We start from the raw sequence: 110,364 nt of genomic DNA on the forward strand, positions 1-110,364 counted from the left end.
TGCCGCCATCCGTGCCATAAACCATCGCGGCATTGGCATTGTTGGTCTGGTTGGCGGCGGCGGCAATCGTGGCAGCCGTGTCACCGCCCGAAAGCGTGATCAGCTGTTCCGGCTTCAGCGTGAAGGCGTAGGTCGTCTGGAAGGCCGGCAGGGCCGCAGCCGAGTTCACGAATTCGGAGGAAGCGGCAAGCACCACCTGGCCGCCACCGGCGACATATTTGCCGAAGTCGGTCAGCGTCACGAGCTTGTTCGGCTCGGCCACATCCTTGCGCAGCGCGATCGCCCAGGTGTTATTGGCCGGCGACGGCGTCAGCCAGACGATCTTGTTGGCGTCGAAATCGAGCGTCTTGGCGAGCTCATAGGCCTTGGCCGCATCCTTCCAGGCCGGATCGTCGGCCTTCTCGAAGAAGAAGGCGGCATTGCCGGTATATTCCGGGTAGATGTCGATCTCGCCCGCGATGATCGCCTGGCGCACGACCGGCGTGGCACCAAGCTGCACGCGGTCGGTCGTCTCGATGCCATTGGCATTCAGCACGGCGAGGATGATGTTGCCGAGCACGCCACCCTCGGTGTCGATCTTCGACGAGACGACGACCTGGGCCTGGGCGGCACCAGCCATAAGGCCGAGGGCCAGAGCGGCTCCGATGAATTTGACTGCAGGGCGCATGAGAAAACCTTTCGTTCTGTGCGGGAACCCGGAGTGGCATTCAGACCACGTTTGGGAACGCCCGTCCGGGCAACGCATTTCATATATGGCAGTGAATCGCAAAAAATAGACCGCGCCAGCGGGACTTTGCACGACGTTTGTTGCCGCGTTCAAAGCGCTTTCAAGATTGTGCGAAGAGAACGGTTTTGGCAACAGAAACGCGTTGCAATTGCCGGTCGCATCCGACACTCTTCGCGAAGGCCCGCTCCCATTTTCAAAGACAGCATTTCATCACCTTGCCGGGGAAACGTCCCGGGCCGATGTCCGGCGCAGATTTCATGAGGGGACACATGAGCATCTATATTCTTGCCTTGCTGATCGGCGTGGTGGCGGGGCTTCGGGCGATTACGGCACCCGCCGCCGTCAGCATCGGCGCCGCACTCGGCTGGCTGCCGGTTTCCGGCACCTGGGCGGCCTTCATGGGCTATCGCTTCACGCCCTATATCTTCGGCATCCTGGCGCTCGTCGAGTTTGTCACCGACCAGTTGTCGAGCACGCCGAGCCGCAAGGTGCCGCAGCAATTCGGCGCACGCATCGTCAGCGGTGCCTTCTGCGGCGCGGTCATCGGCACGGCCGGCGGCGCGCTGATCGGCGGTCTGGTTGCCGGCGTCATCGGCGCAGTCATCGGCACGCTCGGCGGCGCGGAAGCTCGCCAGCGCCTCGTGGCTGCCACCGGCGGCAGGGACCTGCCGATCGCGCTCTTGGAAGACGCCGTCGCCGTGCTGCTCGGTCTGTTCGTCGTCTCGTCGGTCGTCTGATGCAAACGTTCGACGCCATCATCATCGGAGCGGGCCAAGCCGGCCCGTCACTCGCCGGCCGGCTGACGGCCGCCGGCAAGACGGTCGCGCTGATCGAGCGAAAACTCGTCGGCGGCACCTGCGTCAACACAGGCTGCATGCCGACCAAGGCCATGGTCGCCAGCGCCTATGCCGCCCATCTCGCCCGCCGCGGCGCCGACTATGGCGTGGTGACGGGGGATATCTCGATCGACTTTTCCAAGGTCATGGCCCGCAAGGATAAGGTGCGCTTCGATGCCCGCAAGGGCAACGAGGACTGGCTGATGGGCATGCAGGGCCTCACCTTCATCCGCGGCCATGCGCGTTTCGAAAGCCCGACCGAGATCCGCGTCGGCGACGAGTTGCTGTCGGCGAAACAGGTCTTCCTCAATGTCGGAGGCCGGGCCGTCGTGCCGGATTTCCCGGGCGTCGGTGACGTGCCCTATCTCGATAACGTGTCGATGATGGACCTGGCCGAGGTGCCGAAACACCTGGTCGTCATCGGCGGCAGCTACATCGGGCTGGAATTCGCCCAGATGTTCCGCCGTTTCGGCTCGGAGGTCACGGTGGTCGAGAAAGGGCCACGGCTGATCGCCCGCGAGGACGAGGACGTCAGCGCCGCCGTGCGCGACATCCTTGAGCGCGAGGGCATCCATATCCGCACCGGGGCGGAATGCATCCGCTTCTTCCGGCAGCAGGACGGCGTCGGGGTGGGCGTCGATTGTACGGCCGGCCCGCCGGAGATCGTTGGCTCGCACATCCTGCTTGCCACCGGCCGGCGGCCGAACACCGACGACCTCGGCCTCGACAAGGCGGGTGTGACGGTGGACAAGCGCGGCTATATTTCCGTCGACGAGCGGCTGGAAACCAACGTGCCGGGCGTCTTCGCCATGGGCGACTGCAACGGCCGCGGCGCCTTCACCCACACCGCCTATAACGACTTCGAAATCGTCGCCGCCAACCTGCTCGACAACGAGCCGCGCAAGGTCTCGGACCGCATCCAGACCTACGCGCTCTACATCGACCCGCCCCTCGGCCGCGCCGGCATGAGCGAGACGGAGGCACGCAAGACCGGCCGCAAACTGCTGATCGGCACCCGCCCGATGACACGGGTGGGCCGTGCCAAGGAAAAGGGCGAAACGCTCGGTTTCATGAAGGTGATCGCCGATGCCGAAACGAAGGAAATCCTCGGCGCCTCCCTCCTCGGCACGGGCTGCGACGAAGCGGTGCAGAGCATCCTGGACGTGATGTATGCGGGCAAGCCCTACACGACGATCACCCACGCGGTGCATATCCACCCGACGGTGGCGGAGCTGATTCCGACGGTGTTCGGGGACATGCAACCGGTGGAATGAAAAAGGCCCGGGATCGCTCCCGGGCTTTTTACATTTGTGAGGGGCGGCCCGTCTCTACTTCCTGATCGTCAGCGCCGGGTTATGGGCGAAGAAGTTGTGCGGCATGATGTGCACGGTCTTCCACTCCGTCGACATGACCGGCCAGTCCTCCATGCGCGGGATATGGTGGAAGCCGGCGGAGAACCAGGTGACGATATCCTTGCCCATCAGGCTCTGGTCCTTTTTCACCCATTCGGCGAGCGTATCCGAGCCATCGCTCTGCATGGCGAACTTGCCGCCGGCATAACGCTGTTCCGGGTCGTAGACCGTGTTCCACACCGAATATTCGATATAGGCATTGCGCTTCATCGGCGGGTCGTTCTCGAAATCGAACGGGCCGTAGGACACGTCGCCATGGTGGATCATGTAGCCCGGCTCATGGCCGAGATAGCCTTCACGCGACGGGTCGGAGATGTGGAAGTAGCGCGGCTGCGAGGACGAGAGCTTGTAGCGCGCCTCCAGCTCCGTCATCGGCATCTTGTGCTCGACCGTCCACATCGACTTGCGCGGGCTCGACGCGTCGAGCTTGGCTGGCACGATGTCCATCGTGGAAAAATGGTTGATCGGCTGGTCGACGTCGAAGTCGATGCGGAAGTTGAAGTAGTGGTCGTGGTTGGCGGCGACGAGGTTCGGCGCGATCAGCGTGCCATAGGCTGTGTCCGCCTTCGCCGTCGGGTCCTTCATCGAGGTGGAGGCAACGCCCTTCACCGCGTCAAGGCCGGTGGCGCCGACATAGATGTTGACCTGGCCGTTCTGCTGCAGGCGGTAGTCGATCAGGTAGTCATAATTGCCGACTTCCGAGGCCGTGCGCACGACGAGTTCCGTCGCAGGCCGCCCTTCCGCCGGCACCGGGTTTTCCGGCGTCTGCGCAAACACTTCGAAATGGCGCCAGGCCGGGTCGCCGATATTGCGCTCGAAGACGCAGATCGCATCGGGAATGACGAGCGGCGCGCCCTTGTCGTCGGCAATCGTCGCCGGCAGGAAGGTCGCGTGCGACGGGCAGTCGATACCGGCGCGCAAGGGGCTCAGGAACAGGCCGAAACCATATTCCCCGCTGTCCATGTAGGTGCGCCAGTACCAGCCTTCCGTCGGGTCCATATAGGGCACGAAGACTTCGGACAGATGCGCCTGGTAGATGACCGAGCGCCAGGTGCCGGCATCGTTGACATCGAGATTGGAGACGACGAGACCCGGGCGCTTGTCGACACGGAAGTTGAAGCGCCACATGTCCCATTCGATATGGCTGCCATCGATCTTGTAGTTCGGGCCGCCTTCCTGCACGAGCTTGACCGGCTTGGTTTCCGGACGCAGCGGCAGGCGCTTGGCGACCTCCTCCTCCGTATAACCCCAGCCATCCTTCGGCCCTTCCACGACGCCGGTATCGATAACGCGCAGCACTTCCTTCTTGCCGATATCGTAGACGGCGAAGAGGCCTTCGACCGGCTTGGCATAAAAGTTGGAGCCTTCCGGCACCTGGTAACACGGCACCTTCATCAGGCGGGAATTCTGGTATTCCTCCGTGAAGAAGTTGCCGCCGGTCAGCGGCAGGCAGAAGGCCTGTTCCGGCTTCAGGCCGCGCTTGGCAAGCCCCGCCACCATGTCCGGATGGCCGAGCGCGCCTTCCAGCGCATTCATGAACTCGGTGAAAAGCACCATCGGCTGGCCGGCCGTCTTGGCGTTGCTCTCGACCGTGCCCTTGGTGATGTTGACGACCGCCTCGCTGAACCCCTCGGCGCTGGTGAAATAGACCGTCGCCTTGCGATCGAGGCTATCGCCTTCCTTCCACGCCAGCACGTCGGCCTTAGCGGGCTCCTTCAGCTCGATCAGCGGATAGAGCGTGTTGTCGTCCGCGACCTTCTCACCGCGCAGGATCTGGTTGATCTTCTGGTATTCCTCGGCCGTCAGCCCGTCGAGCGGATGCGCGGCCGCGGCACCGGCGGCAAGGCCGAGCGCCAGCGCCGTCGAGGCCAGGTGTTTGAAAAGTCTCATGATCGTTCCCTCTTCTTGCTTGGTTCTGTCAGGCGAAGACCACCTGGATATCGGTGTATTCGGCAAGCCCCTCTTCGGCGAACTCGACGCCGATGCCGGAGGCCTTCACGCCGCCGAAGGGCGCATTCGGCTGGATGGCGCCGTGTTTGTTGATCCAGACGGAGCCGCAGGCGAGCCGGCTCGCGACCTTCTTCGCCGCCGCAATATCCGAGGACCAGACGGAGCCGCCGAGCCCGTTCGGGCTGTCATTGGCAAGCCGGATCGCCTCCTCAACATCGGAGTAGCGGATGATCGGCAGCGCCGGGCCGAACTGCTCCTCGTCGACCAGCGCATCGCCGTTGCGAAGGCCGGAAACGATGGTGGGCGGGAAGAACAGGTCCTCGCCCGGCTCGCCACCGAGCAGCACCTTGCCGCGCCCCTTGGCATCCGCGACGAGGCGCGAAACCTTGTCGAACTGCATACGGTTCTGGATCGGCCCCAAAATGCTTGCCTCCTCCATGCCGTTGCCGACCGGGATCGCCTTCGCATAGGCGACGAGCGCATCGCAGACGGCGTCATGAATCGAGTCGTGTACATAGAGCCGCTTCATCGCCGCGCAGGTCTGGCCGTTGTTGATGAAGGCGCCCCAGAACAGGCCCTCGGCGATCTGCTGCGGATCGGCATCCGGCAGCACGATGCCGGCATCGTTGCCGCCGAGTTCGAGCGTCAGCCGCTTCATGGTCTCGGCGGCGGACTGCATGACCTTCTGCCCCGTGGCGCAGGAGCCGGTGAAGACGATCTTGCGGATATCCGGATGCGCCGACATGGCACCGCCGAGATTGAACGCCTTGTCGTCACCGGTCACCACATTGACGACACCCGGCGGCAGCACCTCGTTCATGATCTCGACGAGGCGCAGCGTCGAAAGCGGCGTATAGGGCGAGGGTTTCACGACGACCGTATTGCCGGTGCGCAGCGCCGGAAGAATGTGCCAGACGGCAATCATCACCGGGAAATTCCACGGCGTGATGGAGCCGACGACGCCGAGCGGCTTGCGCGTGAGTTCGATCCGGCCCTGCTCGTTGTCCTGCAACACCTTGACCGGCATCGAGAGCCCGGTCGTGAAACCCGCCCAGGCGACGGCGCCGCCGATCTCCCAGCGCGAGCCGAGCCCGTTCAGCGGCTTGCCCTGCTCCAGCGTAACGATCTCGGCAAGTTCCGCTGCATGCTCCTCGATCTTCGCCGTCACGGCGGCGCAGGCGGCCTGCAAGGCCTCGTCGCTCTGCGCCGACCACGTCACGAACGCCGCCTTGGCGACGGCGACGGCGGCATCGAGCTCCGCTCCGCCCATGTTCGGCGCGCGGCCGACTTCTTCGCCCGTCGCCGGGTTCAGCACGGCAAAGTCCGAGCCGACACTGGCCGGCTTGCCGCCAATCGTTGCCTTGAATTCCATCATTTCCGCCTCCTCCAAGGAACGGCCCACCTCCGGCGGGCACATCTGGTGGCAGAGAATAGGCGTTGGCGGGGCGTCAGACTTGGACGGTGCCGTCCCGCCTTTTGGACAAAAGCGTCAATGGCAGCGCGCGACCGCACCCGGCGTCGTGCCATATTTCTTGCGGAATTCGCGGTAGAAATAGGACAGGTCGTTGAAGCCGCAATCGAAGGCGACGGCCGTGACGCCTTCCGCAGGCTGATCCCCCTTGCGGGTAGAAAGCCGCGCATGGGCAAGCTCCAGCCGGCGGTTCAGCAGCCGGTGCCCGGGCGTCTCGCCGAGCGGCCGGAAGTGCCGCTGCAAGGTGCGCTCCGGCACGTTGAGGCGTGAGGCCAGTTCGCGCGGGCCAAAAGCCGGATCAGCACGGTGGCGATCGATCATCGCAAGCGCCCGTGACAGCAGCGTCTCGGCCGGGCTGGCGGCGCCCATCACGCGCGTCGAATGCAGGTAGGCGCCCATCAGGCAGAGGAAGGCCTCGCCAAGCTGCGCCTGCGCGCCCTCCTCCATCAGCATCTTGGCGATGACGGCGCGCATGGCGAGCCAGAGCGGATCGTCACGCGAAATCGAAAGCCCGCCGGTGCAGGCATTGCCGAAGCGGTGCACCATCTCGTCGCGCGGAATGTGCAGCGACACCTGGTTCGAACGCTCGCCACGATAGAGGAAGGTCGAGGGTTTGACGGAATCGACGAGGAACATGTCGCCGGGTGAGAGCTCCGCGACATGATCGCCCTGCTCGACGCGACATTGGCCGGCATCCTGCACTAGCAGGAAGAAATATTCGCCGGGATCCTGCCGGATGGAGCGGGTGTTACGCGCGACCTCGGAGGCATCGAGCGCCACGATCGCCGTATCGAACGGCCCGACGCGCCGCGTGGTGACATCGCCGTTGACGACACCGCCCCGACGCATCGGCTCCAGGTCGAACGAGCCGCAGACCCGGCGGATCTCGGCCTCCAGAATTTCCACCGCCACCGGCTTGTGTCCCGGCGTCATCAGCGACTGCATCGCGCCCTCCCCGGCTCCAGCAGAATGCCCACACTCCCAAACTATCTCATCACAGTCCGCAGCGCTTGCCTATCGTTCTCTAGCCAGCAAGCCCCGAAAAACCGCCCGCTTCCGCCGCCCGGCGCAGGCCTGCGCATGGCGGATCGGCAAGGCCATCCGAAGCAAGCCGGTCGAGCAGCACCACAACCTCGGAAAGCCCACGCGCTTCGGCATAATGCATCGGCCCGCCGCGGTAGCGCGAAAAACCGTAGCCGTGGATTTTCACGAGATCGATATCGGCGGAGCGCAGCGCCACGCGCTCTTCCAGAATGCGCGTCGCCTCGTTGACCATCGGCAGCAGGATGGCGTCGGCGATATCAGCCTCGTTCCACACTTGCTGCGGGCGGCCCGCCGCCTCTTCGGCGATAATCGCCGCCACCGCTTCCGACGGTTTTGGCGCGCGGTCGCTCTGCTGATAGTCGTACCAGCCGCCCCCGGTTTTCTGGCCGAAACGCTCGATGGCGCAAAGCCGATCGGCAACGGGCGCGAAGGGCGTTTCACCGCGTGCGCGGGCGGCCTTGCGCTGGAAGGCGGCGATGTCGAGGCCACCGAGATCCTGCGCCTCGAACGGGCCCATCGGCAGGCCGAAGGCGCGCATGGCGGCGTCGATCGCGGACGGCGTCGCGCCGGAGAGCAGCAGCCGCTCGGCCTGCGCGCGTGTGACCTTCAGAATACGGTTGCCGATAAAACCATCGCAGATGCCGGCGCGGACGGGGATTTTTCCCAGGAGCCGGGCGAGCGCGAAACCGGTTGCCAGAACGTCCGGCGCAGTCGTTTCCGTCGGCACGATCTCCAGCAGCTTCATGATATGTGCCGGGCTGAAGAAATGCAGGCCGAGGAAGCGTTCGGGATGGCTTACGCCTTCGCTGATTGCGTTCGGATCGAGATAGGAGGTGTTTGTGGCCAGCACCGCATCCGGCCGGCAGACCGACGAGAGTTTTTCGAAGACGGCGCGCTTGACGGCAAGGTCCTCGAAGACGGCTTCGATGACGAGATCCGTATCGGCCAGCAGGCCATAGTCATCGCCACCGGTGACGCCGGCCATGCGCTCGTCGGCAAGCGCCTGCGTCATGCGCCCGCGCTTCACCGACCCCTCGTAGATGGCCCGCACATTGGCAAGCCCGCGCTCGACCGCCGCCGCATCACGCTCGATGAGAACCACCGGCAGGCCGGCATCGCGCAGCGCGGCTGCGATGCCCGCGCCCATCGTCCCGCCACCGATGATCGCCGCGGAGCGGATATCGCGCGGCGTGACCCCGGCAAGCTCCGGCGGGCGCGGCGCGGCACGCTCGGCGAAGAAGACATGGCGCAGCGCCGCCGCCTGTTCGGAGCCGCGCAACTCCAGAAAAGTCTCGCGCTCGAAGGCCATGGCACCGGCAAAATCCGTTTCGCTCGCCTTGTGCAACGATGCGAGCGCCCTGAGCGGCGCGATCTCGCGCCTGGCCTTGGCGGCGACCGCCTTTTCCGCGCTTTCCCAGAAGCCCGCATCGACTGCCGGCACGTCGCGGCTGGAGATCGGCTGCGGCAAGGATTTTTCCGCTACGTCGCCGGCGAAGGCGATCGCGCCGGGCATGAGATCGCCGTCAAGAACCGCATCGATGACGCCGAGCCCTTCGGCCTTCTTGGCGCCGACCGAGCTGCCACTCGTCACCAGATCGACGGCCGCTGCGGGGCCGATCAGCCGCGGCAGGCGCACCGTGCCACCGGCACCAGGAATGATGCCGAGCTTGACTTCCGGCAGGCCGAGGCTGGCGGAGGCGACCGCCACGCGATAGGCGCAGCCGAGAGCCACTTCCAGCCCGCCGCCAAGCGCGCTGCCATGGATCGCCGCGACCCAGGGCTTTTTCGCCGCCTCGATGCGCGCCACTACATCCGGCAGATGCGGCGGCTGCGGCGGCTTGCCGAATTCGCTGACATCCGCCCCGGCAATGAAGGTGCGGCCGGCGCAGATCAGCACGACGGCCTTGACCGTCGCGTCCGCATCCAGCTCTGCAACCGCCTCCACCAGCGCCTGCCGCAGCGCCTGCGACAGGGCGTTGACGGGCGGGTTATCGACGGTGACGACGGCGATGGCGTTTTCGCGGACGATGGTGACGGTCATGGTGTCATATTCCCAGGTAAGCGGCGCGGATGCGTTCGTCCGCTATGAGTGCAGCGGCCGGGCCGGCCATGGTGATGCGCCCCGTCTCCATGACATAGCCCCGATCAGCGACCGAAAGCGCGCCAAAAGCGTTCTGCTCGACGAGAAGCACGGTGACGTCGAGCGCCTTCAGGCTCTTCACCACGTCGAAGATCTGCGCGACAAGGATGGGGGCGAGGCCCATGCTCGGCTCGTCGAGCAGTAGGCAGGAGGGGCGCGCCATCAGCGCGCGGGCGATTGCCAGCATCTGCTGCTGCCCGCCGGAAAGGCCGCCCGCCGCAAGGTTCCGCTTCTCCTTGAGGATCGGGAACATCGCGAAGGCGTCCTGCATGTCGCGCTCCACCTTGTCATCGGCGAAGAGGTAGGCGCCAAGCCGGAGATTTTCCTCCACCGTCAGGTTGGTGAAGATCTGCCGACCCTCCGGCGACTGGGCGAGGCCGCGGCGCACGCGGGCATGCGCCGGCACGGTCGTCAGCGCCTCGCCGCGGAAGACGATGGAGCCCGACGACACCGGCTGGATGCCGGAGAGGCATTTCAGCAGTGTCGTCTTGCCGGCACCGTTCGCGCCAACCACCGTGACGATCTCGCCGGAGGCGACGTCGAGATCGATGCCGTGCAGCACCTCGATGCGGCCGTAGCGTGAACGCAGTCCCTCAACCGTCAGCATTCTGGACCTCCGTCGCCTGGGCGCCGAGATAGGCTTCGATGACGCGCGGATTGCGCGAGATCGCCTCGGGCTCGCCCTCTGCGATTTTTTCCCCGTGATCGAGCACCACGATATGGTTGGAAATGCGCATGACCATCTTCATGTCGTGCTCCACCAGCAGGATCGACACGCCCTCTGCCGCGACCTTGGCAATGAGATGATCGATCTCCTCCGTCTCGACGGCATTGCAGCCGGCGGCGGGCTCATCGAGCAGCAGCACGCGCGGCTTCAGCGCCAGCGCGCGGGCGATTTCCAACCGCTTCAGAGCGCCGTAGGAGAGCGAGCCCGCCTCCTGCTCGGCGGCGCGGCCGAGGCCGACGCGGTCGAGCAGAGCGCGGGCGCTGTCCTCCGATGCCCTGCTGCGGCGGCGCGCGGCCGGCAGCGAGAAGAGATCGGCAAAAACCGAGCCACGCTCATGCAGGTGATGGCCGGCGACGGCGTTTTCGAGCACGCTCATCGACTGGAAGATCTGCAAATTCTGGAAGGTGCGCGACAGGCCGCGACGCGCCAGCAGATGCGGCGGCATGCGGGTGACATCCTCGCCATCCAGCACGACACGGCCGCGCGCCGGGGCGTAGACGCCGGAGATCATGTTGAACAGCGTCGTCTTGCCGGCGCCGTTCGGGCCGATGACGGAGACGATCTCGCCGGGTTTCAGGGAGAAACCGACATCGTGAACGGCACGCAGGCCGCCGAAATCGATGCCCAAACCTTCGATCTGAAGCAGGCTCATTCTGCCCTCCCCCGGATGCGGCGCGCGATGGAGGGCAACAGGCCCTCGCGCATGAAGATCATGACGAGCATCATGACGAGGCCGAGCATGAGCTGTTCGTACTCCTGGAAGACCGTCAGCACCTGCGGCAGCGTGGTGAGGATCGCCGCACCCAGGATGGCGCCGAGCACCGAGCCGGCGCCCCCAAGCACCGCCATGGTGACCATCTCGATCGAGTGCATGAAGCCCGCGACATCCGGCGTGATGAACTTGTTCTGCAACGCAAGGAGCGAGCCGGATACGGAGGCATAGACTGCCGAGATGACGAAGGCGACGAGCTTGTAATGCGCGACATCGACACCAACCGTGCGGGCGGCGACCTCGGAGCCGTGCAGCGCACGCAGCGCCCGGCCGGTTGGGCTGTGGTAGAGATTGAGCGCCAGCCAGGCGCCGATCACCAGCACGAGGCCGGAGAAGGCATACCAGAATTCGGTGTTCGACAGGTCGATGCCGATGGCCTTCAGCACGGCGCGCAGGCCCAGTTCCGGCACAGCCATGCCATCCGGCCCGCCGGTCAACTGCGCCTCGTTCGAGAGCACCATGGAAACGAGGATGCCGAAGCCGAGGCTGGCCACGGCGAGATAATAGCCCTTGAGCCGCAGGATCGGCCGGCCGACCAGGAAGGCGATGGCGGCGGAGAGAAGCGCGCCGAGCACCGCCGCAAGTGCGGGATGCAGGCCGAGATGAACCGGCGCCAGCGCGCAGGCATAGGCGCCGATGCCGGCGAAACCGGCATGGCCGAGGCTGATCTGGCCGGCATAGCCGATGAGGATAACGAGGCCCGTCACCGCCAGACCGTTGACGAAGATCAGCGAGCCGACACGGAAATAATAGGACGACGGAAAGAACACCGGCGCGATCGCGATGACCGCTGCGAGGATGAGGAGCGTGGTTGCCTTGCTGGAGAGCCGCATGGTCACACCCGATCCGTCGACTTGCGGCCAAACAGGCCCTGCGGCATGGCGAAGAGCACCGCGAGAATGACGACGAACGCGGCCGCATCCTTGTATTGCGAGCTGATATAGCCGGCTGTCATCGCCTCAAGAATGCCGAGCAGCAGCCCGCCGACAAGCGCGCCCTTCGGGTTGCCCATGCCGCCGAGCATGGCGGCGGCAAACCCCTTCAGCGCCAGCGCGAGGCCGACATCATAGCTCGTCAGCGTGATCGGCGTCACCAGCACGCCGGCGAGCGCCCCGATGGCGGCGGACATGGCGAAGGAGAGCGTCATCACATAATTGGTGTTGATGCCGACGAGTTGGGCGGCGACGCGATTGTTGGCCGTCGCCAGCACAGCGCGGCCGATGAGCGTGCGTGTGAAGAACAGCCAGAGACAGACGAAGACGGCGAGCGCGCCGGCAATGACCCAGAGGCTCTGCGGCAGGATGGTCGCGCCACCGATGAGGATGGGCTGATCGCCGGAAAAGGCCGGGAAGCGATGGATCTGCTTGTCGAAGACGAGCTGCGTCGCGCCGCGGATGAAGATGGAAGCGCCGATGGTGATGATGATCAGCGAGACGACCGGCGCGCCACGCGCGGGCTCGATGGCGAGCTTGTTGAGCGCCACGCCGATGCCCGCTGTCACGATGATGGCGATGAGTGCCGCAAGCGGCAGCGGCAGGCCGGCAGCATGCGCGAAAAAGGTGATCATGCCGCCGAGCATGACGAACTCGCCCTGGGCGAAGTTCACGACGTCGGAGGCGTTGTAGATGATCGTAAAGCCGAGGGCGACCAGCGCATAGACCGCGCCGACCGTGATCCCGGACAGAAGGAATTGCAGGAGTTCGGGCATGGATGCCTCCGCGGTCCGCGCGATGGTTCCGCCGGCCGCACCATCGTACAGGCCGGCGGCACGAGAGGATTATTCGACGATCTTCCAGCCGCCCTTTTCGATCTGCAGCATGCGGAAGGCCGAGAGATCGAGGCCGAGGTGATCCTCCGCCGACATGGTCACCGTGCCCGTCGTGCCGACGAGGCCGGACGTGCCCTCGATCGCATCGCGGATCGCCGACGGCTCGGTGCTGCCCGCCCGCTTGATCGCATCGACGAGGATGCGCAGCGCATCATGGGCATAACCGCCGAAGGTCGAGACCGGCTTGCCGGTCGCCTTCTCATAGGCTTCCTTATAGGCGACGACCACGGCGCGCTGCGGGTCGCTTTCCGGCAGCAGGCCGGCGACGAGCAGCGCGGTGCCCGGCAGGCGCACGCCTTCCGCGGCCTCGGCCCCGGCAAGCTCGATGAAACCATCGGAGGCCACGCCATGCGACTGGTAGAGCGGCAGGCCGACGGCGAGCTGCGCATAGTTGCGCGTCACGATCGCCGGACCCTGGCCGAAGCCCGGGTTCAGCACGGCCTGGATGCCCTCCTTGCCCTTGATGTTGGTGAGCTGCGGCGTCATGTCGGCATCGGTCGGGCCATAGGTCTCGTCAGCCAGAACCTCGATGCCGTAGTCGCCGATGATCGCGAGGCACTGCTTGTGCATCGAGGCGCCAAAACCGTCGGAGCCGGAGATCATGCCGATCTTGCTGATGCCGGCCTTCTTCATGTCTTCGAAGATTTTCGCGCAGGCCATGCGGTCAGTGTGCGGCGTCTTGAAGGTATAGGGTTTGACCGGATCGATGATCTCGATGGCGCCGGCGAGCGAGATGAAGGGCACTTCGGCATCCTCGAAAACCGGGATGATGGCCATGGAGGTGCCGGTCGTCGTGCCGCCGATCACCGCGACCACTTCGTCGTCCTCGACGAGGCGGGTCGCGAAGGTGCGCGCCTTGTTCGGGTCACCACCGTCGTCATAAATGACGAGTTCCAGCTTCTCGCCGTTGACGCCGCCGGCCGCATTGATCTCCTCGACCAGCATCTTCAGCGTTTTCGCTTCCGGATCGCCGAGGAAGGAGGCGGGGCCGGTTTCGGAAATGGTGGCGCCGATCTTGATATCGGCAAGGGCGGGCGCGGCAAGGCCGAACACGAGGGCAAGCGCGGTGGTGGTAAGCGAAAGTTTCATGTCGGTTTCTCCTCCCAACAAAGACAAAGGTTTACGCCGCCGAAGGGCGGCGCCACATCACCACGCGGAACCGGTTGGCGACAAAAGCCGCATCCGTCAGGCTGGCATTGCCCGCGGGGTTCGCACCGGTGACGTGGAAATCGCTGAATGCGGCACTCTGGTTCACATAGATGCCGCCGGTCAGGTTGACCGAAAGATTGACGCCCGCCGTCGCGAAACGATCGGCAGTGGCAAGAATGTGCGCCTCGTCCGTCTCGTAAAGGGCAGCGGTAATGGCGCCCTTCCGTTCGGCGAGGTCGGCGGCGCGGTTCACACCGTCGGTCACGTCATCGACCGCGACGACGAAGGCGATCGGCCCGAAACGCTCCTCCCCATAGGCCTCCGCATCCGCCGCATCGACGGCGAGGATCAGCGGGGTCGCGGTGCGCGCATCGTCCAAGCCTTCGATAGGCACAGAATCACGTACGACGCGGCCAAGCGGCCGGCTCGTGGCGATGCGGGCGAGCGTTGCCGGGTTGGCGATGGCGCCGCAGACGCCAGCGGCGCGCGCCGGATCGGCCAGCAGGCCATCGACGGCAGCGCCAATTCCGACTGCGACCTCGTCAAAACTCTTGTGGCCCTCATCCGTCTCGATGCCGCCGCGGGGCACGAAAATATCCTGCGGCGCGGTGCACATCTGGCCGCTGTAGAGCGACAGCGAGAAGGCGATATTGCCGCACATGCCGGCGAAACTGTCGGTGGCGCCGATGACGATCGAATTGACGCCGGCCTCCTCCGTATAGACATCGGCCTTGCCGGCATTTTCGCGCACCCAGCTGCCGAAGCTGTTGGAGCCGGTATAATCGACGATGGCGACCGCCGGGTGCTGCACGAGGTCCTTGGTGATCTCGGCACCGGGTGCGTCGGCGGCGAGCAGCATGATATCGGCCGCAAAGCCCTCCTCCACCAGCACCTGGCGGGCGATCTCGACGGTGATGGCGAGCGGCAGGATTGCGGCCGGATGCGGCTTGACGATGACGGTGTTGCCGGTGGCGAGGCTGGCGAAAAGGCCGGGATAGCTGTTCCAGGTCGGGAAGGTGTTGCAGCCGATGACAAGCGAAACGCCGCGCGGCAGGATGCGCCAGTGCTTTTCCATGACGATCGGCGCGCCCTTGCCCTGCGGCTTGGTCCAGGTCGCCTGCGCCGGTATGCGGCTCATCTCGGCATAGGCATAGGCCACGGCTTCAAGGCCGCGGTCCTGCGCGTGCGGGCCGCCGGCCTGGAAGGCCATGGCGAAGGCCTGGCCGGTCGTGTGCATGACGGCATTCGCCATCTCGAAACTGCGGGCATTCAGGCGGGCAAGGATTTCGAGACAGATGCCGGTGCGCACCTCCGGCGCGGCGGCGGCCCATTGCGGCGCGGCGGCGCGCGAGGCCATGATCAGCATGTCGGCGGAAGCGGCGGGATAGGTGATGCCGAGGGACGATCCGTAAGGCGAGACTTCCGCACCAACCATGCCTTCCGACGGATGGTCGGGCAGGTCGAAGGCCTTGCCGAGCCGCGCCTCATAGGCAGCGAGGCCGTCATCCTTGGCGGTCTCGCCATAGATCTTGCCGCTCGGCACTTCGGGATAGGCGGACCAGAAGTCACGCTTGGCGGCGGCAGCAAGGGCCGCTTGCAGCGTCGGGCGATGGCGCTCGAAAAGTCCGGTCATCTCTGGCTCCTCCCAGTCAGTGCTTTTATAATTGACTGACCGGTCGGTTTATGCAAGAGTTTTTTTACGGTCGCCGCTGGGAAGGGCGACAGGGAGGAAAAATGTCTCAATCCGACACCATTCTGTCGGCGCTCGCCGATGGCGTCCTCAGCCTCACGCTGAACCGCCCGGACAAGCTCAACGCCTTCAACGAAGAGATGCACCTTGCGCTGCGCGCCGGCTTCGAGCGCGCCCATGCCGACGAAACCGTGCGCGCCGTCCTGCTGACCGGCGCCGGCCGCGGTTTTTGCGCAGGGCAAGATCTCGGCGACCGCGATCCCAAGAAGGGCGTGCCGGATCTCGGCCACACGATCGAGACCTATTACAACCCGCTGCTGCGCCTCATCCGCAGCCTCGAAAAGCCGGTGATCTGCGCCGTCAACGGCGTCGCCGCGGGCGCCGGCGCCAACATCGCCTTTGCCTGCGATATCACACTCGCCGCCCGCTCCGCCCGCTTCATCCAGGCCTTCGCCAAGATCGGCCTCGTGCCCGATTCCGGCGGCACCTGGAGCCTGCCGAGCCTCATCGGCGAGGCGCGTGCCAAGGCGATGACGCTGACCGCCGAACCGCTCGGCGCGGAAACCGCCGCCGACTGGGGCCTCATCTGGCGCGCCGTCGACGACGACACGCTGATGGAAGAGGCAACGGCGCTCGCGACCCGCCTCGCCGCCGGCCCGACCAAGGGTCTCGGCATGACGAAGCGCGCCATCCAGGCCGCCGCCACCAATTCGCTGGACGAACAGCTCGACCTCGAACGCGATCTGCAACGCGAGGCCGGCCGCAGCGCCGACTATGCGGAAGGCGTCTCCGCCTTCCTCGAAAAGCGCAAGCCGGAGTTCAAGGGCAAATGAGCGCCGCCAGCCTTTCCCCGCAAGCGCTGGCGGAAGCCTGCGCCAAAGCCATGTGGGACGACGACAACGCCACCCGCCATCTCGGCATGGAACTCGTCTCCGTCGCCCCCGGCGAGGCGACGATCACCATGACGATTGCGGAAACCATGACAAACGGCCACGGCACCTGCCATGGCGGCCACATGTTCACGCTGGCGGATTCCGCCTTCGCCTTTGCCTGCAACACCTATAACCAGCGCACCGTCGCCCAGCACTGTTCGGTGACGTTCCTCGCACCGGCTTTCCGGGGCGACCGGCTGACGGCGACGGCGCGGGAAGTGTCGCGCCGCGGGCGGGGCGGCATCTACGATATCCGCATCACCAATCAGGAGGGCGAGCACGTCGCGGAATTCCGCGGCCACTCGCGAACAGTCAAGGGCACCCATCTGCCGGAGTGAGGCAGACCATCCCGCATTCTCGGAGGAGATTTCCATGGAAGACCTGTCCCCTCGCCCCGGCGAGCTCGAAGCGATCGAGACGGCGTCGCGCGACGAGATTTCCGCGCTGCAGCTTGAGCGCATGAAATGGTCGCTGAGCCACGCCTACGAGAATTCCCCCTTCTATCGCCAGCGTTTCGACGAGGCGGGCGTGCATCCCTCGGACCTGAAAACGCTGTCGGATCTCGCCAAATTCCCCTTCACCACCAAGAAGGACCTGCGCGACACCTATCCCTTCGGCATGTTCGCCGTACCCCGTGAAAAGCTCGCCCGTATCCACGCGTCCTCCGGCACGACAGGCAAGCCGACCGTCGTCGGCTACACGGCCAAGGACATCGACACATGGGCGACCGTCGTCGCCCGTTCGATCCGAGCTTCCGGCGGCCGGGCCGGCGATATCGTGCATGTCGCCTATGGCTACGGCCTCTTCACCGGCGGCCTCGGCGCGCACTATGGCGCGGAAAAGCTCGGCTGCACCGTGGTGCCGATCTCCGGCGGCATGACGGAGCGCCAGGTCACGCTGATGCAGGATTTCAAGCCGCGCATCATCATGGTGACGCCCTCCTACATGCTCTCCATCCTCGACGAATTCCGCAAGCACGGCATCGACCCGCGCGAAAGCTCGCTCGCCGTCGGCATTTTCGGCGCCGAGCCCTGGACGAACGCCATGCGCGAAGAGATCGAGCAGGCTTTCGACATGCATGCCGTCGACATCTACGGCCTTTCGGAAGTCATGGGTCCGGGCGTCGCCAACGAATGCGTCGAGACGAAGGACGGGCTGCATATCTGGGAAGACCATTTCTATCCCGAGATCATCGACCCGGTGACGGGTGACGTGCTGCCGGATGGCGAGATGGGCGAACTGGTCTTCACCACGCTCACCAAGGAAGGCCTGCCGATCATCCGCTACCGCACGCGCGACCTGACGCGGCTCTTGCCCGGCACCGCCCGCGCCATGCGCCGCATGGAAAAGATCACCGGCCGCTCCGACGACATGATGATCCTGCGCGGCGTCAACGTCTTCCCGACGCAGATCGAGGAGCAGATCCTGAAATGTCGCGGGCTGGCACCGCATTTCCAGATCGAGCTGACCCGCGCCGGCCGTATGGACAATATGACGGTCCATGTCGAATGTACGCTGGAAGCGACCGACGAGGGTTCTCGCGCGGGATCGGCCAAGGAACTCGCCCACCACATCAAGAGCGTGGTCGGCGTCTCCACCAAGATTCTCGTGCACGAGCCGGGCGGCGTGGCGCGCTCCGAAGGCAAGGCAAAGCGGGTGGTCGACAACCGCCCGAAAGAATGAACGAACGCAGCGCCGGTATAGCCCGGCACCGGTTTGACTGTGTATAGGGAGGGCATCCGCCCTTCCTAGGCGACCGTCAGCCGAAATAAGCAGAGCAGGACGACATGGCACGCACGCGCGCAGTGGATTTCGAGGAAAAACAGCGGGGCATTCTGTCGAGTGCCGCGGCGGTCTTCGCCGAGATGGGCATGGAGAAGGCCTCCATGTCGCTGATCGCCTCGCACAGCAATGTCTCCAAGGCCCTGCTCTACCACTATTATCCCAGCAAGGACGCGCTGATCTTCGACATCGTGCGCACGCATCTTTCGGAACTGGAAAGCGCAATCGAAGCCGCCGACCGCCCCGACGTCGCGCCGCAGGAACGGCTGCGCCTGCTGGTGAAGGCCGTGCTGGCGAACTACGAGGGCCGCGACAATGAGCATAAGGTGCAGCTCAACGGCACCAGCGCGCTGTCGGAGGCACAGCTTGCCGAATTGCAGGCGATCGAGCGGCAGATCGTCAAGCGCTTCTCCGGCGTCATCCGCGACATCAACCCGGACCTCAACAAGGACCGCCCGCTACTGATGCCCGTCACCATGTCGCTCTTCGGCATGATGAACTGGGTCTATATGTGGTTCCGCCCGAACGGGCCGATCACGCGCGATGAATATGCGGATATCGCCACGACGCTGATCCTTGAAGGCGTCAAGGCCGTTACGTAAGCCTTAGCTAACCATCTTCCAACCGTTCGACATCCTTGCCTGTTGCCGCGACCGATTCCAGCCGCTCCGCGAACTCGCGCCGCAGCGTGCGGCGCAATTCGGCCGCCTTGTAGCGCCGGATATCGACCGTGCTCTTCGGCTCCAGCTCAGGCACACGCACCGGCCTTCCGGCTTCGTCGACCGCGACCATCGTGAAATAACAGGAATTGGTGTGCCGGCGATGGCCGGTGCGGATGTTTTCCGCCTCGACGCGGATGCCGACTTCCATGGAGGTGCGGCCCGTATGGTTGATCGAAGCGCGGAAGGTGACGAGCTCGCCGACGTTGATCGGCTCCTTGAACATCACCTGGTCGACCGAAAGCGTCACTGCATATTGCTGCGAATAGCGCGAGGCGCAGGAGAAGGCGACGCGATCGAGCAGGTTGAGCAGCGCGCCGCCGTGAACCTTTCCGGAAAAATTCGCCATGTCGGGCGTCATCAAAACGGTCATTTCCAGGCGGCGCGGGTCCTGCTCGATCGGCGTCATGCGGTCACTCTCTCGCTTTGGCCACCATCGTCAGAACGTCATATTGTGCGACGGTGGCGCCCGTCTGGTTCGTCACGTTGCAATCCCAGCGCACTTCGCCGTGTTCGGCATTGGCGCGCGGATTGATCTCCTTGCAGGTGAGCTGCACCTTCAGCGTATCACCCGGATTGACCGGTGTCAGGAAGCGCAGGTTGTCGACGCCGTAATTGGCGAGAACCGGACCCGGCGCCGGATCGACGAACAGGCCGGCCGCAAACGACACGATGAGATAGCCATGCGCCACGCGCCCGTCGAAGAACGGGTTCGCCTTGGCGGCTTCCTCGTCCATGTGGGCGTAGAAGGTGTCGCCGGTGAAGTTCGCAAAGTGCTCGATGTCGTCGAGCGTCACCGTGCGCGTCGCGGTGATCAGCTGGTCGCCGATCCTGAGCTCTGCCAGAGACTTGCGGAACGGATGCTCGCCAGCGGCCCGCGCCTCGGCGCCCGGCAGCCAACGGCCGGTGACGGCGGAAAGCAGGGTCGGCGCGCCCTGGATGGCGGTGCGCTGCATGTAGTGCTTGACGCCGCGCATGCCGCCCAGTTCCTCGCCGCCGCCGGCGCGGCCGGGGCCGCCGTGCACGAGGCCCGGCAGTGGCGAACCGTGGCCGGTGGAGGACTTGGCGCTGACGCGGTTGCCGATCATCACGCGGCCGTGGAACGGCGCAAGACCCAGCACGACTTCTTGGGCAAAGGCCGGATCGTTGGTGAAGACCGAGGCGACGAGGCTGCCCTTGCCGCGCCGGGCGAGATCGACCGCTTCTTCCGCGGTGTCATAGGGCATCACGGTGCTGACGGGGCCGAAGGCCTCGACATCGTGGATAGCGCGGGCAGAACCCGGCTTGTCGCAATAGAGCAGCACCGGATTGAGGAAGGCGCCGGCCGTCGCATCGCCGGAGGTGATGCTCGGATTGTCCGGATCGCCGGCGACGATTTCCGCGTCGGCGGAGAGATCGCGAATGCGGGCGCGAACCTCCTCGCGCTGGTCGAGGCTGGCGAGCGGCCCCATGCGGACGGCCTCGTCCGCCGGATTGCCGAGCGCCGTCTTGCCGAGACGGGCGCGCAGGCTCTCGATCAGCGCCTCGCTAAAGGCGCGCGGTGCAATGACGCGGCGGATTGCCGTGCATTTCTGGCCGGCCTTCACCGTCATCTCGCGCGCGACTTCCTTGACGAAGAGGTCGAATTCCTCCGTGCCGGGCGCAGCATCGAGGCCGAGCACGGCGGCATTGAGGCTGTCGGCCTCCATGGTGAAGCGCACGGAGTTTTCGACGATCGCCCTGTGCGTCTTGAGGCGCTGGCCGGTCGAGGCCGAGCCGGTGAAGGTCACTGCATCCTGGCCTTCGACATGGTCGAGCAGATCACCGACCGAACCGCAGACGAGCTGCAAGGCACCTTCCGGCAAAATACGGGTTTCGACGATACGGCGAACCATGAGTTCGGTGAGATAGGCTGTCTGGCTCGCCGGCTTGACGATGGCCGGGACCCCGGCGAGCAGCGTCGGCGCCAGCTTTTCCAGCATGCCCCAGCAGGGGAAGTTGAAGGCGTTGATATGCACTGCTACGCCCTGTAACGGGCTCAGGATATGCTGCGCGGAAAAGGTGCCATCCTTGGAAAGCAGCTCCACATCGCCGTCAAGCAGCACGCGGGTGTTCGGCAATTCGCGCCGGCCCTTGGAAGCGTAGGACAGCAGCGTGCCGATACCGCCTTCGATGTCGACCCAGCTGTCGGCGCGGGTGGCGCCGGTGGCGGTCGAAAGCGCATAAAACTCTTCCTTCCGTTCCATCAGGGCCTGGCCGAGCGCCTTCAGCATGGCGGCACGTTCATGGAAGGAGAGGCGCCGCAGCGCCGGGCCGCCCTTTTCGCGGCCATAGGTGAGCGCCGCCTTGAAATCCACGCCGGTGGAATCGATGAAGGCGACCGGGGCACCCGTCGAGGCGTCGAGCAGCGGCACACCTTCCCGGGCGCCGGCGACCCACTGGCCGCCGACATAGCTTTCGAGCCGGCGCGGCCGGTTTGCCATGACGTTCATCTCATTATCCTCTCACTTCAGTCCGAGCGCAGAAAGCTGCGCATCGACCTCCGCCCGCCATTCGGCGAGCAGGGTCTCGTTGGGTGTGTGGCGCAGGCCGAAACGCGACTGCGTCTCGAAGCGGGCCGAGCCGGAATGGCCGAAACTGGCGGCGACGCGCGGATACCAGTAGGCGACGGAGGCTTTGGCCTTTGCGCGGCCTTCCGCATCATCGACGATGCGTACGAGGCCGGCGAGGCCGAGTTCCGCATGACGCGTCTCGCGCGGCAGGATGGCGCGGAAAACCTCGGCGAGCGGCTGGTAGGAGACGCGCGACAGTTCCTTGAGCTGCACGACGCTTGCCCGGCCCATCAGCACGTTCATGACCACTGCATCCACCCAGCCTTGCAGCGGATAGTGGAAGACGGAAAGGCGCATGTCGCCACCCTGCCGCGCCGCGCCGATATCAGCCTCGCGGGCGAGCCGCACGGCCCAGGGATGGTGAACGGCGTAGCGCCCGCCGTCCGCGCCAAACGTCTCCATGATCGCCAGCACCTTGCCGGCATGGTCGGCCTTCTCCAGCACGATGCGGGCGGCGGAGATGCGCTCCTGGATGCCCGGCGCGTCGTTGATCGTATCGGCAAAACCGGCGGAGCCGGCCAACTCGCTATCGACGAAACTCGCCATCAGGCGCAGCAACTCGCCGCGATAGCGCGGCGGCACATTGGCCGGCGACGACAGCACGCCGCCTTGCGCCAGATAATCCTCGATCGGCATCGTATCGGACATGCGCGTTCCCCTTACTGGTCGTAGCTGACGACGATGCGGTCGGTGAGCGGATAGCACTGGCAGGTCAGCACATAACCCTGGCGCACCTCGTAGTCTTCCAGCGCGTGGTTGGTCTCCATCTCGACCTCACCTTCCAGAACCTTGGCGCGGCAGGTGGAACAGACACCCGCCTTGCAGGCATAGGGCGCGTCCATGGCGTTTTCGAGCGCGGCGTCGAGCAGGCTCTGGCCGTGCTTGGGGAATTTGAAGATGCGGGTCGCGCCATCGAGCGTGACGGTCGCCTCGCAGGCGGCAGCGTGATCGGCACCGTTGACCTGCTCCACCTTGCGCCGCGCCCGGCCGGGCTGCGAGGAGGCGAAAAGTTCGAACTTGATCTGGTCGTCTCGAAGCCCATGCTCGCGAAGGGCGGCGGCGATGGCCAGCATCATCGGCTCGGGGCCGCAGATGAAGGCTGTCGTCACCGATTTCGGGTCGATCCAGTTCTTGAAGAGCGCCGCGCATTTCGCGCCATCGATGCGGCCGGTGAAGAGGTCGATGTCCTGCGCCTCGCTCTCCAGCACATGCAGCACGGAAAGCCGGCCGAGATAGAGGTTCTTCAGGTCCTCCAGCTCCTCGCGGAACATGATCGAGCTGATCTGCCGGTTGGCATAGACCAGCGTGAAGCGGGCGCGCGGCTCACGCGACAGCACCGTCTTGATGATCGAGAGCACCGGCGTGATGCCGCTGCCGCCGGCAAAGCCGAGATAGTGTTTGGCCGTTTCAGGCTCCAGCGCGGTGAAGAAGGCGCCCATCGGCGGCATGGCTTCCAGCGTGTCGCCGGGCTTAAGGTTCTCGTTGACCCAGGTGGAGAAGCAGCCGCCGTCGACGCGCTTGATGCCGACCTTCAGCACGCCTTCATCCTTGCCGGCGCAGATCGAATAGGAGCGGCGCAGCTCCTCGTCCTCGAATTTGCGGCGGAAGGTCAGGTACTGGCCTTGCGTGAAATCGAAGACGGTGCGGTCCTCGTCGGCGGGCCGAAGCGTGACCACGACCGCATCGCGCGTCTCGCGGCGAACATCGGTGACGGTCAGGGGATGAAAACGTGCCATGCGTAGGCCCTCTCCCTAATGGATCAGATGCACTTGAAATAATCGAACGGTTCCAGGCAGTCGGTGCAGCGATAGCTCGCCTTGCAGGGCGTCGAGCCGAACTGGCTGATCTTTTCGGTATTCGCCGATCCGCAGCGCGGACAGGCGATGGTCAGGTTCGAGCGGCCCGAAAGCCGGTCGATGCGTTTCATCAGCACGCCATCGGCCGCCGTACCGTCGATCGGCGGAGCGATGCCGTAGTCGCGCAGCTTCTCGCGGCCCTCGGCGCTGATCCAGTCGGTCGTCCAGGCCGGCGAAAGCTGGCGTTCCAGCTTCACCTTGGAAAGCCCCTTTTCCGCAAGCGCCGTCTCGATATCGAGATTGATGATCGTCGTGGCGGGACAGCCGGAATAGGTCGGCGTCACCGTCACCACCAGCGTATCGCCGCGCCAGGCAACATCGCGGATGATGCCAAGGTCGGTGAGCGAGATTACCGGGATTTCCGGGTCCGGCACTTCAGCCAGCCAGTGCCAGACCTCATCGATCGAGGGACGGAGCGCCGGGTCCATGGCCGCCCCCTACCAGGTGGCGCCCGGATAGGCGCGCTGGAGGAACTGCATCTCCGACAGGATGAAGCCGAGATGCTCCGTGTGCACGCCGCGCCGGCCACCCTTGTGCATGTAGCTGTCGGCGGGCTTCTTCAGCGTGCCTTCGGTGAGCGCTTCGGCCACGATCTCGTCCCAGCCGGCCTTCAGGCTCTGTGGTTCGGGGATGACGCCGGCTTCCACGAGGGCTGCATCCACCGCATCGGCAGCGAACATCTCGCCCGTATAGGGCCAGAGGTCGTCCAGCGCCTCCTGCATGCGACGGTGGCTTTCGGCCGTGCCGTCGCCGAGGCGGATGACGAGGTCGCGGCTGCGGTCGAGATGGTAGGAGACCTCCTTGAAGGCCTTTTCCGCGATCTCGGCGATGCGCTTTTCGGTCGAGCCTTTCAGCGCTTTCAAAAGCAGGTAATGCCAAGCATCGAACAGGAACTGCCGCATCAGCGTCTTGCCGAAATCGCCGTTCGGGCGCTCGACCAGCAGGATGTTGCGGAAGTCGTAACCGTCGCGCAGATAAGCGAGGTCGTCCGCCGAGCGGCCCTTGCCCTCCACTTCGCCGGCAAGGCCGAGCCAGAGCTGCGTCTGGCCGATCAGGTCGAGCGCGGTGTTGGCGAGCGCGATATCCTCCTCCAGTGCCGGCGCGTGACCGCACCATTCGGAAACGCGATGGCCGAGGATCAGCGCATTATCGCCGATGCGCAGCAGGAATTCGAGAAGCGCGGCCTGATCGACCGCCGGTTCAAGCATTGCGGTCGCCATCACATGTGCCCCACTTCATCTGGAATGTCGAAGAAGGTCGGGTGACGGTAGACTTTGGAATTCGACGGATCGAACAGCGGACCCTTTTCCGAGGGCGCGCTGGCGGTGATCTCGGACGACCGCACCACCCAGATGCTGACGCCCTCGTTGCGGCGCGTATAGACGTCGCGGGCATTGTTGATCGCCATTTCGGCATCGGGCGCGTGCAGGCTGCCGACGTGTCTATGGTTGAGGCCGTGCTGACCCCGGATGAAAACTTCCCAAAGCGGCCATTCGCTGGACATCGTGCTCTCTCCCTTACTCGGCGGCGATTTTTGCGGCGGCGCGGCGCTCAGTCGCCTTCTCGGCATGCGCCGTCAGGCCGTCGCGGAACCAGGCGCCGTCATTCCAGGCCTTTTTGCGGGCATCGAGGCGCTCCGCATTGCAGGGGCCGTTGCCGGCAATCACGTTGAAGAACTCTTCCCAGTCCGGCTCGCCGAAATCGTGGCCGCCCTTTTCCTCGTTCCACTTGAGATCCGGGTCCGGCACGGTGAGGCCAAGATATTTGGCCTGCGGCACGGTCTGGTCGACGAATTTCTGGCGCAGCTCGTCGTTGGAATTCTGCTTGATCTTCCAGGCCATCGACTGGGCCGAATGCACGGAGGCATCGTCCGAGGGGCCGAACATCATCAGCGACGGCCACCACCAGCGGTTCAGCGCATCCTGCACCATGGCTTTTTGCGCCGGCGTGCCCTTCACCATGCGCATCAGGGCGTCATAACCCTGGCGCTGATGAAAACTCTCTTCCTTGCAGATGCGCACCATGGCCCGCGCATAGGGGCCGTAGGAACAGCGCTGCAACGGCACCTGGTTCATGATCGCCGCGCCATCGACCAGCCAGCCGATGGCGCCGATATCGGCCCAGGTCAGCGTCGGATAGTTGAAGATCGAGGAATATTTCGCCTTGCCGGAATGCAGCTGCTCGTACATCTGGTCGCGGCTGATGCCGAGCGTCTCGGCGGCGCAGTAGAGATAGAGGCCGTGACCCGCCTCGTCCTGCACCTTGGCGAGCAGGATCGCCTTGCGCTCCAGCGTGGGCGCGCGGGAAATCCAGTTGCCTTCCGGCAGCTGGCCGACGATTTCCGAATGGGCGTGCTGGCTGATCTGGCGCACCAGCGTCTTGCGATAGCCTTCCGGCATCCACTCCTTCGGCTCGATCTTCTGACCGGCGTCGACGCGCTCCTGGAAGGCGCGCTCCACGGGATCCATCTCGTCGAGGGACCGGACGCGCGCTGCGTCAGTCTTTACCATCTGTGCATACATGGTCGTCTCCTCAGGCTGTGCGCGTCAGACGCGTTCGAGAATGATGGCGATGCCCTGGCCGACGCCGATGCACATGGTACAGAGTGCATAACGCCCGCCCTGGCGGTGGAGCTGATAGGTGGCAGTGGTGACGAGGCGCGCGCCGCTCATGCCGAGCGGATGGCCGATGGCGATGGCGCCGCCGTTCGGGTTCACATGTGGGGCGTCGTCCGGCAGACCGAGATCGCGCAGCACGGCAAGTGCCTGCGAGGCGAAGGCCTCGTTGAGTTCGATGACATCCATCTGGCCGAGCGACAGGCCGGCGCGCTCCAGCACCCGGCGCGCCGCCGGTGCGGGACCGACGCCCATGATGCGCGGCTCGACGCCGGCTGCCGCCATGGCGACGATGCGGGCCTTCGGCGTTAGGCCTTGCGCCCGTGCAGCTGCTTCGCTGGCGATGAGCAATGCGGCTGCGCCGTCATTGACGCCCGAGGCATTGCCGGCGGTGACAGACAGGTCCGGGCCGTTGACACCCTTGAGCTTGCCGAGCTGCTCGGCGGTCGTCCCGGGACGCGGATGTTCGTCGCGGTCGACGACCAGCGCATCGCCCTTCTTCTGCGGCACATGGACGGGCACGATCTCATCGGCAAAAATTCCGGCCTCGTGCGCGGCGGCCCAGCGGGCCTGGCTGCGCGCAGCAAAGGCGTCCTGGTCCTCGCGGCTGATGGCAAAATCGGTGGCGACGTTGTCGGCGGTTTCCGGCATGGAATCGACACCGAACGCCTTCTTCATCTTGGGATTGACGAAGCGCCAGCCGATCGTCGTGTCATAGACGGCATTGGCGCGAGAAAAGGCGCTGTCGGCCTTGGGCATGACGAAGGGCGCGCGGCTCATGCTCTCGACGCCGCCGGCAATAACGAAATCGCAGTCGCTGGCGCGGATGGCGCGCGCGGCCATGCCGACGGCGTCCATGCCGGAGCCACAGAGGCGGTTGACGGTGGTGGCGGGAATGGAAACAGGAAGGCCGGAGAGCAGCACGGCCATGCGGCCGACATTGCGGTTGTCCTCGCCGGCCTGGTTGGCGCAGCCATAGATGAGGTCATCGACCTTCGACCAATCGACGTCCGGATTGCGCGCCATCAGGCCCGATAGTGGCAGCGCCGCCAGATCGTCGGCGCGGACCGACGACAACAGGCCGCCATAACGGCCGATGGGCGTACGGACAGCATCGCAGATAAAGGCTTCGGACACGCGGTTTCCTCCCTGTACCGAAGGTCGGCTTGCCTCTCCCGAAACATTCGCCGACCGATCGGTTGGTTATTTACCACCCAATGCGTCACAAATCAATGGCAGTTTCTCCAGATTCTGTGATGTTTCATTCCAGCAGCCGACATCATAGCACAAACGGTGTTTTTCCGTGTGAAAACTGCCTCAGATGGCGTCGCGTAACAGCGAAAGACGGCGCAGCGTCGCCTCGCTCGCCTCCGGCAGCGCACCGTCCGCCGTTACGAAATGCCGCGCCACATGCTGGTCCGCCTCGGACGAGAGGCGAAGATAGAGATCGTTGAACAGCCGCCGCGCCTCTTCACCCGGCCAGTCGGCCGGCAGGGCTGCCTGCGGCAGGCGCGGATCACGCAGCACGACGAGGCGGAACTGATGCACCAGCACCAGCCGGGCGGCAAGGCTTTCGGCCGCACTCAATCGCGCGCCGCCACCGAGCAGATCGGCAAGTCGCTTGAACCTTCCGATGAAGCCGCGATAGGCATCCGCATGCTGCGCAAGGTTCCAGTGGTCGGCCGCGAAGGCGCCAAGGTCGCCTTCACCGCTCACGACCTCCGCCCGGAAGAGCACGGCCGGCTGTTTCAAGGACGGCATAGGTCGTGCGCCGACGGCAAGCCTCGGCCCCAGCCGCGCATGGCCGGCGCGCTCCAGCGCCTGCATCGCCTCGTCCGGCGCCGAACCCGTCAACTGCACGAAATGCCAGTCCGCCACCTCCGGCGGGCCGAAGAGCATGCGGGCGGCGGCAGCAAATTCGGTGCGCGCCGGTGCTGCCAGCCGATAGAAGCTGCGGCGCCCCTCCCGCTCGCCGGACAATTGCCCGGCGGCGACAAGCCGCGAGACGGCGGTGCGCACCAGCGTTTCACTGATGCCGACATCGGCGCAGGTCTCGATCAGGTTGCCGGTCCACACGACGCCGCCGCGCGGCTCCACCACGTCGCCATAGATGGTGACGATGAAGCCGGCGGCCTTCAGCGGGCTTTCCTCGATGATCGCCCGGATGAGCGCGCCGAATGCGCTTTCCGCCCTGTCGTTCTCCGGCAAACCTGCCCCCTGTGATTTCGATTGCGCCGAGGACTACCCCAGAATGGCCCCGCCGGCAAAGCCCGTTGGACAAGATAGGGCCATCCCGCAACCTGGCCGCAGAGGCACGCCTCTCGTCAGTAAATATTAAGCTGCATCTGCAATGGTCTCCCGATAGCCAAAAATCCCGCCCGAAAACCCCGAATGGAGACGAACGGACCGCGATGAACGACCGGAATGCGCAACTATCCTTCCGGGGGTTGGGATACTACGTCCCCGCCATCGTCGTTGCGTTCGCCGTGTTGATCGCCGTTCTGCTGGCCGATGCGCAGAAGCGCCGGCTGGAGGAGGAATATCTGCGCTCCTTCACAACGGAACAGCTCGGCCTGCTCCGCTCCCGCCTGCAGGGCAATATCCTCGGCGACGTCAAGCTGGTTCAGGGCCTGGTTGCCACGGTATCGACCGAGCCCGACATGTCGCCGGAACGTTATGCGGACCTCGCGGGACGCCTTTTCCGAGAAGAGACGCAGCTGCGCAGCGTGGCCATCGCTCCGGATTTCGTGGTCTCCCTCGTCTACCCCGTCAAGGGCAACGAGCGCAGCATTGGCCTCGACTATCGCAAGAACGAGCGTCAGCGCGCCGCGGCGTTGCAGGTGCAGGAACTCGACCGCATGATCGTCACCGGCCCCGTCGATCTCGTTCAGGGCGGCCGCGGCGTGATTGCGCGCTATCCGATCCATGCCGGCAAGGACAATGGCTTCATCGGCATCGCGTCAGCCGTCATCGACCTCGACAAGCTGCTTGAGAAAAGCGGTTTCAAGAGCGCGCTCAAGATCGCCGTATCGCTTTCCAGCGGGGCGCATGACGGCAGCGAGAACAAGGTCTTCTTCAATTCCGCGGCCGCCGTCGATGCAGACCCGGTCGTGATGACCATCGACATCGGCCACGAGGCCTGGACCCTGTCGGCCGCACCGCTCAAGGGCTGGCAGCAGCCCTCCGCCGATCTCGGCCTCTTCCGCGGCGGGCTTCTGGCGATCGCCCTCATCATCGTCGTGCCGATCTTCTGGGCCGGCTATCTCATGAAGGACCGCCACCGGCATATCCTGGCGCTCCAGGATCGGGAAGACCGGCTCGAAATCGTCTCGCAGCGGCTGCAACTGGCGCTCGACGCCTCGCGGGTCGGCGTGTGGGAATACGACACGCAGCATGACACGCTCACCTGGGATGCCCGGATGCGCGAGATCTACAATGTGCCGCCGAAGCAGCTGATCTGCGGCTATGCGGATTGGCGCAAGGCCCTGCATCCCGACGATGTCGAAGAAGCCGAACGGGTCTTCGCAAGCGCCATCGAAACCGAAGAGCCTTACATCACCGAGTTTCGCGTCCTGACGCCCAGCGGAGCGGCACGCCACATTCGTGCGCACGGCATGACCTACCACGCCTCCTCCGGCGCAAAACGCATCGTCGGCGCCAACTGGGACGTGACCGAAGACATCCGGTTGCAAGCCGAGCTGCTGCAGGCCAAGCTCAACGCCGAGGCGCAGAACCGCGCGCTCGAAGACGCCCGCCTGGTGCTGGAGCACAATTCGCTGCACGACGCGCTGACGCGGCTTCCCAACCGGCGCTTCCTCGACCAGCAGCTCGCCCTGGCCGGTGCCGTCGGCGATGGGCGCCCGCTGACCCTGCTCCACATCGACCTCGACCGCTTCAAGGACATCAACGACACGCTCGGCCACGCCGCCGGCGACGAGGTGCTGAAACAGGCGGCCGGCGTGCTGCGCGCCCACGTTCCGGCCGCGGATTTCATCGCCCGCATCGGCGGCGACGAGTTCGTTCTGCTGTCACGCCGGGACCCGGCGGAGGCCGATTTCAGCGCGCTTTCCGCCCGCCTCATCGAGGCGATCAGCGAGCCGATGACGATCGAGGGCCATGATTGTCGCATCGGCGCGAGCATCGGCATCGCCACGCGCAACGAGGCGGAAGAATCCGCCGAACAGCTGCTCGTCAATGCCGATATCGCGCTCTACGAGGCCAAGCGCCGCGGCCGCAACCGCGTCGAGGCCTTCAACGACGAGCTGCGCCTGCGCACCGTGGAGGTGAAGCGGCTCAGCGACGATATCCTGCGCGGCCTGGAACGGGGCGAATTCCATCCGTTCTTCCAGCCGCAGTTCGATGCGGAAACGCTGGATATCGTAGGCGTCGAGGCGCTGGCGCGCTGGAACCACCCGACGCGCGGCTTCATCGCGCCGGATACCTTCCTGCCGGTCGCCGAAAACCTCAATGTCGTCGCCCGAATCGATGAGGCAATCCTCGGCCAGGCGCTGTTCCAGGCGATGCGCTGGGAGGGCCAGGGGCTCGGCATTCCGCGCGTCTCGGTCAACGTCTCCTGCCAGCGCCTGCGCGACGAAAACCTGATCGCCAAGCTCAAGGCGATGAACATCAGGCCCGGCACGCTGACCTTCGAACTCCTGGAATCGATCTCATTCGATACGGCGGACGATGGGCTGAAACGGGCGATCGAGGAGATCAAGGCGCTCGGCATCGACATCGAAATCGACGATTTCGGCACCGGCCATGCCTCCATCATCAGCCTGCTCGAACTGTCGCCGAAGCGGCTGAAGATCGATCGCCGGCTGGTGCAGCCGCTCCTGGAATCGACCGCGCAGCAGAGCCTGGTGCGCTCTATCATCGAGATCGGCAAGGTGCGCGATATCGAGACGGTGGCGGAAGGCGTCGAGACGCTCGCCCATGCCGAACTGCTGCGCCGCCTCGGCTGCCATACGCTCCAGGGTTACGCCTTCGCGCGGCCGATGGGGGCCGAGGATTTCCTCGCCTTCGCCAAGGCGCGTGCATGGATGCCGAAAACTAAGCCGACGGCGGTAAAAGCGAGCTGAGCACGTCCGCGACCGTGCGGCCATCGTGCTGGCCGCGTTGCCAGGGATCCTCGAATTCCCCGATCAGCACCTCCGCGCCAAGCCGGGTGCCGACATCCTCCAGCGCGCCGTTGCCGAGATAGGCGAAGGGACCGACGGTCTTTTCGAAGGGCAGCAGCTGGCGGTTCGCCAGCACATGGGTGAACGGCCGCACATCTGCCCCGCCGCGCGCGCGCCAAACCCCCGCCGCCGCCTCCAGCATGCGGGCCACGTCCATCCCGCGCGTCTCACGGCATTGCAGGATGTTGCCGATGAAGATCCGGCGGGCATGGACGTTGCGCGCCATGGCGGGCACGATGTCCTCGACGAAGAAATGCGGCAGCACGCTGGTGAAGAAGCTGCCCGGGCCGAAGACGATGGCATCGGCACTTTCCAGGCTCTCGATCACTGCCTCGTTGGCCGGCACGCCCGCCCCGTCCTTGCCGGACAGCACGATCTCGCGAATGCCGACGTCGCTTTCCGCATCGTCAAGCGCCGTCACCCGATGCTGGCCCTCGACGCGGGTGCTGTCATTCAGCACGGCGGAGAGATCCACACCATCGGCCGCCGTCGACGGCCAGACGTGGCCTTCTATGTCGCACAGCTTGCGGAAGACGAAGATCGCGGTGTTGATGTCGCTGTTGTGGGCGAGATGCGCGCCGGTGAGGATGAAGTTGCCGATGCTGCCATTGCGGAAATCGAAATCCGGCCCGATCGCCGCGCGGAACGTGCGCAGATAGTTGAGGATCGCGCCGCGCAGGCCCGGCTCCATGCGTTCCAGAAGCGGATGCACGCCCTCGGCGTAGAGCGCGAATTCCGTGCGGGCATCCTCCTCCGCGCCGCTGGTCATGCGGGCATTGCAGACCTTGACGACGTCGCCCGCCCGGCCTTCGCCGTGGGCCATGGTCATCAGCGCCTGGCGGATATCGCCGACGGCGAGCACGCCGAGGCTTTCGCGGATGACCTTGGAACTGCCGCCGCTGTCCCAGGCCGGCACGATGCGCGTCAGCCGCACCGGCTTGGACAGCAGCGCCAGGTTCGTCGAGCGGCACGCGGTGCCGCCCGAAAAGAGCACGATATACGGCAAGCGGCTCTCGGCCATCGATCCCCCTGGATTTACGGCCCGATATTATAGGCGGCGCCGATCAGGGTCTTTGTATAGTCCGCCCGCGGCGCGCTGAAAATGGCGTCCGTCGGTCCCTCCTCGACGATCTTGCCGTCCTTCATCACCACGACATAGTCGGACATTGCGCGCACGACTGAAAGGTCATGGCTGATGAAGACGTAGGACAGCCCGTGTTTGGCCTGGAGATCGCGCAGAAGCTCGATCACCTGGCCCTGCACGGAACGATCGAGCGCCGAGGTCGGCTCGTCGAGGATGACGGCCTGCGGTTTCAGGATCATCGCGCGCGCGATCGCGATGCGCTGGCGCTGGCCGCCGGAAAACTCGTGCGGATAGCGGTTGCGCGCCGCCGGATCGAGCCCGACTTCCTTCAGTGCCTCGATCGCCCGCTTGTCGCGATCGGCGCGTGAAAGCTGCGGCTCGTGCACGTAGAGCCCCTCGGTGATGATCTCGCCCACCGTCTGGCGCGGCGAGAGCGAACCGTAGGGGTCCTGGAAGACGAGCTGCATGCTGTGGCGCAGCGGCCGCATGCCGTTGCGGTCGAGGTTGGAAATATCCGTCCGGCCGAAACGATAGGCACCCTTGCTGGAAATGAGCCGCAGCAACGCCCGGCCCAGCGTCGACTTGCCGGAACCGGATTCGCCGACGACGCCGATCGTCTGGCCCTCGTGCAGGCTGATGCTGACATTGTCGACCGCGCGAAAGGTGGAGGCGCGTTTCTTGAGCAGCCCGCCGTCAATCTTGTAGTCCACGACGACATTGCGGCCTTCGAGGATGATCGGCGCGTTGTCCGCCGGCGCGAGCTTGCGGCCGTGCGGCTCCGCCTCGATCAGCATGCGCGTATAATCGGCCTGCGGGTTCTCGAAAATATCGGCCGTGGCGCCCTGCTCGACGATCTCGCCGCGCCGCATGACCGCGACGCGCTCGGCGAAATGCCGGACGATGCCGAGATCGTGCGTGATGAGCACGATCGCCATGTCGAAACGCGTCTGGAGATCGCGGAGCAGCTTCAGGATCTGCGCCTGGATCGTCACGTCGAGCGCCGTCGTCGGCTCGTCGGCGATCAGGATGTCCGGCTCGTTGGCGAGCGCCATGGCGATCATCACGCGCTGGCGCTGGCCGCCGGAAAGCTCGTGCGGATAGCTGTCGATGCGCCGTTCCGGCTCCGGAATGCCGACGAGCTTCAGCAGTTCCAGGACGCGCGGGCGGGCCGCCCGGCGCGAGCCGCCGCGGTGATGCACGATCACCTCGGCGATCTGCTTGCCGACCGGGTAGAGCGGATCAAGCGAGGTCATCGGCTCCTGGAAGATCATGGTGATCTTGGCGCCGCGGATCTCGTTCAGGCCCTTAGGCGGCAGGCCGACCATCTCGCGGCCGCGATATTTCGCGGACCCCGTGACGCGGCCGTTCGAGGCGAGCAGGCCCATGATGCCCATCATGGTCTGGCTCTTGCCGGAACCGGATTCGCCGACGACCGCGAGCGTCTCGCCCGGGCGCACGTCGAGATCGATGCCCTTGACCGCGTTCACGTCGCCGTCCGGCGTCGTGAAGGAGACCTTCAGGCCGCGCACGGCGAGGATCGGTTCCATGGTGTTTTTGGTGTCTGCCATGTCAGCGATCCTTCGGGTCGAATGCGTCACGCAGGCCATCGCCGACGAAGTTCAGCGAGAAGAGCGTGAGGACGAAGAAGATGGCGGGGAAGATGAGCAGCCACGGCGCCGACTGGATGTTGTTGGCGCCTTCCGCGATCAGCGACCCCCAGCTCGTCAGCGGCGCCTGGACGCCGAGGCCGAGGAAGGAGAGGAAGCTTTCGAGCAGGATCACCTTCGGCACGATGACCGTCACGAAGATGACAACGGGACCGATCGTGTTGGGGATGACGTGCCGGCGGATGATCTGCCAGTCGGTCATGCCCAAGGCTTCCGCCGCGCCGATGAATTCGCGGCGTTTGAGCGACAGCGTCTGGCCGCGCACGATGCGGGCCATGTCGAGCCATTCCACCGCCCCGATGACGATGAAGATCAGCACGAAACTGCGGCCGAAGAACACGACGAGCACCACGACGAGGAAGACGAAGGGCAGCGAATAGAGGATCTCGACGAAGCGCATCATGACATTGTCGACGCGCCCGCCCATATAGCCCGAGATCGCGCCGTAGACGACGCCGATGCCGAGCGAGACGAGGCTGGCGAGAAGACCCACGGCAATCGAGATCTGCCCGCCGAGCATAACGCGCGCCATCAGGTCGCGGCCGTTGGTATCGGTGCCGAACAGGAAATATTCCCGGTCGACGACGCCGGTCAGCGTCAGCTTGCGGCCGTCTTCCTCGGTCGCGGTGACCTCGGTCTTGTCGAATTCGTTGGCGCGGTCGAAGTAGCGCGTGGTGCGCGGATCGATCGGTTCGGCCGCCGTGATGACGGCCGTGAAGGTCTCGCCCTCGACGGAGAAGGACTGGAGCTCGACGCGGGCGCGCGTCGCGACACCGTTCATCGCCTCTTCCAGCGAATCCTCGCCCGGCCGCGGCTCGAGGCTCGGCGGGATGGTCACGTAGGAAGAGAAGACCTGATCATAGCTGTGGCTGATGAAGAACGGCCCGAAATAGGAGAAGCAGGCGATCAGCACCAGCATGACGCAGCCCGCCATGGCGGGGCGGTTGCGGCGAAAGCGCATGACGGCGAGCTTGAAGAGGCTGCGCCCCTTTATCTCGCTGTCGGGAACGGGGGAAATGACGGCATCAGTCATGGCGAACCCTCGGATCGAGCAGGCCATAGAGGATGTCGACAGCCAGGTTGAAGACGATGACGAAGATCGCGATCAGCACGACCGTGCCCATGACGAGCGTATAGTCGCGGTTGATCGCGCCGAGGACGAAGTAGCGCCCGACGCCGGGGATGGTGAAGATCGTCTCGACGACCGCTGAGCCGGTGAGGAGTGCGGCCGCGCATGGTGCGAGATAGGAGACGACCGGCAGCATGGCGCCGCGCATGGCGTGCGTGATCACAACCGATTTCGCCGGCAGGCCATAGGCCCGCGCGGTGCGGATATGATCGGTGCGTAGAGCCTCGATCATCGAGCCGCGGGTAAGCCGCGCGAAGACGGCGAGCTGCGGCAGCGCCAGCGCGATCATCGGCAGGATGAGGAAGCGCAGCGACCCGTCGCCCCAGCCACCGGCCGGAAGCCAGGCGAGCACGATGGCGAAGATCAGCGTCAGCACGGGGCCGACGACGAAATTCGGCACCGTGACGCCGACGGTGGCGACCGACATGACCGCGAAATCGAGCACGCTGTTCTGGCGCAGAGCCGCGATCGTGCCGACGGTGACGCCGCCGATCAGCGCCAGCAGCAGCGCGTAGAAACCGAGTTCGATCGAGTAGGGCAGGCCCTTGCCGATGAGCTCGGCGACGGAATTGTCCTTGTAGATGTAGCTCGGTCCGAAATCGCCGGTGACGGCATTGCCGATATAGGTGAGATATTGTCGCCAGAGCGGCTGATCGAGCTGGTAGGCCCGCATCAGGTTTTCCATCGTGGCGGGCGGAAGGGGTCGTTCGAGGTTGAACGGTCCGCCGGGCGCAAAGCGCATCAGGAAAAACGAAATTGTAACGACGATGAATAGCGTCGGCACGGCGCTAGCGAGGCGCCGTAGAACGAAAGCAAGCATGGCCAAGACTCCCGAGCAAACGGTGCGCGGCTCGGTGGAGCCGCGCACCCGTCAGCGGATCATTCCGAAACGCTGAGGAAGCGGCTCAGGTGCTGGTTGGCGGCATTGTCCTGCCAGCCCTGGACCTTGCTCGAAACGAGCCAGAGGTCGGCCTGCGTGAGGAACGGCGCGATCGGCTGTTCCTTCATGAGGAGGGCTTCGGCCTCATGCAGGACCTTGGCGCGGGCCGCCTGGTCACGCTCTTCATACGACTTCTTCATGAGCGCGTCGTAGTCGGCATTGTTGAACTTGCCGTAGTTGAAGGTCTTGTTGGTGCTGACGCTCAGCGCAAGGAAGTTCTCCGCATCCGCATAGTCGGCGACCCAGCCGGCACGCGCCACGTTGAACGCGCCGCCTTCCTGCAGGTAGGCGTAGTGCGAGGACACGTCGAGATTGACGAGCGAAACTTCCGCGCCAAAGGTGTTCTTCCACATGTCGGCCACCGCCGTCGCCACGCGCTCGTGGTTCGGGTTGGTGTTGTAGCGAATCTCGATCTTCAGCGGCTTGCCGCCCTCGCCATAGCCCGCGGCCTTCATCAGTTCGAGCGCCTTGTCTTCGCGGTCGAGCTGCGAGAGCGCGCCGAAATCGGCCATTGCCGGCTCGTAGCCTTCCATGCCCGGGGGCACCATGGAATAGGCCGGGAGCTGCGAGCCCGAATAGATTTCCTTGGCCAGGAAGTCGCGGTCGACGGCCATGGAGAGCGCGCGGCGCACGTTGACGTCGCTATAGGGCTCCGTGCGGGTGTCGAAGGCATAATAGTAGGTCGCAAGCGTCGGCGAGACGTGGACCTGTTCGCCATAGCTCGTCTTCAGGCGGTCGATCTGGTCGGCCGAGAAGTTGTAGACGAGGTCCATTTCCTTTGCTTCGAAGCGGCGCACGGAGGCAGCCTGGTCGTCGATCGGGTAGAAGATCACCTTGTCGAGCTTGACGTTGGCGGCGTCCCAGTGGTTCGGGTTCTTTTCCATCACCAGATTGTCGTTCGGCACATGGCTGACGAGCTTGAACGCGCCGTTGGACACCATCACGCCGGGCTTGACGAAGTCTGCGCCGTTCTTCTCGACGCTCGCCTTGGAGACCGGCAGCGCCGTCTGGTGCGCAAGCAATTCGAGGAAGAACGGTGTCGGGCGCTCCAGCGTCACTTCCAGCGTCTTGGCGTCGACGGCCTTGAGGCCGAGCTGGTCGAGGCCGACCTCGCCCTTGTTGGCCTTTTCGGCATTCTTGATCGGATAAAGGATGTTGGCGTAGCCAGCCGCCGTCTTCGGGTCCTCGACACGGGCGAAGGAAAAGACGAAGTCTTCCGCCGTCACCGGCGAGCCGTCCGACCACTTCGCGTTTTCGCGCAGCTTGAACGTGTAGACCGTGCCGTCATCGGAAACGGTCCAGCTTTCGGCCGCGCCGGGAACGATCTTGCCGGCGGCGTCATAAATCGTCAGGCCCTCGTAGAGGTCCTTGAGGATGAATTCCTCGATATTGATGGAGGTGTGCGCCTGGTCGAGCGTCTGCGGCTCGCCGGCATTGCCGCGGTGAAGCACCGTTTCTGCGAGGGTCGGACCTGCGCCAAGCAGGATCGCACCGGCCAGAAGCGCTGCACGAAAGCCAATCAGTCTGTTTGCCATTTTTTGTTTTCCTTCCCCGTTGTTTTTTTGGGTGCCCAATCAATTGTCCCTGTTTTCGCGCTTGGCAAGTCCCCAAAAACAGGAAATGCACACCCGCGGCTCAACTCCCGCGCGGCCCGCCAAACCGGGCAAAACGAGGGCCTCAAGGCCGATCCGCCGAAAAAATTGAGAAGAATATTTCAAATCGCCGAATTTATTCGCAGTTTTCTGCCCATCGTTTTGCACGGATTTCTGCGATCAATCGCCCAATCGAATTCACGCAGAACCCAATCGAATTCACGCAAAAACGGAGTCCCAAGATGAACTGGTTGAAGACCCTCGCCGCCGCCGCGGCTCTCCAGGTCGCAATCCTCGCCCCCGCGCATGCCGGCGAAAACCTCGCCGCCGTCCAGGCGGCCGGCGCGCTGAAGATCGGCACGGAAGGCACCTACGCGCCCTTCACCTTCCACGACACCGACGGCAAGCTGGTCGGCTTCGACGTCGAGATCGGCGAGGCGATCGCCAAGAAGCTTGGCGTCAAGGCCGAGTTCCTGGAAGGCAAGTGGGACGGCCTGATCGCCGGCCTCGACGCCAACCGCTATGACGCCGTGATCAACCAGGTCGGCATCACGGATGCGCGCAAGCAGAAATACGACTTCTCCGAGCCCTATATCGCGTCCAAGGCCGTGCTGATCGTGCGCGCCGACGATGACAGCATCAAGGGCTTCGCCGACCTCAAGGGCAAGAAATCCGCCCAGTCGCTGACCAGCAACTTCGGCAAGATCGCGGAAGGCGCCGGCGCCGAGCTCGTCGGCACCGACGGCTTCGACCAGTCGATCCAGCTCGTTTTGACCGGCCGCGCCGATGCCACGATCAACGACAGCCTGTCCTTCCTCGACTTCAAGAAGCACAAGCCCGACGCCAACGTGAAGATCGCCGCCGAACAGGCCGATGCCGACTATTCCGGCGTGATCATCCGCAAGGGCGAGCCGGAACTGCTGGAAGCGATCAACAAGGCGCTGACCGAGATCAAGGCCGACGGCACCTACAAGGCGATCGCGGACAAGTATTTCGGACAGGACGTCTCGAAGTAATTCTTGCCTCAAGGGCCGCTTCGCGGCGGCCCGTTCCTCGCATATAGATAACGCATCAACTGGCCGGGGATCGCCCCGGCCAGCCGCATTTCCGGAGGTTTGCCCGTGCCGCCGTGGCTTCAACTGATGCTGGACTCGCTTGTGCCGCTCCTTTGGGCCGCGCTCGTCTTCACCATTCCGCTCACCCTCTTGTCCTTCGCGCTCGGCCTGGCGCTCGGCCTCGTCACCGCCGTCGTGCGGCTGTTCGGGCCGCGGCCGCTCTCCGCCATCGCGCGCTTCTACGTCTGGGTGATCCGCGGCACGCCGCTCCTGGTGCAGCTCTTCGTCATCTTCTACGGCCTGCCGAGCCTCGGCATCCTGCTCGATGCCTTCCCCGCCGCCCTCATCGGCTTCACGCTGAATGTCGGCGCCTATACGTCGGAGATCATCCGCGCCGTCATCGCCTCCGTGCCGCGCGGCCAGTGGGAGGCGGCCTATTCGATTGGCATGAGCTGGTCGCAGGCCATGCGCCGCACCATCCTGCCGCAGGCGTCCCGCGTCGCCGTGCCGCCGCTCTCCAACACCTTCATCTCGCTGGTGAAGGACACCTCGCTTGCCGCCGCCGTCACCGTGCCGGAACTGTTCCAGACCGCGCAACGCATCGTCGCCACGACCTATGAGCCGCTGATCCTCTATATCGAGGCGGCACTGATCTATCTGGCCCTGAGCTCCGTGCTCTCGGCGCTGCAGGTCCGGCTCGAAAAGCGCTTCGCCCGCTATGGCGGCTTCCTGGAGGCGCGCACATGATCGAGCTCAGCCATATCGAAAAGCGCTTCGGCGACAATCACGTCCTGCGCGATATCAGCCTGACGCTCGCCGAGGGCACCGTGACGGCGCTGGTCGGCCCCTCCGGCGGCGGCAAGAGCACGCTCCTGCGCTGTATCAACCTCTTGGAAACGCCGACATCGGGCACAATCAAGCTCGGCGACGAAAAGATCGATTTCGCGCCCGGCCGCAAGGTCGGCTGGCCGGCGATCCAAAAGCTGCGCCGCCAGACCGGCATGGTCTTCCAGAATTTCCAGCTCTTCCCGCACCAGACGGCCATCGCCAACGTCATGGAAGGCCTCGTCACCGTGCTGAAATGGCCGGCCGACAAGGCGCGCGCCCGCGCGCTGGAACTGCTCGAAAAGGTCGGCATGGCGCACAAGGCCGATGCTTGGCCGGCGACCCTTTCCGGCGGCCAGCAGCAGCGCGTGGCGATCGCCCGCGCGCTCGCCCCCTCGCCCCGCGTGCTCCTCTGCGACGAACCCACGTCAGCGCTCGATCCGGAGCTTGCCGAAGAGGTGGTCGAGGTGCTGAGCCGGCTTGCCCGCGAAGGCACGACCATGGTGATGGCGACGCACGACCTGCGCCTCGCCTCCCGCGTCGCTGACACCGTCGTCTTCCTCGATGGCGGCGTGATCGTCGAACAGGGGCCGCCGCGCGCCATCTTCTCGACGCCGGAGCGCGACCGCACGAAAAAATTCATCGCCTCGCTCAGCGCGTCGCACAGCTACGATATCTAGGATACCCGCGGAATACCCTCCGGTTCACGCTACGGTAGCGATGAAATGTGCTTCCCGGCAGTTGCATCGCACCGGCGATTCAAGCAGAGTGAAGAGATACCAGTGCCTCGCCATGCCCCGGCATGTCCTATAGGGGAGAAAGCCTCATGATCAAGAAAACACCGAATCCGATCGACGTCTTCGTCGGTTCCCGCGTTCGCCTGCGCAGGCTGATGGTCGGCATGAGCCAGGAGGCGCTTGCCGATCGGCTGGGTGTCACCTTCCAGCAGGTGCAGAAATACGAGAAGGGCACCAACCGCATCAGCGCGAGCCGCCTCCAGGCGATCTCGGAAGTCTTCCGCGTGCCGCCGAGCTTCTTCTTCCAGGACGAAGACAGCGCCATGCCTTCCGCCGGTGCCGGCCACGAAACGGGCGACGTCTCGACCTTCGTGTCCTCCAAGGAAGGTCTCGACCTCAACCGCGCCTTCCTGAAGATCGAGGATGCGGGCGTTCGCAAGTCGATCATCTCGCTCGCAACCGCGCTTTCCAAGGCAAGTGCCGCCGCCGCAGAGGCGAACGAACGCGCAGACAACGCACCGGAACTACGGATCTGACCCCAAATGCCGGCACGGCTGCAGACGCTTGGACATCTGCGCCTGCTCGACGAGGGCGGTGAGGAGATCGTCTTTCCTGAAAAGGCGCTGCTGATCCTTTGTTACCTCCAGACGCGCGGCGTGCCGGACATGCCGCGTGCCGACGCGGCGAACCTCTTCTGGGACGACGCCAACAGCGCGGCCTCCTTCGCGAGCCTGCGCCAGACCATCTCCCGCGTGCAGAAACGCCAGCGGGAGCTCGACCGGACCTACCTCACCTTCACCGACACGACGATCGCCCGCGGGCCGGAGCCCATCGAAAGCGATGTCGACAAGGTGCGCGATGGCGCGAGCCTCGATGTGCTCGCCGACCTCCTGACCGACGATTTCCTCAAGCACGTCAAGCCGGGCAACCGCGTGCTTTCAAGCTGGATCGCCCTGCAGCGGGCGGGCCACGCGGCCCTGTTGCGCCGTGCTTTGCTGGACAGCCAGGCGCCAGGCACCGGAATGCGGGCCGCCCGCGCCACCGCCGCCCTTCGCCTGCTCGAAGGCAATCCCGATGACGATGAGGTGCGCGCCGTGCTGACCGGCCGCGCAGCCGCAACCACCAGCTTGATGGCCCTCCATCCGCCCGCCCGAGTGCTATTGCCGGAGGAGATGGATATCGCGTCCGCGCAGCAGACTCCACCGCGTGTCGTGCTATTGCCACCGGTCACCACGCTCACCCAACGCAACGCCGCGCTTTTTTCCGAAGCACTGATCGAGGACGTGACGATCGGGCTCTGCGCACTGCGCTCCATCTCGATCATCGCGCCGCACACCGCTGCACAGATATCGCTTCAAGCCGATCGGGCCACGACCTACGAGCGTCACAAGATCAGCTATATCCTCGAGACGCGGCTGCGCGACGAGGGCGCCAGCCATACGCTGTTCGCCCAGCTCATCTTCTTCGGCAGCGACGAGGTGATCTGGGCCGAGCGTTTTCCGCTGTCGGCGGAAGGCCTTGCCCGCTCGCGACAGATGATCGCCCACCAGATCGCCGGTGCGATTGCCACGCAGATCGAAATGAACGAATTCGTTCGCAACGACTACGAGCTTGAAGCCGGCTCCTATCGAAGCTTTCTGGTCGGACAGGGTCTCCTCAAGAAACTCGACTTGCGTGACATCCGCCGAGCCCGCAAAAGCTTTCGCGACTCCTTGCAGTCAAGAGCCGATTTCGCGCCGGCAATGAGCGGGCTGTCGCGCAGCTATTTCCTCGAATGGTTGGTCACGGCGCGCGGCGATGCAGACCTCCTGAAAAAGGCCGAGCAACAGGCAGAAGAAACCATCCGCACAGACGAGCGCCTTGCCTCCGGCCATCGCGAGCTGGGCGTCGCAAAGCTCTATTCCCGCCAGTTCGACGAAAGCGCCGAGCATTTGGAACGGGCCGAAACGTTGAGCCCGAACCACGCGAACGTTGTTGCGAGTTATGCTGATACGCTGGTTCAGGGATCGCGGCCGGATCTTGGCCTTAGGAAGATTCAGCGGGCGATCGATCTCAATCCGCTGCCACCGGATGATTATTTCTGGATCGCTGCCGGCGCCAGCTACTCCATAGGCCAATACGAACAGGCCCTAGACTATATCGCGCGCATGAAAGACCGCCTCCCGACAGATCGCCTAGCGGCGGCGAGTTGGGGCATGCTGGGCGATACAAAGAAGGCTCGGCAGTTCATACGCCGCACCTACGATGTCCATCCCAACTTCGATCTCGATAGCTGGATGGCGATTGTCCCCTTCAAGGAGGAATGGCAGCGCCAGCATTATTATGAGGGATTGAAGAAGGCCGGTTTCTGATCATCAACTCTCCATCGAAAGGAATGACAACATGGCAAGAATCGTTGTGCTGGGCGTGCAAGGTGAAGAAGGCCTTTGGCTAGCCGATCTCGATGCCGGCACCGTGGCAGCGCTTCCGGTACCATCAACGGGCGCGCTAAAGACGGCGGATGACCTCCGCAAGGCAGGCGCAACCATCACCAAAGGCGTCAACCTTGCCGCACTCGCGACATCGATCGATGCCGCTTCCGGTGGCTACATGGATGCCAGTGGCGGCTATATGGACGCCGATGGCGGATACATGGACAAATAAACGTACATTCAGATCACGAAGCTTCAACCAGAGGAGAAGTAAAATGTCGAAAGTCGTTGTTCTTGGACTCGAAGGTGAAAACGGGCTTTGGGTCGCAGACCTGAAGGCGGGCACGGTTACGGCCGTTGCAGCGAATGTTGCAGATGATCTGCGCAAAGCCGGCGAGTTTGCGCCGCGCGGTGTCAGTTTTGCAACGGTCGCCCAGACAGCGGACGAGCTCTCCGGCGGCTTTTACGACAAGTGAGCGCCTGGTGGCTTGAAGCGTGACGACCTATTCTGACCGTATCTGCGGCCCTGAACAGACCTGGAGCCGGATCGAGGCGCTTTTGCCCCGGTTCGGCATCACGCGGCTTTCGCGCCTGACGGGGTTGGACCGCATCGGCATCCCTGTCTGGAACGCCGTCAGTCCCAATGCCCGCTCGATCGTCATCAATCAGGGCAAGGGCATCACCGATATCGACGCAAAGGTCTCCGCCGCCATGGAGGCGCTGGAACGGGCCATTGCGGGCGAACCATTCGTGCCGGTGCGCCACGCATCGCGACGCGATTTTGCAGATGCCGGCGAGCAATGCCTGCCCCTCGACATCTTCGTTGCGGCTGGACAGGCGTTCCTCGCCGAGGAGGAAAAGCTCGACTGGTTCGCCGGCCGGGATGTCATGACCGGTGAGCGCGTCTGGGTGCCGCGCGACGCGATCTGCCTTGACAGGACCGATCGTGCACCGCGCTTCTGGCAGTCCTCCGACGGCCTCGCTTCCGGCAATTCCGAGACCGAGGCGACCCTGCACGGTCTTCTGGAACGCATTGAGCGCGATGCCGACCGGCTCTGGCGCCTGCTGCCGCGCGACAAGCGCCTCGCCACCGCCATCGACCCCGCCGGCTTCGGCGATCCGGTCGTCGAAGCGCTGGTTGGCCGTTTTCGCGAAGCCGGGCTGGAGCTGCGCTTCTTCGATATCACCAGCGACCTCGCCATCCCGACCTATGCCGCCGTGCTGGGCGATGCCGGCATCCTCGACAAGCGGGAGCCACTCTTCCACGATGCGACGGTCGGTTACGGCACGCATCCGGTTGCCGCGCGCGCCATCATCCGCGCGCTCACCGAGGTCGCGCAATCGCGCCTCACCTATATCAGCGGCGCGCGGGACGATCTCTTTGCCGAAACCTTCACCCGGCCGCTGGCGCCGGAAACGCTCGCCCTCTTCGAGGCCCGGCCCGGCCCGCTAAGAACCTACCCCGCCCCTTCGGGCGACGCCGCGGCCTTGCTCGCCCATTGCCTGGAGGTGCTCGCCACATCGGGCATAACACCCGTCGTCGCCGTGCCGCTGACCGACGCCTCGCTTCCCATATCCGTGGTCAAGATGGTCGTGCCCACCCTGGAAAACCCGGAGGGCGCGCGCCGCCATGCCGTCGGCTCCCGCGCACTCTCCCGCATGCTGTTCGGAACCTTATGAAAATCGTCTTCGCCGGTCCCAGCCTGCCCGATGCCGCGAAGCTCTGCGGCGACGCCATCCGCGTCCGCCCGCCGGCGGCGCATGGCGATGTGCTGGCCGCGGTGCGCGAAGGCGCCACAGCAATCGGCATCATCGACGGCAACTTCGAGCATGTGGCACCCGTCTGGCACAAGGAAATCCTCCATGCGCTCGACCAGGGCGTGGCCGTCTTCGGCGCGGCCAGCATGGGGGCGTTGCGCGCCGCTGAATGCGATGCCTTCGGCATGGTCGGCGTCGGTTCCATCTATGAGGACTATGCCAGCGGCCGCCGCGTCGACGACGCCGATGTCGCGCTGCTGCACGGTCCGGCCGAACTCGGCTACCCCGCCCTCTCGCTGCCGCTCGTCAATGTCGACGCGACGCTCGACCGACTGGAGACTGGTGAGGCCCTTGATAAACCGAATATTTCACGCTTTCGAGATGTTGCGCGGCAGCTCTTTTACAAAGACAGAACGTGGTCTGCGATCATCGAAGCGGCCGGCAAGGCCGGGGAGCGGCAACACCTCCTGCAACTTCTCCACGCAACAACCGTGAACCAAAAGCGCAAGGACGCCCTCGCGCTGGTGCGAATCCTGACCGATTTCGCCCCGCAAAGCCCTGCAAAACGGGGAAACTGGGTCTTTCGGGCGACGACGCTATGGCGGACCGTCGCAGATCAACCTGAAACCTCATAAAACGTGCAGTTTCCCATTCCGCGTGTGTCACGCTGGAGTCACGCGCACCATCCCGATGTCACGCCTATACTGCGACGCAGGGGCTGAGAGTGAGCGTTGCTCCGGGGGCATAGAACATGGAAATCGAAACCACAGAAATTGAAGACCGCGGCACGGAAATGATGGCGCTTGCACGGCTCGTCGCTTTCGCGCTGGAATCTGCAAGATCAATGGATGCCGAGGTGGTGGAATTCTGCCTGGAAAAGGCGCTGCGTGCCGTGCTGGACCAGATTGACGAGCCGTCGCGCATAACGCTGACGTCGAGCGACATCATGCTGATGAACCGGTCGGCGCTTTGCTGACCGGAGAGGAATCGACCGGCCTGCCAGTCGCCTGGCTGGCCCGCCGGCCGAACCATAGCCGCCGTCCTCCTCCGCGGCGCTGATCGCGCGGCCGGCCCGGACCTGCGGGCCGCCGCCGATCTTCCTGGATTTCTCCAATTGCGAAACGAAAACACACGGTTGCGCTGATCGTGGAACTCTGAAAAGTTCTCCTCCGAAAACGCCCGGCAAACGGGGCGAAACCACGGGAGAGGAGAACAGCATGCGGACGTTCCTGACGAGCGGCGTAACAGCCCTTGCGTTGATGACCACGAGCGCGGCACAGGCCGAGCCGGTGAAGATCGGCGTCATCACCACGCTTTCCGGTGGCGGTGCCGGCCTCGGCGTCGACATGCGCGACGCCTTCACGCTCGCCATCAAACAATCCGGCAACAGCGAGATCGAGCTTGTCGTCGAGGACGACGCGCAGAAGCCGGAACTCGCGGTGCAGATCGCCGAAAAGATGATCCAGAGCGACAAGGTCGATCTCATGACGGGGATCATCTGGTCGAACCTCGCCATGGCAGTCATTCCGAACACGGTGGCGCAGGATATCATCTACCTGTCGCCGAATGCCGGCCCGTCGGCGCTTGCCGGCGCAAACTGCAACCCGAACTATTTCAACGTCGCCTACCAGAACGACAATTTCCACGAGGCGATGGGCGAATATGACAATAAGGACTACAAGAACACCTTCATCCTCGCGCCGAACTACCCCGCCGGCAAGGACGCGCTGACCGGCTTCAAGCGTTACTATAAGGGGGCGCTCGCCGGTGAGGTCTACACGCAGGTCGGCCAGACGGACTATGCCGCCGAGATCGCGGAAATCCGCGCATCCGGCGCCGATTCCGTCTACTTCTTCCTGCCTGGCGGCATGGGCATCGCCTTCATGAAACAATATGCCCAGTCGGGCGTGAACATCCCCGTCACCGGCCCCGGTTTCTCCTTCAGCCAGGACGTGCTGCCGGCGATCGGCGATGCCGCATTGGGCGTCAAGAATTCCGGCACCTGGGCGAAGGACCTCGACAACCCGGCCAACAAGGCCTTCGTCGAAGCGTTCCAGAAGGAATATAACCGCCTGCCCTCGATCTATGCGGCACAGAGCTGGGATACCGCAAACCTCATCCTCTCGGCACTCGGCAAGGCGAGCGTCAAGGACAAGGCGGCCTTCCGCGCGGCGCTGAAGGAGGCAGATTTCGCCTCGGTGCGCGGAAAATTCAAGTTCAACAAGAACAACCACCCGATCCAGGACATCTACGTGACCGAGGTGGTGAAGGAAGGCGACGTCTTGACCAACAAGATCATCGCCACCGCCTTCACCGATCACGGCGACGCCTACGCCGACAAGTGCGCGATGTAATCCGCGCGCAAACACCCGCCCCTAAGGCGGGTGCCATCCCTGACCTTCCGGACCGGTTGCCTTGCCCCTAGCCCATATCCAATGAGCACGCTCGCAGCCTATGGCGGCCTTTTCCTGGCCGCGCTCATCGCCGCGACCATCCTTCCCGCCCAGTCGGAAGCCGTGCTGGCTGGCCTGCTGGCGACCGAAACCTATTCGCCGGCATTGCTCATCCTCGTCGCCGGCATCGGCAATGTGCTCGGCTCCGTCATAAACTGGCTGCTCGGCCGCGGCGTGGAACGTTTCCGCGAGGCTCGCTGGTTCCCCGTCAACGCCAAGAACCTCGATCGCGCCGGGCGCTGGTATCGCAAATATGGCTGGTGGAGCCTGCTTTTGAGCTGGATGCCGATCATCGGTGATCCGCTGACGGTCGCTGCCGGCATCATGCGCGAACCGTTCCCACGGTTCCTGCTCGTGGTCACAATCGCGAAGTTCGGCCGCTATATCGTGCTGGCCGCCCTCGTGCTGCACTGGCTGTGAACTTTTTTATGCCGGCGATGGAATGAGGATCGTTCGGCTCTCGTATACTGGGTCATGAACGGAAAGACACCCGGCTTCAATGTGATCGGACAGCTTGCAGCGCTCAGGCGCTATGCGCTGTCGCTCGTCCGCAATCCGGACGATGCCGAAGACCTCGTGCATGACGCGCTGGTGAAAGCCTACGAGCGCCAGTCGACCTTCCGCACCGGCGCCAATGTGCGCAACTGGCTGATGTCCATCCTGCACAATGCCCATGTCGACCGCCTGCGCCAGCGCCGCTCGCAACAGCGCCGTCACGACGCGGCGGCGGAACTGGGCGAGACCTCCGTGCCGGCGAACCAGGACCATTCGGTGCGCCTCACGCAGTTGCGCAACGCCTTCTTCGCGCTGTCGGAAGAGCAGCGCGCCGCGTTGCATCTCGTCGCGATCGAGGAACTTTCCTACCAGGAGGCGGCCGATACGCTCGGCATTCCGGTCGGCACGCTGATGTCGCGCGTCGCCCGCGCCCGGGAACGCCTGCGCGCCTTTGAACAGAACGGTGCTACCGCGACCGTCCCCCATCTCAGAATCGTCGGAGGCACTGGCGATGACCAGCAATGACCCGATCCTCGAATCCGATCTCAATGCCTATGTCGACGACCAGCTCGCCGTCGGCCGGCGCATCGAGGTCGAGGCTTACCTGTCGGAACGGCCGGAGATCGCCGCCCAGATCATGAAGGACCTGCGCGTGCGCGACGAACTGCGCCTGGCGCTGGCCGATCATCGTGCGGTGACCCGGCAGGCGACACGCGAGGCTGCGCGCCTTCTCGAACGCTCGCTCGCCCGACGCCGCGTCTTCTCCGTCTTCCGCCGTGCCGCGGCAATCGCCCTCTTTGTTGCCGCCGGCTGGACCGCGCATGCCGTGCTCGGCCCCTTCGGCGCGACCGAGGTCATCGCTTCCACCCCGCCGCCCGCCTTCGTGGAAGAGGCCGTGCGGGCGCACAAGACCACGCTCATCCGCGATGCGATGAGCTCGCAGCCCGAAGCCGCCGTCTTCGATCCGGCCGAAATCCGCTCCGCGACGGCGATCGTCCTGCCGGACCTGCCGAAAGGCTGGGCCGTGGTCGACACGCAGGTTTTCCCCTCGGCCTATGGCCCGAGCGTCGAGCTGGTGCTGGAGCCGAAGAAGGACGAACGCCTGTCGCTCTTCGCCGTGCGGCCGGGCTCGTTCGGCGTGCAGCACGTCCTGCTCTTCCACGCCGACAATGCCCGTGCCGCCTACTGGCAGATCGGCGACGTCGCCTATGCGCTGGTGTCGGAAAGCCGCAAGGCCGACGACCTGGCTGAAACCGCGCGGGATCTCTCGCGCACGCTTTACTGATCAATCGTTCCACCGAAGGAGACCCATGATGGAACCCGTACAACAGCGATTTGGCTATGGCGCGCAGGCGCAGTCGGCCGCCCTCTTCGACGAGGGCCTGCGCAAGCACATGCTGCGCGTCTACAACTACATGGGCGCAGGCCTGGTCATCACCGGCCTTATCGCCTTCTTCGTCGGCTCGACGCCGGCGCTCTACGTGCCGATCTTCTCCTCGCCGCTCAAGTGGGTGGTGATGCTGGCGCCGCTCGCCTTCGTCTTCTTCTTTTCGTTCAAGATCCAGACGATGTCGGCCAGCACCGCGCAAGCGACCTTCTGGGCCTTCTGCGCCGTCATGGGCCTGTCGCTCGCCTCGGTGTTCCTCGTCTTCACCGGCATGAGCATCGCCCGCACCTTCTTCATCGCCGCCACTATGTTCGGCACGACGAGCCTCTACGGTTACGTCACGAAGCGTGACCTGTCGAAGTTCGGCTCGTTCCTGATCATGGGCCTGATCGGCGTGGTCATCGCCTCGATCGTCAACATCTTCCTCGGCTCCACCGCGCTGCAGTTCGCGATCTCCGTAATCGGCATCGTCGTGTTCGTCGGCCTCACGGCCTGGGACACGCAGAACATCAAGGAGCAGTATGCCGAAAACATTGACCAGGAATCGCAGCAGAAGATGGCCGTGTTCGGCGCGCTCTCGCTCTACCTGAACTTCGTCAACATCTTCCAGCTGTTGCTGAATTTCACCGGCGAACGCGAATAGTTTTCGCGAATGATTTCAAAGGGAACGGCGGGGCAAAACCCCGCCGTTTTCTTTTGTCGGAAGCCTGTGCTCCCCTCCCCCCGGCGTCATCCTCGGGCTTGACCCGAGGATCCATGCCGCGGGTGCCGTGTGGATCCTCGGGTCAAGCCCGAGGACGACGGAGGAGAGGTTTTTCGCACAATATAATGTAAGAATACACTTACATATTTTACCATGTTGACAAATCATCCCCGAGCGTCTTTGCTTAAAGCATTCACCAGGGGGGTCCCGACAAGGGGCTGAGATACTGCTGGCTTTCGCAGCGCAGTGACCCGTTGAACCTGATCCAGTTCATACTGGCGTAGGGACGGTGCAAGCGCTGTAGACTCGTATTCCGCTTCCCGGATTCCGTGTCGGCGTCTTTCCATCATTCCGGCTCTAGGACTGGGTCTCCAACTTTGAACCTTGGAGCCTCACGATGAATATTGCCGCCCAAAAGCTCACCCCCACCGTCACCACCGGCGCCTTGCCCGCCTCGCGGAAAATCCACATCCCCGGCGAGCAGCACCCGGATATCCGCGTGCCGCTGCGCGAAATCGCCCTGCACCCGACCGCCGGCGAACCGCCGGTCGTGGTCTACGATGCCTCCGGCCCCTACACCGATCCCACCCATGTCGTTTCCATCGAAAGCGGCCTGCCGCGGCTGCGCGAAAGCTGGGTCGCCGCCCGCGGCGACGTGCAGGATTACGAGGGCCGCCATATCCGCCCGGAGGACAACGGTTTTGCCACCGGCGAGCGGCTGACGCCGGAATTCCCCATCCGCAACCACCCACGCCGGGCGAAGGACAGCAAGGCGGTGACGCAGCTCGCCTATGCGCGGGCCGGCATCGTCACCCCAGAAATGGAATTCATCGCCATCCGCGAAAACCTCGGCCGCAAAGCCGTGAAGAAAGCGCTTGTCCGCGACGGCGAGAGCTTTGGCGCGCATATTCCGGATTTCGTCACGCCGGACTTCGTCCGCCAGGAGGTCGCGAGCGGCCGCGCGGTCATCCCCGCCAACATCAACCATCCGGAAGCCGAGCCGATGATCATCGGCCGGAACTTCCTGGTTAAGATCAACGCCAATATCGGCAATTCCGCCGTCACCTCCTCGATGGCCGAGGAAGTGGAGAAGATGGTCTGGGCGATCCGCTGGGGTGCGGATACGGTCATGGACCTGTCGACCGGCCGCAACATTCACAATATCCGCGAATGGATCATCCGCAATGCGCCGGTCCCGATCGGCACCGTGCCGCTCTACCAGGCTCTGGAGAAAGTGAACGGCATTGCCGAGGACCTCACCTGGGAGGTCTATCGCGACACGCTGATCGAGCAGGCCGAACAGGGCGTCGACTATTTCACCATCCATGCCGGCGTGCGGCTCGCCTATATCCCGCTCACCGTCAACCGCGTCACGGGCATCGTTTCGCGCGGCGGCTCGATCATGGCGAAGTGGTGTCTTCATCACCACCGCGAAAGCTTCCTCTATGAGCATTTCGACGAAATCTGCGACATCGCGCGGGCCTATGACGTCACCTTCTCGCTCGGCGACGGCCTGCGGCCCGGCTCGATTGCCGACGCCAACGACGCCGCGCAGTTCGCCGAACTGGAGACGCTCGGCGAGCTGACCAAGATCGCCTGGGCAAAAGACTGCCAGGTCATGATCGAAGGCCCCGGCCATGTGCCGATGCACAAGATCAAGGAGAACATGGACAAGCAGCTGAAGGTCTGTGGCGAGGCGCCGTTCTACACGCTCGGCCCACTGACGACCGACATCGCCCCCGGCTACGACCACATCACGTCGGGCATCGGCGCCGCGATGATCGGCTGGTTCGGCACCGCCATGCTCTGCTACGTCACGCCGAAGGAGCATCTCGGCCTGCCCGACCGCGACGACGTAAAGGTCGGCGTGATTACCTACAAGATCGCTGCGCATGCCGCCGACCTCGCCAAGGGCCACCCGGCCGCGAAGCTGCGCGACGACGCCCTGTCGCGTGCCCGCTTCGAGTTCCGCTGGGAGGACCAGTTCAATCTGTCGCTTGACCCGGAAACCGCTCGCTCCTTCCACGACGAGACGCTGCCCAAGGAGGCGCACAAGGTGGCGCATTTCTGCTCCATGTGCGGCCCGAAATTTTGCTCCATGCGCATCTCGCACGATATCCGCGCCGAGGCGCAGAAGGAGGGGCTGGAGGCGATGGCGGCAAAATTCCGCGAGGGCGGCGATCTCTACATGCCGCTCGAAACAACAGCCGGAGAATGACCATGCGCATCCTCGTCAAGGGGGCCGGCGTTGCCGGCCTCACGGTCGCCTGGCAACTCTATCGCCACGGTTTCGACGTCACCATCAGGGAGCGCGCCGACAAGGCCGGCGCCGGTGCCTCCGGTTTTGCCGGCGGCATGCTGGCGCCCTGGTGCGAGCGGGAAAGTGCGGAAGAGCCGGTGCTCACACTCGGCCGGCTCGCCGCCGACTGGTGGGAAGCGGCCGTCCCCGGCCATGTGCACCGCCGGGGAACGCTGGTCGTCGCCGGCGGGCGCGATGCCGGCGAGCTCGATCGTTTCGCCGGCCGCACCAGCGGCTGGGAATGGCTGGACGATGCGGGAATTTCGGCGCTGGAGCCGGATCTCGCCGGCCGCTTCCGCAAGGCGCTGTTCTTCCGGCAGGAGGCGCATCTCGATCCTCGGAAGGCGCTTTCCGCCCTGACAGCCGGGCTTGAGGACGGCCGTATGCGCTTCCTTTACGGCCAGGCCGGAGAGCCGAACGAAGGCCGCTACGACCGGGTGATCGACTGCACCGGCGCCTCGCGGATCGGCCACATGCCGGAGCTTCGCGGCGTGCGCGGCGAGATGTTCACCCTCGAAACCGGCGAGATCACCCTCTCCCGCCCCGTCCGCCTGCTGCATCCGCGCCACCCGATCTACATCGTTCCGCGCGAAAAGAACCGTTTCATGGTGGGCGCGACGATGATCGAAAGCGAGGATGCCGGCCCGATCACCGCCCGCTCGCTGATGGAGCTGCTGAACGCCGCCTACGCCCTGCACCCCGCCTTCGGCGAGGCGCGGCTTGCGGAAACCGGTGCCGGCGTGCGCCCCGCCTTCCCCGACAATCTTCCCCGCGTGACGGAGGACGGCAACACAATCCACGTCAACGGCCTGTACCGCCACGGCTTCCTGCTGGCGCCCGCCATGGCCGGAGAGGTCGCGCGGCGGCTCGTCGCGCAACAGCAGCAACCGGAAAGGAGGGCATCATGACCTTCATCATCAACGGCGAGGAACAGGATGTTGCCGCCGCGACGCTCGCCGACCTGCTCTCCGCCCTCGACTATGAGGGCGACTGGCTGGCGACCGCCGTGAACGGCGAACTGGTGCACCGTGAAGACCGCGGCACCTTTACGCTCGGCGCGCGCGACCGCATCGAAATCCTCTCGCCCATGCAGGGAGGCTGAGATGCTGAAACTCTACGACGTCGAGGTGCAATCCCGCCTCCTGCTCGGCACCGCACGTTATCCCTCCCCCGCCGTCCTCGCGGAAGCGGTGCGGCGCTCGAAAGCGGAGATCGTCACCGTGTCGCTGCGTCGTGAGACGGCCGGCGGCAAGGGCGGCGGCGCCTTCTTCGAGCTGATCCGCGAGCTCGGCGTGCGCGTGCTGCCCAACACCGCCGGCTGCCACAGCGTGCAGGAGGCCGTGCTGACGGCGAAGATGGCGCGCGAGGTCTTTCGCACCGACTGGATCAAGCTGGAGGTCATCGGCCATCACGACACGCTGCAACCCGATGTCTTCGGCCTCGTCGAGGCGGCGCGCATCCTCACCGACGAGGGCTTCCAGGTCTTCCCCTACACGACCGACGACCTCGTCGTCGCCGAAAAGCTGCTCGAAGCCGGCTGCCGTGTGCTGATGCCCTGGTGCGCACCGATCGGCTCGGCGATGGGGCCGGTGAACCCGATGGCGCTGCGCACCTTCCGGGCACATTTTCCGGATACCCCGCTGATCGTCGATGCCGGCATTGGCCGGCCGTCGCATGCCGCGTCGGTCATGGAACTCGGCTACGACGCCGTTCTCCTCAACACCGCCGTCGCCGGCGCGGGCGACCCCGCCGCCATGGCCGAGGCTTTCGCGCTCGCCATCGGTGCCGGCCGGCTTGCGCACGAGGCCGTGCCGCTGGAGCCGCGCGACATGGCCGTTCCCTCCACCCCCGTCATCGGAAAGGCCGTCTTCTCATGAAGCTCGACCCCTTCTACCTCATCGTCGACAGCGCCGACTGGATCGAGCGCCTCGTGCCGGTTGGCGTCAAGCTCGTGCAACTGCGTATGAAAGATTTGCCGGACGAGCGGCTGCGTGCCGAAATCCGCCGCGCCAAAACTATCTGCATCGACCACGGCTGCCAGCTCATCGTCAACGACTACTGGCAGTTCGCCATCGAGGAAGGCTGCGATTTCGTGCATCTCGGCCAGGAGGACTTGGCAGAAGCCGACGTCGCCGCCATCCGCGCGGCCGGAATGAAACTCGGCCTTTCCACCCATGACGAGGCCGAACTCGACATCGCACTCAAGGAAAAGCCCGATTATGTGGCGCTCGGCCCGGTCTGGCCTACGATCCTGAAAAAGATGAAATGGGCGCCGCAGGGCGTCGAGCGGCTGCGGGACTGGAAAGCACGCATCGCGCCCACTCCCCTCGTCGCGATCGGCGGCCTCAACCCGGATCGCCTGGAAGCAGTCTTCGAAAACGGCGCCGACAGCGCCGCCGTGGTGACCGACATCACGCTGAACGCCGATCCGGAGGCGCGCACGCGCGAATGGATCGAGCGCACGGCGCGCTGGCGCGAGTTCAGACCTTCCAGAGCCGTCTGGCGTTTTCCGCAAACACGCGGGCCTTGTCCTTCAGGCTGACGCCGGAGAGCAGGGCCTGCGTCGCGCCGATCCAGGTGGAAAGCCCGCCGCCGAGCGTGCAGACCGGCCAGTCGCTGCCCCAGACCATGCGGTCGAAACCAAAACTTTCCGCCACATGGGCGAAATAGGGTTTCAGGTCCTCCAGCGTCCAGTCTTCTGCCCCATAGGCCGGGATGCCGGAGAGTTTTACCGTTACGTTCGGCCGGCGCGCGATCTCCGCGACCGGCCCCTTCCACACATCGAAGCCGCCGCCCTTGATATCGGGCACGCCGCAATGGTCGAGCACGAAGGAGACATCCGGCACCAGATCGGCAAGTGCAATCGCCTTGCCGATCTGGTGCGGCAGCACGCAGAGATCGAAATTGAGCCCGGTGCCTGCGAGCCGCTTGATGTTTTCCCGAAAGAGCGCGCCTTCGGACAGATCGTCCGGCATGACATGCAGCACACGGCGGAAACCGCGCACAAAGGGGTTGGTGTGCACATTTTCGAGATATACGGGAAACTCCGGTAATTCCGGCCGGCAGGCGGCGATGGCCCCGGCAAGCACGCTGCCCTCCTCACCCGCCAGCGCCTGTATCATCGCCGTCTCGCGGGCAATATCCGCCTCCGCCACGTCGACTTCCATATGCAGCGCCGCGACGATGCCGAGCCGGCGGGCTTCGCGCGCATAGGTCTCCTGGGTGAAATCCGCATCGAGCGCCGGCACGCCCGAAAGCCAGGGATAGGAGAGCCGGTCGCGATAGATGAGATGCAGGTGCGTGTCGATGATCATGCGGGCCTCCTCCAGACGTCCGGACACTGCCACAGAAGAATGATCCATTCAAATACGAATTACAGCCGGATCATTGGACGACAGCGCCTTCCAATTCGGCATCTCCCCTCTAGGTTCTCTTTCGAACAACAGGAGAAAATGATGAAGATCAGCGCACGCAATCGCCTCAAGGGCAAGATCGTCGAAGTCGTTCTCGGCGCCACGACGGCGCATGTCCGCATCGATATCGGCGGGCAGGTCATCACCGCGTCGATCACCAACGACGCGGTGAACGAACTCGGCCTTGCCGCCGGCCATGACGCCTATGCGGTGATCAAGGCATCGGATGTGATGGTGGCGATCGACGATTAATCATCGATCTTCTTGCACATATGGACAGCCCCGGTCTCGTAATCGCCCTTCTGGGGCGGCGCGATGGGCTTGAAGAGCGTGCGTTCCGGCTTGAGATCGAGGAGCGGCGTGCCGTCCAGGCAATCGAGCCCGCGCACGAAGAGCCGGTTACCCTCGATCCTGACCAGGATGACGATCGACGTGCCGATCGGATTGGGCCGCACGGGTGAGCGTAGCGAGAAGGTGCCGTGCACCTCGCCGTTCGAGGCAGGGCTTTGCAGAACGAGATCGCGACGCGACTCGTGCAGCCAATAGAGCACCTCCAGCCGCTCGAAACGCTCGACGCCGGCGAGCGCTTCCACCCAGGGTTCGAAAATCTCGATTTCGCAGACCGGCCCGTCAGGACGCCCCTGCCGTGGCGTTTCCAGACGCGAGGTCCAAGGCGTCGAAATCCGGCCGATGAAGACGAGCGCGGCATCCGTCGGTTCCGGCGGCGTGATCGCGACCTCGTTCTCGCGGATTTCGTTCAGCCGCACCATGCAAATCTCCCACGCTGTATCTTTCAGAATACGACGATAGCGGCCGGGCAAATGTTTTTAAAGATATAAATCTCGATATATCTTGATTTCCGATATATCGAGATTTATATCGGCACTATGAGACACAGAATGGGATGCGGCCCACACCGCCACTTTTCACCGCCCGACGATCGTTCGGGTCCCTTCCATCGCGGCCGCGGTGGCCGCCACGGCGGACGCTTGTTCGACTATGGCGAACTGCGGCTACTGCTTCTCGCCATCATCGCGGACGCGCCGAGCCATGGTTATGAGCTGATCAAGACCGTCGAGGACCGTTTCGGCGGCAGCTACAGCCCGAGCCCCGGCGTCATCTACCCGACGCTCGCATGGCTGGACGACATGGGCTACACCGTGATCGAACCGGCGGAAGGCGGGCGCAAGCGCTACCGCATCACGCCGGAAGGCGAGGCTTTCCTCGCCGCCAACCGCGCCGCCATCGACGAGCTCATGGCCCGCGCCGGCCATAGGGGTCCCGGCGGACGCGAAGGCGTGCCGGCGCCTGTCGTGCGCGCCATGGAAAACCTCAAACTCGCCATGCGGCTTCGCCTCCGGCGCGGTGAAATGAGCGAAGAGGCGTCGGAAGCCATCGCCACCGCGCTCGACCTTGCCGCCAAGACCGTGGAGAAAAGCTGATGAGCACCGTCAAAAGCGAAGCCGCCATCGCCACCGAACAGGCGAGCCGCTACCTGCAACAACTCTGCAAGCATTTCGCCCACAAGCGCCCCGTCACCTTCGACGAGCACGCAGGCGAAATTTCGTTTTCGGTCGGCGACTGCCGGCTGAAAGCGGACGACAACACGCTGCGCCTTTCCCTAACGGCGCCGAACGCCGAAGACATGGAGCAGCTGAAGGACGTGGTGGTGCGCCACCTCGTCCGCTTCGCCTTCCGCGAGGAATTGCAGGTCGGTTGGCAGGATGCTTGATCAACCCGCGCCGGCAGCTTCCGAGTTCTGCCGGCGCCACTCCGTCGGCGAAACACCCGTGCGCTTGCGGAAGAACCGCGAAAAATAGGCGGGATCCTCGAAGCCGGTCTCCCGGCCGATATCCTCCACGGGGCGGATGGTGAAGCGCAGCAGGCGCTTGGCCTCCAGAAGGCGGCGCTCCAGCACCATGTCCTTCACCGTCTGGCCGAAAACCGTGCGCGCCGCCTTGTCAAGCAGGTGCGGCGTCGTCGCCAGACGCTCGACATAGTGGCCGACCGGCCAGTCCTCGCGATAGTGCCGGTCGATCGCGCGGCGCAGCTCCAACCCCAGCGCCAGCGCCGGGGACGCCGCCTCGAAGCCGACATTGCCGCCGAGCCGGGCCATCAGCGACAGAACCACGCCGATCAGCCCCGCCAGCACCCGTTCGCTGGCGGCAGCACCGCCGCGATAGTCTTCCATCACCATGTCGAGCAGCATGCCGATCCGCACCCAGCCCGCCGCGTCCGCCTCGCCTTCGAGCAGCACCGGCGCATCGAGCACCAGGTCCACCTGAGGCGCCATCGCCCTCAACAGATCATCCGAGATCGACACGACGATCGCATCCGACTGTTCGCCGACATCGAAACCATGCACGACATTGCTCGGCACGAAGCTGATCGCCGGAGCGGAAAAATTCCAAGTGCGATCCTCGATCCGGTAGCAACCCTCGCCCTTGAACCAGTAGGTGATCTGCCCCATCAGCGGGTGTTTGTGCGGCGCGACTTGGCCGAAATGCAGGCTTTTTCGCTCCATCACCGTTTCGACATGGAGGAAGCCGACATCGAGCGTGCGGCTCGGCTCGCCGTAGACGAAGAAGGCGGGGACATCGTTGCGTGCGGTCATGGCCGGAAAAAGTACCAGCGAATTGCTCGGTTTGTCCATGGTGCCCGCTGCCCGGCGGACTTAGCCTTTGTCAGGATTTTTTGGGAGGATCACCATGCGCGCCGAAGACCATCGCAGCGACAAGACACGGCCGTTCACCGGCGCCGAATATCTCGCGAGCCTGCGCGACGGGCGCGAGGTCTATATCAACGGCGAGCGCATCGCCGACGTTACGACGCATCCCGCAATGCGCAATTCGGCCCGCTCGCTGGCCCGCATGTACGATGCGCTGCACGATCCGAAGCGTAAGGAACGGCTGACATCGCCGACCGATACGGGCTCCAGCGGCTACACGCACAAATATTTCCGTGTCGCCCATTCCGCCGCCGATCTCGTCGCCCAGCAGGGCGCCATCGCCGACTGGGCGCGCATGTCCTACGGCTGGATGGGCCGCACCGCCGACTACAAGGCCGCGCTGATGAACACGCTCGGCGCGAACGCCGACTGGTACGGGCCCTTCAAGGACAATGCGCTCGCCTGGCACAAGCGCGCGCAGGAAAGCGTGCTTTTCATGAACCACGCCATCGTCAACCCGCCCATCGATCGCCACAAGCCGGCCGATGCGGTGAAGGACGTCTTCGTGCACATCACCAGGGAAACGGATGCCGGCATCTACGTCTCGGGCGCCAAGGTCGTCGCCACCTCCTCGGCACTGACGCATTACAACTTCCTCGCCCAGAGTTCGGCGACCGTCACCGAGGACCCGTCGCTGTCGGTCATGTTCATCGTGCCGATGAATGCGCCGGGAGTAAAAATGTTCTGCCGCACCTCCTATGAGCAGACGGCGGCCACTGCCGCCCATCCCTTCGACTATCCGCTTTCCTCGCGCTTCGACGAGAACGACGCGATCCTCGTGCTCGACAATGTTTTCATTCCCTGGGAGGACGTGCTGGTGCTGCGCGATGCGGCAAAGATCCTCTCCTTCCACCCGGCCTCCGGCTTCATGCACGGCTATTGTTTCCAGGGCTGCACCCGGCTTGCGGTGAAGATGGACTTTCTGGCCGGCCTGCTGGCAAAAGCCTTGCGCGCCACCGGCGGCGATGCCTTCCGCGGCAATCAGGCGATGCTCGGCGAGGTCATCGCCATCCGCCACCAGTTCTGGTCCTTCTCCAATGCCATGGCCTATAACCCGATCCCCTGGGCGAATGGCGCGGTGCTGCCGAACCTCGAAGCGGCGCTCTGCTACCGCACCTTCATGTCGGAGGCCTATCCGAAGGTTATCGACATCGTGCGCCGCACGGTCGCCTCCGGCCTCATCTACCTGCCCTCCTCGGCCAAGGATTTCGCCAATCCGGAAATCGATCGCTACCTCGCGCAATATGTCCGAGGCTCTGACAATATGAGCCATATCGAGCGCATCAAGATCATGAAGCTGCTGTGGGATGCGACCGGCACGGAATTCGGCGGCCGCCATGCGCTCTACGAGCTGAACTATGCCGGCGCGCCGGAAGAGGTGCGGCTTCAGGTGCTGAAGGGTGCGGAGCGCGGCGGGCGCCTCAAGGAAATGGAAGCGCTGGTCGACCAGTGCATGGCCGATTACGACGAGACCGGCTGGACGGGCGACACCTGGCTGCCGCCACGGGACGATGATGCCCTCAGCAACGCCGCCGAATGAGGGCCGTGTCATGGACCGCACCATCTCGAAGACCGAATTCCGCAACGCGATGGCCCGCGTCTGCGCGCCCGTCAACGTCATCACCACGAAGGGAGACGCCGGCCGCGGCGGCTTTACCGCCACCGCCATGTGCTCGGTGACCGATGAACCGCCGACGCTGCTCGTCTGCATGAACAGCCGCTCGGCGCAGACCGGCCTTTTCATCGAGAACCGCCGCTTCTGCGTCAATGTACTGACCCAGGAACACAAGGCGCTCGCCGCCTCCTTCGCGGGCCAGCAAGCCGAAATGGAGGCGCGTTACGCCGATGCCGCCTGGACGGACCTGCCCTCCGGCAATCAGGCGCTCGCAGACGCCATCGTCTCCTTCGATTGCCGGCTGACGGAGGCGCGGCTGGTCGGCACGCACAACATTCTCATCGGCGAGGTCGTGGACATCCGCTGCCGGCGCGATGGGCATGCGCTGATCTATTTCGACCGCAACTATGTGCACGTCCCGACCCAGGCCGGCAGTTTCGGCGGCTGATGCCTCTTGACAAGCGGCCTTATATTTAACACGTTAAATAAAAAGCTGCGCGCCGGGAGGAACCATGCCGCACCTGACCGTCGAATATTCCGCCAATCTGGAAGGCCGCACCGATCTCGATGCGCTTTGCTCGGCGCTGCTGGAGACGGTGCTCGCAACCGGCCTCTTCGAGGTCGGCGCCGTCCGCGTGCGGGCGCTCCGGGCCGATCACTACGCGATCGCCGACCGTTTGCCGGAAAACGCCTTCATCGACCTCAACTTCCGCATCGGCAAAGGCCGCAGCGCGGAAGAGAAGAAACAAACTGGCGATGCGCTTTTCGCCACGGCAAGCCGGCTGCTCGCCCCCCTTTTCGAGACGCCGCACTTCGCGCTTTCGCTGGAAATCCGCGAGATCGACGCGGAGCTGAGCTGGAAGAAGAACGCCATCCATCCGCGCCTGCGCGGCAAATAACAGGAAGTCCCATGTCGAAACGTCAGGAAAATAGCGCGAAGGCGGAGGCCTATCTCGCCCGCTTCAAGGAAAAGGGCGTTCTCAACCGCATTGGCGGCGAGGACCTGCCGGCCGGGGACGGCGCGACCTTCGAGACCATTTCGCCCGTCGACCTGAAGCCGCTCGCGACCGTCGCGAAGGGTGGAACCGCCGATATCGACCGCGCAGCAAAAGCTGCAAAGGCCGCCTTCGCCGATTGGGCCGCGATGCCCGGCGATGCGCGCAAAAAACTGCTGCACAAGATCGCCGACGCCATCGTGGCGCGGGCGGAGGAAATCGCCTTCGTCGAATGCATGGATACCGGACAGTCGCTGCGCTTCATGGCGAAAGCCGCGCTGCGCGGAGCGGAAAACTTCCGCTTCTTCGCCGATCGCGCGCCGGAAGCCCGCGACGGCAAGACGCTGCGCACCGAGGGCCAGGTCAACATGACGACCCGCGTGCCGATCGGCCCGGTCGGCATCATCACGCCGTGGAACACGCCCTTCATGCTCTCCACCTGGAAGATCGCACCGGCGCTCGCCGCCGGTTGCACCATCGTGCACAAGCCGGCGGAGTTTTCGCCATTGACGGCGCGGCTGCTGGTCGAGATCGCCGAGGATGCAGGCCTGCCGAAGGGCGTCTGGAACCTCGTCAATGGCTTTGGCGAGGATGCCGGAAAGGCGCTGACCGAACATCCGCTGATCAAGGCGATCGGCTTCGTCGGCGAAAGCCGCACCGGCTCGATGATCATGAAACAGGGCGCCGATACGCTGAAGCGCGTGCATTTCGAACTTGGCGGCAAGAACCCGGTCATCGTCTTCGCCGATGCGGACCTGGAGCGCGCCGCCGACGCCGCCGTGTTCATGATCTACTCGCTGAACGGCGAGCGCTGCACCTCCTCCTCGCGCCTGCTGGTAGAGGAAAGCGTCTATGACCGCTTCACCGCCCTCGTCGCGGAGAAGGCAAAACGCATCAAGGTCGGCCATCCGCTCGACCCCGAAACCGTCGTCGGCCCGCTGATCCATCCGGTGCACGAGAAGAAGGTTCTGGACTATATCGCGGTCGGCCGGGAGGAAGGCGCGACGATCGCTGCCGGCGGCAAAAAATTCGAGGGGCCGGGTGGCGGATGTTACATCTCGCCGACGCTGTTCACGAAGGCGAACAACGGCATGCGCATCGCCCAGGAGGAAATCTTCGGCCCGGTGCTGACCGCCATTCCGTTCAAGGATGAAGCAGACGCTTTGGCGCTCGCCAATGACGTCCAGTACGGCCTCACCGGCTATCTCTGGACCGCGGATATTACCCGCGCCTTCCGCTTCACCGATCATCTGGAGGCCGGCATGATCTGGGTGAACTCGGAGAATGTGCGCCACCTGCCGACGCCCTTCGGCGGGGTGAAAAACTCCGGCATCGGCCGTGATGGCGGCGACTGGTCCTTCGATTTCTACATGGAGACGAAGAACATCGCGTTTGCCACCAGCGCCCACGCCATCCCGAAACTCGGCGGCTGACCGCCCGATAAGACTGCGCTTGAGGAGGACCCCATGCCCGTACCCCAGCCAAACCTCTACCCGCCGTTCAACATCGTGCGGCTCTCCCATGTCGAATTCGGCGTGACGGACCTCGCAAAATCGCGCGCCTTCTATGTCGATACGCTCGGCCTTCAGGTGACGGACGAGACGGCGGACACGATCTATCTGCGCGCCATGGAAGAGCGCGGCCACCATTGCATCGTGCTGAAAACGTCGGACAAGCCGGAGGCCCGCGACCTCGGCTTCAAGGTGTTTGACGAGGAAGACCTTGAAAAGGCCGCGCATTTCTTCAAGGGCAAGGGCCTGCCGGTGGAATGGGTGGAACGCCCCTACCAGGGCCGTACCTTTCGCACGCGCGATCCGCAGGGCATTCCGCTGGAATTATACACGAAGATGGACCGCCTGCCGCCGATCCACCAGAAATACGCGCTCTATCGCGGCGTGAAGCCGCTACGCATCGACCATTTCAACTGCTTCTCGCCGGATGTCGACGCGAGCGTTGCCTTCTACAACGAGATCGGTTTTCGCGTGACGGAATATACCGAGGACGAAGAGTCCGGCCGGCTCTGGGCAGCCTGGACGCACCGGAAGGGCGGCGTGCACGACATCGCCTTCACCAACGGCCGCGGCCCGCGCCTGCACCACACCGCCTTCTGGGTGCCGACGCCGCTCAACATCATCGACCTGCTCGACCTGATGGCGACCACCGGCTGGGTTTCCAACATCGAGCGCGGCCCCGGCCGGCACGGCATCTCCAATGCCTTCTTTCTCTATATCCTCGACCCGGACGGCCACCGCATCGAAATCTACTGCTCGGATTACCAGACGGTCGACCCGGACCTCGAACCCATCAAATGGGACCTGAAAGACCCGCAACGCCAGACGCTGTGGGGATCGCCCGCGCCAAAATCCTGGTTCGAGCACGGCAGCCTGTTTGCCGGCACCGAGGTCACGGATTCGCTCCTGAAGGCGCAACCGATCATCGCCCCCTGACGGGCATTGCAAATCGACGGCCGAGCGCCGAGAAGAACCAATGCCGACAAGGGAGTGAGACATGGACAGCGAAGAATTCCGTCAGTGGTCGCGAACGGTAGCCGATTGGGGCGCCGATTACCGCGCAGGCCTGCGGGAGCGGCCGGTGCGGGCACAGACGAAGCCGGGCGATATTGCCCGCCAGATCGATGCCGCAGCACCCGAAGCGGGCGAGACGATGGAGGCGATTTTTGCGGATTTCGAGCGCATCATTCCCGCTGGCCTGACGCACTGGCAGCATCCGCGTTTCTTCGCCTATTTCCCGGCCAATGCCGCGCCGGTCTCGGTAATCGCGGATTACCTCGTTACCTCCGTCGCCGCGCAATGCATGCTTTGGCAGACCTCGCCCGCTGCGACGGAACTCGAAACCCGCGTGGTCGACTGGCTGCGCCAGGCCCTCGGCCTGCCGGATGGTTTTGCCGGCGTCATCCAGGATTCCGCCTCGACCGCGACGCTTGCCGCCGTGCTTGTCATGCGCGAAAAGGCGCTTGCCTGGAAGGGCAACAGCGAGGGGCTTTCGGCGCACAAGGCGGTGCGCGTCTATGCCTCGAAACAGGTGCACACATCCATCGACCGCGCGATCTGGATTTCCGGCATCGGCGAGGCAAACCTCGTGCGCATTCCCACCAAGGGGCCATTGAACGGCATGGAGCCGGAGGCGCTCGACGCCGCGATCAAGGCCGATCTCGCGGCCGGCCACATCCCGGCCGGCGTTATCGCCTGCACCGGCGGCACCTCGATCGGCGCCTGCGATCCGATCCGCGCGGTGGCCGACGTCGTCAAGGCGCATGGGCTCTATCTGCATGTGGACGCGGCATGGGCGGGCTCGGCGATGATCTGCCCGGAATTCCGTAACCTTTGGGACGGCGTCGAGGCGGCGGATTCCATCGTCTTCAACCCGCACAAATGGCTCGGCGCCAATTTCGATTGCTCGGTGCAGTTCATCCGCAGCCCGGAAGATCAGGTGCGCACGCTCGCCATCCAGCCGGAATATCTGAAGACGCATGGCCATGACGGCATCATCAACTATTCCGAATGGTCCGTGCCGCTCGGCCGCCGCTTCCGGGCGCTGAAACTGTGGTTCCTGATGCGCTATCACGGGCTCGAAGGCCTGCGCACGATGATCCGCAACCACGTAAAATGGTCGGTGGAACTCGCCGCGCGGCTTGCCGCCGAGCCGGATTTCGAGATCGTCAGCGAACCGGTGCTCTCGCTCTTCTCCTTCCGCCACAACGGCGGCGGCGATGAGCACAATATCGCGCTGGTCAACGCCATCAACGACGACGGCCGCATCTACCTGACGCAGACGCGCGTCGAGGGCCACATCGCCATCCGCTTCCAGGCCGGCCAGTTCGAGATGACCCGCGACGACGCCGACACCGCCTTCACTGTCATCACCGAGATCGCCCGCAGATTGAAATAGGAGACCATCGTGACCGAACGGCCCCGCCTCGCCGGCTTTTCCCATCAGGGTGCCTTGAAATATGGTCTCGTCAAGGACGACGGCATCGTCGACCTTTCGGCACGCTACGGCGAACGATGGCCAAGCCTGCGCGAGGTGATCCAGGCGGGGGTGCTTGACGCGCTGGCGGAAGAAGCCTCGGCGCTGCCCACCGATTATGCACTCGATGAGGTTACCTACGAGATCCCGATCCCGGCGCCGGAAAAGATCATCTGCGTCGGCGTGAACTTTCCCGATCGCAACGAGGAATACAAGGACGGCCAGGCCGCACCGGCCAATCCCTCGCTTTTCATCCGCTTCCCGCGCTCCTTCACCGGCCACGACCGGCCGCTCATCCGCCCGCCGGAAAGCCCGCAACTCGATTACGAGGGCGAGATCGTCATCGTCATTGGCAAGGTCGGGCGGCGCATTGCGGAGGTTGACGCACTCGGCCATATCGCGGCCCTCTCGCTTTGTAACGAGGGCACGATCCGCGACTGGGTGCGGCATGCCAAGTTCAACGTCACGCAGGGCAAGAACTTTGACAGCACCGGCGCGATCGGCCCCTGGCTAGTGCCCTATACGGACGAGAGCCAGCTTGCCGACATCAAGCTCGAAACCCGCGTCAACGGCGAGCTGCGCCAGAACGACCGCACCGGCCGCATGATCTTCTCCTTCCAGAAAATCATCAACTACATCTCCACCTTCACGACGCTCGTTCCCGGTGACATCATCGTCTGCGGCACGCCGACCGGCGCGGGCGCGCGCTTCGACCCGCCGATCTGGCTGAAGCCGGGCGATGTGGTCGAGGTCGAGGCCGAGGGCATCGGCCTTCTCAGCAACACCATCGCCGACGAGGTTTTTTCAGCATGATGACGCCGGACGATATCCGCCTCGCCGCGGAAAGCCTCGACGAAGCTGAGCGCAGCCGCATCCAGACGGGCCTGCTTTCGCTAAAATACCCCGCGATCGACATGGACGACGCCTATGCGATCCAGGGCGCGTGGGTGAAAAAGAAGATCGCCGACGGCCGCCGGGTGATCGGCTGGAAGATCGGCCTTACGTCCAAGGCCATGCAATATGCGCTGAACATCGACATTCCCGATTCCGGCGTGCTCTTCGACGACATGGTGTTCGAGGACGGCGCGACGGTGCCGGCGGATCGTTTCATCCAGCCGCGCGTGGAGGCGGAGATCGCCTTCGTGATGAAGGCGCCGCTGAAAGGTCCCGGAGTGACTGTCTTCGACGTGCTGAACGCCACGGATTACGTGACGCCGGCGCTCGAAATCCTCGACACGCGCATCCAGCGTGTCGATCCGGAGACGAAGAAGGCGCGCACCATCTTCGATACGATCTCCGACAACGCGGCCAATGCCGGCATCGTCACCGGCGGCCGTGCTGTGCGGCCGGACCAGATCGACATGCGCTGGATGGGCGCCATCGTCAGCCGCAATGCGGAGGTGGAGGAAACCGGCCTAGGCGCCGGCGTACTCAACCAGCCGGCGCGCGGCGTCGCCTGGCTCGCCAACCGGCTGGCGCAATATGGCGATGGCATCGAGGCGGGGCAGATCGTGCTCGCCGGCTCCTTCATCCGGCCGATCGAGGCGCGCCACGGGGATACGATCGTCGCCGATTTCGGCCCCTACGGCACCGTCAGCCTGTTCTTCGCATAAGGATTTTGCCATGGCCGCTCCGAAAAACCGTTTCAAGCAGGCGCTGAAGGAAGGCCGTGCGCAGATTGGCCTCTGGCAGGCACTCGCCAACCCGTACACGGTCGAGATCTGCGCCGAGGCGGGTTACTACTGGCTGCTGCTCGACGCGGAGCATGCGCCGAACGACGTGCCGCTGCTCGTCTCGCAGCTTCAAGCGATGAAGGGGTCGGCGAGCCACGCCGTCATCCGCCCGCCGATCGGCGAGACCTGGATCGTCAAGCAGTTGCTCGATATCGGCGCGCAGACGCTGCTCATTCCCATGGTCGACAGCAAGACGATGGCGCAGACCATGGTGAAGGCCGTGCGCTATCCGCCGCACGGCGTGCGCGGCGTCGGGGCGTCGCTCGCCCGCGCCTCCGCCTTCAACCGCACGGCGGACTATCTGCAGACCGCCAATGACGAGGTCTGCCTGCTGCTGCAGGTCGAAAGCCGCGCGGGGCTCGAAGCGCTCGACGACATTGCCGGCATGGAGGGCGTGGACGGGGTCTTCATCGGCCCGGCGGACCTCGCCGCCGACATGGGTTTTCTGGGCAGGCCGGGCGCGCCGGAAGTGCAGGCCGAAGTGGAAAAGGCGCTCAAAAAAATCCAGTTGCATGGCAAGGCTGCGGGCATCCTCACCGGCGATCTCGGGCTTGCCAAGCGCTACCTCGACCTCGGCGCGACCTTCGTCGCGATCGGCAATGATGTGACGCTGCTCGCCAATGCCATGACGAAGCTGCTTGCCGATTTCAAGGCCGCGGATCCGGCAAAAGCTCCACAGAACGCCAAGGTCTACTGACGCTCTATTCCTCGCCGCCCGCCTTGCCGTCGAGCTTGAGGGCGGCGAGTTCTTCCAGCATGTCGAGAAGCTGTTCGGTGCGGCCGGCGCCGAAGCGAGCGTCGATATCCGCATAGACGCGGCGGCTGTCCGGCATCACCTCGTCGATGATCGCCTGGCCTGCCGGCGCAAGCTTCAGCAGGACGCGGCGGCCGTCGTCCTTGTCCTTGTGCCGGGTGATGAAACCACGCTCCTCCAGCGCGCGCAGCATGCGGGTGAGGCTCGGCGCGAGAATGAAGGCCTTTTCCGCCACTTCCGTCGCATCGAGCAGGCCCGCTTCCGAAAGCGCGCGCAACACGCGCCATTGCTGCTCAGTCACATCGTGATCGGCGAGGATCGGCCGGAAATGGCTCATCACCGCCTCGCGCGCCCTGAGCAGGCCGATCGCCAGCGACCGCCGGCGGTCGCGCGGCGGCAGATCCTTCGTGTCGTCGAGAGAAGCAACTTTCGTCATCTTGCATCTATCTTCGATTTTTCCGGTCCGTGCAATGCGCGCGAACCGATCGGCCTCACCGCGAGCGCGCAAGCCAGGCATCGAGGGACAGCAGGCCGGGGCCGCGGGCCGCGATGAACAGCAGGCAGGCGGCCCAGGTGCCATGCGTCGGCCAGGCGCCGGGATAGACAAAGATCTGAATGACCAGCGTCATCGCCAGCAGCGCCAGCGCGGAGAGGCGGCTGGCAAGGCCGATGACAAGCAGGACCGGGAAGAGATGTTCTGCAAAGGCGGCAAGGTGCGCCGCCAGCCAAGGATCGACGAGCGGCAGCTTGTATTCATTTTCGAACAGATAGAGTGCGCTGTCAGAGACCATGAAACCCTGCATCTTCGTCTGGCCGGACTGCCAGAAGACGGCGGCGATCGACAGGCGCGCAACGAGGGCGATGAGATCGTTCGGGATCCGCGTCAGCGCCTGCAAAGCCTGGTCATAAAGTCTGCGCGGCAGCGGCAGGGCGGCATCAGGCATCGTGTCGGTGTTCATCGGGGTTTTCCTCTCTGATGGCGGTGAAGGCTCCGGAGCGGAGCAGCACCGCGAGGTTTGTCGAAATGTCGAAGCGTTCTTCCGCCGCCATCGCGGCCTCGGCCGCCAGCCCAAGCGTTTCGCCGACGACGAGCAGCCGGTAAAACATCGCGCCGCCCGGCGGCAGCGGGGTCACCTCGACGATCATCTGCGGGCGCACCACCAAAGCGTCCTCGCCTTTCCAGTGGTCGAGAGGCGTCAGCGGACGGGCGCCGGCATTCATCGCCCAGATCGTCACGGCCGGATGCGACGACGAAAAGATCGACAGCGCGGGATGCGGCGTGAAGGTGAGATCCCCAAGCCGGGCCGGATCGACCGCCGCCAGCGCCTGCGGATCGAGCGGCGCCGCATCGGCGGCGTGATAGGCGCGGCCGCGGGCGACTTCCAGGCGCATCACATCGGGCAGATAAGCAATGTCACGCGCCGGCTCGAAGGCCGCGACGAAATCCGGAAAATCGTCGCCATAGGCGAGAAGCAGCGGCGAGCGCGGTGGGTGGAGAAGGACGAACGCCTGCGCCATCGCCCGGAAGAATTCTGTCCCGACGATGCGCTCCGCCACCGGGAAGCGCGAGGACAACGCGCTGGTGAGGCTTGCCGAGACGTTATTGCGGTAGACGCCGTAGCGCCGTTCCGGCGCGCGCGAATTCCACGCGGTCAACCCGGCGGGCGGCGGCGTGGCCGCGAACAAGCCGGCGGCGAAGGCGGTCTGGGTGGCGGCGGACATGGTTCACGCCGCCCTTTGGCGGGCGGCCGTATCGAGGATGCGTTGGGCGGCCATCGCCTCGTCGCGCAGCACGGGCCAGGCGGGCACGTCATTGTCCCATTCGACGAGGCTCGCGACCGGCCCGATGCGGCCGATGACCGTCTCGTAGAGCGCCCAGACCGGATCCTTGACGGGCGTATCATGGCTGTCGATCAGCAGGGCCGCACCAAGATCGTCCACCGTCTCGGAATGGCCGCTCAGGTGAATTTCGCGCACTGCCTCAAGCGGGAAACGGGCGATGTAATCGCCGGCGTCGAGATTGTGGTTCGTCGCGGCGACGAAGACATTATTGACGTCGAGCAGCAGGCCGCAGCCGGTCCGCCTCGCGATTTCGGCGAGGAAGACCGTCTCCTCAATCGTGCTTTCCTCGAAGAGCAGATAGGTGGCGGGGTTTTCGAGCAGCATCTGACGCTTCAAGGCGTCCTGCACCTGATCGACATGCTCGACCACGCGGACAAGCGTCTCCTCGGTATAGGGCAGCGGCAAAAGATCGTTGAGGAAGACGCTGTCATGCGTCGACCAGGCGAGGTGCTCGGAAAAGCTTTCCGGCTGGTAGCGGTCGCATAGCACTTTCAGCCGGGCGAGATGTTCGCGGTCGAGCGGCTGCATGGAGCCGATCGACAAGCCGACGCCGTGGATCGACAGCGCATGATCCTCACGCAGCTTGCCAAGCTGCGCATGCGGCGGCCCGCCCGCACCCATATAGTTTTCCGCATGGACCTCGAAGAAGCCGATGGGCTCGGGTGCGGAAAGAATATCGGCAAAATGCTCGGGCTTGAAGCCGACGCCAGCGCGGCGCGGAAGGCGGGAGGGGATCATGACGGGCCTCTTCGAAGGGAAGCGGCGGCGCCGGAAAGGCGCCGCCTGATAGGGAGGAACGAAGGCCTCAGGCCGGTGCCATGCCCTGTTCCAGCATGCCGTGGCCGTTCGGCGTCTTCATCGAGACGCAGGTGCCGGTCGGAACCAGCTTCCAGGCGTTCTGCTGGTAATCGATCTTCGAGGTGCCGGCGCAGGTCGTGCCCGGGCCTGCCGCGCAGTCGTTCTGGCCCTTCATTGCGATGCCGTAGCATTTTTCCTTGCCATCCTCGGCGGCGGCCGGCATGGCGATGGTTGCGAGCGCCGAAGCAAGCGAGCCGGCAAGGGCGAGGGTAACGATCGTGGTCTTCATGTCTGTCTCCATTTGTGGCCAGCCGCGATTGGCTGTTGCATTGGGGGCTACGGAGACAGGTCCGGCTTCGTTACAGCCTGGGGCGTCGTTTTTTCCGCGCGCCCCTTGCCGAAAGGTCGGCGGCGTAAGAAAAAGGCTCGGCGCATCAGGCTCTTGGCGCGTTACGAATTTCTTTCGGGATCACGCGGTAACAAAATCGTGTGCCCTGGCGTAGGGGAAGGAAACGGTGAAACAGTCGGCGCGCGAAGAGGAATGGGCGGATTGGCTGCGCCTCGCCATCAAGGGCGATGCACAGGCCTATAACCGTTTCCTCGTGGCGGTGACGCCGCATCTGCGCCGCATGGCGCGCCGACGCTGCGACCAGTATGGTGCGCCGGCGAGCGAGGCGGAGGATGTCGTGCAGGAAGTGCTGCTCGCCATCCACCTGAAGCGCGGTACCTGGGATCCGGCCCGGCCGCTCGGCCCTTGGCTGACGACGATCGTGCGCAACAAGCTGGTCGACAGCCTGCGCCGCCGCGGCCGGCAGGTCAGCGTGCCGATCGACGACGTCTCCGATTTCCTGGAGGCGGGCGACGAGACGCACGAGGCCGCCGACCGGCTGGATACGGAGACGATGCTGGCGCAGCTCAGGGATCCGCAACGCGATATCGTCCGCTCGATCTCGATCGAGGGGGCGGGCATCCGGGAAACCGCGGCACGGCTGAAGATGACGGAGGGCGCGGTGCGCGTCGCCCTCCACCGGGCGCTGAAATCGCTCGCCGCCCTCTATCGGAGCGACTGACATGAAGACCGACGACCTAATCACCCTGATGACGCAAGACGCGCCCGTCGGCCTGCGCTACGGCCACGCGCTCGCCATCGCGCTCGTCGCGGGCGTTGCCGTCTCCGGCGTGCTGCTCGTCATCACCGTGGGCCTGCGGCATAATATGGCAAGCGTCTTCGAGTCGGCTCGCGTGCTGTTCAAGATCGTCGTGACGATCGCCCTCGCCATCCTCGCCGCCCGGCTCGCCATGCGCATCGGCCGGCCGGGAGAAGCGCTGCGCCTGCCGGCTTTGCTGCTGGGTCTGCCGGTGCTGCTGGTCGGCGCGGCGGTCACGGCCGAACTCGCGGTGCTGCCGCAGGCGACGTGGAAGGCCAACATGGTCGGCGGCAATGCGCTGTTCTGCCTGTTCTTCATCCCGGTCCTGTCGCTGGCGCCGCTTGCCGGCCTGTTCTGGGCACTGAAGCAGGGCGCCCCGGAAAACCCGACGGCGGCCGGTGCGGCCGCCGGGCTTGCGGCCGGCGCGATCGCCGCCGCCATCTATGCCTGGCACTGCCCGGACGACAGCCCCCTTTTCCTCGCCGCCTGGTACACGATCGCCATCGGCGTCGTGACCGGCGCCGGCGCATTGCTTGGTCGCCGCTGGCTGCGCTGGTAAGCCGAAGCGCGGAGGCCTGCGACAGCACGCCACGCGCCATCGCGGTCTTGTTTGATCAACGTCAAAGAAGGCGCGACGCGGCGGGGCTACCTCCTTGGCCATGAACGAGAGACGTTCGGCAGCAAGGAGACTTCCAGTGCGTATCATGGCAACCAGCATCGTCGGTGCTGCAGCAATCCTCATGGCGCTCGCCCTTCCGGCGGCGGCGGCAGATTTCGAAGTGCATATGCTGAACAAGGGGGCCGAAGGGGCCATGGTGTTCGAGCCGGCCTTCGTGAAGGTCGCGCCGGGTGACACCGTCACCTTCATCCCGACGGACAAGGGGCACAATGTCGAGACGATCAAGGACATGATCCCCGAGGGCGCGGCGGCCTTCAAGAGCAAGATGAACGAGACCTACAAGGTGACCTTCGACAAGCCGGGCGCCTATGGCGTGAAGTGCACGCCGCATGCGGGCATGGGCATGGTCGGCGTGGTGGTCGTCGGCGATGCACCGGCCAATCTCGATGCAGTCAAGACCGGAAAGCTGCCCAAGAAGGCGCGCGAGCGCATGGACGCCGCGCTCACGGCGCTGGGGCTGTAACCGCCTCCACCAGACCGCCGGCCGCCGTCACGATTGCGGCCGGAAGCGGCAGGGATTTTCGACCTGCGAGATCGAAATAAACGGAGACGGCGAGCAGTTCCGCACACAGCATGCCGTCCGCCTTGTTCGTGAGCCAGTGCCGGGTGGTAAGCGAAGTGCGTCCCACCTTCACCACGCAACTGTGGATTTTGAACAGGCTGCCGACCGGCAATTCCTGGCGAAAATCGATCTCGTAGCGGCGATCCGCCCACCCCTCCCTGCGCTCCGCAATCCACGCCGCCGAATAGCCGCTAGCGGCCATCAGGTGCCAGAGCGACTGGTCGAAGGCCGCGATATAGAACTGCACGTTCATATGGCCCATCGCGTCACATTGCGCGGGATAGACGACGCCCTGATAGGTGAGAAGCGGCACGGCAAACCTCCTTCGTGCGGGTGAGAGACCTTTGATGCCGGATTGCATCATGCAATAGTCGCCACCGGAAGCATAAATTCAGGGAATGATGCACATGGCTCGGCAGAGGCGGCGTTTCGTCTGGGAAATCGACTGGAACCTGCTGCGCACCTTCATGGTGATCGTGCAGGAGCGCGGCCTGACGGCGGCAGGCGAGAAACTGTCGCTCAAGCAGCCGACCGTCAGCAACGCGTTGAAGCGGCTGGAGACGCATATGGGTTGCCGGCTCGTCGAGCGGAACGCCTCGCACTTCGCCGTCACCCCTGCCGGCCAGCGGCTGTTCAGCGAATGCATGGCCCTCTTCGATATCGTCTCCGGCCTGCCGCAGCACATGGAGGAACAGCCCGGCGACCTGACCGGTCATATCGAGATGACGCTGGCGAGCCACGTCGTCTGCCCGTTCCTCGATGAGGTCCTGGCGGGCTTCCACCGCGCGTTTCCGCAGGTCACGATCTCGCTCTCCGTCGCCTCCAGCCAGGATGTGGTGGCGGCCGTGCTCAATCGCGATGCCTGCTTTGGTTTCTGCCTCATGCAGGAACGGCATCCGAAGCTCGAATACGAGGTGCTCTACCGGGAAAGCTTCGGCTATTTCTGCGGCGCGCGGCATGCGCTGTTCGGCATACCCGACCTGCCGATTTCGGCGCTGCGCAACGAGCCCTATGTCTCGTTCAAGACGGACCAGATGTCCGGCGCGCTCTGGCCGGTGGCGCTGCTGCGCCAGCAGGAAGGTTTTGAAGGCCAGACCGTCGGCACCTCCTCGCATCTGGAAGAGGTGAAGCGGCTGATCATCGCCGGCTTCGGCTTCGGGCCGCTGCCGATCCATGTCGTGGAGGAGGATCTGCGCGCCGGCCGTTTGTGGCGCCTGCCGCCTTACGAGAATGCACCCGTCATCGACGTGCATCTCGTCTACGATGGTGCTGCCCGCCGCAGCCGCGCGGAAAACATCCTGCTGGCCGAACTGCGCCGGGCGATCGCCACGATACCCTTCGACCAACGGACCTATCCCGACAGCGCCCCGAAACCGGTCAGGAAGGATGTCAGGTTGTCGCCAAGTTCGTCGCACAGATAACCGCCCTCCTGCACGATGACCGTCGGCAAGCGCAGCGCGCCGATGGCCTCGGCGATGCGCGCGAAACCGGGTGTCGAGACCGAAAGGCCGCCGAACGGGTCCTGCTCGAAGGCATCCAGCCCCAAGGCCACGACCAGCGCATCCGGCGAAAAGGCCTCGACCCGGCGGATGGCGACGGCTAGGGCATAGAGGAAGATGTCGTCGCCGGATTTGCGCGCCAGCGGCAGGTTGAGATTGTAGCCGAGGCCGAACCCCTCGCCGCGCTCGTCCGCATGACCCCAGAAGAACGGGTAGAAGCGCACCGGATCGGCATGGATCGAGACGGTCAGCACGTCGCGGCGCTCGTAGAACATGCCTTGCGTGCCGTTGCCGTGGTGCAGGTCCACGTCGAGGATGGCGACGCGTTTCGCATCCTTCAGGAGATGTTCGGCGGCGATGCCGGAATTGTTGAAGAAGCAGAAGCCGCCGGCGACATCGCGGAAAGCATGGTGGCCCGGCGGACGGCAAAGCGCATAGGACCAGGCGTCGCCGGCCATCACGGCCTCGGCAGCGGAAACGGCCGTCGAGGCGCTCCAGCAGGCGCTTTCAAAGGTGTGTTCGGAGATCGGGCAGGACGTATCCGCCATGTGATAGCCCGCCTGCCCGACGGCGGACGCCGGGTAGCTGCCGGTGCGCGCGATCGGATGGATGTTCGGAATCACCTCCTTCGACGCCCCTTCGATACGCTGCCAGCGCTCATGGATGCGGCCGAGGAAGTCGATATATTCCGGCGTGTGCACCGCGGAGACCGGGCCAAGGCCATGATCCTTCGGCCGCACGATCTCCAGGCCTGCGGCGCGTGCGCCGGAAAGCAGGCGCTCGACGCGCTCCGGCTGCTCCGGATTCGGCTGCGGCGCACCGCTCGACAGGAAAAAGCTCGGGTCGTGGCGCTTCTGTTCGTCCGCAAAAAAGGTCTTCATGGCTCTTCCTGCTCTGCAAATGCATCGAAATCCGCGCCCTTGATCATGTGGATCTGCTCGTCGCGGGCGTGGCGGATGCCGAGCCGGTCATAAAAGGCCTGCGCGCGGACATTTTCCACGTCGACGGAGAGCCGGAGATAGCGCGCACCCTGCGCCCGGCCGCGCTTTGCCGCCGCATGCAGCAACCGTTCCCCGATGCGCCGGCCGCGAAAGGCGGTCTCGACGATGAGGTCCTGCACGTAGATGCCCGGCGTGCCCATCCAGGTGGAGAAGATGGGAAAGGTCAGGCAGAGGCCGGCGAAGGTGCCGTCCGCCTCGGCGATCAGCACCTCGAAGGCCGGTGCTTCGCCAAAACCGTAGCGGCGAACATCCTCCACCGTCGCGACGAATTTCTCCTCCGCATCCATGCTCGTCGCCAGCGCCTTCAGCCCGGCATGGATCGTCTCGGCATCATCCGCCACCGCCAGCCTTATCCGGATATCGTCCTGCATGATCCCTCTCAGAATGCGACGCGATCGCCGCCCTTGAGACCGAGCATAGTGCGCGCCTCGTCCGGCGTCGCCACCTCCAGTGAAAGACCTTCGAGGATTGCACGGATGCGGCGCACCTGGTCGGCGTTCGAGGTGGCAAGCTCGCGGCCGTCGAAAAGACTGTCCTCCAGCCCGACGCGCACGCTCCCGCCCATCGTGGCCGCCATGGTGATCATCGGCATCTGCTTGCGGCCGGCGGCGAGCACGGAGAAGCGGTAGTCATCGCCGAAAAGCTTGTTGGCGATGCGCTTCATATGCATCAGGTTTTCCGGATCGGCGCCGATGCCGCCGAGCACGCCGAAGACGAACTGCATGAAGGGCGTGCCGGGAATGAGCCCGCGATCGCGGAAATGCGCGAGCGTGTAGAGATGCCCGACATCGTAACATTCGAACTCGAAGCGCGTGCCGCAACCCTCGCCGAGCCGGCGCAGGATCGCCTCGATATCGGCAAAGGTGTTGCGGAAGATCGTGCCGCGCGTCGCCTCCAGCAGTTCCGGCTCCCAAGCATACTGCCACTCGCGCGGCCGGTCGAGCATCGGGAACAGGCCGAAATTCATCGAGCCCATGTTGAGCGAGCACATTTCCGGTTCCGCCGCGACCGCCGCCGCCAGCCGGTCCTCCAGCGTCATGACGGAGGAGCCGCCGGTGGTGATGTTGATCACCGCATTGCTCGCCTGCTTGATGATCGGCAGGAAGCGCATGAAGATGTTCGGATCGGCCGTCGGCCGGCCGTCTTCCGGATTTCGCGCATGCAGGTGCAGGATGGAGGCACCCGCCTCCGCCGCCTCGATCGACTGGGCGGCGATGTCCTCCGGCTTGTAGGGCAGATGCGGCGACATGGAGGGCGTGTGCACCGAGCCGGTGACCGCGCAGGTGATGATGACCTTGTTCGACTTCATGACGGCACCTTATTTGCGGATCGGCAGCGAGAGTTCGCCGGCAAGCTGGGCGAGCGTCGCGTCAAGGATCGTCACGATCTCGCCGACCTGCTCTTCCGTGGTGATCATCGGCGGGCAGACGAGGAAATGATCACCCTCGACGCCACCGCGCGTCCGGCGCGAATAGATGATCAGGCCGCGCTCATAGGCCATGTCGACGACGCGCTGGTGGGCTTCCAGCGCCTTCGGCAGCGGCGCCATGGTCTCCCGGTCCGAGACGAATTCGGCGGCAAGCAGCAGGCCCTTGCCGCGCACGTCGCCGATGAAGGGGTAGCGTTCCGCAAGGCCCTCCAGTTCCGACCGCAGCAGGTCACCGATGCGGGTGGCGTTGCCAAGCAGATCCTGCCGCTCGATCTCGTCGAGCACGGCAAGCCCCGCCGCGCAGGCGAGAGGATTGCCGGCATAGGTGTAGCCATGGGCGAAACCGCCGCGATCGAGCACGGGTTTCACCAGCCGCGAATGGGCGATCATCGCGCCGAGCGGGCAATAGCCGGCACCGAGCCCCTTGGAAAGCGCGATGATATCCGGCCGGCAGTTCCAATGGTCGCCGCCGAGATAACGCCCGGTGCGGCCGGCCCCGCTCATCACCTCGTCATGGATCAAAAGGATGCCGTATTTGTCGCAAATCTCGCGGATGCGCGGATAGTAGCTGTCGGGCGCCACCAGCGCGCCGGTCGAGGCGCCGCCGATCGGCTCCATGATGAAGGCGAGCACGCTTCCCGGCCCCTCCTCCAGGATTTTCTCCTCCAGCATGTCGGCATAGCGCACCCCCCGCTCTTCCAGCGAAAAGTTGTCGCGGTCGAGATAGGCGGTCGGTGCCTTGATGTGCGGCATGTCGCGCAGCATCGGGAGGAAGGGCTTTTTCAGCGCGTCATAGCCGGTCACGGCGAGCGCACCGAGGGTCGAGCCGTGATAGGAGGGGAAGCGCGAGATGACCTTCCAGCGCTCCGGCTGGTCGGTCGCCAGCGCCCATTGCCGGGCAAGTTTCAAGCAGGATTCCACCGCTTCCGAGCCGCCGGAGACGAAGAACACCCGGTCGAGCCCTTCCGGCATGTGACCGGCAAGGCGACGTGCCAGGTCTTCCGCCGGCTGGTTCTCGAAATGCAGGCGATAGGCGAAGGTCGCCTTGTCCATCTGCCGCTTCATGGCGTCGAGCACGTTGCGGTTGGAATGGCCGATATTGACGACCATCGCGCCGCTCGACCCGTCGATGACCTTCCTTCCGTGTTCGTCCCAGATGTAGATGCCCTCCGCGCGGTCGGCGAGCGGCCGGCGCATGCGCGACTGGTAAAAGAGGTGCGATGCCGGGCGTTCGCCCATTGATGTCGGTTGCTGGCTCATGATCGGTCCATGGAATTTATGCGGTTTCTAACCGTTGAGGAATTTCTTGAGGAAGCCGCGGGTGCGCTCCTGCGTCGGGTTGCGGAAGAGGTCTTCGGGCTTGCCCTCCTCGACCACGGCACCATCCGCCATGAAGATAACGCAGTCGGCGACTTCGGCGGCAAAACGCATCTCGTGCGTGACGATCACCATGGTCATGTGCTCGGCCGCAAGCTGCTTCATGACGAGGTTGACCTCGTCCACCAGCTCCGGATCGAGCGCCGAGGTCGCCTCGTCGAACAGCATGACCTTCGGCTGCATGGCGAGCGCCCGGGCAATCGCGACACGCTGCTTCTGACCGCCGGAAAGCCGGGCCGGGAAGGCATCGATCTTGTCGGCGAGGCCAACCTTGTCGAGCATTTTCAGGGCGAGCGTGCGCGCCTCAGCCTTCGGCATGCCCTTCAGCTTGATGGGGGCGATGGTGATGTTTTCCAGCACGCTCAGGTGCGGGAACAGGTTAAAATGCTGGAACACCATGCCCATCTGCTGGCGCACGCGGTTGATATGGCGTTCGAAGGCGCGGCGGTCGAGCTTCTGGTTGACCTGCACACCATCGAGCCAGACTTCGCCGCCATCCAGCGTTTCGAGATGGTTGATCGAGCGCAGTAGCGTGCTCTTGCCGGAGCCGCTAGGCCCGATGACGGCAACGATTTGGCCGCGCGCCACGCTGAAATCGATGCCCTTCAGCACTTCCAGCGGCCCGAAAAACTTTCTGGCCCCGCGCACCTCGATCATCGGACGGACGTCGTTCATCGCGAAAGCTCCACTTTGCGTTCGATCCCGCGCAGGACGGCTTCGAGGACGAGATTGAGAATGTAGTAAAGGGCGGCGGCCGTCAGGTAGAATTCGAAGGGCCGGTAGGTCTCGCTGATGACGAGCTGCGCGCTGTGCACCAATTCGGCAATGCCGATCATCGAGACGATCGAGGATTCCTTCAGCAGCGCGATCATCATATTGCCGATGGCCGGCACCGTGTTGCGCACCGCCTGCGGCACGACGATGTAGAACCGCGTGCGCCAGGCGCCGAAACCGAGCGAGCGCGCCGCCTCCGTCTGCCCCTTGTCGAGCGAGGCAATGCCGGCGCGAAAAATATCGGCATTGTAGACGGCGAAATGCAGGCTGAGGCCGATGATGCCCGACCAGATGGCCGGAATGTCGATGCCGATCTGCACCAGGCCGAAATAGATGAGGAAGAGCTGCAACAGCAGCGGCGTGCCCATGAAGAGCCACATGAAAAGCCGCAGCGGATAGCGCCCCACGGGCGGGGCATAGAGCACGAGCAAAGCGAAGCCGATGCCGGCCAGCACGCTGAGCACCGCGGAAGCCGTGGAGATGACGACGGTCCACCACAGGCCCTTGCCGATCAGCGGCCAGTATTCCGGAACGATGCTGAAATCCAGTCCCTGCATGGCTCAGGCCTCCCCGGCATAGGCGCGGTCGAGACGATCGATAATGAGCGTCAGGCCGTAGACCATGATCATGTAAAGCACCGCCGTCACAGCAAAAATCTCGAAGGGTTTGTAGGTGGAGCCGATGAAGCGTTGCGCCGTATAGGTCAGCTCGACGACGGAGATGGTGGCGACGAGCGCCGTGCCCTTGACCAGCGCCACGGCATTGACGCCGAGCGGCCGGATCATCAGCTTGGCGGCCTGCGGCAGCACGATCCAACGCATGGACTGCCCCTCGGCGAAACCGAGCGAGCGCGCCGCCTCCATTTGCCCGCGATCGACCGAGAGCACGCCGCCGCGGATCGATTCCGCCATATAGGCGGCGATGTTCAACCCCAGCGCGATGGCGCCCGCGGCAAAAGGCTCAAGCTGGATGCCGACCTGTGGCCCGCCGAAATAGAGCAGGAAGATCTGGATGAGCGCCGGCGTGCCGCGAAACACGCTGACATAGGCGGTGCCGAGGAACCGCAGGATCGCCACATGCGACAGGCGCAGCCCGGCAATCAGCGCCGCGACGGCAAGCCCGATGGCAAGCGAGATCAGGGAGAGTTCGACGGTCGTCCAGGCCGCCTGGACGAAGACAGGAATGATGCGGCCGACAAGAGCGATATCCATTCGGATCCTCGGCAATCGGTGAGGCTGCCGGCGGGCGCGATCACGCGCCTGCCGGAGCCACCATTTCAAGGACGATCAGCGGATATCCGAGCCGACCCACTTCATGGCGATGGCCTCATAGGTGCCATCGGCCATCATGTCGTCCAGCGCCTTCTGCATGGCGGCCTTGAGTTCCGGATTGCCCTTGCGGATGGCGATGCCGATCTTGTCCTCGGTGCCGGCGAATTCCGCGACGTCGAGCTTCACGACCTTCTCGCCGGTTTCCTTGACGGCGATCGAGACCGGTACGGCATCGACGATCATCGCCTGGATACGGCCGGCCTTCAGCTCAAGGAACAGTTCCGGCAGGCCCTTGTAGGTGCGGATTTCCCAGCCGCCGCGCTCGCGCGCCCATTTCTCGTGGGTCTCGCCGAGCGTCACGCCGATGGTCTTGTCCTTGAGGTCGTCGATGGACTTGATGTCGGAGCCTTCGGTCACGAAGACGCCGCGACCCGACTTGTAATAGGGGCCGACGAAATCGACGGCCTTTTCACGCTCCGGCGTGATGGTCATGCTGCCGATGACGGAATCGTATTTGCCGGCAAGCAGGCCGGCGATGATGCCGTCCCAGGCAGTGCTGACGCCCGCACCCTTCACGCCGAGGCGCTTGGCGATCTCGTTACCGATATCGACGTCGAAACCGACGACCTCGTTCTTGTCATCAACGAAGCTGAAGGGCGGATAGGCGCCGCTGTTGGCAAACCTGAATTCGCCCGCGGACTTGATGGTCTCAAGCTCATCCGCGCTTGCGGACAGCGGCATGGCGACGGCGGAGAAGGCGAGGCCGGCGGCCACGGCATAGGACAGAATGGTCTTCAACATGATCGTTCCCCTTTTTGGCTCCAGGGAAGATCGGGCAGGATCATGCATTACACAAATAGATAGTCAAAATACCAAGCATTCTAGAAAAGAATGCTCAATCCGCCCATTCGGGATCGGGTTGTGACGGCGATGGTCAGCCTCGCTGACATCATCCAAGCCTTAGCATCGAGCGAAGCCGCTTGGGTGAATTCCATCTTCTGCATGATGTGGATTTACACATTTAATTTTCTAATGGCCCCGCCCCCTGCTAATTTCGGGCCCACAAACCAATGGGATAGCGCATGCTGAAACTTGCCCTGCTGTCGGCCTGGCTGTTCCTGGCAGCGCCGCCCTTTCTTGCCGCAGGTCACGCCATGGATCTTTCTTTGCACAAGGCGGCCGCCGCCGATGATGCCGCGGACATCACGGCGCTTCTCGCCAAGGGTGCCGAGATCGATGCGCGGGACGGGAGCGGTGCGACCGCGCTGCTCGTCGCAACGCACGGCAACAAGGCGGACGCCGCCCGCGCGCTGATCGAGGCCGGCGCCGATGTGAACGCTAAGGATGACATTAGCGACAGCCCCTATCTCTATGCCGGCGCGCGCGGCCATCTGGACATCCTCAAGCTGACGCTCGCCCACGGCGCCGATCTCAAGAGCATCAACCGCTATGGCGGCACCGCGCTCATTCCCGCCGCCGAACGCGGCCATGTCGAGACGGTCGACACGCTGATCAAGGCGGGTGTCGACGTGGACCACATCAACCGGCTCGGCTGGACGGCGCTGCTGGAGGCGATCATCCTCGGCGATGGCGGGCCGCGCCATGTGAAGATCGTCGACCTGCTGCTGGATGCCGGCGCCAAGGTCGATCTCGCGGACAATGAAGGCGTCACGCCGCTCCAGCATGCCCGCGGGCGCGGTTACGGAGAAATCGTCGCGCTGCTGGAAAAGGCGGGCGCGAAGTAACCAAAATCAATGCGGCGGCGCAGACCGACGTCAAAAAATACCGGAAACACTCAAGACAAAGGGCCTGAGACGATGCAACGCAGCTACTATTCCTCCCTCGGCGGCCACCCGCCGCAGAGCGACCTCCTGACCGGACGCGCCGTGTTCACGGAGGCCTATGCGGTGATCCCCAAGGGGGTGATGCAGGACATCGTCACCAGCTTCCTGCCCTTCTGGAACGACACGCGGCTCTGGGTGATCGCCCGCCCGCTGTCGGGCTTCGCCGAGACCTTTTCGCAATATGTCGTAGAAGTGGCGCCAGGCGGCGGCAGCGACCGGCCGGAGCAGGATGCGGGCGCCGAAGGCGTGCTCTTCGTCGTCGATGGCGAGGTGGAACTGACGCTGCCCACCGGCAAGCACACGCTCCAGCCGGGCGGCTACGCCTTCCTGCCGCCGGGCCTGAAATGGTCACTGCACAACCGTTCGGGTGCCCATGCCCGCTTCCACTGGATCCGCAAGGCCTATGAAGCCGTCGACGGCCTCGATCATCCCGAACCGCTGATCCTCAACGAGAAAGACATCAAGCCCTCGGAAATGCCGGGCACGAACGGTGGCTGGGCAACGACGCGCTTCGTCGATCCGAACGACCTGCGCCACGACATGCATGTGACGATCGTCACGCTGCAGCCCGGCGCCGTCATTCCCTTCGCGGAGACGCATGTGATGGAACACGGCCTCTACGTGCTTGAGGGCAAGGCCGTCTACCGGCTCAACCAGGATTGGGTGGAAGTCGAGGCCGGCGACTTCATGTGGCTGCGCGCCTTCTGCCCGCAGGCCTGCTATGCCGGCGGCCCCGGCCCGTTCCGCTACCTGCTCTACAAGGACGTCAACCGCCACATGACGCTGCGCCCCTTCGGCGCGCGCCGCTAAGCATCGATAGAACCCGCGCCCGAAAACGGCGCGGGTTTTTGTTTATCCGGTGGCGGGCATCGCCGCCGGATAGTGCCGTGGATCGAAGCGCAGGTAGAGCAGCGCCGTGACGAGCACGCACCCGAGATGCAACGCCCAGCCGGCGGCAAAACTGCCGGTCCAATCATGCAGCAGGGCCATGGCATAGGGGCCGATCGCAGCGATCAGGAAACCGCCGCCCTGCATCAGCGCGGCAAGCGCGCCGGCCTGTTCGGGGCGCGGCAGATGATCGAGCGCGGTCACGATGGCAAGCGCGAAACTGCCGCCGAGGCCGGCGCCGCAAAGCCCGGCCCAAACAGCCGGCGCCATGGCGGGAAAGCTTGCAAGGCCGAAGAAACCAATGGCCTGGAAGGCGATTGTCAGCCACAGCCAGCGGCGGCGGTCGACATTGCCGCGGGCGAGGATGGGCAGTCCCAGCGCGGCGGCGGCCTGACAGGCGGCCATGACGGCGACGAGGCCGCTGCTATCGGTACTCGTCCAGCCCTGCGCCTGATAATAGGGCGCAAGCCAGGCGATCATCGAGGTATAACCCGCATTGATCAGCCCGAAGGCTGCCATCAGCACCCAGGTGCGCGGCCGCCGCAGCAATTGGCGGGTAAGCGTGCCGTCGGGCTTGTCCGACCGGACATCGGAGAGGACGCGCCACGAAGCGGCAAGCGCGATCGCCACCGGCAGCGCCAGCCAGGCAAGTGCCGCCCGCCAGCCATAGCCGGCATGCATCAGCACCGGCATCAGCCGCGCGCCGAAAGCCCCGCCGGCCATGATCATCGCGGAATAGAGGCCCGTCACGACCGGCACATGCGCCGGGAAGCGCGCCTTGATGATGCCCGGAAAGGCCGCCTGGATGAAGGCGACGCCGATGCCGGAGAGTGCTGCCGTGAGGATCAGCGACGCACCATCCCACACGACGAGCCGCAGCGCCGAGCCGGCAAGCAGGATGACGAGCGCGATGAGCAGGCCGCGGCGCGCGCCGAGCTTCACCTGAAGGCCGGGCGCTACGAAGGCGCCGAGCCCCATCAGGAACATCGGCAGCAGCGTCAGCATCGCGATGCCGCCATAACCCAATCCGGTATCCGCGACGATTTCCGCCAGGATCGGCGCCGGCGCTGCAAGGAAAGGCCGCAGGTTGAGGCCGATCAGGACGACCAGTGCGAGCATGGCCCAATCGCGTCCGGCATGCGTATCCGTCATGGTTCGACTTTCGTGCTGAAAATGCTTGTCCCGGCAACGAGAGACGCCGCCGATCATGGCCTATCGCTAGCACCGGCTTGAATCATGCGCAAATTAGATGTTTAGATAGCGACTATTCCGTTTTCCAATGGAGATGCCGTGCTCGATCCGCGTTTGCTCCGGGCCTTCGTGGCGATCGCCGATGCCGGCAGTTTCACGGCGGCCGCCGACCGTCTGCACATGACCCAATCGACGATGAGCCAGCAGATCGCCCGGCTGGAGGAAGCGATCGGCCGCGACCTCGTCGATCGCGCCGCGCGCCCCGTGCGCCTGACGGTGACGGGCGAGCGCCTGCTCGGCCACGCCCGGCGCATCCTGGCGCTCCAGACCGAGGCACTCACGCTGGTCGCCGAGACCTCCGGCACCACCTCGGTCAGGATCGGCATGCCGGACGACATCGCCACACCTGAAATGGCCCATGCCTTCGCGGCCTTCGCCAAGCGCCACAAGGAGGCCCGCCTCGATGTCACCACAGGGCTTCGTTCCGACCTCACGCGCCGCTATCGCTCCGGCGAGCTCGACATAGTGGTGCTGAAGGAGGATGTGCCGAGTTCCGATGCTTGGGCGAGTTTCGAGGAGCCGATCGCCTGGTTCACGGCGCTGGATGCGGCAAGCGACCTGCCCGATCCCACGCCGCTCGTCACCTTCCCGCCCGGCGGGCTCTATCGAGACGCCATGTTCGAGCGCATGGAGCGCGAGCGGCGGCGCTGGTACGTCGCCTTCACCTCCGCGAGCCTGCGCAACGTGCTGATGGCGATCGAGGCGGGCCTCGGCCTGTCACTGCTGCCGGTGGATTCGGCGAAGGGATGGCGAGTGAAGCCGCTTGCCGATTTCGCGCCGGAACCCCCGGTCGTGGCCTCGCTCTATTCCTGGGAGCGCGGCGGCATCGTCGGGGAACTGGCAAGCGAGGTGCTTGACATCCTCAAGCGGCATTTCGCGCCGGAGCGGCGTCAGGCCTTGTAGAGGTCCGCATAGGTGTCGCGCAAAACGTTCTTCTGCACCTTGCCCATCGTGTTGCGCGGCAGGTCGTCGACGAAGAGCACGCGCTTCGGCTGCTTGTAGCGTGCCAGCCGATCCTTCAGCCCGTCGAGCACCGCCTTCTCGTCCAGCGCCGCGCCCTTTTTCAGCACCACGACCGCCGTCACGCCCTCACCGAAATCCGGATGAGGCACGCCGATGACCGCGCTTTCGATGACGCCCGGCATGCCGTCGATCTCGGTCTCCACTTCCTTGGGATAGATGTTGTAGCCGCCGGAGATCACGAGATCCTTGCCGCGCCCGACGATGTGCACATAGCCCCGCTCGTCAACCTTGCCGAGGTCGCCGGTGATGAAGAAGCCGTCCGTGCGGAATTCCGCGGCGGTCTTTTCCGGCATGCGCCAATAGCCCTTGAAGACGTTCGAACCCTTGACCTCGATCATGCCCGTCTCGCCGTCGGTCAGGGGCTTTCCGGTCTCCGGCTCGGTGACGCGCAGCGAAACACCGGGCAGCGGGAAGCCCACCGTGCCGGCAACCCGGTCGCCGTCATAGGGGTTGGAGGTGTTCATGTTGGTCTCGGTCATGCCGTAACGTTCGAGGATGGCATGACCGGTTTTTTCCGAAAAGCTGCGGTGGGTTTCCGCGAGCAGCGGCGCGGAGCCGGAGACGAAGAGCCGCATGCCGGCGGTCGCCTCCCGCGTCAGGCCCGGATGCTGCACGAGCCGGACGTAGAAGGTCGGCACGCCCATCATCACCGTGGCATTTTCCATCAGCCCGAGCACCTCGTCAGCGTCGAATTTCGGAAGCAGGATCATCGAGGCGCCGGAGAGCAGCGTGACATTCGAGGCGACGAACAGGCCGTGCGTGTGGAAGATCGGCAGCGCATGGATCAGCCGGTCGGCGCTGGTGAAACGCCAATGCTCGCTGAGCGTCAGAGCATTGGAGAGCAGGTTGTCATGCGTCAGCATGGCGCCCTTGGAACGGCCGGTCGTGCCGGACGTGTAGAGGATCGCCGCGAGATCGTCGGCCCCGCGCTCCGCATCGGTAAAATCCGCTTCCTCCGCGCTGGCCCGCTGGATGAGGCTACCGCCGCCGATCGCGTCGAGCGTCTCGACCGTGCTGCCATAGGCCTCGGCGACCGCCGTGACGCCGTCCACGGACCTCGGGTCGACGACCACGAGCCGCGGCTCGGCATCGCCGATGAAATAATCGAGCTCCGTCAGCGTATAGGCCGTGTTGAGCGGCAGGTAGACCGCGCCCGCACGCACGCAGGCGAGGTAGAGCATCAGCGCCTCCGGGCTCTTTTCCACCTGCACCGCGACCCGGTCGCCCGGCTGCACGCCGAGGCCGACGAGCGCCGCAGCCAGCCGACCGGAAAACGAGATCATCTCGCCATAGGTCCAGCGGCGCCCCTCGGCGGTCTCGATGAAGACGGCCTCCGGTGTTGCGGCGGCGCGGATCGCGTCGAAAAGATGATTGCCCATGGTGACCTCCTGCACTGTTTTCCCGCACCTTGCACAAGGTCGGCGGGGAACGCCAGAGGGTCAGCGCAACAGGCCCTGCCCGCCGTCGATCCAGAGTGGAATGCCGGTAATGTGGCGGGCCTTCGAGGAGGCGAGGAAGAGGATGGCGTCGGCCACCTCGTCGGCCGTTCCGGGCTTGCCGTCGGAGACGGGAATGTCGCCCTCCGGCCAGACGACGGGAATGCCGGATTCGCCCGCACCGCGCTGCTTGGTGTTTTCGTCGATGCTCGTTTCGATCGCGCCGGGGCAGACGGCCGTGACGCGGATGCGCGCCTTGCCGAGCTCCAGCGCGAGCTGCTGCACCATGGCGAGCTGTGCTGCCTTGGTCGCGGCATAGGCGGTGGCGCCGGGCGTGGAGAAGGTGCGCGTGCCGTTGATGGAGGAAACGACGACGATGGCGCCCTCGCCTGCCTTCTTGAGGAAGGGCACGGTCAGGTGCAGCGTCAGATAGGTGCCGCGCAGGTTGACGGCGATCGTCTCGTCCTATTCGGCGGGTTTCAGGTCGTCGATCGGCGCCCAGACGCCATTGATGCCGGCATTGGCGACGACGACGTCGAGGCTGCCGAAGGTGGCGACGAGTTGCTCCACGGCGCTACGCATCGAGGCTTCGTCCGTCACATCCGCCGCAAGTGCCAGACCCGCGCCGCCGAGCGCCAGGATCTCCTTTGCGACGGCCTCGACCTCTTCCGCGGTGCGGCTCAGCACGCCGACGCTTGCGCCATGGCGGGCGAAGGCGAGCGCCGTGGCCTTGCCGATCCCCGATCCGGCACCTGTGACGAGGGCGACCTTTCCTGCAAACAGCATGGGCAACTTCCTCTTCGTTATGCCGGTTCGGCTCGACAACAATGCCCGGGAGACACGTCGGTTCCCCGGTTTTTTGGGAACCAAGCCGCAGCACCCGCGTTTGTTCAGCAGTCGAAGCCCGTTCGCAGGAGTGTACCCGTGCGCCAGAAGAAGAAGCCGCTAGCCCGCAAACCCGCCGAAACCCCGGACGCCGACCTTCGCAACAGCCGCAAACGCCGCAATTCCTGGGAGCCGCAGGTCATCGTGCCGCAGCAGGTCGATCTGCCGCTTCGCCAGCCGGAGCGCGACGAGGTGGTCGTGCCCGCCGCGCCGAACGGCCGCAGCCTCATCAACGGACGGCTTTGAAGGGGACTGACCAAGATGCTTGTCAAGGACGTGATGTCCGCCCAGATCGTCACCGTCTCCCCCAATGACACCGCACAATCGGCAGCCCGGCTGATGGCCGAAACCGAAGTGGGCGCGCTGCCGGTCGAAGTGCCGGGCGTCGGCGCCATCGTCGGCATCATCACTGATCGCGATATTGTCGTGTCGGTCCTGGCGCGGGGACATTCCACCTCCACCGCTATTGCGGAATTCATGACCGTGTCGCCTGAGCTGTGTAACGAGAAGGACGACACGGAAACGGTGGCGGCCCGCATGCGCGAACTCGGCGTGCGCCGCCTCGTGGTGGTGAACGACGACCGGCGTGTCGTCGGCATCGTCAGCCTTGTCGATATTCCGGCCGAAACCCAGAGAGCGGAGGGCCTGCAATGACCATTTTTGCAACCGACCGGCTTTGGGACGAGGCGGTCGTGCTTGAGGGCGACCAGCAGGTCCTGCGCGTGCAAAGCACGCGCGACGCCCTGCTCTGCATTAAAAACCATTGGCCGATCAAGGACGGACCTGCGGCGCTGACGGCGAAAAGCGTCTGCGAGCAGGGGCTGGCAAGCGACGACGACCCGGCCTTCGCGCGCCGGGCCTTTATCGAGGCCGCCAAGGAGGCAGGCTTCCGCGTGAACTCATGGACGGCGGCATAGACCGCTGCCACTTGTCGAAGGGACACATCATCGTGAACGACGAACGCCAGGAATGGATCAGCAAGCGTGCCTATGGCCTGTGGGAGGCGGAAGGCCGCCCGCAGGGCAAGGATGGCGACCATTGGGAACAGGCGGCGCGCGAACGCGCCGACCTCGAAAAGGTCGCGCTGCCCGAACATGCCGCAAGACACAATTCGCATGAGGCCGACGACGCGACCCGCGCCGCCGTCGACCTCACCCGCCAATCGCTGCCCGAAGACGGCGACGAGGAATCTTCGCTCCGTCACTGAGGCGGCGGCGAAGGCATTCCGGAAAGCCCCGATGGGGCACCACACATGAGAAAGGATAAGCCATGCCCTCCATCAAGGAAGCACGCGTACTCATTCTCGCCACCGACGGCTACGAGCGCTCCGAACTGCGCGTACCGCTGGATGAACTGAAGAAACGCGGCGCGGCGGTGAAGATCGCCTCGCTGGAAAAGCGCCCGATCAAGAGTTGGGACGAGAAGGACTGGGGCGATACGGTCGACGTCGACCTGACCGCAGAGGAAGCCTCCTCGAAGGACTTCGACGCGCTCGTGCTGCCCGGCGGCCAGATCAACCCGGACCTCCTGCGTGCCGACGAGAAGGCGATGCGCGTCGTCAAGGACTTCCTCGCGTCGGGCAAGGTGGTGGCGGCGATCTGCCATGCGCCCTGGCTGCTCGTCGAGGCGGATGCGTTGCGTGGCCGCAAGGCGACCTCCTATGCCTCGATCCGCACCGACCTCATCAATGCCGGTGCGGACTGGCGCGACGAGAAGGTGGTGACCGACAAGGGCATCATCACCTCGCGCTCGCCGAAGGATCTCGACGCCTTCGTCGCGAAGATCGTCGAGGAAATCGAGGAAGGCCGGCACGAACGCCGCGCGGCCTGAGATCATCTAACCGCTGAAGCGCCGGCTATGCGTCCTGCATGGCCGGCGTTTTCTTGCGCGCACGACGGCGCGCATTGCGGCGGCTTTCGAGGAAGCGCAGCAGGCGCTCCTCCTCCGCCCGCAGCCCAGTGATCGTGAGCGACGGGCGGCGCAGCGCCAGGCGCAAGGCCTCGGGCGCTTCGGCGAGCGCGATGATATCGGGGTGGATGTAACTGGACCGGGCGATGGCCGGCGTGTTGTGCAGCGTGTCCGCCGCCGCTTGCGCCATGCCCTTGATCGTCGGGCGGCCCCCCTCCTCGACCGCATGGCGCGCCATGGCGAAGGCGGCAAGGCTGCCGGCCCAGGTGCGGAAGGTCTTTGCGGAAACGGCAATGCCGGAAATATCGGCGAGATACAGGTTGAGCCGGCCGGAATCGATCGGCCGCACAAGATCCGTATCGTCCTTCCAGACGAAGAGCTGGCGGCCCGGCAGGTCTGCGCAATCTTCCAGCAGGCGCTGGAGGCGGGGATGTTTCAGCGTTCGCTGCACGCGCTTGCCGCCCTTGGCGTTGAAGCGCAGTTCGATCTGCCCCTCGGCAAGCCGGACATGGCGTTTGAGCAAGGTCGTCGCGCCATAGGTCTTGTTTTCCACCGCATAGGCCCGGTTGCCGACGCGAAGCTGCGCCTCGTCAAGCAGCACCGTAATCGCCGCCAGCATCGTATCGACCGTGCCGGGCGCGCCGTCGAGATCGCGCCGCACCGCGCGCCTGAGTTTCGGCAAAGCGCGGCCGAAGGCAATCAACTGGTCGAACTTGTCGCCGCTTTTCAGTGCCTGCCAGTCGGGATGGTAGCGGTATTGTTTTCGCCCGCGCGCGTCGAAACCGGTGGCCTGCAAGTGGCCGTGCTCGTCGATGCAGATCCAGACATTCTGATAGGCCGGCGGCAGGCCCAGCGCAGCGATGCGCGCCTTCAGCGCCGCATCGCGCACCAGGGAGCCGTCCGGGAGGCGATAACAGAAGCTGCGGCCGGCGCGCTGGCGCCGGATTCCAGGCTCGCTGTCGGAGACATAGACGAGACCGGTCTCTTTGAGGTTGTCCGGCGCCATGTTTTGCGGCTCATCCCACCGGTTCGAAGACGGCGACGCTGCCGCCGTAGACCATGGCCAGGCTTTGCGCCGGATGCTCGGCATAAGCGTCGTCCTCCGCGCCGGTATCGAGCACCCGCTTCCACGCCTTGATGCCGTTCACCTCCGGCAGCTTCACCTGGCAATCCCCGCCAGCATTCAGGACGAGGAAGAGCTGGTCCGGCCCCTCGCCGTTCGCCGGCTTCGAGAGGAACAGGCCGAGCGCCCTCAGGTTGCCGTCCTTCCAGGCGGCATCGGTCATGAAGGCGCCGTCGGGCCGATACCAGGCGATCTCGATCGTGCCGTCCTCGGCGGCGTCGCCCGTCAGGAACCGCTCCTGCCGCAGCGCCGGATGGGCCTTGCGGAAGGCGATCGCACCCTTGCAGAAATTCAGGAACGGATCGTCGAGCCCGTCCCAATCGGTCCAGCCGACCGCATTGTCCTGGCAATAGGCGTTGTTGTTACCCTGCTGGCTGTTGCCGAGCTCGTCACCGCCGAGCAGCATCGGCACGCCCTGGCTGAGCATCAGCGTCGCGATCATGTTGCGCCGGCGGCGGTCGCGGGCGGAAAGGATGTTTGCGTCATCGGTCGGGCCTTCGGCGCCCATATTGTGCGAATGGTTGTCGGAGTGGCCGTCGCGATTGTCCTCGCCATTCGCCTCATTGTGCTTGCCGTCATAGGAGACGGTGTCCATCAGCGTAAAACCGTCATGGGCGCTGAGCAGGTTGATCGAAGACGTGGACCCGCGATCGGAGTGGTTGAACTGCGGCGCGGAGCCCGTAAGGCGCGATGCGAGCCCGGAAACAAGGCCGCCGTCACCCTTCCAGAAACGGCGCACGTCGTCACGGTACTTGTCGTTCCATTCGCGGAACGGATGCGGGAAACCGCCGACCTGGTAGCCGCCGTCGCCGACATCCCACGGTTCCGCGATCAGCTTGACGCCAGAGAGAATAGGGTCCTGCCGGATCGCATCGAAGAACGTGCCGTCGCGGTCGAATTCGATGTGGCGCGTGCGGCCGAGGGTGCTCGCAAGGTCGAAACGGAAACCGTCGACATGCATGACGCCGACCCAGTAGCGCAAGCTGTCCAGCACCATGCGCAGCACCATCGGATGGGCGATGTTGACCGTGTTGCCGGTGCCGGTCGTGTCGTAGCTGTGGCGCAGGTCGTCCGGTGACAGACGGTAATAGCTGAGATTGTCGAGCCCGCGGAAGCTGAGCGTCGGGCCACGTTCCGAACCTTCGGCCGTGTGGTTGTAGACGACGTCCATGATGACCTCGATGCCGGCGGCATGGAAGCGTTTCACCATGGTCTTGAATTCGGTGACGGCGCGGCCGGAAAGGAAGCGCGGCTGCGGCGCAAAGAAGCCGAGCGTCTGGTAGCCCCAATAGTTGCGCAGCCCCTTTTCCAGCAGGTAACGGTCGTCCGGGAAATATTGGATCGGCAGGAGCTCGATGGCGGAAATGCCGAGATCGACGAGATGTTCGACGATCGGATCGCTCGCCATGCCCATGAAGGTTCCGCGCAGCTCCTCCGGCACGCCCGGATGGCTCATCGTCATGCCGCGCACATGCGCCTCGTATATAATCGTCTCCGTCCATGGCCGGCGGATGGCCGCGTCGCCCGCCCAGTCGAAATCTGGATCCTGCACCATGCCCTTCACCATGAAGGGGGCGCTGTCGCGCTCGTCGAAAGACAGGTCTTCCGCCGCGTCCCCGATGCGGTAGCCGTAGAGCGCATCGTCCCAGGCGATTTCGCCGACGATCTGCTTGGCATAAGGGTCGAGCAGCAGCTTGTTCGGGTTGAAACGGTGGCCGTTCTGCGGATCATACGGCCCGTGCGCGCGGTAGCCATAGACCGTGCCGGGTTTCAGCCCGGCAATGTAGCCGGACCAGATGTCGCCTTCGCGCTTGGGCAGCGCCAGGCGGGCGGTTTCCTCTTTGCCGTCCTCGGAAAACAGACAAAGCTCCATCTGCTCCGCATGGGCGGAAAAAACGGCGAAATGCGTGCCTTCGCCGGTGAATTCGGCGCCGAGCTCCGGCTTCATGAAATCGAGTTCGGAAAATGAGTAACTCATGCGATAGGTCCCCTTTGGTCGAGCATTGGCCTTCCCTGGATGAACCTGCGGATGGCGCCGAGAGCGGACGCGCCGTCGCAGATGTCTGATCGCACCCGCACAGCGGAAACCTCCGCCGGGGCTTTGAAAAGCGATGGTGCAACGCGAAAAGAAGCGGATTGTTCCGGAACTTTTTCGCCGCCTTCCGGTTCAATCTTGCTGCAAAGCAACAAAGAGGAAGCGGATGAGCGAGCCAGCACCGACGCCGAGAACCTGGGGACCGCGCATATTGGAGGACGGCCGGGTGCAGTTCCGCCTCTGGGCGCCGGCCGAAAACGCCGTGACGCTGCTTGTCGGCGGGCACGAGATCGGCATGCAGGCGGAGGACGACGGCTGGCATGCGGTGGAAACCGACCGCGCCCGGCCCGGCGACGCCTACACGTTCCGGCTCGCCGACGGCAGCGAGATCGCCGACCCCGGCTCCCATGCCCAGAAAAACAGCGTCGAAGGCCCGTCCGTCATCGTCGATCACGGCCGCTACGCCTGGCAGAACCCGGGCTGGAAGGGCCGCCCGTGGGAAGAGGCGGTGGTCTACGAGCTGCACATCGGCACCTTCACGCCGGAAGGCACGTTTCGCGCGGCGATCGAACGGCTCGCCCATCTGCGCGACATCGGCATCACCGCCATAGAGATCATGCCGGTCGCCCATTTCGCCGGACGCCGCGGCTGGGGTTACGACGGCGTGCTGCATTATGCGCCGCACAGCGAATACGGAACGCCGGACGACCTGAAGGCGCTGGTCGATGCGGCGCATGGCCATGGCCTGATGGTGCTGCTCGACGTGGTCTACAATCACTTCGGCCCGGCCGGAAACATCCTGCCGCGCATCGCCCCGCCCTTCTTCCACCCCGAACGCCACACGCCCTGGGGCGCGGCCCTTGCCTTCGAGCGGGAGGCCGTGCGGCGCTATTTCATCGAGAACGCGCTGCACTGGATCGTCGACCACCGGTTCGACGGCCTGCGCTTCGACGCGACCGAGGAAATCGAGGACGAGAGCGAAAGCCATATGCTGCTCGAAATGGCGCAGACCATCCGCCAGGCCGCGCCGGACCGCCAGATCCATCTCGTCGTCGAGGATCAACTGAGTCGCAAAGGCCTGCTCAACCGCGACGGCGGAATCGTGCATCACTATACGGCCGGTTGGAACGACGAGTTCCACCATGCCTTGCATGTCATCGCGACGGGTGAAAGGCAGGGCCACTATGCGGCCTTTGTGGAAAAACCCTACGAGGCGCTGAGTGCGGCGACCGCCCGCGGCTTCATCCATGCGGATCGCAACCGGGATCGCGTCGGCCCGGCGCCGCAGGATCCCCTGCCGCCGCAGGTCAATGTCAACTTCCTGCAGAACCACGATCAGATCGGCAATCGCGCCTTCGGCGACCGGCTCGTCACCGTCGCCGATCCCACACTCCTCAATGTGATGACCGCGCTCCTGCTTCTCGCCCCGCCGGTTCCCATGATGTTCATGGGCGAGGAATATGGCGAGGACCGACCTTTCCTGTATTTCGCCGATTTCGAGGGGGACCTGGCGCGGGCCGTGCAGGAAGGCCGCAAGAAGGAGGCGGAAAAATTCGGCGGCCTGAAGCCGGGCCAGACCATCGCCGACCTCCCCGATCCCGTGTCCGAGGAGACCCTGCAACGCTCGAAACTCGACTGGTCGCGCGCCGCCTCCCCCGATGGCCGGCAGCAGATCGGTTTCGTGCGCGAACTGATCCGGCTACGACAGATGCACGTCGCGCCGTTGCTCGCGGAAGAGGCGCCCGAGCCGCATGTGTTTTCCACCGAGGAGGGCGTTCTCGCCATCGACTGGCGTTTTCCAACGGCGACGCTCGGCATCCGCGCGAATTTCACGTGGGAAGGCAGGCCGTGGCCGGCGATCGGCGGCGAGGCGATCTTCGAGCTCACCGCCGGCACCTCGCCCGGCCCCTCGATCATCGTCGCCGTGGATCGCCGCCGGAACTAGGGCCGTTGGAACCAACGTCCCCGTCGTCTGTTCTTAGAGAAAGTGCAAAAAGAGGTCCCCCATGTCCATCGGCGATATCATGACCCGCAATGTCCACCTCGTTCGGCCGGAGGAGACCCTGCAATATGCCGCAAGCCTGATGGCCGAGTGGGATATCGCATTCCTGCCGGTGGCGGATGCGAGCGGCCTGGTCGGCACGCTGACGGATCGCGACATCATCCTGCGTGCCGTCGCCCCGGGGCTCAACGCCGAAACCACGAAGGTCGGCGACGTCATGACGACGAACATCACCTATTGCTACGACGACGAGGCGCCGGAGGGCGTGCTTGCCAACATGCAGTCGCTGCACCTGCGCCGCCTCGCCGTGCTCGACCGGCAGAACCGGCTGGTGGGCGTCGTTTCGCAGACGGATTTCAAGCGCCACCGGGCAGCCTGACGGAAGCGGATGGAACAAATCGGGAGGATATGCGTTACTGAGGCGCTGAAACCGCACTTCCAGGACCTCATGACACTCCCCCACTCGACCTATCGCCTCCAGTTCCGCAACGGCATGGACTTCGCAGGCGCATGCCGGCTTGTGCCCTATCTGGAGCGACTGGGCATCAGCCACCTCTATGCGTCGCCGATCATGACAGCGGTCGGCGGATCGACGCACGGCTACGACGTCACCGATGCCAACGAGATCGATCCAGCGCTGGGCGGCCTTGAGGGGCTGCGCGCGTTGGCGGAGGTGCTGCACGCCCGAGGCCTCGGACTCATCCTCGATATCGTGCCCAATCACATGGCGGCACACCTCGAAAACCCCTGGTGGCACAGCGTCGTGGCCTTGGGCGCGGACAGCCCTTTCGCCCGCCACTTCGATATAGACTGGACGGAACCGCTGACGCTGCCCTTCCTCGGCAAGGCTTTCGAGGAGGAGGTCGCGGACGGCACGATCCGCCTCGCTCACGACCCCGCGCATGACACGCCGGCGCTGCGCTATCACGACAGCTTCTATCCCCTGCACCCCGGAACCCACGATCAAGCGCTGGAAGGATCTGCGGACCTGGAGCAGATTTCCAGCAATCCGGCAGGCATCGCGGCCATTCACGCGGCGCAGCCATGGCGGCTGACGGACTGGAAGACGGCGGGGCGGCACCTGAGCTACCGGCGCTTCTTCGAGATTGCCGGCCTCGTCGGGTTGCGCGTCGAAGACCCGCAGGTCTTCGACGACAGCCATCGCCTGACGCTTGCGCTCGTGCGCGACGGCACCGTGGATGGCCTGCGCATCGACCATATCGACGGACTTGCCGATCCCGCGGCCTATCTGGAGCGGTTGCGCAGCGCCGTCGGCCCGGACCTCCCCATCTTCGTGGAAAAAATCCTGGAGAAGGAGGAGCCCTTCGCCACGTCATGGCCCGTCGAGGGCACGACGGGCTACGAATTCATCGCCTCGCTGGCGGATGCGCTGGTCGACGAGCAAGAAGGCGGCAGGCTTTCAAAAACCTTCTCGCCGTTGCGGCGCGAGGGCCATGCCGGCAGCTACGGCGAGGAGATGCAGGCGAGCAAACGGCAGATGCTTTCGGAAAATTTCGAGGGCGAGGTCAAGCGCGTCGCCATGCTGGCAAAGGCGCTCGCCGACAGGGCGCAGGCGGACCTGTCGCGCGCGACGCTGGTCGATGCGATCCGCGGCCTGGTCATCGCGCTCCCCGTTTATCGAACCTACACGACGGCTGCCGGCGGCGACGAACGCGACCGGCTTGTGCTCTCGGCCGCCCGCCAGCAGGCGCTGGATGCGGCGCGCCCGGAGGTTCGCGAAGCGATCGATTTCATCTTCGAGCTGCTCGTCGACGACGAGACCTGCAAGGCGCTGCCGGACTGCGTCGAATTCCGCACCCGCCTCCAGCAGCTGAGCGGCCCGATCATGGCTAAAGCGCTGGAAGACACGCTGTTCTACCGGGAAAACGCCTTCATCGCACTGAACGAAGTCGGTGGCGATCCCGGCAGGCCGACCGGCGGCCCCGAAGCCTTCCACGCCGCCATGTCGGCCCGCGCGCAAACCATGCCGAAGGGCCTGTCGGCAACCTCGACGCACGATACGAAGCGCGGCGAAGACGCGCGGGCGCGGCTCTACACGCTGAGCGAGGCGCCGGACCGATGGATCGCCGCAACAGAGCGCTGGACCACCCTCAACGCCCGTTTTCGCCGCGCTCATGTGCCGGAGCCGGATGTCGAATGGCTGATCTATCAAGCGCTCGCCGGCATCTGGCCGATCGGCGGCCTGGAGGATCACGCGGCCATGCAGACGCTCGGCGCGCGTTTGACCCCCTATATCGAAAAGGCGTTGCGCGAGGCAAAACTAGCCTCCGACTGGAGCCAGCCGGACGTCGGCTATGAGGAAAAGGTCACGGGCTTTGTTACCGACCTGCTCGGTCACGAGCCGTTCCTCAAGGATTTCAACGAGACGCTCTTTCCCTTCATCGATGCCGGGCTGATGAACTCACTGGCGCAGACGCTGATCAAGCTGACGGCGCCCGGCATTCCGGACATCTATCAGGGCAGTGAGCGCGCCGACTTCTCGCTTGTCGACCCCGACAACCGGCCCCTGCTCGACGTCGCATCCCTCGCCGTGCCGGAAAGGCCGCAGCCCGCGCGCGCCCATTTCACGGACTACAAACAATGGCTGGTCGCGACCGTGCTCGCGGAGCGGGCACGACACCCCGGTCTGTTCGCGGGGCCTTACGTTCCGATCGACCTGTCCGATGGCAACCGGCAGGCCCTCGCCTTCCTGCGCGGCACGCCGCAGGCCTTTGCCCTGACCATCGTTCCGCGCCTGACCTTCGGCAAGACGCGGCCCAACGCCCTGCTCCTCACCGACGACGCCACGCACGGCCGCGCACTGACGCTTCCCGCCAGCTTCGAAGGCCGCTCCGTGCGGTCGGCACTCGACGGCCGCGCATTCACGCTCGGCCGCACGATGGCAATTGCCGAGCTTTTCCAGACCGAACCTGTCGCCCTGCTCGTCAGCGCCTAGCCGGGCATCACTCCTGGTCGACGACCAGCCGGTACCCAACGCCGGGTTCGGTGCGCACGATCGCGGGATGCGTCGGGTCGCGCTCAATCTTCTGGCGAAGCTGGCCGATGAAGACACGCAGGTAATGCAGGTCCTCGCCATGCGCCGGCCCCCAGACGGAGGTGAGCAGCGTCTTGTGCGTGACCACCCGGCCGGCATGGCGGGCGAGCAGCGTCAGGAGATCGTATTCCTTCGGCGTCAGGCGCACCGCTTCGTCATCGCGCGACACCAGCCGACGCACGGTGTCGATCACCAGCCCGTCGGTGGAAAGCGTCGCGGGCGCCGCTTCCGAGCGCTCACGGTGGCGTAGCGCGTTGCGGATGCGGGCGGTCAGCTCGCCGATGCCGAAGGGCTTTTCGATATAGTCGTCGGCGCCGAGATCGAGGGCCGCGATCTTCTCGCTTTCGCGCTCGCGGGCCGAGAGGATAATGATGGGGATGGTCGTCCAGCCGCGCAGGCTGGCGATGACCTCCTTGCCGTCCATATCCGGCAGGCCGAGGTCGAGGATGACGAGATCGGGTGCGGCGGTCGCCACCGCCTTCAGCGCCTCGCCGCCCGTCGCCGCCTCGACGACGTCGTAACCGGCCGCCTTGAGCGCGGGCCGCAGGAACCGCTGGATCTGCGGCTCGTCATCCACCACGAGGATACGCTCGTTCGTCATGGCGTCTTGCAAGCCTTCGTCTTGTCGCCGGCCGGGAAACGGATGACGATGCGCGTGCCCTTCTTTTTCAGCGCCGGGCTTTCCGCATGGATCTTGCCGCCCATCGCCTCGACGAAACCGCGGGCGATGGAGAGGCCGAGCCCCGTGCCGGGCGACCGCCCGTCCGGCTTGCCGCGCCGGTAGAATTTTTCGAAGACGCGATCGATTTCGGCGGGCGGAATGCCCTTGCCGAGATCGGTGACGGAGATCAGCACATCCGCCCCGTCGCGCCGGGCATAGACGTTGACAGGCTCGTCGCCGCCATATTTCACCGCATTGTCGAGCAGGTTGAACAGAACCTGGCCAAGCAGCACGCTGTCACCTTCCACAAGCGGCAGGTCCGGCGCGATGCCCGTCTCGATCAGCCGGCCCGGAAAATATTTTCGCGCCCGCTCGACCGCAGACTGCACGACATCGGAAACATCGACCCAGTCGCTCTTCGGCTTCAGCGTGCCGGCCTCGATGCGGGTCATGTCGAGCAGGTTGCCGACGAAGCGGCTCATGCGGCTGCCCTCCTCCTCGATCGACTGGAGAAGGTCGACGCGGCTCTCGGGCGTCATCTTGTCGCCGAGCTGGCGAAGGCTGGTGACGGCGCCCATAATGGTGGCGAGCGGGGTCCGAAGGTCGTGCGAAATCGAGGAGAGCAGCGCCTCGCGATAGCGTTCGCCCTCCAGCCGCGCCGCCTGTTCCACGCTCGCCTCCGAAAGCCGCGCCCGGTCGAGTGCGATCGCCGTCTGGTCGAGGATAGCGGAGAGCGCCCGTTCCGCGTTGATGTCGAGACGCACATCCGTCTGCTGGATGCCGCAGACTCCGACGAGCCCATGCGGCCCCATCAGCGGGCGGAACTCGAAACGGCTGTTCGGCAGGGTGCCGGTGCCAAAGCCCGCCTGTTCCTGCTTGTCGCGCGTCCAGCGCGCCGCCGTGAAATCGGTGACGTCCAGTTCCGTATCCGGCGGCCAGACGGCGGCGACCTTGAGATCGCTCTTGTCGGGAAGCAGCAGCACGATGTTGCGCTTGAGGCTTGCCTGGAGATGCGAGACCGCAACCCAGATCGCATCGTCCGCCTTGGCCGTCGTCGAGAGCTTGCGCGAGAAATCGTAGAGCGATTGCAGCGCGGTGGCACGCACACGGGCGACCTCCGCTTGCTCCTTGATGCGCGAGGCGAAACCGCCGGCGATGATGGCCACCGTCAGGAAGACGACGAGCGCGAAGACTTCGTGCGGCGCGGTGATCGTGAAGGTGTGCAGCGGATCGATGAAGAAGAAGTTGTAGGCGAGCGCCGAGAGGACCGCGGCGATGAAGGCCGAGACATAGCCGCCCATCACGGCGGCGCCAAGCACGGCGAGCAGGAAGAGCAGCGAGATATTCGGAAGTTCCGCGACCATGTCGATCATCTTGCCGACGGCCGCCATGGCGCCGGTGAAGGCGACCGCGATGAGCGCCGATTGCCGGAAGGAGGCGACCCCGGGCGGCGAGAGGCGCGTGGGGACGGGCAGCTTTTCCTTCTTGTCCGGCGTCACGAAATAAACGCCGAGGCCGGCCGCGCGGCGAGAAAGCGCATCCGGCAGCGAGGGTGAGAAAAACCGCGTCCAGCCATGGTGGCGCCTGGCGCCGATCACGATCTGCGTCGCGTGCTCGCGCCGCGCCAGCTTCAGAATTTCCTCTACGAAATCATTGCCGACCACGCGGCGCGTTTCGGCCCCGAGCTGTTCGGCCAGCCGAAAGAGCCCTTCCATACGCTGCAGGCGCACCGTCGTCTCCACCTCCCGGTCCGCCCGCTCGATCGAAACGACGAGCCAGGGGGCGTTGAGGCCGGAGGCAAGGCGGCTCGCCACGCGCACGACCTTTTCAGACAGGTCGTCCGGCCCGACGCAGACGAGCAGCCGTTCGCCGGTCGCCCACGGGCCTTCGATGGCGTTCTGCTTGAGGTAGTCGACCATCTGGTCGTCGACGCGGTCGGCAGTGCGGCGCAGCGCGAGTTCGCGCAACGCCGTCAGGTTGCCGAGGCGGAAGAAGCGGTCGACAGCGCGGCTGGCGCTTTCCGGCAGGTAGACCTTGCCCTCCTTCAGCCGCTCGATCAGTTCCGTCGGCGGCAGGTCGACCAGCACCACCTCGTCGGCCTTCTTCAGCACGACATCCGGCACGCGCTCGCGCACCGTGACACCCGTGATCTGCGCCACCAGGTCGGCGAGGCTTTCAAGATGCTGGATGTTGAGCGCCGTCCAGACATCGATGCCGGCGGCGATCAGCTCCTCGATATCTTGGTGACGCTTCGGATGCCGGCTGCCCTCGGGGTTGGAATGGGCAAGCTCGTCGACCACCACGATGCGCGGATGGCGCGCGAGCGCGCCATCAAGGTCGAATTCCTCAAGCACGCGGCCGCGATGGGCGACGCGCGTGCGCGGCAGCGCCTCCAGGCCATCGAGCAGCGCGGCGGTCTCACTGCGACCATGGGTTTCGGCAAGGCCGACGACGATGTCGGCCCCTTCGGCCTTCAGTCGCCCGGCGCGCGTGAGCATGGCGTAGGTCTTTCCCACGCCGGGCGCTGCCCCCAGGAAAACGGTCAATTTGCCCCGGCGGTCTTTCTCCGCCAGGGCAAGCAATGCATCGGGATCGGGTCTGCGATTGTCGTCGCGGTCGTCGTCCGCCATTCGTCCTCTCAAGATTCCCGCGCGTCGAGCGCCAGGTTGAGCTTTAGCACGTTCACCTGCGGCTCGCCGATGAAACCGAAAAGACGGTCTTCTATCTGCTGCGTGACGAGGTCCGCAATCGCCGCCGCCGGCAATCCACGGGCCTTCGCGACACGGGCGACCTGCGCACGGGCGAATTCGGGGGAAATATGCGGGTCGAGGCCGGAGCTGGAGGTCGTCACGGCGTCGGCGGGGATGGGCGTGACGATCCCCGTCGCCTTTAGCCGGTCGATATCCGCCTGCACGCGATCGCGGAGCTTGACCGAGGTGGTGCCGAGGTTCGAGCCCGACGAGGCGGCGGCATTGTAGGCCTCCGGTCCGGTCGCGGAGGGCCGCGGCCAGAAATACCTGTCCGTGGCGAAGGCCTGGCCGATCAAAGCGGAGCCGATGACGGCGCCGTTCCTTTCGATCAACGAGCCATTGGCGGCGGCCGGCATGACGGCCTGCGCGATGCCGGTGACGGCAAGCGGATAGGCAAGCCCCGTCAAAAGCGTCAGGGCGAGGAGAAGCGTGAGGGCCGGGCGAAGATGGTTCAGCATGATTACACCAGATGTAGGGCGCTGACGGCGAGGTCGATAGCCTTGATGCCTGCAAAAGGCAGGATGAGGCCGCCGACGCCATAGACGAGAAGGTTGCGACGAAGCAGGGCGGCGGCACCGGCCGGGCGATAGGCAACACCGCGAAGTGCGAGCGGGATCAGCGCGACGATGATCAGAGCGTTGAAGATGACCGCCGAAAGGATGGCCGACTGCGGCGAGGCGAGGTCCATGATGTTGAGCGCGTTCAGCGCCGGATAGGTCGCGACGAACAGCGCCGGGATGATGGCAAAGTATTTTGCCACGTCGTTGGCGATGGAGAAGGTGGTCAGCGAGCCGCGCGTCATCAGCAGTTGCTTGCCGATCTCGACGATCTCGATGAGTTTGGTCGGGCTCGAATCGAGGTCCACCATGTTGGCCGCCTCGCGCGCGGCTTGCGTGCCGGTCTGCATGGCGACGCCGACATCGGCCTGCGCGAGCGCCGGCGCATCGTTTGTGCCGTCGCCGCACATGGCGATGAGGCGGCCACCCTGCTGCTCGCGGCGGATATAGGCGAGCTTGTCTTCCGGCGTCGCTTGGGCGAGGAAATCGTCGACACCGGCTTCGGACGCGATGGCCGCGGCGGTGACGGGGTTGTCGCCCGTCACCATGACGGTGCGGATGCCCATGGCGCGAAGGGCCGCAAAACGCTCCTTGATGCCGGGCTTGACGATGTCCTTGAGGTGGATGACGCCGAGCAGGCGCTGGCCATCGGCAACGGCCAGCGGCGTGCCGCCGCTGCGTGCGATCGTCTCGACGGCACGGCGGAATTCGGCCGGCGCATCGCCCTCGTTGAGCCCGGCAAAACGCAGCACGGCATCGACCGCCCCCTTGCGCAGCCGCCGGCCGCCGATATCCACGCCGGACAGGCGGGTCTCGGCGGTGAACTCGATCACCGCATCGAAGCGCGCCTGCGGCATGGCGACGCCGAACTCACCGGTGGCGAGCGCCACCACGGAACGGCCTTCCGGCGTTTCGTCGGAGAGGCTCGCGACCAGCGCGGCTTCCGCAAGTTCCGACTGCGTCACGCCCGGCGCCGGCGCAAAATCGCTTGCCATGCGGTTGCCGAATGTGATGGTGCCGGTCTTGTCGAGCAGCAGCGTATCGACGTCGCCGGCCGCCTCCACCGCGCGACCCGAGGTGGCGATAACGTTGAAGCGCACGAGGCGGTCCATGCCGGCAATGCCGATGGCCGACAACAGGCCGCCAATCGTCGTCGGGATGAGCGTGACGAGCAGGGCCGCGAGAACCGTGACCGTCAGAACCGTGCCGGAATAGCCGGCAAGGCCCCAGATGGCGACGCAGACGAAGAGGAAGATCAGCGTCAGGCCGGAGAGCAGGATCGACAGCGCAATCTCGTTCGGCGTCTTCTGCCGCTGCGCGCCTTCAATCAGCGCGATCATGCGATCGACGAAGGAGGAGCCGGGCGCCACCGTGATTTTCACCTTGATCTCGTCGGACAGCACCTGCGTGCCACCGGTGACGGCCGAGCGGTCGCCGCCGGATTCGCGGATGACAGGGGCGGATTCCCCGGTGATGGCGCTTTCGTTGACCGAGGCGACGCCTTCGATGACCTCACCGTCACCCGGGATCAGCTCGCCGGCCGCAACGAGCACGACATCGCCGACGGTGAGGCTGGTGGCGGGCACCGTCTCGGCCGCGCCGGACGCCGTCAGGCGGCGGGCAACGAGTTCGGACTTGGTGCGCTTCAGGCTATCCGCCTGGGCACGGCCTCGGCCTTCCGCGACAGCCTCCGCGAAGGTCGCAAAGAGCACGGTGAACCAGAGCCAGGCGGCGATCTGGCCGGAAAAACCGGCCTGGCCGTTGCCGGCGACGAGGTCGCGCAGGAAAAGGATGGTGACGACGGTGGCGACGACTTCGGTGACGAAGATCACCGGATTGCGCAGGAGCTGGCGCGGATCGAGTTTCACGAAGGCGTCGCGTGCGGCCGGCAGCACGATGGCGGGGTCGAAAAGGCCCGGCGCTTGGTGGTCCTTTGACATGGAATGTTCCTTTAGAAGGTCTGGCCGGCGAGCATCGCGAAATGTTCGACGATGGGGCCAAGGGCGAGTGCCGGGAAGAACTGCAGGCCGCCGAGGATGAGGATGATGCCGACGAGAAGGCCGACGAAAAGCGGTCCATCCGTGGGCATGGTGCCCGGCGACGGCGGAACCTTCACTTTTGCGGCCAGCGAACCGGCAATCGCCATGACCGGCACGACATAGGTGAAGCGGCCAAGCAGCATGGCGATGCCGAGCGTCGTGTTGTACCAGGCAGTGTTGCCCGTAAGCCCGCCGAAGGCCGAGCCGTTGTTGGCGGCCGCCGACGTATAGGCATAGAGGATTTCCGAAAGCCCATGCGGACCGGCGGTGCCGACGCTGGCCACCGCGAAAGGCAGCACGGCGGAGACCGCGGTGAAGCCGAGGATGGCGAGCGGCAGCACGAGCACGGCGAGCATGGCATATTTCATCTCGCGGCCCTCGATCTTCTTGCCGAGGAATTCCGGCGTGCGCCCGACCATCAGGCCGGAGACGAAGACGGCAAGCAGCGCGAAGACCAGCATGCCGTAAAGCCCGGAGCCGACACCGCCCGGCAAGACTTCGCCAAGCTGCATCAGGAACATCGGCACGAGACCGCCAAGCCCGGTGAAGGACCCGTGCATGCCGTTGACACCGCCATCCGAAAGGCCAGTGGTGACGGCAGCATAAAGCGCCGTCATCGCCTGGCCAAAACGGACTTCCTTGCCCTCCATGTTGCCGGGGGACGCATCGACGCCGAGCGCGGTCAGGATCGGGTTGCCCTGCGCTTCCGCCCAGTAGACGACGGCGACACCGGCGATCAGCAGGATGGCCATGGCGCTGATCAGCGCCCAGCCCTGCCGGCGATTGCCGACGAGCTGGCCGAAGCTGTAGACGAGGGCCGCCGAGATCGACAGCATGGCGAAGATGTTGAGGTAGTTGGCGAAAGCCGTCGGGTTTTCGAACGGGTGCGCGGCATTGACGTTGAAGAAGCCGCCGCCATTGGTGCCGAGCTGCTTGATCGCTTCCTGGCTTGCGACGGGGCCGAGCGAGATCGTCTGGCTGGCGCCTTCAAGCGTGGTGGCCGTGACGGAGCCGTCCAGCGTCTGCGGCAGGCCCATGGCGACGAAGGCGAGTGCCACGACGAGCGCCATCGGCAGCAGCACGTAGAGCGTCGCCCGCGTCATGTCGACCCAGAAGTTGCCGAGCGTCGAGACCTTCGAACGGGCAAGCGCGCGGGTCAGCGCGACGGCGAGCGCCATGCCGGTTGCGGCGGAGAGGAAGTTCTGCACCGTCAGGCCGGCCATCTGGCTGAAATGGCTGAGCGTGGTTTCGCCGCCGTAGTTCTGCCAGTTGGTGTTGGTGACGAAGGAGACCGCGGTGTTGAAGGCGAGATCCGGCGCCATGCCGGAAAAACCCTGCGGGTTGAGCGGCAAATAGGCCTGGAGCCGCAGCATCGCGTAGAGCAGGACGAAGCCGGCGACGGAAAAGGCCAGCATGGACACCGTATAGGCGAGCCATCCCTGCTCTTTCTGGGGCGAAATGCCCGAGACGCGATAGAGATCGGCCTCGAGACGCCCCAGAACCGGCGAAAGCGCAGTGCGCTCGCCGGCAAAGACGCGGGCCATGTAAAGTCCGAGCGGCTTGATGGTGACAAGCACCGCAAGGAAGAAGAGGGCGATCTGTAGCCACCCGATAGCAGTCATCAAGATTCTCCTGGAGGCTCAGAAGCGTTCGGGCCGCAGAAGCGTGACCACGAGATAGGCGCCAAGCGCAAGCGCAACGAAAAGGCCGAAAAGAGGTTCGAGCACGGGTCTCTCCTCACAGTCGGTCGAGCGCGCGGGCATAGGCGGCAAAGACGATGAAGGTGCCGCAGCCAAGCGCGAGAAAGATGAAATCGGACATGTCCGTTCTCCTGTTTATGCGAGCGGCAAAATAGGCGCGGAGCGGGTCAGGTTTCGATTGGGAAGGCGCAAGCGCGACGTAAGGAAAAGATAAAGGTGCGAGAATTTTTCGGCCTCGATGGAATAATCCGGCAGGTGCCGGTGTCTTGGCATAGGCGGCTCATGAAAGTCGCTTAACGATGGGAGACGACCATGAAGCTCTTAATCCTCGTGCCATTCGCCGTTGCCGTCCTGGCTGGCAGCGCCTTCGCCGCCGAACCCTTCAAGACCGTGAAGACCGACAAGGGCGACGTCCTTGCCGGCGACAAGGGCATGACGCTCTACACCTTCAAGAAGGACACGGCCGGCGAATCCAACTGCTACGACAAATGCGCGACCAACTGGCCGCCGGCGATCGCCGCTTCCGATGCGGTGGCGGAGGGTGCATATTCGCTCGTCACCCGCAAGGACGGGGCCAAACAATGGGCCAAGGACGGCATGCCGCTCTACTACTGGATCAAGGACACCAAGGAAGGCGACACCACCGGCGACGGCGTGAACGAAGTCTGGGATGTCGCAAAGCCCTGACCCGAACGACGCTCCGGGCGATAGTGGGCGGGAGGGCACAGCCTCCCCGCCCCCGTCCTTCGACGCCCAGATTCTCGCCCTCCTGCCGCAGCTCCGACGCTATTCGCGCAGCCTGACGCGCTCGGATGCGGAGAGCGAGGACCTGCTGCAAGATTGTGTCGAGAAGGCGCTGACGCATCGCTCGCAATGGCAGGGCGCAAACATCCGCGCCTGGGCCTACAAGATCATGACCAACCTGCACCTCAACGCGCGCCGGGCCATCGCGCGGCGTCCCTCCGTCGGCATCGAGGAGGCCGAAACCGTGGCCGCAAGCGCCCTGCCCTCGGATCCGCTCGCGCGCAACCGGCTCGTCCAGGCGCTGGAAATCCTGCCGAAGGAGGCGCGCGCCGTGCTGATGCTGGTCGCGGTCGAAGGCCATTCCTACCAGGAGGTCGCCGACATGCTGGCGATTCCGGTCGGCACCGTCATGTCCCGCCTGTCGCGCGCGCGGCAGATGCTGCGGCAGAAATTGCAGGAGGAAAACGTCATTCACTTGCGGAGCCCCAGATGAGCGAGAGCCGCCCCGTCTCCGAAACGGACCTGCACGCCTATGCCGACGGCTTCCTCGGCGAGGCCGAGCGCCAGCGCGTGGAAACCCACCTCGCCGGAAACCCGGAAGCCGCCCAGATGGTCGCCGACTGGCAGGCCCAGAACGACGAACTCCGGGGCGCCTTCGCGCCCTATGTGACGTCACGGCCCTCCGATCTGGCGTTGCTCTCGGCGGGCTCGGCCGCATCCAGGGCATCGGCACCATCCCGTCTTGTCATAGCCGCAGCGGCAGCCCTTGTCTTCATGCTCGGCGGCTTCGCAGGCCATTTCGGGCCGATGCTCTTCGAAAAGACCCCGGTGATGACGGCCATGGATGCGCTGCCGAACGAGGCGCGCAACGCCTATCTGATCTATGCCAGCGAGGTGCGCCATCCCGTCGAGGTCTTTGCCGACCAGGAGGCGCATCTGGCGACCTGGCTCGGCAAACGTCTCGCCATCACCGACCTGAAGGTGCCGAACCTGCAAACCATCGGCTTCAAGCTGGTCGGCGGCCGCCTGCTGCCCGTGGCGGACAAGCCGGGTGCGATGTTCATGTATGAGGACGATGCCGGCCGGCGTGTCACTGTGCTCGTCGGCCGCAACGGCGAGAACAAGACGACGAGCTTCCGCTTCGCCTCCGCCAGCGGCATCGAGACCTTCTACTGGATCGACGGCGACCTCGGCTACGCCGTGACCGGCGACATTTCCCGCGATCTGCTCCAGAAGATCGCCGAGGAATGTTACCGCCAGTTTCCGAGCTAGATCACGCGCGGCCGGCGCGGATCATGGAAAAATAGTCGTCGCCGCCGACCTGGCCGCCCTTCAGCGCGATCTGCAAGCCATCCGCCGCACCGCCATGGGCGATGCAGAGCGGCGAACCCGGCGTCTGCGGCAGCGGCATCTTCAGCGTCAGCGCCGAAATACCCATTTCGCCGAGCGCGTGGCTCGACGTATCGCCGCCCGCCACCACCGCGCGGGAAAGCCCGGCACGCGCAACGAGCGCCGACTGGATGCGGCCGAGCGCGCGGCCAAGACGCTGACGCGCACCGCCGTCGAGTTCGCCGCCCCGGTCTGCCGCTGGCCCCAGCGCCGTGTAGAGCACCACGCTGCTTCCGCTCTCCAGCACCTTGAGCCCGGCCTCGATCGCGGCGGCAATCGCCGGCCCGCCATCATCGGCAGTAAGTGCGAGCGGATCGAGCGTGACGCCCGCAAAGCCGTTTGCCAGCGCATGGCGGATCTGCCGCTCGGTGGTGGGCGAAACGCTGCCGGAGACGACGGCGATGCGATCCACCGGACCAGCATCGGCAAAGACCGGCTTCTCTCCGATCAGGCCCTCGTTCCGCCAAGCCGGGATCAGGGCATATTCGACACCGGAGGACCCGCAGGCGAAGCGGCTTTTGTGTCGCAGGCTCCAGAGCAAGGCTCCGGCGGCGCCCTGTGTCGCCGCGTCCAGCACGTCGATAAGCAGGATATCGGCCGCTTCCGGCTCGGACGCTGCAAGAAGCGCGACATTGTCGACGAGCGCCGACGACAGCGTCGTCTGGCGCGCGAGATGCATCAGCAGGTTCGCCTCGTCCATCGGCGTGACGGGATGGCGCGACATGACGGGGTGGCGGTCGATGCGGTAGTTGCGACCCTGATAGGCGGCGAAGAGTTCGCCGAACGCGGTGTAACGCCGGATCTGCGGTGCGCCGACGATGAGCGGCACGGTCGCCTCACCGAAAACCGCGCGGCCGATCTCGATCGCCCGGCCGATGCTGCCGACCTGCGGCGCGGAATCGAAGGTCGAGCAGACCTTGTAATGGCAGAGTTCGGCGTCGAGCGTCTTCAGCCAGCCGAAGGCTTCGCGCAGATGCACGTCCATCCAGTCCGGCGTCTCGCTGCGGCTGGTGCCGGCAAGCCCGAAGGCGCGAGCGCCAGCAAAGCGCGACAGCAGGTCCGCATCCGGCACTTTCAGGAACAGCACGGTCTCGACGCCGTTCGAGGCGAGTGCCTCCATGACGTCGGTCGAGCCGGTGAAGTCGTCGCCATAATAGCTGATCAGCGGTCGCGTCATGGGTCAGGCCGCCTTGCCATCGGCAAATTTTGCGATGGATTGCGCGAGTTCCGGATGGTCCTTCGCATAGGTTTCGAACGGCACGCCCGCGACCGCCGCCTCCCAGGCCTGCCGGACCGCCTTCACGCCGGCGCCCGGCCCGCCCGGATGGCTGACGATACCGCCGCCGCACAAATAGAGCAGGTCCGTCGAGCCGCCCGTCGCCGCGATCGTATCCGGCGCCTGTCCGCCCCATTGGCCGGAACCGATCACCGGCAGCGCCACATCGCCTTCGAAAAACAGCGGTGTCGTGACCGCCTTGTATGAGCGCACGAAGCTCTCGTCCGGCTCCCAGTATTTCACACGGATGCCGTTGATCTGGAACTGGTCGACGCCGAGGAGGCGCCAGAACTGCTGCCAGACGGAGAATTCGAAGCCGAGGCCTGCATGGCGCGTGAAAATATCCCAGCCGTTGCGGTGGGCATGCAGCACGAGGCCGGAACGCTTGCGCAGGAAGGACATGCCGCCGAAGCCGATCGAATTGATGTTGACGACGGCACAATTGCCGCCGGCCGCAAGCACCAGATCGTGGTTGCGCATCATCTCGTCGGGATCGGCATGGCTGATGCCGAAGGCATACATCACCTTCTTGCCGGTCTTCTGCTCGTGATCGAGGATCTTCGGCATGATCGCCGCCACGCGGTCCTTCAGCGGCGAATAGGCCGGGCTCATCAGCTTCTCGTCGTCCTTGATGAAATCGACACCGGCCGCGATCAGCTCGCCAACCATCTCCGCCGTCTCATGCGGACGCAGGCCGAGCGCCGGCTTGACGATGGTGCCGATGATCGGCCGGTCCTTCACGCCGGTCAGCGCGAAACTGCCGGCCACGCCGAACTGCGGCCCCGGATGCGCGACGGCAAAATCCTGCGGCAGTTGCATGCCGACGATGCGGATGCCCGTCATGCCCTTGATGGAGAACACGCCACCAATCGCAATCGTCATCAGCGCGGAAAGATCGGTGCCGACGGCATCCATCGGAAAATCGATATCGACATCCGCCCGGTTGAACAGCGTCGCGCCGCCGGCCTCGTCCGGAAAGGACGCGCGATCCGTGGGCGGCAGTGGGCGGATGGCGACGACGCGGGCGGTCACGCGCGCCTTCAGCTCTTCCGTCTCCCCCGGCAGCGCCACGAAGGTGCCGGTCGACTGGTCGCTGGCGATCTTCACCGCCATCGCCTCCACCGAACCGGGCGTCTCTATCCGATAGGTCAGACGGATCACGCTTTCTCCTCCCATGGCCTGCTTGTTAAAACCCATCAGCTGGTATAATGAGTATTTATGTTATTGCAAGCTGGCCGTCGCAAAACCTGTTGCAGCGATGGAACTTGGTGCATATTCAAACCTGTCGAAACCAGGTGACCCATGAACGTCGTTTCCGAACCGATCCACCGCAAAAAACTCTCCGACGAGGTTTTCGCGCGCCTGAAGCTGATGATCGAGACCGGCGAGCTGAAGGCCGGCGACGACATGCCCTCCGAGCGCGAACTGATGGAACGCTACGGCGTCGGCCGCCCCGCCATCCGCGAGGCCATGCAGGCGCTCGCCGGCAAGGGCCTCGTCGAGATTTCGCAGGGCGAGCGCGCCAAGGTGCTGCGCATCACCGCCGAATCCATCATCCGCCAGGTCGACCTGCCGGCCAAGCTGATGCTCTCCGGCTCGTCCGATTCGCTGGAGCACCTGAAGAGCGCCCGCATCTTCTTCGAGCGCGGCATGATCCGCGAGGCCGCCGCCAAGGCAAGCCCGGCGCAGATCGCCGAATTGCGCGCGCTGCTCGACAAGCAGAAGCAGAGCCTCGGCGATGCCAACGCCTTCATCGATGCCGACATGGAATTCCACCAGGCCATCGCGCAGATTTCCGGCAATCCGATCTTCGTCGCCGTCAGCGGCGCCATGCTGGGGTGGCTGAAATCCTATCATACGGAAATGCTCATCTGGACAGGCCGCGAGAATTTTACGCTTGCCGAACATGAGGAAATCATCCGCGCGATCGAGAAGGGCGACGCCGATTTTGCGGAAAAGGCGATGATCAAGCACCTGGAACGCTCCCGCGCGCTTTATGCCCTCAAGGCTCGAACCTAAACCTTAAAGCACGATCTCGACGCAGCCATAGGGCGGCAGCATGATCTGCGCCTCCGCCGGCAGTTCCACACCTTCGGCGCCAATCTCCAGAACCTTGCGCGGCTTGGCGGCGAGTTCGATCGCCTTCGCCTCCGGCGTGATATTGGCCAGCAGCAGCCGGTTCTTCAAGGCCAGCCCTAGCACCGCATCCGGCCGCGACGTTTCGACGGCGACCAACT

114 protein-coding genes, 1 pseudogene and 1 riboswitch (2 of these 116 cut by a window edge) are annotated in these 110,364 nt (G+C 64.8%); of the genes and pseudogenes, 58 read left to right on the plus strand and 57 right to left on the minus strand.

Annotation, left to right across the window (positions count from 1 at the left end):
• Positions 1 to 667, minus strand: the 5' portion of a protein-coding gene (gene osmF, locus J2Y63_RS12865) for a glycine betaine ABC transporter substrate-binding protein OsmF (RefSeq protein ID WP_256119868.1). Its footprint begins 245 nt before the window's first position; the window shows 667 of its 912 coding nt (coding positions 1-667); its start codon is at positions 665 to 667; the stop codon falls past the left edge of the window.
• A 329-nt stretch (positions 668 to 996) separates the two neighbouring features.
• Here osmF and J2Y63_RS12870 point away from each other — a divergent pair, with 329 nt between their 5' ends.
• Both J2Y63_RS12870 and J2Y63_RS12875 read left to right on the plus strand, forming a co-directional pair.
• The gene (locus tag J2Y63_RS12870) at positions 997 to 1,464 is read left to right on the plus strand and encodes a DUF4126 domain-containing protein (protein WP_435266382.1); all 468 of its coding nucleotides are present in this window, start codon (positions 997 to 999) and stop codon (positions 1,462 to 1,464) included.
• Entirely contained in the window at positions 1,461 to 2,837 is a 1,377-nt protein-coding gene (locus J2Y63_RS12875) for an FAD-containing oxidoreductase (RefSeq protein WP_435266570.1), read from the plus strand. Before J2Y63_RS12870 ends, J2Y63_RS12875 begins: the two co-directional genes overlap by 4 nt.
• Before the next feature lie 54 nt (positions 2,838 to 2,891).
• Here J2Y63_RS12875 and J2Y63_RS12880 read toward each other — a convergent pair whose 3' ends face one another.
• From J2Y63_RS12880 to paaN, 10 genes are all read right to left on the minus strand, one after another.
• On the minus strand, positions 2,892 to 4,865 hold the full coding sequence (locus tag J2Y63_RS12880) for a tyramine oxidase (RefSeq protein WP_435266383.1): 1,974 nt from the start codon (positions 4,863 to 4,865) through the stop codon (positions 2,892 to 2,894).
• A 28-nt stretch (positions 4,866 to 4,893) separates the two neighbouring features.
• Positions 4,894 to 6,300, minus strand: a complete 1,407-nt coding sequence (locus J2Y63_RS12885; RefSeq protein WP_435266384.1) for an aldehyde dehydrogenase family protein — start codon at positions 6,298 to 6,300, stop codon at positions 4,894 to 4,896.
• 114 nt (positions 6,301 to 6,414) lie between these two features.
• Positions 6,415 to 7,341: a helix-turn-helix domain-containing protein gene (locus J2Y63_RS12890; protein WP_256119871.1), complete on the minus strand. Its 927-nt coding sequence runs from the start codon at positions 7,339 to 7,341 to the stop codon at positions 6,415 to 6,417.
• Positions 7,342 to 7,420: 79 nt separating this feature from the next.
• Entirely contained in the window at positions 7,421 to 9,481 is a 2,061-nt protein-coding gene (locus J2Y63_RS12895) for a 3-hydroxyacyl-CoA dehydrogenase NAD-binding domain-containing protein (protein ID WP_435266385.1), read from the minus strand.
• A 4-nt stretch (positions 9,482 to 9,485) separates the two neighbouring features.
• A complete protein-coding gene (locus J2Y63_RS12900) occupies positions 9,486 to 10,187 on the minus strand; it encodes an ABC transporter ATP-binding protein (RefSeq protein ID WP_435266386.1) in 702 nt (233 codons plus the stop codon).
• Complete coding sequence (locus J2Y63_RS12905) at positions 10,174 to 10,959, minus strand: ABC transporter ATP-binding protein (protein ID WP_435266387.1); 786 nt, start codon at positions 10,957 to 10,959, stop codon at positions 10,174 to 10,176. Before J2Y63_RS12905 ends, J2Y63_RS12900 begins: the two co-directional genes overlap by 14 nt.
• Entirely contained in the window at positions 10,956 to 11,912 is a 957-nt protein-coding gene (locus tag J2Y63_RS12910) for a branched-chain amino acid ABC transporter permease (RefSeq protein ID WP_435266388.1), read from the minus strand. The genes J2Y63_RS12905 and J2Y63_RS12910 overlap by 4 nt, the downstream gene beginning before the upstream one ends.
• Positions 11,913 to 11,914: 2 nt before the next feature.
• Positions 11,915 to 12,787, minus strand: a complete 873-nt coding sequence (locus tag J2Y63_RS12915; protein WP_256119879.1) for a branched-chain amino acid ABC transporter permease — start codon at positions 12,785 to 12,787, stop codon at positions 11,915 to 11,917.
• A gap of 69 nt (positions 12,788 to 12,856) precedes the next feature.
• Positions 12,857 to 13,996 carry an ABC transporter substrate-binding protein gene (locus J2Y63_RS12920; protein WP_435266389.1) on the minus strand — a complete coding sequence of 380 codons (1,140 nt, stop codon included), beginning with the start codon at positions 13,994 to 13,996 and terminating at the stop codon, positions 12,857 to 12,859.
• A 31-nt stretch (positions 13,997 to 14,027) separates the two neighbouring features.
• Entirely contained in the window at positions 14,028 to 15,689 is a 1,662-nt protein-coding gene (paaN, locus tag J2Y63_RS12925; protein ID WP_435266390.1) for a phenylacetic acid degradation protein PaaN, read from the minus strand.
• A gap of 101 nt (positions 15,690 to 15,790) precedes the next feature.
• Between paaN and paaG the strand changes: the two genes are divergently transcribed.
• The 4 genes from paaG to J2Y63_RS12945 all read left to right on the plus strand — a co-directional run bounded on the left by paaG (position 15,791) and on the right by J2Y63_RS12945 (position 19,062).
• Entirely contained in the window at positions 15,791 to 16,579 is a 789-nt protein-coding gene (gene paaG, locus J2Y63_RS12930) for a 2-(1,2-epoxy-1,2-dihydrophenyl)acetyl-CoA isomerase PaaG (RefSeq protein ID WP_435266391.1), read from the plus strand.
• On the plus strand, positions 16,576 to 17,016 hold the full coding sequence (paaI, locus tag J2Y63_RS12935) for a hydroxyphenylacetyl-CoA thioesterase PaaI (protein WP_435266392.1): 441 nt from the start codon (positions 16,576 to 16,578) through the stop codon (positions 17,014 to 17,016). Before paaG ends, paaI begins: the two co-directional genes overlap by 4 nt.
• Before the next feature lie 34 nt (positions 17,017 to 17,050).
• Positions 17,051 to 18,361 carry a phenylacetate--CoA ligase PaaK gene (gene paaK, locus J2Y63_RS12940; protein ID WP_435266393.1) on the plus strand — a complete coding sequence of 437 codons (1,311 nt, stop codon included), beginning with the start codon at positions 17,051 to 17,053 and terminating at the stop codon, positions 18,359 to 18,361.
• A gap of 104 nt (positions 18,362 to 18,465) precedes the next feature.
• Entirely contained in the window at positions 18,466 to 19,062 is a 597-nt protein-coding gene (locus J2Y63_RS12945) for a TetR/AcrR family transcriptional regulator (protein ID WP_256119887.1), read from the plus strand.
• A 7-nt stretch (positions 19,063 to 19,069) separates the two neighbouring features.
• On the opposite strand, the gene J2Y63_RS12950 is transcribed toward J2Y63_RS12945, so the two are convergent.
• The 10 genes from J2Y63_RS12950 to paaX all read right to left on the minus strand — a co-directional run bounded on the left by J2Y63_RS12950 (position 19,070) and on the right by paaX (position 28,449).
• A complete protein-coding gene (locus tag J2Y63_RS12950) occupies positions 19,070 to 19,588 on the minus strand; it encodes an acyl-CoA thioesterase (protein ID WP_435266394.1) in 519 nt (172 codons plus the stop codon).
• A gap of 4 nt (positions 19,589 to 19,592) precedes the next feature.
• Positions 19,593 to 21,650, minus strand: coding sequence for a phenylacetic acid degradation bifunctional protein PaaZ (paaZ, locus tag J2Y63_RS12955; protein ID WP_435266395.1), 2,058 nt, complete (start codon positions 21,648 to 21,650; stop codon positions 19,593 to 19,595).
• 12 nt (positions 21,651 to 21,662) lie between these two features.
• Positions 21,663 to 22,418 carry a Phenylacetic acid catabolic protein gene (locus J2Y63_RS12960; RefSeq protein ID WP_435266396.1) on the minus strand — a complete coding sequence of 252 codons (756 nt, stop codon included), beginning with the start codon at positions 22,416 to 22,418 and terminating at the stop codon, positions 21,663 to 21,665.
• Between the two features lie 11 nt (positions 22,419 to 22,429).
• Positions 22,430 to 23,506 (minus strand): 1,2-phenylacetyl-CoA epoxidase subunit PaaE, encoded by a 1,077-nt coding sequence (paaE, locus tag J2Y63_RS12965; RefSeq protein ID WP_435266397.1) that lies wholly within the window; start codon positions 23,504 to 23,506, stop codon positions 22,430 to 22,432.
• A 23-nt stretch (positions 23,507 to 23,529) separates the two neighbouring features.
• Positions 23,530 to 24,054 carry a 1,2-phenylacetyl-CoA epoxidase subunit PaaD gene (gene paaD / locus J2Y63_RS12970; protein WP_435266398.1) on the minus strand — a complete coding sequence of 175 codons (525 nt, stop codon included), beginning with the start codon at positions 24,052 to 24,054 and terminating at the stop codon, positions 23,530 to 23,532.
• Positions 24,055 to 24,063: 9 nt separating this feature from the next.
• A complete protein-coding gene (paaC, locus tag J2Y63_RS12975) occupies positions 24,064 to 24,846 on the minus strand; it encodes a 1,2-phenylacetyl-CoA epoxidase subunit PaaC (RefSeq protein WP_435266399.1) in 783 nt (260 codons plus the stop codon).
• Entirely contained in the window at positions 24,846 to 25,130 is a 285-nt protein-coding gene (gene paaB / locus J2Y63_RS12980; protein WP_069061017.1) for a 1,2-phenylacetyl-CoA epoxidase subunit PaaB, read from the minus strand. Before paaB ends, paaC begins: the two co-directional genes overlap by 1 nt.
• Positions 25,131 to 25,143: 13 nt before the next feature.
• Entirely contained in the window at positions 25,144 to 26,148 is a 1,005-nt protein-coding gene (gene paaA / locus J2Y63_RS12985; protein ID WP_435266400.1) for a 1,2-phenylacetyl-CoA epoxidase subunit PaaA, read from the minus strand.
• 24 nt (positions 26,149 to 26,172) lie between these two features.
• Positions 26,173 to 27,378: a 3-oxoadipyl-CoA thiolase gene (pcaF, locus tag J2Y63_RS12990; protein WP_435266401.1), complete on the minus strand. Its 1,206-nt coding sequence runs from the start codon at positions 27,376 to 27,378 to the stop codon at positions 26,173 to 26,175.
• Positions 27,379 to 27,558: 180 nt separating this feature from the next.
• Positions 27,559 to 28,449 carry a phenylacetic acid degradation operon negative regulatory protein PaaX gene (paaX, locus tag J2Y63_RS12995; RefSeq protein ID WP_435266402.1) on the minus strand — a complete coding sequence of 297 codons (891 nt, stop codon included), beginning with the start codon at positions 28,447 to 28,449 and terminating at the stop codon, positions 27,559 to 27,561.
• Positions 28,450 to 28,652: 203 nt separating this feature from the next.
• Here paaX and J2Y63_RS13000 point away from each other — a divergent pair, with 203 nt between their 5' ends.
• Entirely contained in the window at positions 28,653 to 31,322 is a 2,670-nt protein-coding gene (locus tag J2Y63_RS13000; RefSeq protein WP_435266403.1) for a bifunctional diguanylate cyclase/phosphodiesterase, read from the plus strand.
• On the opposite strand, the gene J2Y63_RS13005 is transcribed toward J2Y63_RS13000, so the two are convergent.
• Genes J2Y63_RS13005 through J2Y63_RS13025 form a run of 5 tightly spaced genes read right to left on the minus strand, consistent with a single transcriptional unit; the run spans position 31,294 to position 37,776 of the window.
• Entirely contained in the window at positions 31,294 to 32,442 is a 1,149-nt protein-coding gene (locus J2Y63_RS13005; RefSeq protein WP_435266404.1) for a gluconeogenesis factor YvcK family protein, read from the minus strand. The two genes, J2Y63_RS13000 and J2Y63_RS13005, sit on opposite strands and share 29 nt — an antisense overlap.
• A 14-nt stretch (positions 32,443 to 32,456) precedes the next feature.
• Positions 32,457 to 34,073 carry an ABC transporter ATP-binding protein gene (locus tag J2Y63_RS13010; RefSeq protein ID WP_435266405.1) on the minus strand — a complete coding sequence of 539 codons (1,617 nt, stop codon included), beginning with the start codon at positions 34,071 to 34,073 and terminating at the stop codon, positions 32,457 to 32,459.
• Position 34,074: 1 nt separating this feature from the next.
• Entirely contained in the window at positions 34,075 to 35,205 is a 1,131-nt protein-coding gene (locus J2Y63_RS13015) for an ABC transporter permease (protein ID WP_435266406.1), read from the minus strand.
• Positions 35,198 to 36,121 carry an oligopeptide ABC transporter permease OppB gene (oppB, locus tag J2Y63_RS13020; protein WP_256119905.1) on the minus strand — a complete coding sequence of 308 codons (924 nt, stop codon included), beginning with the start codon at positions 36,119 to 36,121 and terminating at the stop codon, positions 35,198 to 35,200. Before oppB ends, J2Y63_RS13015 begins: the two co-directional genes overlap by 8 nt.
• 59 nt (positions 36,122 to 36,180) lie before the next feature.
• Positions 36,181 to 37,776 carry a peptide ABC transporter substrate-binding protein gene (locus tag J2Y63_RS13025; RefSeq protein ID WP_435266407.1) on the minus strand — a complete coding sequence of 532 codons (1,596 nt, stop codon included), beginning with the start codon at positions 37,774 to 37,776 and terminating at the stop codon, positions 36,181 to 36,183.
• Positions 37,777 to 38,075: 299 nt separating this feature from the next.
• Between J2Y63_RS13025 and J2Y63_RS13030 the strand changes: the two genes are divergently transcribed.
• The 20 genes from J2Y63_RS13030 to J2Y63_RS13125 all read left to right on the plus strand — a co-directional run bounded on the left by J2Y63_RS13030 (position 38,076) and on the right by J2Y63_RS13125 (position 54,498).
• Entirely contained in the window at positions 38,076 to 38,849 is a 774-nt protein-coding gene (locus J2Y63_RS13030; RefSeq protein ID WP_435266408.1) for an amino acid ABC transporter substrate-binding protein, read from the plus strand.
• 105 nt (positions 38,850 to 38,954) lie between these two features.
• Positions 38,955 to 39,635 carry an amino acid ABC transporter permease gene (locus tag J2Y63_RS13035; RefSeq protein WP_256119908.1) on the plus strand — a complete coding sequence of 227 codons (681 nt, stop codon included), beginning with the start codon at positions 38,955 to 38,957 and terminating at the stop codon, positions 39,633 to 39,635.
• Complete coding sequence (locus tag J2Y63_RS13040) at positions 39,632 to 40,393, plus strand: amino acid ABC transporter ATP-binding protein (RefSeq protein ID WP_435266409.1); 762 nt, start codon at positions 39,632 to 39,634, stop codon at positions 40,391 to 40,393. Before J2Y63_RS13035 ends, J2Y63_RS13040 begins: the two co-directional genes overlap by 4 nt.
• Before the next feature lie 146 nt (positions 40,394 to 40,539).
• Positions 40,540 to 40,986, plus strand: a complete 447-nt coding sequence (locus J2Y63_RS13045; RefSeq protein WP_256119910.1) for a helix-turn-helix domain-containing protein — start codon at positions 40,540 to 40,542, stop codon at positions 40,984 to 40,986.
• A gap of 6 nt (positions 40,987 to 40,992) precedes the next feature.
• Positions 40,993 to 42,801: a hypothetical protein gene (locus J2Y63_RS13050; protein WP_435266410.1), complete on the plus strand. Its 1,809-nt coding sequence runs from the start codon at positions 40,993 to 40,995 to the stop codon at positions 42,799 to 42,801.
• 31 nt (positions 42,802 to 42,832) lie between these two features.
• Complete coding sequence (locus J2Y63_RS13055) at positions 42,833 to 43,093, plus strand: hypothetical protein (protein WP_256119912.1); 261 nt, start codon at positions 42,833 to 42,835, stop codon at positions 43,091 to 43,093.
• Positions 43,094 to 43,136: 43 nt separating this feature from the next.
• A complete protein-coding gene (locus tag J2Y63_RS13060; RefSeq protein ID WP_256119913.1) occupies positions 43,137 to 43,337 on the plus strand; it encodes a hypothetical protein in 201 nt (66 codons plus the stop codon).
• Positions 43,338 to 43,356: 19 nt separating this feature from the next.
• On the plus strand, positions 43,357 to 44,541 hold the full coding sequence (locus J2Y63_RS13065) for a YcaO-like family protein (protein WP_435266411.1): 1,185 nt from the start codon (positions 43,357 to 43,359) through the stop codon (positions 44,539 to 44,541).
• Positions 44,538 to 45,254 carry a TfuA-like protein gene (locus tag J2Y63_RS13070; RefSeq protein WP_435266412.1) on the plus strand — a complete coding sequence of 239 codons (717 nt, stop codon included), beginning with the start codon at positions 44,538 to 44,540 and terminating at the stop codon, positions 45,252 to 45,254. Before J2Y63_RS13065 ends, J2Y63_RS13070 begins: the two co-directional genes overlap by 4 nt.
• A 116-nt stretch (positions 45,255 to 45,370) precedes the next feature.
• Positions 45,371 to 45,595, plus strand: a complete 225-nt coding sequence (locus tag J2Y63_RS13075) for a hypothetical protein (RefSeq protein WP_435266413.1) — start codon at positions 45,371 to 45,373, stop codon at positions 45,593 to 45,595.
• Between the two features lie 241 nt (positions 45,596 to 45,836).
• Positions 45,837 to 46,973: an ABC transporter substrate-binding protein gene (locus J2Y63_RS13080; RefSeq protein ID WP_435266414.1), complete on the plus strand. Its 1,137-nt coding sequence runs from the start codon at positions 45,837 to 45,839 to the stop codon at positions 46,971 to 46,973.
• A gap of 81 nt (positions 46,974 to 47,054) precedes the next feature.
• A complete protein-coding gene (locus J2Y63_RS13085; protein ID WP_435266415.1) occupies positions 47,055 to 47,492 on the plus strand; it encodes a YqaA family protein in 438 nt (145 codons plus the stop codon).
• 54 nt (positions 47,493 to 47,546) lie between these two features.
• The gene (locus J2Y63_RS13090; RefSeq protein WP_256119919.1) at positions 47,547 to 48,092 is read left to right on the plus strand and encodes a sigma-70 family RNA polymerase sigma factor; all 546 of its coding nucleotides are present in this window, start codon (positions 47,547 to 47,549) and stop codon (positions 48,090 to 48,092) included.
• A complete protein-coding gene (locus J2Y63_RS13095; protein WP_435266416.1) occupies positions 48,079 to 48,852 on the plus strand; it encodes an anti-sigma factor family protein in 774 nt (257 codons plus the stop codon). Before J2Y63_RS13090 ends, J2Y63_RS13095 begins: the two co-directional genes overlap by 14 nt.
• A 28-nt stretch (positions 48,853 to 48,880) precedes the next feature.
• The gene (locus J2Y63_RS13100; protein ID WP_256119921.1) at positions 48,881 to 49,597 is read left to right on the plus strand and encodes a Bax inhibitor-1/YccA family protein; all 717 of its coding nucleotides are present in this window, start codon (positions 48,881 to 48,883) and stop codon (positions 49,595 to 49,597) included.
• Positions 49,598 to 49,845: 248 nt separating this feature from the next.
• Positions 49,846 to 49,962, plus strand: a riboswitch (TPP riboswitch).
• Positions 49,963 to 50,054: 92 nt separating this feature from the next.
• The gene (thiC, locus tag J2Y63_RS13105) at positions 50,055 to 51,875 is read left to right on the plus strand and encodes a phosphomethylpyrimidine synthase ThiC (RefSeq protein ID WP_435266417.1); all 1,821 of its coding nucleotides are present in this window, start codon (positions 50,055 to 50,057) and stop codon (positions 51,873 to 51,875) included.
• 2 nt (positions 51,876 to 51,877) lie between these two features.
• A complete protein-coding gene (thiO, locus tag J2Y63_RS13110) occupies positions 51,878 to 52,864 on the plus strand; it encodes a glycine oxidase ThiO (RefSeq protein ID WP_435266418.1) in 987 nt (328 codons plus the stop codon).
• Positions 52,861 to 53,058 carry a sulfur carrier protein ThiS gene (gene thiS / locus J2Y63_RS13115; RefSeq protein ID WP_435266419.1) on the plus strand — a complete coding sequence of 66 codons (198 nt, stop codon included), beginning with the start codon at positions 52,861 to 52,863 and terminating at the stop codon, positions 53,056 to 53,058. Before thiO ends, thiS begins: the two co-directional genes overlap by 4 nt.
• A gap of 1 nt (position 53,059) precedes the next feature.
• The gene (locus J2Y63_RS13120) at positions 53,060 to 53,833 is read left to right on the plus strand and encodes a thiazole synthase (protein WP_435266420.1); all 774 of its coding nucleotides are present in this window, start codon (positions 53,060 to 53,062) and stop codon (positions 53,831 to 53,833) included.
• On the plus strand, positions 53,830 to 54,498 hold the full coding sequence (locus tag J2Y63_RS13125) for a thiamine phosphate synthase (protein WP_435266421.1): 669 nt from the start codon (positions 53,830 to 53,832) through the stop codon (positions 54,496 to 54,498). The genes J2Y63_RS13120 and J2Y63_RS13125 overlap by 4 nt, the downstream gene beginning before the upstream one ends.
• Here the strand turns inward: J2Y63_RS13125 and J2Y63_RS13130 are convergent.
• Positions 54,437 to 55,270 (minus strand): amidohydrolase family protein, encoded by an 834-nt coding sequence (locus J2Y63_RS13130; protein WP_435266422.1) that lies wholly within the window; start codon positions 55,268 to 55,270, stop codon positions 54,437 to 54,439. The two genes, J2Y63_RS13125 and J2Y63_RS13130, sit on opposite strands and share 62 nt — an antisense overlap.
• 141 nt (positions 55,271 to 55,411) lie before the next feature.
• On the opposite strand from J2Y63_RS13130, the gene J2Y63_RS13135 reads away from it, so the two are divergent.
• The gene (locus J2Y63_RS13135) at positions 55,412 to 55,621 is read left to right on the plus strand and encodes a TOBE domain-containing protein (protein WP_435266423.1); all 210 of its coding nucleotides are present in this window, start codon (positions 55,412 to 55,414) and stop codon (positions 55,619 to 55,621) included.
• On the opposite strand, the gene tsaA is transcribed toward J2Y63_RS13135, so the two are convergent.
• Complete coding sequence (gene tsaA, locus J2Y63_RS13140; RefSeq protein WP_435266424.1) at positions 55,618 to 56,139, minus strand: tRNA (N6-threonylcarbamoyladenosine(37)-N6)-methyltransferase TrmO; 522 nt, start codon at positions 56,137 to 56,139, stop codon at positions 55,618 to 55,620. The genes J2Y63_RS13135 and tsaA overlap by 4 nt on opposite strands.
• A gap of 219 nt (positions 56,140 to 56,358) precedes the next feature.
• On the opposite strand from tsaA, the gene J2Y63_RS13145 reads away from it, so the two are divergent.
• Positions 56,359 to 56,811: a PadR family transcriptional regulator gene (locus tag J2Y63_RS13145; protein WP_435266425.1), complete on the plus strand. Its 453-nt coding sequence runs from the start codon at positions 56,359 to 56,361 to the stop codon at positions 56,809 to 56,811.
• The gene (locus J2Y63_RS13150; protein ID WP_435266426.1) at positions 56,811 to 57,101 is read left to right on the plus strand and encodes a DUF2218 domain-containing protein; all 291 of its coding nucleotides are present in this window, start codon (positions 56,811 to 56,813) and stop codon (positions 57,099 to 57,101) included. Before J2Y63_RS13145 ends, J2Y63_RS13150 begins: the two co-directional genes overlap by 1 nt.
• On the opposite strand, the gene J2Y63_RS13155 is transcribed toward J2Y63_RS13150, so the two are convergent.
• A complete protein-coding gene (locus tag J2Y63_RS13155; protein ID WP_435266571.1) occupies positions 57,102 to 57,983 on the minus strand; it encodes a helix-turn-helix domain-containing protein in 882 nt (293 codons plus the stop codon).
• Positions 57,984 to 58,077: 94 nt separating this feature from the next.
• Between J2Y63_RS13155 and J2Y63_RS13160 the strand changes: the two genes are divergently transcribed.
• The 9 genes from J2Y63_RS13160 (at position 58,078) to hpaI (ending at position 67,124) form a co-directional block, all read left to right on the plus strand.
• Positions 58,078 to 59,637 carry a 4-hydroxyphenylacetate 3-hydroxylase N-terminal domain-containing protein gene (locus J2Y63_RS13160; protein WP_435266427.1) on the plus strand — a complete coding sequence of 520 codons (1,560 nt, stop codon included), beginning with the start codon at positions 58,078 to 58,080 and terminating at the stop codon, positions 59,635 to 59,637.
• Positions 59,638 to 59,647: 10 nt separating this feature from the next.
• Complete coding sequence (locus tag J2Y63_RS13165) at positions 59,648 to 60,160, plus strand: flavin reductase (protein WP_435266428.1); 513 nt, start codon at positions 59,648 to 59,650, stop codon at positions 60,158 to 60,160.
• Positions 60,161 to 60,224: 64 nt separating this feature from the next.
• Entirely contained in the window at positions 60,225 to 60,611 is a 387-nt protein-coding gene (locus J2Y63_RS13170) for a 5-carboxymethyl-2-hydroxymuconate Delta-isomerase (protein WP_435266429.1), read from the plus strand.
• Between the two features lie 11 nt (positions 60,612 to 60,622).
• Positions 60,623 to 62,140, plus strand: coding sequence for a 5-carboxymethyl-2-hydroxymuconate semialdehyde dehydrogenase (hpaE, locus tag J2Y63_RS13175; protein WP_435266430.1), 1,518 nt, complete (start codon positions 60,623 to 60,625; stop codon positions 62,138 to 62,140).
• 33 nt (positions 62,141 to 62,173) lie between these two features.
• Positions 62,174 to 63,154, plus strand: a complete 981-nt coding sequence (gene hpaD, locus J2Y63_RS13180) for a 3,4-dihydroxyphenylacetate 2,3-dioxygenase (protein WP_435266431.1) — start codon at positions 62,174 to 62,176, stop codon at positions 63,152 to 63,154.
• Between the two features lie 61 nt (positions 63,155 to 63,215).
• Positions 63,216 to 64,616: a pyridoxal phosphate-dependent decarboxylase family protein gene (locus J2Y63_RS13185; protein WP_435266432.1), complete on the plus strand. Its 1,401-nt coding sequence runs from the start codon at positions 63,216 to 63,218 to the stop codon at positions 64,614 to 64,616.
• Positions 64,617 to 64,625: 9 nt separating this feature from the next.
• Positions 64,626 to 65,507 carry a fumarylacetoacetate hydrolase family protein gene (locus tag J2Y63_RS13190; RefSeq protein WP_435266433.1) on the plus strand — a complete coding sequence of 294 codons (882 nt, stop codon included), beginning with the start codon at positions 64,626 to 64,628 and terminating at the stop codon, positions 65,505 to 65,507.
• A complete protein-coding gene (gene hpaH, locus J2Y63_RS13195) occupies positions 65,504 to 66,307 on the plus strand; it encodes a 2-oxo-hept-4-ene-1,7-dioate hydratase (RefSeq protein ID WP_435266434.1) in 804 nt (267 codons plus the stop codon). The genes J2Y63_RS13190 and hpaH overlap by 4 nt, the downstream gene beginning before the upstream one ends.
• A 10-nt stretch (positions 66,308 to 66,317) precedes the next feature.
• A complete protein-coding gene (gene hpaI / locus J2Y63_RS13200) occupies positions 66,318 to 67,124 on the plus strand; it encodes a 4-hydroxy-2-oxoheptanedioate aldolase (protein WP_435266435.1) in 807 nt (268 codons plus the stop codon).
• 4 nt (positions 67,125 to 67,128) lie between these two features.
• On the opposite strand, the gene hpaR is transcribed toward hpaI, so the two are convergent.
• The 5 genes from hpaR to J2Y63_RS13225 form a co-directional block, all read right to left on the minus strand.
• Positions 67,129 to 67,617 carry a homoprotocatechuate degradation operon regulator HpaR gene (gene hpaR / locus J2Y63_RS13205; RefSeq protein WP_435266436.1) on the minus strand — a complete coding sequence of 163 codons (489 nt, stop codon included), beginning with the start codon at positions 67,615 to 67,617 and terminating at the stop codon, positions 67,129 to 67,131.
• Positions 67,618 to 67,672: 55 nt separating this feature from the next.
• Positions 67,673 to 68,140 (minus strand): DoxX family protein, encoded by a 468-nt coding sequence (locus tag J2Y63_RS13210; protein ID WP_435266437.1) that lies wholly within the window; start codon positions 68,138 to 68,140, stop codon positions 67,673 to 67,675.
• On the minus strand, positions 68,118 to 68,903 hold the full coding sequence (locus tag J2Y63_RS13215) for an HvfC/BufC family peptide modification chaperone (protein WP_435266438.1): 786 nt from the start codon (positions 68,901 to 68,903) through the stop codon (positions 68,118 to 68,120). Before J2Y63_RS13215 ends, J2Y63_RS13210 begins: the two co-directional genes overlap by 23 nt.
• A 3-nt stretch (positions 68,904 to 68,906) precedes the next feature.
• Positions 68,907 to 69,761, minus strand: a complete 855-nt coding sequence (gene bufB / locus J2Y63_RS13220) for an MNIO family bufferin maturase (protein WP_435266439.1) — start codon at positions 69,759 to 69,761, stop codon at positions 68,907 to 68,909.
• Positions 69,762 to 69,828: 67 nt separating this feature from the next.
• A complete protein-coding gene (locus J2Y63_RS13225) occupies positions 69,829 to 70,110 on the minus strand; it encodes a BufA1 family periplasmic bufferin-type metallophore (RefSeq protein ID WP_256119729.1) in 282 nt (93 codons plus the stop codon).
• A gap of 226 nt (positions 70,111 to 70,336) precedes the next feature.
• Here J2Y63_RS13225 and J2Y63_RS13230 point away from each other — a divergent pair, with 226 nt between their 5' ends.
• The 3 genes from J2Y63_RS13230 to J2Y63_RS13240 all read left to right on the plus strand — a co-directional run bounded on the left by J2Y63_RS13230 (position 70,337) and on the right by J2Y63_RS13240 (position 72,111).
• Positions 70,337 to 70,891: a sigma-70 family RNA polymerase sigma factor gene (locus J2Y63_RS13230; RefSeq protein ID WP_435266440.1), complete on the plus strand. Its 555-nt coding sequence runs from the start codon at positions 70,337 to 70,339 to the stop codon at positions 70,889 to 70,891.
• A 1-nt stretch (position 70,892) separates the two neighbouring features.
• Positions 70,893 to 71,528, plus strand: coding sequence for an NrsF family protein (locus J2Y63_RS13235; protein ID WP_435266441.1), 636 nt, complete (start codon positions 70,893 to 70,895; stop codon positions 71,526 to 71,528).
• A 145-nt stretch (positions 71,529 to 71,673) separates the two neighbouring features.
• Complete coding sequence (locus tag J2Y63_RS13240; RefSeq protein WP_435266572.1) at positions 71,674 to 72,111, plus strand: pseudoazurin; 438 nt, start codon at positions 71,674 to 71,676, stop codon at positions 72,109 to 72,111.
• Here the strand turns inward: J2Y63_RS13240 and J2Y63_RS13245 are convergent.
• Entirely contained in the window at positions 72,092 to 72,523 is a 432-nt protein-coding gene (locus J2Y63_RS13245; RefSeq protein WP_435266442.1) for an acyl-CoA thioesterase, read from the minus strand. The genes J2Y63_RS13240 and J2Y63_RS13245 overlap by 20 nt on opposite strands.
• A 94-nt stretch (positions 72,524 to 72,617) precedes the next feature.
• On the opposite strand from J2Y63_RS13245, the gene J2Y63_RS13250 reads away from it, so the two are divergent.
• Complete coding sequence (locus tag J2Y63_RS13250; protein WP_435266443.1) at positions 72,618 to 73,631, plus strand: LysR family transcriptional regulator; 1,014 nt, start codon at positions 72,618 to 72,620, stop codon at positions 73,629 to 73,631.
• Here J2Y63_RS13250 and J2Y63_RS13255 read toward each other — a convergent pair.
• The 8 genes from J2Y63_RS13255 to J2Y63_RS13290 all read right to left on the minus strand — a co-directional run bounded on the left by J2Y63_RS13255 (position 73,562) and on the right by J2Y63_RS13290 (position 80,362).
• Complete coding sequence (locus J2Y63_RS13255) at positions 73,562 to 74,590, minus strand: histone deacetylase family protein (protein ID WP_435266444.1); 1,029 nt, start codon at positions 74,588 to 74,590, stop codon at positions 73,562 to 73,564. The genes J2Y63_RS13250 and J2Y63_RS13255 overlap by 70 nt on opposite strands.
• The gene (locus tag J2Y63_RS13260; protein WP_435266445.1) at positions 74,587 to 75,081 is read right to left on the minus strand and encodes a GNAT family N-acetyltransferase; all 495 of its coding nucleotides are present in this window, start codon (positions 75,079 to 75,081) and stop codon (positions 74,587 to 74,589) included. The genes J2Y63_RS13255 and J2Y63_RS13260 overlap by 4 nt, the downstream gene beginning before the upstream one ends.
• 8 nt (positions 75,082 to 75,089) lie before the next feature.
• Positions 75,090 to 76,019 (minus strand): 3-keto-5-aminohexanoate cleavage protein, encoded by a 930-nt coding sequence (locus tag J2Y63_RS13265; protein WP_435266446.1) that lies wholly within the window; start codon positions 76,017 to 76,019, stop codon positions 75,090 to 75,092.
• Positions 76,020 to 76,028: 9 nt separating this feature from the next.
• Positions 76,029 to 77,399, minus strand: coding sequence for an aspartate aminotransferase family protein (locus J2Y63_RS13270; protein ID WP_435266447.1), 1,371 nt, complete (start codon positions 77,397 to 77,399; stop codon positions 76,029 to 76,031).
• Between the two features lie 27 nt (positions 77,400 to 77,426).
• Entirely contained in the window at positions 77,427 to 78,191 is a 765-nt protein-coding gene (locus J2Y63_RS13275) for an amino acid ABC transporter ATP-binding protein (RefSeq protein ID WP_435266448.1), read from the minus strand.
• Complete coding sequence (locus J2Y63_RS13280) at positions 78,188 to 78,847, minus strand: amino acid ABC transporter permease (protein WP_435266449.1); 660 nt, start codon at positions 78,845 to 78,847, stop codon at positions 78,188 to 78,190. Before J2Y63_RS13280 ends, J2Y63_RS13275 begins: the two co-directional genes overlap by 4 nt.
• Before the next feature lie 3 nt (positions 78,848 to 78,850).
• Positions 78,851 to 79,501 carry an amino acid ABC transporter permease gene (locus J2Y63_RS13285; RefSeq protein ID WP_435266450.1) on the minus strand — a complete coding sequence of 217 codons (651 nt, stop codon included), beginning with the start codon at positions 79,499 to 79,501 and terminating at the stop codon, positions 78,851 to 78,853.
• A 75-nt stretch (positions 79,502 to 79,576) separates the two neighbouring features.
• Positions 79,577 to 80,362, minus strand: a complete 786-nt coding sequence (locus J2Y63_RS13290) for an ABC transporter substrate-binding protein (RefSeq protein ID WP_435266451.1) — start codon at positions 80,360 to 80,362, stop codon at positions 79,577 to 79,579.
• A gap of 353 nt (positions 80,363 to 80,715) precedes the next feature.
• On the opposite strand from J2Y63_RS13290, the gene J2Y63_RS13295 reads away from it, so the two are divergent.
• Positions 80,716 to 81,306 carry an ankyrin repeat domain-containing protein gene (locus J2Y63_RS13295; RefSeq protein ID WP_435266573.1) on the plus strand — a complete coding sequence of 197 codons (591 nt, stop codon included), beginning with the start codon at positions 80,716 to 80,718 and terminating at the stop codon, positions 81,304 to 81,306.
• A 72-nt stretch (positions 81,307 to 81,378) separates the two neighbouring features.
• The gene (locus tag J2Y63_RS13300; RefSeq protein WP_435266452.1) at positions 81,379 to 82,215 is read left to right on the plus strand and encodes a bifunctional allantoicase/(S)-ureidoglycine aminohydrolase; all 837 of its coding nucleotides are present in this window, start codon (positions 81,379 to 81,381) and stop codon (positions 82,213 to 82,215) included.
• Between the two features lie 42 nt (positions 82,216 to 82,257).
• Here the strand turns inward: J2Y63_RS13300 and J2Y63_RS13305 are convergent, their stop codons facing one another.
• Positions 82,258 to 83,445, minus strand: coding sequence for a cyanate transporter (locus J2Y63_RS13305; protein ID WP_435266453.1), 1,188 nt, complete (start codon positions 83,443 to 83,445; stop codon positions 82,258 to 82,260).
• 138 nt (positions 83,446 to 83,583) lie between these two features.
• Between J2Y63_RS13305 and J2Y63_RS13310 the strand changes: the two genes are divergently transcribed.
• Positions 83,584 to 84,447, plus strand: coding sequence for a LysR family transcriptional regulator (locus J2Y63_RS13310; protein WP_256119715.1), 864 nt, complete (start codon positions 83,584 to 83,586; stop codon positions 84,445 to 84,447).
• On the opposite strand, the gene J2Y63_RS13315 is transcribed toward J2Y63_RS13310, so the two are convergent.
• Positions 84,435 to 85,946: a malonate--CoA ligase gene (locus tag J2Y63_RS13315; RefSeq protein ID WP_435266454.1), complete on the minus strand. Its 1,512-nt coding sequence runs from the start codon at positions 85,944 to 85,946 to the stop codon at positions 84,435 to 84,437. The genes J2Y63_RS13310 and J2Y63_RS13315 overlap by 13 nt on opposite strands.
• 60 nt (positions 85,947 to 86,006) lie before the next feature.
• A pseudogene (locus J2Y63_RS13320) lies at positions 86,007 to 86,789 on the minus strand (SDR family oxidoreductase).
• Positions 86,790 to 86,927: 138 nt separating this feature from the next.
• On the opposite strand from J2Y63_RS13320, the gene J2Y63_RS13325 reads away from it, so the two are divergent.
• From J2Y63_RS13325 to J2Y63_RS13345, 5 genes are all read left to right on the plus strand, one after another.
• Positions 86,928 to 87,134 (plus strand): hypothetical protein, encoded by a 207-nt coding sequence (locus J2Y63_RS13325; protein WP_435266455.1) that lies wholly within the window; start codon positions 86,928 to 86,930, stop codon positions 87,132 to 87,134.
• A gap of 15 nt (positions 87,135 to 87,149) precedes the next feature.
• Complete coding sequence (locus tag J2Y63_RS13330) at positions 87,150 to 87,542, plus strand: CBS domain-containing protein (protein WP_435266456.1); 393 nt, start codon at positions 87,150 to 87,152, stop codon at positions 87,540 to 87,542.
• Positions 87,539 to 87,805, plus strand: coding sequence for a DUF982 domain-containing protein (locus J2Y63_RS13335; RefSeq protein ID WP_435266457.1), 267 nt, complete (start codon positions 87,539 to 87,541; stop codon positions 87,803 to 87,805). The genes J2Y63_RS13330 and J2Y63_RS13335 overlap by 4 nt, the downstream gene beginning before the upstream one ends.
• 32 nt (positions 87,806 to 87,837) lie before the next feature.
• Positions 87,838 to 88,095, plus strand: coding sequence for a DUF2934 domain-containing protein (locus tag J2Y63_RS13340; RefSeq protein ID WP_435266458.1), 258 nt, complete (start codon positions 87,838 to 87,840; stop codon positions 88,093 to 88,095).
• 62 nt (positions 88,096 to 88,157) lie between these two features.
• Positions 88,158 to 88,718 (plus strand): type 1 glutamine amidotransferase domain-containing protein, encoded by a 561-nt coding sequence (locus J2Y63_RS13345; protein ID WP_435266459.1) that lies wholly within the window; start codon positions 88,158 to 88,160, stop codon positions 88,716 to 88,718.
• A 25-nt stretch (positions 88,719 to 88,743) separates the two neighbouring features.
• On the opposite strand, the gene J2Y63_RS13350 is transcribed toward J2Y63_RS13345, so the two are convergent.
• Together J2Y63_RS13350 and glgX are read right to left on the minus strand one after the other, a co-directional pair.
• The gene (locus J2Y63_RS13350) at positions 88,744 to 89,802 is read right to left on the minus strand and encodes a DNA topoisomerase IB (protein WP_435266460.1); all 1,059 of its coding nucleotides are present in this window, start codon (positions 89,800 to 89,802) and stop codon (positions 88,744 to 88,746) included.
• Between the two features lie 10 nt (positions 89,803 to 89,812).
• On the minus strand, positions 89,813 to 91,897 hold the full coding sequence (glgX, locus tag J2Y63_RS13355; RefSeq protein ID WP_435266461.1) for a glycogen debranching protein GlgX: 2,085 nt from the start codon (positions 91,895 to 91,897) through the stop codon (positions 89,813 to 89,815).
• Positions 91,898 to 92,120: 223 nt separating this feature from the next.
• On the opposite strand from glgX, the gene treZ reads away from it, so the two are divergent.
• The 3 genes from treZ to treY all read left to right on the plus strand — a co-directional run bounded on the left by treZ (position 92,121) and on the right by treY (position 96,912).
• Complete coding sequence (treZ, locus tag J2Y63_RS13360) at positions 92,121 to 93,899, plus strand: malto-oligosyltrehalose trehalohydrolase (protein ID WP_435266462.1); 1,779 nt, start codon at positions 92,121 to 92,123, stop codon at positions 93,897 to 93,899.
• 61 nt (positions 93,900 to 93,960) lie between these two features.
• Positions 93,961 to 94,335, plus strand: coding sequence for a CBS domain-containing protein (locus J2Y63_RS13365; protein WP_435266463.1), 375 nt, complete (start codon positions 93,961 to 93,963; stop codon positions 94,333 to 94,335).
• Positions 94,336 to 94,404: 69 nt separating this feature from the next.
• Positions 94,405 to 96,912 (plus strand): malto-oligosyltrehalose synthase, encoded by a 2,508-nt coding sequence (gene treY / locus J2Y63_RS13370; protein WP_435266464.1) that lies wholly within the window; start codon positions 94,405 to 94,407, stop codon positions 96,910 to 96,912.
• Positions 96,913 to 96,919: 7 nt separating this feature from the next.
• On the opposite strand, the gene J2Y63_RS13375 is transcribed toward treY, so the two are convergent.
• Genes J2Y63_RS13375 through kdpF form a run of 6 tightly spaced genes read right to left on the minus strand, consistent with a single transcriptional unit; the run spans position 96,920 to position 104,781 of the window.
• Positions 96,920 to 97,612 (minus strand): response regulator, encoded by a 693-nt coding sequence (locus J2Y63_RS13375; protein WP_256119704.1) that lies wholly within the window; start codon positions 97,610 to 97,612, stop codon positions 96,920 to 96,922.
• A complete protein-coding gene (locus J2Y63_RS13380) occupies positions 97,609 to 100,302 on the minus strand; it encodes an ATP-binding protein (RefSeq protein WP_435266465.1) in 2,694 nt (897 codons plus the stop codon). The genes J2Y63_RS13375 and J2Y63_RS13380 overlap by 4 nt, the downstream gene beginning before the upstream one ends.
• An 8-nt stretch (positions 100,303 to 100,310) precedes the next feature.
• A complete protein-coding gene (gene kdpC, locus J2Y63_RS13385; RefSeq protein WP_435266466.1) occupies positions 100,311 to 100,880 on the minus strand; it encodes a potassium-transporting ATPase subunit KdpC in 570 nt (189 codons plus the stop codon).
• 2 nt (positions 100,881 to 100,882) lie between these two features.
• A complete protein-coding gene (kdpB, locus tag J2Y63_RS13390) occupies positions 100,883 to 102,919 on the minus strand; it encodes a potassium-transporting ATPase subunit KdpB (RefSeq protein WP_435266467.1) in 2,037 nt (678 codons plus the stop codon).
• An 11-nt stretch (positions 102,920 to 102,930) separates the two neighbouring features.
• On the minus strand, positions 102,931 to 104,640 hold the full coding sequence (gene kdpA, locus J2Y63_RS13395; RefSeq protein WP_435266468.1) for a potassium-transporting ATPase subunit KdpA: 1,710 nt from the start codon (positions 104,638 to 104,640) through the stop codon (positions 102,931 to 102,933).
• 18 nt (positions 104,641 to 104,658) lie between these two features.
• Positions 104,659 to 104,781 (minus strand): K(+)-transporting ATPase subunit F, encoded by a 123-nt coding sequence (gene kdpF, locus J2Y63_RS13400; RefSeq protein WP_369431707.1) that lies wholly within the window; start codon positions 104,779 to 104,781, stop codon positions 104,659 to 104,661.
• Positions 104,782 to 105,030: 249 nt separating this feature from the next.
• Between kdpF and J2Y63_RS13405 the strand changes: the two genes are divergently transcribed.
• The 3 genes from J2Y63_RS13405 to J2Y63_RS13415 are packed head-to-tail and all read left to right on the plus strand — an operon-like array spanning position 105,031 to position 106,734.
• The gene (locus tag J2Y63_RS13405) at positions 105,031 to 105,405 is read left to right on the plus strand and encodes a COG4315 family predicted lipoprotein (RefSeq protein WP_435266469.1); all 375 of its coding nucleotides are present in this window, start codon (positions 105,031 to 105,033) and stop codon (positions 105,403 to 105,405) included.
• Entirely contained in the window at positions 105,389 to 105,955 is a 567-nt protein-coding gene (locus J2Y63_RS13410) for an RNA polymerase sigma factor (RefSeq protein WP_435266470.1), read from the plus strand. The genes J2Y63_RS13405 and J2Y63_RS13410 overlap by 17 nt, the downstream gene beginning before the upstream one ends.
• Entirely contained in the window at positions 105,952 to 106,734 is a 783-nt protein-coding gene (locus J2Y63_RS13415) for an anti-sigma factor family protein (RefSeq protein WP_435266471.1), read from the plus strand. Before J2Y63_RS13410 ends, J2Y63_RS13415 begins: the two co-directional genes overlap by 4 nt.
• 1 nt (position 106,735) lies before the next feature.
• Here J2Y63_RS13415 and J2Y63_RS13420 read toward each other — a convergent pair whose 3' ends face one another.
• Positions 106,736 to 108,028, minus strand: coding sequence for a four-carbon acid sugar kinase family protein (locus J2Y63_RS13420; RefSeq protein ID WP_435266472.1), 1,293 nt, complete (start codon positions 108,026 to 108,028; stop codon positions 106,736 to 106,738).
• Positions 108,029 to 108,031: 3 nt separating this feature from the next.
• Positions 108,032 to 109,288, minus strand: coding sequence for a 3-oxo-isoapionate-4-phosphate decarboxylase OiaX (oiaX, locus tag J2Y63_RS13425; protein WP_435266473.1), 1,257 nt, complete (start codon positions 109,286 to 109,288; stop codon positions 108,032 to 108,034).
• Between the two features lie 141 nt (positions 109,289 to 109,429).
• Between oiaX and J2Y63_RS13430 the strand changes: the two genes are divergently transcribed.
• Positions 109,430 to 110,146: a transcriptional regulator NanR gene (locus J2Y63_RS13430; protein ID WP_256119693.1), complete on the plus strand. Its 717-nt coding sequence runs from the start codon at positions 109,430 to 109,432 to the stop codon at positions 110,144 to 110,146.
• A gap of 3 nt (positions 110,147 to 110,149) precedes the next feature.
• On the opposite strand, the gene apnL is transcribed toward J2Y63_RS13430, so the two are convergent.
• A protein-coding gene (apnL, locus tag J2Y63_RS13435) for a D-apionate lactonase (RefSeq protein WP_435266474.1) crosses the window boundary here: on the minus strand, positions 110,150 to 110,364 show its final stretch. Its footprint extends 1,654 nt past the window's final position; 215 of the gene's 1,869 nt are visible here — the last part of the coding sequence; its start codon lies off the right edge, out of view; its stop codon occupies positions 110,150 to 110,152.

It is taken from the genome of Shinella sp. BE166 (assembly GCF_051201095.1).
GTDB classification, from domain to species: domain Bacteria; phylum Pseudomonadota; class Alphaproteobacteria; order Rhizobiales; family Rhizobiaceae; genus Shinella; species Shinella lacus.

Excerpts from the sequence above, each read along its gene's own strand:
- paaI (WP_435266392.1), top strand. The coding sequence starts at position 16,576 with ATGAGCGCCGCCAGCCTTTCCCCGCAAGCGCTGGCGGAAGCCTGCGCC.
- paaB (WP_069061017.1), bottom strand. The coding sequence starts at position 25,130 with ATGTCCAGCGAATGGCCGCTTTGGGAAGTTTTCATCCGGGGTCAGCAC.
- J2Y63_RS13415 (WP_435266471.1), top strand. The coding sequence starts at position 105,952 with ATGAGCGAGAGCCGCCCCGTCTCCGAAACGGACCTGCACGCCTATGCC.
- thiS (WP_435266419.1), top strand. The coding sequence starts at position 52,861 with ATGACCTTCATCATCAACGGCGAGGAACAGGATGTTGCCGCCGCGACG.
- J2Y63_RS13265 (WP_435266446.1), bottom strand. The coding sequence starts at position 76,019 with ATGAAGTCGAACAAGGTCATCATCACCTGCGCGGTCACCGGCTCGGTG.
- J2Y63_RS13030 (WP_435266408.1), top strand. The coding sequence starts at position 38,076 with ATGAACTGGTTGAAGACCCTCGCCGCCGCCGCGGCTCTCCAGGTCGCA.
- paaZ (WP_435266395.1), bottom strand. The coding sequence starts at position 21,650 with ATGAACGTCATGGCAAACCGGCCGCGCCGGCTCGAAAGCTATGTCGGC.
- J2Y63_RS13430 (WP_256119693.1), top strand. The coding sequence starts at position 109,430 with ATGAACGTCGTTTCCGAACCGATCCACCGCAAAAAACTCTCCGACGAG.
- J2Y63_RS13350 (WP_435266460.1), bottom strand. The coding sequence starts at position 89,802 with ATGGCGCCGGACAACCTCAAAGAGACCGGTCTCGTCTATGTCTCCGAC.
- J2Y63_RS13305 (WP_435266453.1), bottom strand. The coding sequence starts at position 83,445 with ATGACGGATACGCATGCCGGACGCGATTGGGCCATGCTCGCACTGGTC.
- J2Y63_RS13055 (WP_256119912.1), top strand. The coding sequence starts at position 42,833 with ATGGCAAGAATCGTTGTGCTGGGCGTGCAAGGTGAAGAAGGCCTTTGG.
- thiO (WP_435266418.1), top strand. The coding sequence starts at position 51,878 with ATGCGCATCCTCGTCAAGGGGGCCGGCGTTGCCGGCCTCACGGTCGCC.
- J2Y63_RS12870 (WP_435266382.1), top strand. The coding sequence starts at position 997 with ATGAGCATCTATATTCTTGCCTTGCTGATCGGCGTGGTGGCGGGGCTT.
- J2Y63_RS12895 (WP_435266385.1), bottom strand. The coding sequence starts at position 9,481 with ATGACCGTCACCATCGTCCGCGAAAACGCCATCGCCGTCGTCACCGTC.
- J2Y63_RS13185 (WP_435266432.1), top strand. The coding sequence starts at position 63,216 with ATGGACAGCGAAGAATTCCGTCAGTGGTCGCGAACGGTAGCCGATTGG.
- kdpC (WP_435266466.1), bottom strand. The coding sequence starts at position 100,880 with ATGCTGAACCATCTTCGCCCGGCCCTCACGCTTCTCCTCGCCCTGACG.
- J2Y63_RS13285 (WP_435266450.1), bottom strand. The coding sequence starts at position 79,501 with ATGGATATCGCTCTTGTCGGCCGCATCATTCCTGTCTTCGTCCAGGCG.
- J2Y63_RS13095 (WP_435266416.1), top strand. The coding sequence starts at position 48,079 with ATGACCAGCAATGACCCGATCCTCGAATCCGATCTCAATGCCTATGTC.
- J2Y63_RS13120 (WP_435266420.1), top strand. The coding sequence starts at position 53,060 with ATGCTGAAACTCTACGACGTCGAGGTGCAATCCCGCCTCCTGCTCGGC.
- J2Y63_RS13170 (WP_435266429.1), top strand. The coding sequence starts at position 60,225 with ATGCCGCACCTGACCGTCGAATATTCCGCCAATCTGGAAGGCCGCACC.
- J2Y63_RS13345 (WP_435266459.1), top strand. The coding sequence starts at position 88,158 with ATGCCCTCCATCAAGGAAGCACGCGTACTCATTCTCGCCACCGACGGC.
- treY (WP_435266464.1), top strand. The coding sequence starts at position 94,405 with ATGACACTCCCCCACTCGACCTATCGCCTCCAGTTCCGCAACGGCATG.
- J2Y63_RS12945 (WP_256119887.1), top strand. The coding sequence starts at position 18,466 with ATGGCACGCACGCGCGCAGTGGATTTCGAGGAAAAACAGCGGGGCATT.
- J2Y63_RS13010 (WP_435266405.1), bottom strand. The coding sequence starts at position 34,073 with ATGGCAGACACCAAAAACACCATGGAACCGATCCTCGCCGTGCGCGGC.
- J2Y63_RS13165 (WP_435266428.1), top strand. The coding sequence starts at position 59,648 with ATGGACCGCACCATCTCGAAGACCGAATTCCGCAACGCGATGGCCCGC.
- hpaR (WP_435266436.1), bottom strand. The coding sequence starts at position 67,617 with ATGACGAAAGTTGCTTCTCTCGACGACACGAAGGATCTGCCGCCGCGC.
- J2Y63_RS13155 (WP_435266571.1), bottom strand. The coding sequence starts at position 57,983 with ATGACCGCACGCAACGATGTCCCCGCCTTCTTCGTCTACGGCGAGCCG.
- J2Y63_RS13005 (WP_435266404.1), bottom strand. The coding sequence starts at position 32,442 with ATGGCCGAGAGCCGCTTGCCGTATATCGTGCTCTTTTCGGGCGGCACC.
- treZ (WP_435266462.1), top strand. The coding sequence starts at position 92,121 with ATGAGCGAGCCAGCACCGACGCCGAGAACCTGGGGACCGCGCATATTG.
- J2Y63_RS13160 (WP_435266427.1), top strand. The coding sequence starts at position 58,078 with ATGCGCGCCGAAGACCATCGCAGCGACAAGACACGGCCGTTCACCGGC.
- oppB (WP_256119905.1), bottom strand. The coding sequence starts at position 36,121 with ATGCTTGCTTTCGTTCTACGGCGCCTCGCTAGCGCCGTGCCGACGCTA.
- paaK (WP_435266393.1), top strand. The coding sequence starts at position 17,051 with ATGGAAGACCTGTCCCCTCGCCCCGGCGAGCTCGAAGCGATCGAGACG.
- J2Y63_RS12915 (WP_256119879.1), bottom strand. The coding sequence starts at position 12,787 with ATGCCCGAACTCCTGCAATTCCTTCTGTCCGGGATCACGGTCGGCGCG.
- hpaE (WP_435266430.1), top strand. The coding sequence starts at position 60,623 with ATGTCGAAACGTCAGGAAAATAGCGCGAAGGCGGAGGCCTATCTCGCC.
- kdpF (WP_369431707.1), bottom strand. The coding sequence starts at position 104,781 with ATGCCCGCGCGCTCGACCGACTGTGAGGAGAGACCCGTGCTCGAACCT.
- J2Y63_RS13225 (WP_256119729.1), bottom strand. The coding sequence starts at position 70,110 with ATGAAGACCACGATCGTTACCCTCGCCCTTGCCGGCTCGCTTGCTTCG.
- J2Y63_RS13380 (WP_435266465.1), bottom strand. The coding sequence starts at position 100,302 with ATGGCGGACGACGACCGCGACGACAATCGCAGACCCGATCCCGATGCA.
- thiC (WP_435266417.1), top strand. The coding sequence starts at position 50,055 with ATGAATATTGCCGCCCAAAAGCTCACCCCCACCGTCACCACCGGCGCC.
- J2Y63_RS12920 (WP_435266389.1), bottom strand. The coding sequence starts at position 13,996 with ATGAAACTTTCGCTTACCACCACCGCGCTTGCCCTCGTGTTCGGCCTT.
- J2Y63_RS13060 (WP_256119913.1), top strand. The coding sequence starts at position 43,137 with ATGTCGAAAGTCGTTGTTCTTGGACTCGAAGGTGAAAACGGGCTTTGG.
- hpaI (WP_435266435.1), top strand. The coding sequence starts at position 66,318 with ATGGCCGCTCCGAAAAACCGTTTCAAGCAGGCGCTGAAGGAAGGCCGT.
- J2Y63_RS13070 (WP_435266412.1), top strand. The coding sequence starts at position 44,538 with ATGAAAATCGTCTTCGCCGGTCCCAGCCTGCCCGATGCCGCGAAGCTC.
- J2Y63_RS13045 (WP_256119910.1), top strand. The coding sequence starts at position 40,540 with ATGATCAAGAAAACACCGAATCCGATCGACGTCTTCGTCGGTTCCCGC.
- J2Y63_RS12890 (WP_256119871.1), bottom strand. The coding sequence starts at position 7,341 with ATGCAGTCGCTGATGACGCCGGGACACAAGCCGGTGGCGGTGGAAATT.
- J2Y63_RS13015 (WP_435266406.1), bottom strand. The coding sequence starts at position 35,205 with ATGACTGATGCCGTCATTTCCCCCGTTCCCGACAGCGAGATAAAGGGG.
- J2Y63_RS13295 (WP_435266573.1), top strand. The coding sequence starts at position 80,716 with ATGGATCTTTCTTTGCACAAGGCGGCCGCCGCCGATGATGCCGCGGAC.
- kdpA (WP_435266468.1), bottom strand. The coding sequence starts at position 104,640 with ATGACTGCTATCGGGTGGCTACAGATCGCCCTCTTCTTCCTTGCGGTG.
- J2Y63_RS13125 (WP_435266421.1), top strand. The coding sequence starts at position 53,830 with ATGAAGCTCGACCCCTTCTACCTCATCGTCGACAGCGCCGACTGGATC.
- J2Y63_RS13000 (WP_435266403.1), top strand. The coding sequence starts at position 28,653 with ATGAACGACCGGAATGCGCAACTATCCTTCCGGGGGTTGGGATACTAC.
- J2Y63_RS13040 (WP_435266409.1), top strand. The coding sequence starts at position 39,632 with ATGATCGAGCTCAGCCATATCGAAAAGCGCTTCGGCGACAATCACGTC.
- J2Y63_RS13405 (WP_435266469.1), top strand. The coding sequence starts at position 105,031 with ATGAAGCTCTTAATCCTCGTGCCATTCGCCGTTGCCGTCCTGGCTGGC.
- J2Y63_RS13080 (WP_435266414.1), top strand. The coding sequence starts at position 45,837 with ATGCGGACGTTCCTGACGAGCGGCGTAACAGCCCTTGCGTTGATGACC.
- J2Y63_RS13420 (WP_435266472.1), bottom strand. The coding sequence starts at position 108,028 with ATGACGCGACCGCTGATCAGCTATTATGGCGACGACTTCACCGGCTCG.
- J2Y63_RS13210 (WP_435266437.1), bottom strand. The coding sequence starts at position 68,140 with ATGAACACCGACACGATGCCTGATGCCGCCCTGCCGCTGCCGCGCAGA.
- J2Y63_RS13335 (WP_435266457.1), top strand. The coding sequence starts at position 87,539 with ATGACCATTTTTGCAACCGACCGGCTTTGGGACGAGGCGGTCGTGCTT.
- paaN (WP_435266390.1), bottom strand. The coding sequence starts at position 15,689 with ATGACCGGACTTTTCGAGCGCCATCGCCCGACGCTGCAAGCGGCCCTT.
- paaD (WP_435266398.1), bottom strand. The coding sequence starts at position 24,054 with ATGGACCCGGCGCTCCGTCCCTCGATCGATGAGGTCTGGCACTGGCTG.
- glgX (WP_435266461.1), bottom strand. The coding sequence starts at position 91,897 with ATGAGTTACTCATTTTCCGAACTCGATTTCATGAAGCCGGAGCTCGGC.
- J2Y63_RS13330 (WP_435266456.1), top strand. The coding sequence starts at position 87,150 with ATGCTTGTCAAGGACGTGATGTCCGCCCAGATCGTCACCGTCTCCCCC.
- paaA (WP_435266400.1), bottom strand. The coding sequence starts at position 26,148 with ATGTATGCACAGATGGTAAAGACTGACGCAGCGCGCGTCCGGTCCCTC.
- J2Y63_RS13280 (WP_435266449.1), bottom strand. The coding sequence starts at position 78,847 with ATGCAGGGACTGGATTTCAGCATCGTTCCGGAATACTGGCCGCTGATC.
- J2Y63_RS13260 (WP_435266445.1), bottom strand. The coding sequence starts at position 75,081 with ATGCAGGACGATATCCGGATAAGGCTGGCGGTGGCGGATGATGCCGAG.
- J2Y63_RS13150 (WP_435266426.1), top strand. The coding sequence starts at position 56,811 with ATGAGCACCGTCAAAAGCGAAGCCGCCATCGCCACCGAACAGGCGAGC.
- J2Y63_RS13255 (WP_435266444.1), bottom strand. The coding sequence starts at position 74,590 with ATGAAGACCTTTTTTGCGGACGAACAGAAGCGCCACGACCCGAGCTTT.
- J2Y63_RS12910 (WP_435266388.1), bottom strand. The coding sequence starts at position 11,912 with ATGCGGCTCTCCAGCAAGGCAACCACGCTCCTCATCCTCGCAGCGGTC.
- J2Y63_RS13090 (WP_256119919.1), top strand. The coding sequence starts at position 47,547 with ATGAACGGAAAGACACCCGGCTTCAATGTGATCGGACAGCTTGCAGCG.
- J2Y63_RS12950 (WP_435266394.1), bottom strand. The coding sequence starts at position 19,588 with ATGACGCCGATCGAGCAGGACCCGCGCCGCCTGGAAATGACCGTTTTG.
- J2Y63_RS13270 (WP_435266447.1), bottom strand. The coding sequence starts at position 77,399 with ATGAGCCAGCAACCGACATCAATGGGCGAACGCCCGGCATCGCACCTC.
- J2Y63_RS12885 (WP_435266384.1), bottom strand. The coding sequence starts at position 6,300 with ATGATGGAATTCAAGGCAACGATTGGCGGCAAGCCGGCCAGTGTCGGC.
- J2Y63_RS13050 (WP_435266410.1), top strand. The coding sequence starts at position 40,993 with ATGCCGGCACGGCTGCAGACGCTTGGACATCTGCGCCTGCTCGACGAG.
- J2Y63_RS13075 (WP_435266413.1), top strand. The coding sequence starts at position 45,371 with ATGGAAATCGAAACCACAGAAATTGAAGACCGCGGCACGGAAATGATG.
- J2Y63_RS13130 (WP_435266422.1), bottom strand. The coding sequence starts at position 55,270 with ATGATCATCGACACGCACCTGCATCTCATCTATCGCGACCGGCTCTCC.
- J2Y63_RS12900 (WP_435266386.1), bottom strand. The coding sequence starts at position 10,187 with ATGCTGACGGTTGAGGGACTGCGTTCACGCTACGGCCGCATCGAGGTG.
- kdpB (WP_435266467.1), bottom strand. The coding sequence starts at position 102,919 with ATGTCAAAGGACCACCAAGCGCCGGGCCTTTTCGACCCCGCCATCGTG.
- J2Y63_RS12880 (WP_435266383.1), bottom strand. The coding sequence starts at position 4,865 with ATGAGACTTTTCAAACACCTGGCCTCGACGGCGCTGGCGCTCGGCCTT.
- paaE (WP_435266397.1), bottom strand. The coding sequence starts at position 23,506 with ATGGCACGTTTTCATCCCCTGACCGTCACCGATGTTCGCCGCGAGACG.
- paaC (WP_435266399.1), bottom strand. The coding sequence starts at position 24,846 with ATGGCGACCGCAATGCTTGAACCGGCGGTCGATCAGGCCGCGCTTCTC.
- tsaA (WP_435266424.1), bottom strand. The coding sequence starts at position 56,139 with ATGGTGCGGCTGAACGAAATCCGCGAGAACGAGGTCGCGATCACGCCG.
- J2Y63_RS13290 (WP_435266451.1), bottom strand. The coding sequence starts at position 80,362 with ATGTTGAAGACCATTCTGTCCTATGCCGTGGCCGCCGGCCTCGCCTTC.
- hpaD (WP_435266431.1), top strand. The coding sequence starts at position 62,174 with ATGCCCGTACCCCAGCCAAACCTCTACCCGCCGTTCAACATCGTGCGG.
- hpaH (WP_435266434.1), top strand. The coding sequence starts at position 65,504 with ATGATGACGCCGGACGATATCCGCCTCGCCGCGGAAAGCCTCGACGAA.
- J2Y63_RS12905 (WP_435266387.1), bottom strand. The coding sequence starts at position 10,959 with ATGAGCCTGCTTCAGATCGAAGGTTTGGGCATCGATTTCGGCGGCCTG.
- bufB (WP_435266439.1), bottom strand. The coding sequence starts at position 69,761 with ATGATCCCCTCCCGCCTTCCGCGCCGCGCTGGCGTCGGCTTCAAGCCC.
- J2Y63_RS13315 (WP_435266454.1), bottom strand. The coding sequence starts at position 85,946 with ATGGGCAATCATCTTTTCGACGCGATCCGCGCCGCCGCAACACCGGAG.
- J2Y63_RS13250 (WP_435266443.1), top strand. The coding sequence starts at position 72,618 with ATGGCTCGGCAGAGGCGGCGTTTCGTCTGGGAAATCGACTGGAACCTG.
- J2Y63_RS13410 (WP_435266470.1), top strand. The coding sequence starts at position 105,389 with ATGTCGCAAAGCCCTGACCCGAACGACGCTCCGGGCGATAGTGGGCGG.
- J2Y63_RS13215 (WP_435266438.1), bottom strand. The coding sequence starts at position 68,903 with ATGTCCGCCGCCACCCAGACCGCCTTCGCCGCCGGCTTGTTCGCGGCC.
- J2Y63_RS13375 (WP_256119704.1), bottom strand. The coding sequence starts at position 97,612 with ATGACGAACGAGCGTATCCTCGTGGTGGATGACGAGCCGCAGATCCAG.
- J2Y63_RS13025 (WP_435266407.1), bottom strand. The coding sequence starts at position 37,776 with ATGGCAAACAGACTGATTGGCTTTCGTGCAGCGCTTCTGGCCGGTGCG.
- J2Y63_RS13085 (WP_435266415.1), top strand. The coding sequence starts at position 47,055 with ATGAGCACGCTCGCAGCCTATGGCGGCCTTTTCCTGGCCGCGCTCATC.
- J2Y63_RS13365 (WP_435266463.1), top strand. The coding sequence starts at position 93,961 with ATGTCCATCGGCGATATCATGACCCGCAATGTCCACCTCGTTCGGCCG.
- J2Y63_RS13100 (WP_256119921.1), top strand. The coding sequence starts at position 48,881 with ATGGAACCCGTACAACAGCGATTTGGCTATGGCGCGCAGGCGCAGTCG.
- J2Y63_RS13275 (WP_435266448.1), bottom strand. The coding sequence starts at position 78,191 with ATGAACGACGTCCGTCCGATGATCGAGGTGCGCGGGGCCAGAAAGTTT.
- J2Y63_RS13240 (WP_435266572.1), top strand. The coding sequence starts at position 71,674 with ATGGCAACCAGCATCGTCGGTGCTGCAGCAATCCTCATGGCGCTCGCC.
- J2Y63_RS13135 (WP_435266423.1), top strand. The coding sequence starts at position 55,412 with ATGAAGATCAGCGCACGCAATCGCCTCAAGGGCAAGATCGTCGAAGTC.
- J2Y63_RS12960 (WP_435266396.1), bottom strand. The coding sequence starts at position 22,418 with ATGTCCGATACGATGCCGATCGAGGATTATCTGGCGCAAGGCGGCGTG.
- J2Y63_RS13300 (WP_435266452.1), top strand. The coding sequence starts at position 81,379 with ATGCAACGCAGCTACTATTCCTCCCTCGGCGGCCACCCGCCGCAGAGC.
- paaG (WP_435266391.1), top strand. The coding sequence starts at position 15,791 with ATGTCTCAATCCGACACCATTCTGTCGGCGCTCGCCGATGGCGTCCTC.
- J2Y63_RS13235 (WP_435266441.1), top strand. The coding sequence starts at position 70,893 with ATGAAGACCGACGACCTAATCACCCTGATGACGCAAGACGCGCCCGTC.